Raw genomic sequence first — 115343 nt, 5'->3', positions numbered from 1 at the left:
ATGATGAACCCAGTTATCATGGTTTTGGATAAGATTTTTGACAAACTCTTCCCAGGTCTTGATAAATACGACTTCGACGCTGCTAAACTAAACAAGAGAATCGGTTTCTGGGGATCTAAATTCTTCATCGGTTTCATCCTTGGTATCGTTATTGGTGTGATGGGAACTCCACATCCGGTTGCAGGTGTAGAAGGTGCGGAAAAATGGGAACTTGTAATTAAAGGTTGGTTGTCACTTGGTTTGACTGCCGGTGTCTGCTTGGAGCTCTTCTCACTTATCGGTTCATGGTTCATCGCAGCCGTAGAACCACTTTCACAAGGTATTACAAACGTTGCTACTAAACGTCTTCAAGGACGTAAATTCAACATCGGTCTTGACTGGCCATTTATCGCTGGTCGCGCTGAAATCTGGGCTTGTGCGAACGTACTTGCACCAATCATGTTGGTTGAAGCAGTGCTTCTTTCAAATGTCGGAAATGGTATCTTGCCACTTGCTGGTATCATCGCAATGGGTGTGACTCCAGCTCTCTTGGTAGTTACTCGTGGTAAATTGCTCCGTATGATTATCTTCGGAACACTCTTGTTGCCACTCTTCCTTCTTTCAGGTACACTTATTGCACCATTCGCTACAGAACTTGCTAAAGGTGTAGGTGCCTTCCCAGAAGGTGTGAACCAATCACAATTGATTACTCACTCAACTCTTGAAGGACCAATCGAAAAACTATTTGGTTGGGCAATTGGTAACGCTACAACTGGTGATATCAAAGCTATCCTTGGCGCAGTAGTATTCCTTGTATTCTACGTTGGTATCTTTGCATGGTACAGAAAACAAATGATCAAACGTAACGAAGAATACGCAGCAAACGCAAAATAATTTGCTCCTAAAAATGTAAATTGTAAAAACTAGGTTGTCAGTTTCCACTATGGAGCAGCAGCCTAGTTTTTTTTAGAAAATTGGAGGTAAGACTTATGATTGTATTAAAATCAGATCAATTATGTGTTGAGTTTCAAACACTTGGAGGAGCGCTATCCTCTATAAAAGATAAAGATGATGTAGAGTATCTGTGGCAGGGGGATCCAATTTATTGGAGTGGGCAAGCACCCGTATTATTCCCAATATGTGGTTCAGTAAGAAATGATATGGTCCTTTATGATAAGGAAGATGGTAGTCAAAAAGAAGGTAAAATTCCTCGACATGGTCTAGTAAGAAAAAAAGAATTTACATTAGTAGAACAAACAGATAATTCTGTTACATTCGCTATTGAAGACGATGAAGAGATGTATGCAAATTACCCTTATCATTTTCGTTTAGAAATCACTTATACAGTGACTGGGAAAACCATACGTACTCAGTATAAAATCTATAATAAAGAATCAGAAAAGAGTATGCCATATTTTATCGGTGGGCATCCTGGTTTTAACTGTCCCTTACTAGATGACGAGATATATGAAGATTACTATCTTGAATTTGAAAAGCCAGAAACATGTACAGTTCCAAAACCTTTCCCAGAAACAGGAATGTTGGATTTCAAAGATAGAAATTCTTGGTTAAATAATCAAAAAGAAATAGACTTGAATTATGACTTCTTTAGCTATGATGCTGTGACATTAGATAAGTTGGAATCTCGCACAGTAGCTTTGCGTTCGAGAAAACATGATAAAGGTTTGAAACTAGATTTTAAAGAGTTTCCAAATTTAATCGTATGGTCAACTCTTAATAAAGGGCCTTTTATTGCTTTGGAACCATGGTCTGGTCTATCTACTTCGCTCGAAGAAGGTGATCGACTTGAAGATAAGAAGGATGTTAAAATCCTAAAAGCGGAAACTATAGTAGAAATGGGGTTCGATATTGAAATTTTATAAAAAATAAACAAAAACAAACATAAATTGTTGACTTTTCCAACTAATCGTAGTATATTATGTTTATAAAGAACAATTTGTGTTTATTTTAACAAGATTACTGTTCTGGCTTTTCTCTGTAGAAAGCTTATTAAGAAACAAATAAGATATTTGTTCTTAATTTAAATTATTGTCAACAAAACTACTAGTAACTATTTGAGAAAGGTCTCTTTTAGGCTAGAATCAAAAAGTTTTACTGGTCTATTATAAAAAAGGAGTATACAATATGGCTATTGTTATTGGTGCAGATGCTGCAGGTTTAAGATTGAAAGAAGTTGTAAAAGACTTCTTGGAAAAAGAAAACTTCCACGTAGTGGATGTTACAGCAGAAGGTCAAGACTTTGTTGATGTAACTCTAGCAGTTGCGGAAGAAGTTAAGAAAGAAGAACAAAACCTTGGTATCGTCATTGATGCTTATGGTGCAGGTCCATTTATGGTTGCTACTAAAATCAAAGGAATGGTTGCTGCAGAAGTTTCTGATGAACGTTCAGCTTATATGACTCGAGGTCACAACAACTCACGTATGATTACGATGGGTGCTCAACTTGTTGGTGATGAATTGGCTAAAAACATTGCTAAAGGCTTTGTAAATGGTAAATACGACGGTGGTCGTCACCAAATCAGGGTCGACATGTTGAACAAAATGTGCTAATACTCTTCAAAAATCAAGATAATCTGTCGTCAGCTCACTTTAGCTAACCTCAGTTATGCTCGCAGCTCGCTTCCTAAGCTAATCTTGATTTTCTTGAGTTAGGATAAATGATATTAGATTTATACAATTAATCGGAGGGAATAACTAATGAGAATTGCAATTGGATGTGACCACATCGTAACAAATGAAAAAATGGCTGTTTCAGAATTTTTGAAATCTAAAGGACATGAAGTCATCGACTTTGGTACTTATGACCACGCTCGTACCCACTATCCAATCTTTGGTAAAAAAGTTGGTGAAGCAGTAGTTAGTGGCCAAGCTGATCTTGGTGTATGTATCTGTGGAACTGGTGTAGGTATTAATAATGCTGTTAACAAGGTTCCTGGTGTTCGTTCTGCTTTGGTTCGCGATATGACAAGTGCCCTATATGCAAAAGAACAATTGAATGCCAATGTTATCGGATTTGGTGGTAAAATCACTGGTGAATTGCTCATGTGTGATATCATTGAAGCTTTCATCAACGCTGAATACAAACCATCAGAAGAAAACAAAAAATTGATCGCTAAAATCCAACACGTTGAAACTCATAACGATCATCAAACGGATGCCAACTTCTTTACAGAATTCCTTGAAAAATGGGATCGCGGTGAATACCACGACTAAGAGGTGACTTATGATTTTAACAGTCACAATGAACCCATCCATTGATATTTCCTATCCTTTGGATGAATTAAAAATTGACACTGTCAACCGTGTTGTAGATGTAACTAAGACGGCCGGTGGTAAAGGTCTTAACGTTACTCGTGTCCTATCAGAATTTGGTGACTCTGTAGTCGCAACTGGGCTTGTCGGTGGTAAACTAGGTGATTTTTTAGTAGAAAATATTGATGACAAAGTAAGCAAACGTTTCTTCTCTATTCAAGGTGAAACCCGTAACTGTATCGCAATTCTACATGGAGAAAACCAAACAGAAATCCTAGAAAAAGGTCCTGAGGTTCAAGAAAAAGAAGGACAAGATTTCTTGGCTTACTTCAAAGAACTTCTTAATACTGTAGAAGTAGTAGCTATTTCAGGTAGTCTACCAGCTGGGCTCCCAGTTGATTATTATGCTAGTTTAGTGGAACTTGCTAACCTAGCCGGAAAACCAGTTGTCTTGGATTGTTCAGGAGCTGCTCTTCAGGCCGTCCTTGAATCTCCACATAAACCAACAGTTATCAAACCAAATAATGAAGAATTATCTCAACTTTTAGGAAGAGAAATTTCTAAAGACTTGGATGAATTAAAAGAAGTCCTTCAAGAACCACTATTTGATGGAATCGAGTGGATTATCGTTTCCTTAGGTGCTAATGGAGCATTCGCTAAACACGGTAACACTTTCTACAAAGTAGATATTCCAAGAATTCAAGTAGTAAATCCAGTCGGTTCTGGCGATTCTACAGTGGCAGGTATTGCTTCAGGTCTTTTCCATAAAGAAACGGATCAAGAACTGTTGATCAAGGCAAATGTCCTTGGTATGCTTAATGCTCAAGAAAAAATGACCGGTCATGTCAATATGGCTAACTATCAAGGTCTATATGACCAATTAATTGTAAAAGAGGTATAAAATGGTTTTAACAGAAAATAAACGTGATTGTATGCAAAAACTCTCTGATGAGAATGGTATCATCTCAGCTCTTGCTTTTGACCAACGTGGTGCTTTGAAACGCCTCATGGCTCAATACCAAACAGAAGAGCCAACAGTTGCTCAAATGGAAGAACTTAAAGTATTGGTGGCGGATGAATTAACTAAATATGCTTCATCAATGCTTCTTGATCCTGAATATGGTCTTCCAGCTACAAAAGCTCTTGATCCAAAAGCTGGTCTTCTCCTTGCTTATGAGAAAACTGGATACGACACAACAAGTACAAAACGTTTGCCAGACTGCTTGGATGTTTGGTCTGCAAAACGTATCAAAGAACAAGGGGCAGATGCTGTTAAGTTCTTGCTTTACTATGACGTAGATAGCTCTGACGAACTTAATCAACAAAAACAAGCCTACATCGAACGTATTGGTTCTGAGTGTGTGGCTGAAGATATTCCATTCTTCCTTGAAATCTTGGCTTACGATGAAAAGATTGCTGATGCAGGTTCTGCTGAATACGCTAAAGTAAAACCACACAAAGTTATTGGTGCTATGAAAGTCTTCTCAGACCCACGCTTTAACATTGATGTTTTGAAAGTGGAAGTTCCAGTTAACGTTAAATACGTTGAAGGATTCGCTGAAGGAGAGGTTGTTCACAATCGTGAAGAAGCAGCAGCCTTCTTTAAAGCTCAAGACGAAGCTACTAACTTGCCATACATCTACTTGAGTGCAGGTGTATCAGCTAAGCTCTTCCAAGAAACTCTTGTATTTGCCCACGAATCAGGTGCAAACTTCAATGGTGTTCTTTGTGGACGTGCAACATGGGCTGGATCAGTTGAAGCTTATATCAAAGACGGTGAAGCAGCAGCTCGCGAATGGCTTCGTACAACTGGTTTTGAGAACATTGATGAACTCAACAAAGTTCTTAAAACAACAGCAACTTCATGGACCGAACGTGTTTAAGTTTCAACCCTTTTTATGTCAAAACCCAGCTAAAAACTTTTAAAAAAAGTTGTATGTAAAGGTTTACAAAATAAAAATCTTGTGCTATACTTAAGTCACAAGTTAATAAGAGTGAGTGTTACTAAGTAATATTAGGCATGATCACAGATGACTCAGAAATTTATTTTCAGGGTCATTTGTGGTCATTTTTTATACTCTAGCTCTTAAATGACAGAACAAGGAGGTCGACATGTATCGGATATTAAATCCAATGAATAACAATGTTTCTCTTGTACGTAACGGAAACGGTGAAGAGCTTGTAGTAATTGGGAAAGGGATTGCCTTTGGAAAAAAGAAAGGTGATTTGATTTCCGAAAATCAAGTTGAAAAAGTCTTTCGGATGAAGACTGAAGAATCTCGAGAAAATTTTATGACTTTACTCAAGGATGTTCCGCTAGACTTTATTACCGTTACTTATGAAATTATTGATAATCTTTCAAAAAAATACCAATATCCTGTTCAAGAGTACCTCTACGTAACCTTAACAGACCATATCTATTGTTCTTATCAAGCGATTAGCCAAGGGCGTTATAAGGATAGTAATTTACCTGATATTTCAAAGGAGTATCCTATTGCTTTTCAAATAGCTCAAGAGTCTTTTGAAATCTATAATAGTAAACTATCTGGTAATTTACCAAAGGATGAAATAAAAAGAATAGCCTACCACTTTATTAATGCCGAGGGTGAGAATGAGGTAGAAGTTGCAGAAGCTATTGATAAGAGAAAGGAAATCATAAAGAAGGTTGAGAGTCTTCTCAGGAGCTATAACATTCAAAGAACCCATGAAAATAATAATTTCTACGACCGCTTTATGATTCATCTAAATTATTTCTTGGATTACCTTGATCGAAGTCGCGATGATAATCAATCCTTGCTCGATATGGAAGAACATATCAAAACTACATATCCTAAAGCTTTTGAAATTGGTAGCAAAATTTATGAAGTCATTGCTCAGGAAACGGGTGTTGATCTTTATAAGAGTGAACGAGTTTACCTTGTTCTACATATTCAACGTTTATTGTCATAATATTTACTAAAAATTATATAAGGAGAAATCTATCATGAATAGAGAAGAAGTAACATTGTTAGGTTTTGAGATTGTTGCCTATGCTGGCGATGCTCGTTCAAAACTATTGGAAGCCTTGAAGGCTGCTGAAGCTGGTGATTTTGCGAAAGCGGATAGCTTAGTTGAGGAAGCCGGTGCTTGCATCGCAGAGGCTCACCATGCCCAAACAAGCTTGTTAACAAAGGAAGCTGCTGGTGACGATTTGGCTTATAGCGTGACCATGATGCATGGCCAAGATCACTTGATGACAACAATCTTGCTAAAAGATTTGATGCATCATTTAATTGAACTTTATAAAAGAGGAGCTAAATAATGAATAAGTTAATTGCCTATATCGAGAAAGGAAAGCCTTTCTTTGAAAAACTATCTCGAAATATCTATCTTCGTGCTATTCGTGATGGATTTATCGCTGGGATGCCAGTCATTCTATTCTCAAGTATTTTTATCTTGATTGCTTTTGTGCCTAATTCATGGGGATTTGTATGGTCTGATGATGTTGTAGCGCTTTTGATGAAACCTTATAGCTATTCAATGGGTATTCTCGCACTTTTGGTTGCTGGTACAACTGCTAAATCATTAACAGACTCTGTTAACCGTAGCATGGAAAAAACCAACCAAATCAACTATATGTCAACTCTATTAGCTGCTATTGTTGGGTTATTGATGTTGGCAGCTGACCCAATTGAAGGGGGCTTTGCAACAGGTTTCCTCGGAACAAAAGGTTTACTTTCAGCTTTCCTAGCAGCCTTTGTGACTGTAGCAATCTATAAGGTTTGTGTGAAGAATAATGTTACTATTCGAATGCCTGACGAAGTTCCACCAAATATCTCACAGGTCTTTAAAGATGTTATTCCATTTACGCTTTCTGTCGTTTCCCTTTACGGTCTTGACTTACTTGCTCGTCATTTTGTTGGTGCAAGCGTAGCAGAATCAATCGGTAAATTCTTTGCGCCTCTATTCTCAGCAGCAGACGGTTATGTTGGTATTACGATTATTTTCGGTGCCTTTGCATTCTTCTGGTTTATTGGTATTCACGGCCCATCTATCGTTGAGCCTGCGATTGCAGCGATTACTTATGCAAATGCCGAAGTCAACTTGAACCTTCTTCAACAAGGTATGCACGCTGATAAGATCCTTACATCTGGTACACAAATGTTTATCGTCACTATGGGTGGTACTGGTGCAACTCTTGTTGTTCCGTTCATGTTTATGTGGTTATGTAAATCAAAACGAAATCGTGCTATTGGACGTGCTTCAGTAGTTCCTACATTCTTCGGTGTAAACGAACCAATCTTGTTTGGTGCACCGCTTGTTTTGAACCCAATCTTCTTTATCCCATTCATCTTTGCACCAATTGCAAACGTATGGATCTTTAAGTTCTTTATTGAAACACTTGGCATGAACTCATTTACTGCCAACCTTCCATGGACTACACCAGGACCACTTGGTATTGTTCTTGGTACAAACTTCCAGTTCTTATCATTCGCTCTTGCAGCATTGTTAATTGTAGTAGATATTGCTATCTACTATCCATTCCTCAAGGTTTATGATGAACAAATTCTTGAAGAAGAACGTTCAGGTAAAGCTAATGATGAATTAAAAGAAAAAGTAGCTGCAAACTTTAACACTGCAAAAGCAGATGCTATTCTTGAAAAAGCTGGAGTAGATTCAGCACAAAATACAATTACTGAAGAAACAAACGTCCTCGTTCTTTGTGCGGGTGGGGGAACAAGTGGTCTTCTTGCCAATGCTTTGAATAAAGCCGCAGAAGAGTATAAAGTTCCAGTTAAAGCTGCAGCAGGTAGCTATGGAGCCCACCGTGAAATGTTACCAGAGTTTGATCTTGTTATCTTAGCACCACAAGTTGCTTCAAACTTTGAGGATATGAAAGCTGAAACTGATAAATTAGGTATCAAACTTGCTAAGACAGAAGGTGCACAGTACATCAAGTTAACACGCGATGGACAAGGTGCTCTAGCCTTTGTTCAAGCTCAATTCGATTAACGATAGGGACTGTGAAACAGTCTCCTATCGTAACGGAAATCGCTATGGCGATATTCCTAATCGACTTGTTAACTCGTCGGTAAAAATATATCGTTTTTACCTCCTCATGTCACAATTCGGTGGCTTGGAACAAGAAGTGAGATGGAGATGGATGGCTCACTAACTCCTCTCCCCTCACTTTTCATTTTATCCAATCAAGAAATAGGTGAAAAAATGACAAAAACACTTCCTAAAGATTTTATTTTTGGTGGCGCAACGGCTGCTTATCAAGCAGAAGGAGCTACCCATACTGACGGAAAAGGACCAGTTGCTTGGGACAAATACTTAGCAGATAACTATTGGTATACAGCAGAACCAGCAAGCGATTTCTACCATAAATATCCAGTAGATCTTCAGTTAGCTGAAGAATATGGCGTCAACGGTATCCGGATTTCGATCGCTTGGTCGCGGATTTTTCCAACTGGATATGGTGAAGTCAATCAGAAAGGGGTTGAATTCTACCACAATCTATTTGCGGAATGCCACAAACGTCATGTGGAACCGTTCGTAACTCTTCACCACTTTGATACACCTGAAGCTCTTCACTCAAATGGAGATTTCTTGAATCGTGAGAATATCGAACACTTCGTAGATTATGCAGCCTTCTGTTTTGAAGAATTCCCAGAAGTCAACTACTGGACAACCTTCAATGAAATTGGCCCAATCGGTGACGGTCAATACTTAGTAGGAAAATTTCCTCCAGGGATTCAGTATGACCTTGCTAAAGTTTTCCAATCACACCACAATATGATGGTTTCTCATGCCCGAGCTGTGAAGTTGTACAAAGACAAAGGCTACAAAGGTGAAATCGGGGTTGTTCACGCCCTTCCAACAAAGTATCCATTGGATCCTAAAAATCCTGCAGACGTTCGGGCTGCTGAATTGGAAGATATCATCCACAACAAATTTATCTTGGATGCAACCTACCTAGGACACTATTCCGATAAAACCATGGAAGGTGTAAAACATATTCTTTCAGTTAATGGTGGTGAGTTGGATCTTCGAGACGAAGACTTTGTGGCACTTGAAGCAGCTAAAGACCTGAATGACTTCCTTGGAATTAACTACTACATGAGTGATTGGATGGAAGCATTTGATGGTGAAACTGAAATCATCCACAACGGTAAAGGAGAAAAAGGAAGCTCCAAGTACCAAATCAAAGGTGTTGGTCGACGAGTAGCTCCTGACTATGTCCCTCGTACTGACTGGGACTGGATTATCTATCCTCAAGGATTATACGACCAAATCATGCGCGTGAAAAAGGATTATCCAAACTACAAGAAAATATATATCACAGAAAACGGACTTGGATACAAAGATGAGTTTGTGGACAATACGGTTTATGACGATGGACGGATTGATTATGTGAAGCAACACTTGAAAGTTCTGTCCGATGCGATAGCGGATGGGGCAAACGTCAAAGGCTACTTCATTTGGTCACTCATGGATGTTTTCTCCTGGTCAAATGGTTACGAAAAACGTTATGGACTCTTTTATGTAGATTTCGAAACTCAAGAGCGTTATCCTAAAAAGTCAGCTCATTGGTATAAAAAAGTAGCTGAAACAGGCCTTATTGAGTAGACGTAATGATAAAAAAAGTCTCACCAATGGTGAGACTTTTTAAGGTGTCGACTTAATAATTTTTGTTTGTTTGGACAAAGTTTTTAGGGTTTCTTGGCTAAGTTTTGAATCTGAAATAATCGTATCAATATCAGAGATATTATAGAAAGTATAAAAATCAAACTTATTAAATTTACTGTGGTCAGCTAGAAGAATCTTTTTATTAGCATTATTTAATGCTAGCTTTTGGACTTCTCCCTCTTCTTCACTGAAAGTAGCAATAGCATGATCTTTTATACCATTGCAACTAACAAAAGCTTTAGAGAATTGAAGACTAGCAATATCCTGGAGTGTTAAGGTTCCGACAAAGGCTCCGGTGATTTCCCGATAATTCCCACCGATTAAAATTAAATCAGTCAGTTTACGTTCATTTAGAATCAGAAAAACAGGTAAACTATTGGTAACAACACGGATATTATCAATTGGTAGTTCACGCGCAAAGAACTCAAGAGTAGTACCTGGACCGATAAAAATCGTTTCTCTTTCTTCGACTAAATGACCAGCAAATTTTGCAATTTCTTGTTTTTCAGCAATCTGAAGACCTTGCTTTTCGACATTCGAGCGTTCATTTGCTAATAGAGAACCAGAACGAAGTTTTTCAGCACCTCCATGCACTCGAACAAGTAGATCCTTGTCAGCTAACTCTTGCAGATAACGTCGAGCAGTCATATCAGAAATATCTAAACGATTCATTATTTCTTTGACTGTAATGGTTCCTCTTGTATTGACAATCTCTAAAATCACATCTAGTTTTTCTTGTTTTAGCATTGAATCACCCCCATATCCAATATCATTTTATCACATTTTAAACATCTAAGCAACTTAAATAAAACAAAAATAAACAAAAACAAAAAACATCTGTGTTTGTTTTTAACTCAGATGTTTTTATATTTTTTAATTAGTCTAATCCGTAGTTATAATCATCGTCCTGCATAGCTTCAACTTCACCAAGTAGATATCCGTTACCAACTTGAGAGAAGAAGTCGTGGTTGGATGTACCAGTAGAAATCCCGTTCATAACGATTGGATTGACATCGTCAGCTGAGTCAGGGAAGAGAGGATCTTGTCCTAGGTTCATAAGAGCTTTATTGGCGTTGTAGCGAAGAAAGGTTTTAACCTCTTCAGTCCAACCAACACCATCATATAAACTCTCTGTATAACCTTCTTCATTTTCATAAAGTGTGTAAAGAAGGTCGTACATCCAGTCTTTTAACTTTTCTTGCTCTTCTTCTGGTAATTCGTTGAAACCAAGTTGGAATTTATAACCAATATATGTTCCGTGAACTGACTCGTCCCGAATGATGAGTTTGATGATTTCAGCAACGTTTGCTAACTTGTTATTTCCTAGATAGTAGAGTGGAGTGAAGAAACCAGAGTAGAAGAGGAAGGTTTCAAGGAATACACTAGCCACTTTCTTTTCAAGTGGTGTTCCGTTAAGGTAAATCTCATTGATGATTTGTGCCTTTTTCTGAAGATATGGGTTTGTATCAGTCCATTCAAAGATTTCTTCAATCTCAGTCTTGGTATTCAAGGTTGAGAAAATAGAAGAATAAGATTTAGCGTGGACAGATTCCATAAATTGAATGTTGTTAAACACAGCTTCCTCATGTGGTGTACGGATATCTGCACGTAACGCTTGAACCCCTGTTTCAGACTGCATGGTATCCAAAAGTGTCAAACCGCCAAAGACCTTTCCTACCAAGTCTTTTTCTTTATTTGATAACTTTCTCCAGTCATCTAAGTCATTAGATAAGGGAATACGTGTATCCAACCAAAATTGTTCAGTTAGTTTTTCCCATGTTGATTTATCGATGACATCTTCGATGGCATTCCAGTTAATGGCTTTGTAGTAAGTTTCCATTACAAATCTCTTTCTTTTGATTTAATTAAAATAGTGATGAATGTTCTAGCCTTATGTGATTGGGTTACCGCACAAAAAGTCGGTACTCCGACTTTTTGATGTTACCCTATCTTTGTAAACAAGATTTTAGTGAGATTTTAAATTACACAGCTTTCACATTGGTTAGCACCAACTTCACCGCCGTCATCTGTGTAGGTACGAACGTAGTAGATAGACTTAATGCCCTTGTTAAAGGCGTAGTTACGAAGGATAGATAGGTCACGTGTTGTTTGTTTGTTCTCTTTCTTCCATTCATAAAGACCCGTTGGGATATCACTACGCATGAAGAGAGTGAGTGAAAGCCCTTGGTCTACGTGCTCAGTTGCAGCAGCATAGACATCGATAACTTTACGCATATCCATGTCATAGGCAGAAGTGTAGTAAGGAATAGTTTCAGTTGATAATCCTGCAGCAGGATAGTAAATCTTACCAATTTTCTTCTCTTGACGTTCTTCAATACGTTGAGTAATTGGGTGGATAGAAGCAGACACGTCATTGATGTAGCTGATAGAACCATTCGGCGCTACAGCAAGACGGTTTTGATGGTAAAGTCCATCTGCTTTAACTTTATCACGAAGTTCAGCCCAATCAGCTGCAGACGGGATAAAGGTTCCTTCAAAGAGTTCTTTAACTCGATCAGATTTTGGAACAAATTGACCAGACGTATACTTATCGAAATAAGTACCATTTGCATAGTCTGATTTCTCAAAGTTGTGGAAGGTAATGCCACGTTCACGCGCAATATTGTTTGATTCTACCAAAGTCCAGTAATTCAAAAGCATAAAGTAGATGCTTGTAAATTCAACAGACTCAGGTGATCCATATTCGATTAATTGCTGAGCAAGATAGCTGTGAAGCCCCATAGCACCAAGTCCAAATGTATGAGCTTGGCTATTTCCGTGGTCAATAGTTGGAACAGCAACGATGTGAGAGCTATCTGTTACAAAGGTCAAAGCGCGAACCATTGCACGAATAGAACGTCCAAAGTCAGGTGATGTCATCATATTTACAACGTTGGTTGAACCAAGGTTACATGAAACGTCAGTACCCATTTGAAGGAATTCTTGCGCATCGTTGATAAGACTTGGTTCTTGGACTTGAAGAATTTCTGAACACAAGTTACTCATGATAATCTTACCATCGACAGGATTTGCACGGTTAGCAGTATCGATATTGACTACATAAGGATAGCCAGATTCTTGTTGCAATTTAGAAATTTCTGTTTCCAAATCACGGGCCTTAATTTTTGTCTTACGGATGTTTGGATTTGCTACCAACTCATCGTATTTTTCTGTGATATCGATGTAGTTAAAAGGTACACCATACTCTTTTTCAACAGAATAAGGACTGAAGAGGTACATTTCCTCATTCTTACGTGCTAATTCATAGAATTTATCTGGTACCACAACACCAAGTGAAAGAGTCTTGACACGAACTTTTTCATCAGCATTTTCTTTCTTAGTAGAAAGGAAAGCGATAATATCTGGGTGGAAGACGTTAAGGTAAACAACCCCAGCACCTTGACGTTGACCAAGTTGGTTAGAGTAAGAGAAGCTGTCTTCGAAAAGCTTCATAACGGGTACTACACCAGAAGCAGCACCTTCATACCCTTTGATAGGTGCTCCAGCTTCACGAAGGTTGCTGAGGGAAATTCCGACACCACCACCAATACGTGAAAGTTGAAGAGCGGAGTTGATAGAACGTCCGATAGAGTTCATATCATCTGTTACCTGAATCAAGAAACATGATACCAATTCACCACGACGTGCACGGCCTGCATTCAAGAAAGAAGGTGTAGCAGGCTGGTAACGCTGGTGGATGATTTCATTGGCAATATCAATTGCGATAGCTTCGTCACCATCAGCAAAGTAAAGAGCGTTAAAGAAGACACGGTCTTCCATGCTCTCAAGATAGTACTCTCCGTCATTAGTTTTCAAGGCATATTGATTGTAAAACTTGTATGCTGCCATGAAAGACTTGAATTGGAAGTTTTGATCCTTAATAAATTGGTAAAGCTCTTCTAAGAATTCTGGACGATATTTCTTGATAAACGCTGTTTCGATATAGTCTTGTTTAATAAGGTAATCGATTTTATCAGTGATAGAATCAAAAACCATAGAATTTGGTACAACATTTTCTTTAAAGAATGCGTCCAAGGCTTCTTTATCTTTGTGGAGCATGATTTGTCCATTAACAGGACGGTTGATTTCATTATTTAGACGGAAGTAAGTTACGTCCTCAAGTTGTTTTAATCCCATAAAATTTCCTTTAATTTATTACAAAAGAAAGGCTTCTAAGATTGACATAGAAGCTTTTAATCCTGATACTTAAGCAAGTTCTTTAAGTTTTGCTGGTTGGAAACCAGAGAAAACTTCAGTTGGTGTTTGAATGATAGGAGCAGCGTTGAAGCCTAGCTCTTTAACTTGTTCAATAAATTCAGGTTGTTCATCAAGATTGATTTCGCGATATGCGATGTTGTTACTATCTAAGAATCGTTTGGTCATTTTACATTGAACACAATTGTTTTTAGAATAAACGGTTACCATTCTGTAACTCCTCTTTCAAAATTTAATTACTTCTTAAGTATATCAGAAAAAAATTCTTTGTCAACGAAGAAAAACTAAATATTGTAGAATTTTTTTAGATGAGAGTTATCTAAACACAATATATAGTGATTGAAAAAAATAAAACCCATAAATAACAGCGTTTTCTAAATGTTAAAATTATAAAAAACTATATGATGTATTTTGATACATAAAATAGAAGATTTTCAGCAAGTTATCTGAAAGGAAAAAGAAGAAATCCCATAAAATACTTGAAAAAATTCCTAGAAGGTGATATAATATCAAATTGTAAGGGTTATCAGATATAACTCAAAAAGAAAACATTTAAAGGAGAGTCAAATTATGGCTTCTAAAGATTTCCACGTAGTGGCAGAAACAGGTATTCACGCACGTCCAGCAACATTGTTGGTACAAACTGCTAGCAAATTTGCTTCAGATATTACTCTTGAGTACAAAGGTAAATCAGTTAACCTTAAATCTATCATGGGTGTTATGAGCCTTGGTGTTGGTCAAGGTGCTGACGTTACAATCACTGCTGAAGGTGCAGACGCTGATGACGCTATCGCTGCTATCTCAGAAACAATGGAAAAAGAAGGATTGGCATAAGGATATGACAGAAATGCTTAAAGGAATCGCAGCATCTGATGGTGTTGCAGTTGCTAAAGCATATCTACTCGTTCAACCGGATTTATCATTCGAGACTATTACAGTCGAAGATACAAATGCAGAAGAGGCTCGTTTGGATGTTGCTCTTGAAGCTTCTCAAAACGAGCTTTCTCTTATCCGCGAGAAGGCTGTAGGTACGCTTGGTGAAGAAGCGGCGCAAGTATTTGACGCTCACTTGATGGTTCTTGCTGACCCTGAATTGATCGGTCAGATTAAAGAAACAATTCGTGCTAAGAAAGTAAATGCGGAAGCAGGTCTTAAAGAAGTTACAGACATGTTTATCACAATCTTTGAAGGCATGGAAGACAACCCGTACATGCAGGAACGTGCAGCGGATATTCGCGACGTTACCAAACGTGTTTTGGCAAATCTTCTTGGCAAGAAATTGCCAAACCCAGCTTCTATTAATGAAGAAGTAATTGTGATTGCACATGACTTGACTCCATCAGATACTGCTCAATTGGACAAAAACTTTGTAAAAGCTTTTGTAACAAACATTGGTGGACGTACAAGTCACTCAGCTATCATGGCTCGTACACTTGAAATTGCAGCTGTATTGGGTACAAACAACATCACTGAACTTGTAAAAGATGGTGACATTTTGGCTGTTTCAGGTATTTCAGGTGAAGTCGTTATCAACCCAACTGAAGAACAAATTTCAGAATTCAAAGCAGCTGGTGAAGCTTACGCTAAACAAAAAGCAGAATGGGCTCTTTTGAAAGATGCTAAAACTGTTACTGCTGATGGTAAACACTTCGAGTTGGCAGCTAATATCGGTACACCTAAAGACGTTGAAGGTGTGAACGAAAATGGTGCTGAAGCTGTTGGTCTCTACCGTACAGAATTCTTGTACATGGATTCTCAAGATTTCCCAACGGAAGACGATCAATACGAAGCTTACAAGGCGGTTCTTGAAGGTATGAACGGTAAACCTGTTGTCGTTCGTACAATGGATATCGGTGGGGATAAAGAACTTCCTTACTTCGATCTTCCTAAAGAAATGAACCCATTCTTGGGCTACCGTGCTTTACGTATCTCAATCTCTAAAACTGGTAACCAAATGTTCCGTACACAATTGCGTGCATTGCTTCGTGCATCTGTTCACGGTAAATTGCGTATCATGTTTCCAATGGTTGCTTTGTTGAAAGAGTTCCGTACTGCTAAAGCTATTCTTGAAGAAGAAAAAGCGAAATTACTTGCTGAAGGTGTTGCTGTTGCGGATGACATCCAAGTTGGTATCATGATTGAAATCCCAGCTGCAGCTATGCTTGCAGACCAATTTGCCAAAGAAGTTGATTTCTTCTCAATTGGTACAAACGACTTGATCCAATATACAATGGCTGCTGACCGTATGAACGAACAAGTTTCATACCTTTACCAACCATACAATCCATCAATCCTTCGCTTGATCAACAATGTTATCAAAGCAGCTCACGCTGAAGGTAAATGGGCTGGTATGTGTGGTGAGATGGCTGGGGACCAAACAGCTGTTCCACTTCTTGTCGGAATGGGCTTGGATGAGTTCTCTATGTCAGCTACATCTGTTCTTCGTACACGTAGCTTGATGAAGAAACTTGACACAGCTAAGATGCAAGAATACGCTAACCGTGCTCTTACTGAATGTTCAACAATGGAAGAAGTTCTTGAACTCTCTAAAGAATACGTTAACTTTGATTAAAAACATTAAAACCTTGTAGAACTAAACTACAAGGTTTTTTTACTCTAATTTAAAAGTCCACCTGTAAAATTTTCTAAAAATATGGTAAAATAGACAAAGGAAAAATACGGAGGCAACTATGCAAAACAGACCAATCATTATCGGAGTAACAGGGGGATCTGGTGGAGGAAAAACCAGTGTTTCGAAGGCAATTTTATCGCATTTTCCCAATGAAAAAATTGCCATGATTGAGCATGATTCCTACTATAAAGATCAATCTCATTTAACCTTTGAAGAACGTATTAAGACTAATTATGACCATCCTTTTGCTTTTGATACTGACTTGATGATTGCACAAATTAAGGAATTGTTGGCAGGGCGTCCTGTTGATATTCCTACCTATGATTATGCTGCCCACACAAGAAGTTCGAAAACCTATCGTCAAGAACCTCAAGACGTCTTTATTGTAGAAGGAATTTTGGTTTTAGAAGACAAACGGCTTCGTGATTTGATGGATATCAAGATTTTTGTGGACACTGATGATGATGTTCGTATCATCCGTCGTATTAAACGCGATATGGAAGAACGTGGTCGTAGTTTGGATAGCGTTATTGATCAGTATCTCGGAGTCGTAAAACCTATGTATCATCAATTCATTGAACCTACAAAACGTTACGCTGATATTGTAATTCCTGAAGGTGTAACCAATACTGTAGCGATTGACTTGTTGACTACTAAGATTGAGAAGATTTTAGAAGAGGCTCGTTTAGCCCAGTAATAAATAAAAAACTGTATCACTTGATACAGTTTTTATTGTTTAATTTTTTCAAGTCTCGGAACAATGACGAGAGTTAAGATGGCTGAGATAATTAATTCTGCGATTGAATTTGTTGAGATAACAGTCGCTAATAGTTTTTGGATATTTCCATCAAAAACATTACCAAAGAGAAAGAAGATACCACCTAAGACAAATACTGTATTCGTGAGTGAGCCAAGTGCACCTGCAAAGATGAGTCCAGCTCTTCCCTTTAGTAGTTTATAGACGAAATAAGGTGTCAAACCGATTAAGATACGAGGAACAATTGCGATCACAACTGAATAGAAGTTACCATTTGGTACAAATGGTGAGAAGAGATAGCTTGTTGGCAGGATAGTGAGAGTATTAACCGTTAAGCTAAGCATTCCCATCAAGAAACCTAAGGTTGCACCGATTCTTGGTCCGTAGATAATACTTGCAATAATTACTGGAATGTGAACGATGGTTGGTTTGATTGGAAAGGGAAGTACATTAAATAAAATCGAGCTTAGTAAATGAATAACAATCATAATAGCAAAAAAGATAGCGATTGGAGCAATATTAGAGCGTTTGTTCATAAATTTTATCCTTTATTTCTTGTAAAATAGTTTCGAGATCAGCGAGAGCACCACGACCTGTATCCCCACAGGCCAGTAGAGAATCTTTGGGAGAAATAATTGTATAACCATAATTTTCTAAAGTTTTTAGATTAGCTTGGGTCGCAGGATGGTCATACATCTTTGTGTTCATAGCTGGAGCCAATAGTTTGGGTACAAAGTGTGGCAAAGCAAGAGCAGTAGCAGTCACCATATTGTCAGCAAAACCGTGAGCTAATTTAGCGATTGTATTGGCTGTCGCAGGAACTACGATAAATAAATCTGTTTCTTTTCCTATTTGAATGTGATTCACTTGATTTGGAAAAGGTTCGTGCATGACGTCAAGATGTACAGTATTTTGTGATAGTACTTGTAAAGTTAATGGCTGAATGAATTCTGTTGCTGACTGAGTCATAAGAACAGTAACAGAATGCCCCTGTTTTTTTAAAGAACTAACTAGGTCAACTGTCTTGTATGCAGCAATAGATCCTGTAATAGCGAGTGTAATACGGGCCATAAAATTCCTTTCTTTTAGTCATAACTTTTGATTTTCTCGAGGAGTAAATTAGCAATTTCATGTTTACTCATAGCAGTTTGGAAAGAATTTTTTTCAACTAAGTAAGCCTTATGTTGCTCGCTACTAATCTGAGTAAGGTCGTTTGCGACAATTAAATCAGCTTGGTTCTTTTCAAGACTTTCCCGAGCAATTTGAATCAGATGTTCCTGGCTGACATCAACCAGTAATTTAAATCCAATCAGATGAATGTTAGGATTCCATTCTTTAACAAGAGATATGATTTTTGGATTCTTCTTGAGAAATAGAACCTGAACGTCTTCCTTAGATGAGATTTTTGTTTCCTGATTTTTCTTATCTAAAAACTCTGTTAAATCTTGACTAGCTTCAATCTCATCAAAACCAGCCATATAGACAGGAGTGTAATCTGATACAGCCATAGAATGGATTAAGACCTGGTAATCCATAACCTTATCTTTCATGACTTGTAGCAAATCAGCTGTATTTTTAATTTCGATAATGGTCAAGTTTGGATGATTAACTGGCTTAACTGCTTGAAGAGTGGTAATAAAACAAACTTCATGGCCAGCCTTTAGAAGAGTCTCGGTGATAATTTTTCCAAGTTTACCGGAGGAGTGATTGGTAATAGAACGAACTCGATCAATTTTTTCACTTGTACCACCAGAAGTAACTAAAATTTTCATAGAACTATTGTACAAAAAAATGAGCATTAAGTAAAATGAAAGCGATGTAACAAGGGCCGAAAATAGGATGTTAATCCATAGTTAAAATCTATAAAGGCATATAAAAATTTAAATAGAGATAAAGAAAGTCTGTTATTTAGCGATATTCACGAACGTTACTAATCATAATGACTGTTAAAAATCTTGTTTTATGATATAATGAATTAACACATTAGAGGCTAGAGGAGTTTTTTATGAAAACAGATATTGAAATTGCACAGAGTATTGAGTTAAAACCGATTGTTGATGTTGTTGAGAAACTTGGTATTTCATACGATGATTTGGAGTTGTATGGAAAGTACAAGGCTAAACTAAGCTTTGATAAGATTCGTGAGGTTGAGGCAAATCCAGTTGGTAAGTTGATTCTTGTTACAGCTATCAACCCAACGCCAGCAGGTGAAGGGAAGTCAACTATTACAATCGGTCTTGCCGATGCTTTGAATAAGATTGGTAAGAAAACAATGATTGCCATCCGCGAACCTTCTCTTGGCCCTGTTATGGGTATTAAAGGTGGAGCTGCTGGGGGTGGTTATGCCCAAGTGTTACCAATGGAAGATATCAACCTTCACTTTACTGGAGATATGCACGCTATCACAACTGCCAACAATGCTCTCTCTGCCTTGATTGACAATCACTTGCACCAAGGAAATGAGCTAGGAATTGACCAACGTCGTATTCTTTGGAAACGTGTTGTTGACTTAAATGACCGTGCTCTTCGTCATGTAACTGTTGGACTTGGTGGTCCTCTTAATGGAATTCCTCGCGAAGATGGATTTGATATCACTGTTGCTTCAGAAATCATGGCTATCCTTTGCTTGGCAACTGACATTGAAGATTTGAAACGTCGTTTGGCTAATATCGTCATCGGCTACCGTTATGACCGCACACCAGTTTCAGTTGGTGATTTACAGGTTGAGGGTGCCTTGGCATTGATTTTGAAAGATGCTATTAAACCCAACTTGGTTCAAACAATATATGGTACACCTGCATTCGTACACGGTGGCCCATTTGCCAATATTGCTCACGGATGTAACTCTGTATTGGCGACAAAAACAGCTCTTCGTTTAGCTGATTATACTGTAACAGAGGCTGGTTTTGGTGCAGACCTTGGTGCAGAGAAGTTCCTGGATATCAAGACTCCAAACTTGCCAACAGCTCCAAGTGCAGTAGTCATTGTAGCGACTCTTCGTGCCCTTAAGATGAATGGTGGTGTTGCAAAGGATGCTCTGACGGAAGAGAATGTAGAAGCAGTACGTGCTGGATTTGCAAACTTGAAACGCCACGTTGAAAATATTCGTAAATTCGGTATTCCAGCGGTTGTTGCTATCAATGAATTTGTTTCTGATACAGAAGCGGAAATCGCAGCATTGAAAGAACTATGTGCTTCAATCGATGTACCAGTCGAATTAGCGAGCGTATGGGCTGATGGAGCTGAAGGAGGAGTTTCTCTAGCTGAAACTCTCGTAAAAACAATTGACGAAAACCCAGCAAACTACACACGTCTCTATGACAACGACCTTTCTGTTCAAGAAAAAATCGAAAAGATTGTGACTGAAATTTACCGTGGTAGCAAAGTCAACTTTGAGAAGAAAGCCCAAACTCAAATCGCTCAAATTGTCCAAAATGGTTGGGACAAATTACCAATCTGTATGGCCAAAACTCAATACAGTTTCTCAGATAATCCAAATGCACTTGGAGCACCTGAAAACTTTGAAATTACCATTCGTGAATTGGTACCAAAACTTGGTGCAGGCTTTATCGTTGCTCTTACTGGAGATGTCATGACCATGCCAGGACTTCCAAAACGACCTGCCGCTCTCAACATGGATGTTGAAAGCGATGGAACTGTTCTTGGATTATTCTAATTCAAACACAAAAGACAACCTCTTTGATAAGGTTGTCTTTTTAACTACAAAAAAACTCCTAGAAATCATCTAGGAGTTTAGTTTTTATTTCATAGTTGGGAAAAGAAGTACATCACGGATAGTGGTAGTATCTGTGAGTAACATGCAGAGACGGTCGATACCGATTCCCAAACCACCTGTTGGTGGCATACCATATTCAAGGGCTTCGATGTAGTCGTAGTCAATGCCAGTTGCTTCATCGTCACCAAGTTCTTTGGCTTTAGCTTGGGCTTCAAATCGGCTAAGCTGATCGATTGGATCGTTGAGCTCAGTGAAAGCATTGCCGTATTCTTTAGTCATGATGAAGAGTTCGAAACGGTCAGTAAAGCGTTCGTCTTCAGGGTTCTTCTTAGCAAGTGGAGATACTGCTACTGGATGTCCATAGACAAAGGTTGGTTGAATCAAAGTTTCTTCAACAAATTCTTCAAAGAAAGCATTGATAATGTGACCTACTTCAGTATAGTGTTTCTCAACTGGAACTTTCTTCTCAGCAGCGATAGCTTTTGCTTCTTCGAAAGTCATGTCTTGCCAGAAATCAACACCTGTAATTTCCTTGATAGCATCCACCATGTGTACACGTTTAAATGGTTCGTTAAGTTTTATCTCAGTTCCTTGATAGATAACTGGAGCGTCGCCTTTAACAGCTTTTGCAACGTGTTGAATAATACCTTCAGTCAAGTCCATGATATCTTGGAAGTCTGCATAAGCTTGGTAAACCTCGATAGAAGTGAACTCAGGATTGTGTGTAGCGTCCATTCCTTCGTTACGGAAGATACGACCAATCTCATACACACGTTCCATACCACCGACGATAAGTCGTTTCAAGTGAAGCTCAGTCGCGATACGAAGCACCATGTCAATGTTTTGGGCATTGTGGTGAGTGATAAATGGACGAGCAGCAGCACCACCAGCTTCATTGTGAAGAACAGGTGTTTCAACTTCTAGGAAACCTTTTTGATCAAGATAACGACGAATTTCAGAGATGATTTTTGAGCGAGTAACAAAGCGTTCAAAACTTTCACGGTTTGAAATCAAATCAAGGTAACGTTTACGGTAAATAGTTTCAACGTCTGTTAAACCGTGGAATTTTTCTGGAAGCGGACGAAGGGCTTTAGACAAGTGAGTGATGTGTGTAGCCTTAATAGAGAGTTCTCCCATATCGGTACGCATGACTTCACCTTCGACACCAAGGAAGTCTCCGAGGTCAGCTTTTTTGAAGATTTCGTAGTTTTCTTCACCAACTTCATCTTTACGAACGTAGATTTGGATTTGACCTTCACGGTCTTGAAGGTGAGCAAAACCAACTTTCCCTTTTCCACGTTTAGTCACCAAGCGTCCAGCGATAGTGGCAGTTTCATTTAGTTCGTGTAGTTGTTCTTTATCTAGCTCAGCAAATTTATCTTTTAGTTCTTGAGAGTTGGCAGTACGTTCAAAACGTTTACCGAAAGGATCAATTCCTTGTTCACGGAGCGCAGCCATTTTTTCACGGCGAACGATCTGCTGGTCATTCAATTCTTCCATATGTTCTGTTGACATGTGTTCCTCCTAATGAAATTCAAATTTTGAAATAATAAATCAATTTTTCACGGTACTCCCATTTTATCATAAAAAGTTAAGAAATTCACGGATATTCTATAAAAACTAAAAAGAACTTGACGTAATAGATCAAGTTCAATTATTTTTTTGATAAGAGGTATCGTTCCAAGTCTTAAGAGTAAATTTTTCAAAGTCGTCAGTCTCTAAAATTGTTAGACTTGCATTAGCCAAACCTCCGTCTTTACGAAGCAGAGCTTCCTGATAGCCTATAAGCGTTCGAAGACTAGCAGTAAGGTTCGCTCCATGACCGACTAGTAATAGGTGCTCTGCCTTAGAATTTTTTAAGGATCTGATAAATTGGATGGTGCGATGAGTTGTAGTGTAGAGTGATTCAGCTTCAAACATGCGAGTATCAAACTTAGCTAAGTTTGTTTTAAAAGCTTGAATTTGCTGAGGGTAGATAGCATTTAAAGTCGCAATTTTTAGACCTTCCAGTTTACCGAGGTGCCATTCTCTGAGTTCAGGAACACTTTCTAAAGGACAAGGATTTGTCAGTTGACTTTGGAAAATCTCAGCTGATGTTACCGCTCTTGGTAAATCACTCGAATAGATCTTGTCAAAAGGGATATCTTTAAGATACCGGCCCAGGTCTTTTAAAGTTTCAATAGATTCAGGAAGAAGTGGTGAATCTCCGCCTGCACCTTGAAAACGACCTTCTAGATTCCAGACTGTTCGACCATGGCGGACAAAGTAAAGTTTCATGAGTTATTTTCCTCCAAGATATCAACAAAGTTTGCTTTTACAAAGTTTGCCAGATCTTTAGGTGCGATGATGATACTGTGTCCTACCTCACCAGCAGAGACAATCATTTTTTCTAATTCTAAAGCTGTTTCATCAATAAAAATAGGGTAGTTGTGTTTTTGACGGATACCTACAGGGTTATTAGCTCCATGGATATATCCAGTAGTTTTTTCTAAATCCTTTTGAGGAATCATGCCCACTTTTTTATTTCCAGAAATCTTTGCTAATTTCTTTTCAGAAAGGTGTTCGGTGATAGGAACAATTCCTATTACCGGACCAGTCTTATCACCCAATAATGCTAAGGTCTTAAAGATATGATTTCTATCACAACCAGAAGGAAGTTCTCCTTCTAAAGCATTAATTTGAACGCCTTGATGATCAACACCTGCCTTAGTCAAAATTTGCTCTACTAAGGTTTTTTTAACTTTAACTTTCTTAGCCATTATTTGTATTTATCCTCCAACTGACTCATCCAAATACCTAACCAAATGCCAAGAGCAAAAAAGAAGGCAACAATCACATAAGACACAAGAGATAAACCACTGTAGTTAATGCTTTCAGCATTACCCGCATTTGGAATCAATATCAAGAGTGTACTTGAAAGAACGATTGCAATGATGAAGTGATAAACACGAGAGTGATACTCTCGAAGAGCGTAATCCATCAATTTTGAAAAAATAATAAGAGTAGCAGCAGCTCCAATTCCTATTGGAAGGAAGGTTCCAAATAAATCAAAAGTTTTAAATCCAGTCAACATTGGGGTATAAAGACCTAAAATCAATAGTAGATTTGAGGGACTTAAGCCTGGAACCAAAATACCTAGAGCAAGAAGAGCACCAGCTAGGATAAAACTTATGAAACTTGCGTTTAGTGAACCAACCTCAAAGTTTAAAGCGTAAAGACCAATTCCAGAAACAATAAAGGTCACCCAAAACCAGATAAGATCGACTTTGTCTCTTTCAGAATCTTGAGTAGCCTCTTTTACAAGACTAGGGACTGTACCAATAATAGCACCCGCAAAACTCCATAAAACATAAACTTGATAATGCTCTAGTAAGTACTCAATTGGATAAGAAAATAGCCCAATACCTAGTAACATACCGATAGCAACAGGTAAGAAATAAAGAATATCTTCTTTTAGGTTTTTAAATGGATGGGCAAGAAAACGAATCATTCTCTCATAGATACCCAAAATAGCCGCTAGAACACCACCAGAAATACCTGGTAAAATAAAACCAAGCGCGATAACAATACCTTTAATGATTTTTGAAATCCAAGATAACATAAACTCTCTCCGTATTTATTCTCTAAAATTCTCTTCTTGTATTATATCACAAAGTAAGAGAAATAAAAAAGCAAGCAGAAGTAATCTCTTGCTTGCTGAATGAAATTAAGGTTTTAAAAATAGTTTTCTAAACGTCTCTTCCTTATCTTTTGACAAAGAAATAAGATTTAGGTCTAGATGATGTTCAAATCCAACCAGTTTACCCTTTGAGGTGTATTGATGAAGATCAAAGTCAAGGTCTGTATTTGGTGAACTTTCAAAGTAGCCCGAATCAGGTCCGTAGGAAGGAATCCAAATAGCTGAAAACTTATCTGTGCTGATGCTATGCTCTTCCATGAAGTAAACTCCGATGTAGATACCGATGTTTTTAGCACCTAGAGATTCTAGTTTAGCACGGAAAGCTTCAACCCCTTTGTTCATGTCTGACATGGTTTTTTCTTCGACATCTAACCAATAGTAACTTGGATTGTATGGGGAAGCTGAATTGTAGAATGCTTCAGCAGCCTTTTCCATATCCTCTACACTTTTTCCAGATACATATGCATAGACAGCAACTGGAACATTTCTCTTTTGAAACTCAGCGATATGACTTTTATAAGCTTTATCTGTTCCATTCGTATAAGATGCATCGTTCTCAGTAGTAATCTGGTTTCCTCCGTGGACTCGAACAATAGCACCAGAGATATTTTTAGATAAAATATCATAGTTAATCTCTGACGGTCTTTGCCAACCAGAGATATCGATGATAGGCTTATCCAAGTTATGTAGAGCTTGTGTTTCTATTTGAACTGGATTTTGTTTGGTTTTTACAGGATGTTCTTCGAATCGTGGACGATTGAGAATCAAGAGTCCTATAAAAGCAGCAAATATAATAACTATAAAAGCTGGACGAATTTTTTTTCTCATACTCCTATAGTTTATCCTAATTTGTTAAAAAAATCAAAAAATTTACTCAAAACGGAGTAGTGACAGTCATTAGCGTTATGTTGAGGTCAACAAATTTGTGTATCGTGAAGTAAATTGTGGTATAATAATAAAGAATTTCTATAGAAAAGAGAAAAATATGGCAAATTATGCAATTATTTTAGCAGCGGGTAAAGGTACCCGTATGAAATCAGATTTACCTAAAGTTATGCACAAGGTTGCAGGAATTTCAATGCTTGAGCATGTTTTTCGTAGCGTTGGAGCAATTAATCCTGAAAAAACAGTTACTGTAGTTGGACATAAGGCTGAACTTGTAGAGCAAGTTTTAGCAGGACAGTCTGATTTTGTGAGACAGTCCGAACAATTAGGTACTGGTCATGCGGTTATGATGGCCGAACCAATTCTTGAGGGTCTTTCTGGACAAACATTGGTTATTGCAGGTGATACACCATTAATCACGGGTGAAAGTTTGAAAAACTTGATTGATTTTCATGTGAATCACAAGAACGTAGCCACTATCCTTACCGCAGAAGCTGAAGATCCATTTGGTTATGGACGTATTGTTCGCAATGATAATGCTGAAGTACTAAGAATTGTTGAACAAAAAGATGCTACTGATTTTGAAAAGCAAATCAAAGAAATCAATACAGGAACTTATGTTTTTGATAATGCTCGTCTCTTTGAAGCTCTTAAAAACATCAATACCAATAATGCTCAAGGCGAATACTATATCACAGATGTGATTGGTATTTTCCGTGAAGCTGGTGAAAAAGTCGGAGCCTATACTCTTAAAGACTTTGATGAAAGCCTTGGAGTCAATGATCGTGTAGCACTTTCTACAGCAGAAGCTGTTATGCGTCGTCGTATTAACCAAGCTCACATGATTAATGGCGTTAGTTTTGTAAATCCAGAAGCGACTTATATTGATATTGATGTTGAAATTGCTCCAGATGTACAAATTGAAGCTAATGTAACCCTCAAAGGTTCTAGTAAGATTGGTGCTGAGACTATTTTGACGAATGGAACTTATATTGTCGATAGTACTATCGGTTCAGGTGCAGTGATTACCAACTCTATGATTGAGGAGAGCACAGTTGCTGATGGTGTTACAGTCGGACCTTACGCTCATATTCGTCCAGGTTCTAGCCTAGCAAAAGATGTTCATATTGGAAACTTTGTTGAGGTGAAAGGTTCTAGCATTGGAGAAAATACAAAAGCTGGCCATTTGACATACATTGGTAACTGTGAAGTTGGCAGTGACGTCAACTTTGGTGCTGGTACTATAACAGTGAACTATGATGGGAAAAATAAATTCAAGACAGTCATTGGCAACAATGTCTTTGTTGGTTCTAATTCAACCATCATTGCTCCTGTTGAACTAGGAGATAACTCTCTTGTTGGCGCAGGTTCAACCATTACTAAAGACGTGCCTGCTGATGCAATTGCCATCGGTCGTGGCCGCCAAGTTAACAAAGACGAATATGCAACTCATCTCCCTCACCATCCTAAAAACAAATAGGAGCTAACCATGGAATTTGAAGAGAAAACACTCAGCCGTAGAGAAATCTATAAAGGTCCTATTTTCCAATTGGTACAAGATCAGGTTGAACTTCCTAATGGAAAAGGGACAGCTCAACGTGATTTGATTTTCCATAATGGTGCAGTATGTGTTCTTGCAGTTACTCCAGAAAATAAGATTGTTCTCGTCAAGCAATATCGCAAGGCGATTGAAAAAGTTTCTGTTGAGATTCCTGCAGGGAAACTAGAAATTGGAGAAAATGCTGATCCTGAAGCGGCAGCCCTTCGCGAATTGGAAGAAGAAGCTGCCTACACTGGAAAATTAACTCTTTTGTATGATTTCTATTCTGCTATTGGTTTCTGTAATGAGCGATTAAAACTTTATTTGGCAAGTGATTTGACAAAGGTTAAAAATCCACGTCCACAGGATGAAGATGAAACTTTAGAATTACTTGAAGTTAGTCTTGAAGAAGCTAAACAACTGATCCAGTCTGGTGATATCTGTGATGCCAAGACTATTATGGCTATCCAGTACTGGGAATTACAAGAAAAATAGGGGAGGAACCTATGGGAAAACCTTTATTAACAGACGAAATAATCGAGCGTGCAAATCGTGGTGAAAATATCTCTGGTCCTACTTTAGTAGACGATCAAGAAACAAAGATATTATCGACTTCATCTCAACATTATAGAGCTTCACGTTCAAGTGACCATGGTTTTAGTCAAGATACCCTAACGATTGATGTTGAACCACAAATCCATAAAAGTCGTCGAATTGAAAACACTAAGAGAAATGTTTTTAACTCAAAACTGAATAAGATTCTATTTGCTGTTATTCTTCTCTTGATTTTGCTAGTTTTAGCAATGAGATTTATTTAAGGGGAATGTCATGAAAATTGGAATTATAGCAGCTATGCCAGAAGAGCTAGTTTATCTGATTCAACATTTAGAAAACGCTCAAGAAGAGACGGTATTAGGAAATAAGTATCATACGGGTAAAATTGGTTCAGTTGAGCTTGTCTTGGTCGAGAGCGGAATTGGTAAAGTCATGTCTGCTATGAGTGTAGCAATCTTAGCTAACCACTTTAAAGTAGATGCTGTCATCAACACTGGTTCAGCTGGAGCTTTGGCAGAAGGAATCGAAGTTGGAGATGTAGTGATTGCTGATAAGCTAGCTTATCATGATGTTGATGTGACTGCTTTTGGTTATGAATACGGTCAGATGGCCCAACAACCACTCTACTTTGAATCTGACAAGAAGTTTGTCAGTTTGATTCAAGAGAGTTTGTCTAAACTTAACCAAAAATGGCATTTAGGTTTGATTGCGACCGGTGATAGTTTTATTGCAGGTGAAGATAAGATTAAAGCTATAAAAGAACATTTTCCTCAGGTGCTTGCGGTTGAGATGGAAGGAGCGGCTATTGCTCAAGCAGCTCACGCGCTTAATCTACCTTTCTTAGTTGTCCGTGCCATGAGTGATAATGCTAACCATGAAGCCTCTATTTCATTTGATGAATTTATCGTAGAGGCTGGACGTCGCTCAGCAAAGGCGCTATTGACACTTTTAAAATCTATTCATGATTAAAATAAAAAGAACACTTGCTAGTGTTCTTTTTTTAGGAAAAAGGAAGCTTGTCTCAGATAGAGTTATTTTCATTCTTTTTTGATATAATAGAAACATTGATTTGAAGAATAGGAATAGGAAGAGAAAATGAACCCTTTATTAAACGGTATGAATAACCGACAGGCAGAAGCGGTCCAAACAACAGAAGGTCCACTGCTGATTATGGCGGGGGCTGGTTCTGGTAAAACACGAGTTTTGACCCATCGTATTGCCTACTTAATTGATGAAAAGATGGTTAATCCCTGGAATATTTTAGCCATTACCTTTACCAATAAGGCTGCTCGTGAAATGAAAGAACGTGCCTATGGGCTCAATCCAGCTACACAGGACTGTTTGATAGCGACCTTTCACTCTATGTGCGTTCGTATCTTACGTCGTGATGCGGATCATATTGGTTACAATCGTAACTTTACCATTATCGATCCAGGTGAGCAGCGATCACTGATGAAGCGTATTCTCAAGCAATTAAATTTGGATCCTAAAAAGTGGAATGAACGCTCTATTTTAGGGACTATTTCTAATGCTAAGAATGATCTGATTGACGATGTTGCTTATGCTGCACAAGCAGGAGATTTATATACAAACATTGTCGCTAAATGTTATGAGGCCTATCAAAAGGAACTTCGTCAATCTGAGTCAGTTGACTTTGATGATTTGATTATGTTGACCTTGCGTCTCTTTGATCAAAATCCTGATGTCTTGACTTACTATCAGCAAAAATTCCAATATATCCATGTCGATGAGTACCAAGATACCAACCATGCCCAGTACCAACTGGTCAAACTGTTGGCTTCTCGCTTTAAAAATATCTGTGTTGTTGGGGATGCGGACCAGTCTATCTACGGTTGGCGTGGTGCTGATATGCAGAATATCCTCGATTTTGAAAAGGATTATCCTGATGCTAAGGTGGTTTTACTAGAAGAAAATTACCGTTCAACCAAAACCATTCTCCAAGCAGCTAATGACGTTATTAAAAACAATAAAAATCGCCGTCCTAAGAATCTATGGACTCAAAATGCGGATGGGGAACAAATTGTCTACTATCGTGCCAATGACGAACAAGATGAGGCTGTTTTTGTAGCCAAAACCATCGATGAACTTGGTCGAAGTCAAAACTTCCTACACAAAGACTTTGCAGTCCTTTACCGTACCAATGCCCAATCACGTACTATTGAGGAAGCTCTGCTCAAGTCTAATATTCCTTATACCATGGTTGGTGGTACCAAGTTCTACAGCCGTAAGGAAATCCGTGATATCATAGCTTACCTCAATCTCATTGCCAACCTAAGTGATAATATCAGTTTTGAGCGTATCATCAATGAACCAAAGCGTGGTATTGGACCAGGTACTGTTGAAAAGATTCGTGATTTTGCTAATTTGCAAGAAATGTCCATGCTGGATGCTTCAGCCAATATCATGTTATCAGGAATTAAGGGTAAGGCAGCCCAGTCGATCTGGGACTTTGCCAATATGATTCTGGATTTACGGGAGAAACTGGACCAATTAACCATTACAGAGTTGGTTGAGGCTGTCCTTGAAAAAACAGGTTACGTTGATATTCTAAATGCACAAGCAACATTGGAGAGTAAAGCTCGGGTTGAAAATATTGAGGAATTCCTCTCTGTTACCAAAAACTTCGATGACAATCCTGAAAGCCAAGAAGAGGAAACAGGACTAGATAAACTTAGTCGTTTCTTGAATGATCTTGCTTTGATTGCAGATACTGACTCTGGTAGTCAGGAGACGTCAGAAGTAACTTTAATGACCTTACACGCTGCCAAAGGACTAGAGTTTCCGGTTGTCTTTATCATAGGGATGGAGGAGAATGTCTTTCCTCTTAGTCGTGCCTCTGAAGATCCAGATGAATTAGAAGAAGAACGTCGTTTGGCCTACGTAGGAATCACACGCGCCGAGAAAATTCTTTATCTTACCAATGCAAACTCTCGCTTGCTTTTCGGGCGTACAAGTTACAATCGTCCGACCCGTTTTATCAACGAGATTAGTTCAGATTTGTTGACCTATCAAGGTTTGGCTCGGCCAGCTAATTCAAGTTTTAAAGCATCTTACAGTAGTGGTGGTACTACATTTGGTCAAGGAATGAGTCTGGCACAGGCACTTCAAGAACGAAAACGAAATACTGCGCCTACATCTATCCAATCAAGTGGTTTACCATTTGGACAATTTGCATCTACTAGTAAATCGTCTTCTAGTGAAACAAATTGGTCAATTGGTGATATTGCCCTTCATAAAAAATGGGGTGAAGGAACTGTCCTTGAAGTATCGGGTAGTGGAGCTAAACAGGAGCTAAAAATCAACTTCCCAGAAGTCGGTTTGAAAAAACTTTTGGCCAGTGTTGCACCGATTGAGAAAAAGTAAGTTTCTAAACGAATAAATACCCTCTTGAAATAGCAAGAGGGTATTTTTTGATTCTCTTATCACAAGATTGTGATAGTTTACAAGTTTTTAACAAAAAGCTTTTTAAACTTCACTATCTTGAAAAATAGTGTATAATTGAAACTGTTTTTGAAAGGAGAAGAAAATGTCTGAAAAACAAATGAAAACTTTGGGTTGGATTGCAACCTTTATGTCTGTAATGATGTATGTCTCTTATATTCCTCAAATTATGAATAACCTTGCTGGTCAAAAAGGAAATTTTATCCAACCAGCAGTAGCTGCACTTAACTGCAGTCTTTGGGTTTACTACGGTCTCTTTAAAAAAGAACGAGATATCCCTTTGGCAGCAGCCAATGCACCAGGGATTGTTTTTGGACTTATCACCGCTTTGACAGCTTTAATTTAATAAATAGAATGAACTCTTCTTCGTATTTAACTATGAAGGAGAGTTTTTCTTTATCCAAAATTCCTAAAAAAACATGATATAATACTATTAGAAAGGTTGGTGTTTATGGCTAGAATACTTATCGTTGAAGATAATAATGAGATTCAAGAAATTTTAAGAACTCTTCTTTCTGAGGAGCATGAGGTGATTCAGGCTTTTTCTGGTACTGAAGGAATGATACGATTTGAACAAGGTGACATTGATCTAATCTTGTTAGATATTATGCTTCCAGGAAAAAATGGTGATCAGGTTTTAAAACTCATTAGACAAGATAGTTCAGTTCCTGTCATCATGCTAACTGCCCTAAGCGATAAAAAGCTCATCAGTCAATATCTCCTAGATGGTGCTAATGATTATATTGTAAAGCCTTTTGATTTGGATGAAGTTTTTGCCAGGGTTATGGTACAATTACGTCAAAATAGTGACAAACAAGCAGCTGAAATTGAACATCCAGACAAGTTGTTTCACCAGTTAAAAAATATTCAATTTGATGTAGACAGTTTTGAAATCAAAAATAGCCAGGAAACTATTCGCCTAGCTAAGAAAGAATGTTTGATACTCCAAACCTTGCTGAGACATCCTAAGAAGATTTTTACGAAAGAAGAACTTTATGAATTGGTTTGGGAGGACACTTATTTACCAGGCGACAATACTCTCAACACTCATTTAAGTAATCTCCGTAAAAAACTAAGCCAACTGGATCCAGAGCAAGAGTATATTGAGACTATCTGGGGAGTTGGTGTTCGATTAAAAGGAGATGAGCAATGATCTATATTTTACTTTCTTTGCTACTGCTGGTTATTATCCTATTGACGATAGGATTGATTCGCTATCATCTAGCACTGGTAAACTTGAGCCAACAAATTGAAGACAAGATTCTGACTGGAAGTATGAAGAGAATCGGAGTGTCAACTTTCTCCAAGGATTTTTTACATCTTTACCAGCAAATCAATCATCTCTTTCAAGAAGTTGAGCAGTCACGCTTGATTATGAAGCGAGAGAAGCAGACTTTAGACATGGCTATTAGCAATATTGCACACGATATTCGAACACCTTTAACGATTGCATCAGGTTATACTCAGCAATTGCTTAAAACAGAAAATCCTGAGTCTGAGAGTTTGAAAAAAATTTCCCATCATCTCAATCAAGTTTCAAAACGGCTAGAGGCTCTTTTGGACTATCGTCGGTTAATGGAAGGAGCAGTTAAACCTGACTTATCTGAGTTAGAAGTCTCGACATTTATGACGCAGAAATTGCTGACTTATTACGATTCATTTCAGACGGCAAAGATTAACCTTGATTTGCAAGTAGAACCTAGTTTGTATTTAATAACAGACTCGGATTTATTAGAGCGTATCTTGCAAAATCTCGTTGGCAATGTTCTAAAACATGGTAAGGATGAAGCGAGATTTTCTCTGAAGGAAGTGGACAATCACATCTGTTTGGAACTTGCGAATCTGGTTAAACAACCCATTCGTAAAATTGAAAATCTCAGTCAACGATTTTACTCTGAAAACCTCTCAGATACAGAAGAATCCTCTGGTTTAGGTCTTTATATTACAGAAGAATTATCCCATCTACTTGGTGCAGAACTACAACTAAGTACAGATGGTTCTTGGTTTACAGTTAGAATTCTCTTTTAAAACAAGCAACCTCCTCTTTTTGAACAGAGGAGGTCATTTTTATAAGCTTTTCTTTTTGAAAACAGCAAGTCCACTAATGGTAAAGAATAGAATAATAGTTACTGTAACGACAATGGTGTATAGAACAGCTTGACTATAGGCAGTCATAGCATAGGCAAAATTCAAGGATAAATAGCGCAAAATCTCGATATCTGGAAAGATAAGCATTGGCGTTGAAAGCAAGATAGAGCTGATTAAATAGCCTATGAAAACAGCCAAATAAGAATGAGTCACATAGAGAATGAAGGAAACAATAGATAGCCAAGCTAGAAGACAGAGGAATTGAAGACCAATAGTAATAAGGAGATTGCCAATAAATCCTTCTGGCATCGTACCAAGACCGTTTAGGATAGTCGCTGGTACGAAAGCAATAACTAGGCTAACAAGAATTTGCATTAGAGCGATACTTGCTAATACTACAGACTTGGCTAGGAAGAATTCTGTGCGAGAAACACCCACTGTCAAACTGTTTTTATAGAGTTTTCCGATAAGATCAACTCCTAGAACTAAGCAAGCAAGGATAATACAGAGGAAAACTAGGTTTGAGCTATTACTAGATGTGTTAATAAGGGCTTGTATACCATCCCATCCCTTGCTTGGCAGTTCGGTTTCTACGTTTGTACTTGTGCTGACGGATATGAGCTGTCCTGTAGCTCCGAAAGTAGCCCCCATTAACATGAGTGCAAAGAGAACGAGCTCTGTAATCCAAAAGCCTTTGGAACGGAAAAGACGGTAAAAGTCTGCTTGAATTGTGTGTATCATGGTTTTCCTCCTATTTTACTAATTGTGTGAAGTATTCTTCAAGATTTTGACGAGCATAGTAAATCTCATCCACAGCAACATCCGCTAGAGTAAGTTCTTTGAGAATGCATTTGATATCTTGTTCATGACTAAAAATATGAATCTCGTTGTCTGAATTAACAACTTTAAATTCAAGATGCACTTTGTCTTTTAAGATTTGACTAGCTTTTTCTTTGTCACTTGTTTTTAGAACAATATAGTCTTCATTAAGTGTCTCAAATTCGGCCTTACTGATTTCTCGAATGATTTTCCCTTGGTCTAAAATTCCAAAGCGATTGGCAACCAGATAGAGTTCTGACAAGATATGACTAGAGATGAGAATTGTTATTCCTAGTTCTTGATTCAGACGTTGAATCATTTGACGAAACTCTTTGATACCGATTGGGTCAAGTCCATTGATAGGTTCATCAAGGATGAGAAAGTCTGGTTTTGATAGGAGGGCAATAGCAATGCCTAGGCGTTGTTTCATTCCAAGAGAGAAATTTCGAAAAACTTTTCTACCTGTATCTGTTAACCCCACATACTTTAATGTTTCCTGAATGACTTGATCAGCATTTGGGATATGTCGAATAGTACAATAGTATCTTAGATTTTGATAGGCTGTTAAATGATTGTGAGCTACTGGGGATTCAATGACTGAACCTACTCGAGATAGGGCTTTTGTGCACTCCTTATACCCTTGACTAGAAAAGAGGGAAATAGTTCCTTGGTCAGCAGATAATAATTGTGTAACGATTTTAATCAGAGTTGTTTTACCAGCACCATTTTTTCCGATAAGTCCATAGATATCTCCTTCTTTTACCGAGAGACTAAGATCTTGTAGAATAGGTTGTTTGCCAAATTGTTTGGACAAGCCATGGATTTCGAGGACTGTTTTCATAGTTTTCTCCTTTAATCTTTAAGGTGTTTTATTTTTATAACTCTAGTATAAAGCATAGATATCAAAGAATCGTCAAGCATTTCTAAAGAGTTTCTAAAGTTTTTAAATTTTAAAAAAAAATAAAAGCCCAGTTGGCTAGAAATACTAGTTGACTGGGCTTATTTTTTACAAAATATATTTCTCAATAGCGCGTGCAACACCATCTTCTTCATTGCTAGCAGTTACGGCATCAGCGAGAGATTTGACGTGGTCACTGGCATTTCCCATGGCGATCCCCAGCCCAGCAAACTCTAACATCTCAATGTCGTTATTGGCATCACCCATAGCCATGATTTCAGAAGGTTGGATATCCAAAATCTCAGCTAAACGAGAAAGAGCAGAGGCTTTAGTTGTACCGAGTGGCATTGCTTCATAGATAACAGGTTGAGAACGAACACCGCTAAATCTTTGACAAAGCTCTTCAGAAAAACGTTGTTCAAAGTCATCTGTCTGTTCTTTTGTCCCTAAAAACATTCCCTGGAACATACGATATTTACCACTGGTAGCCTCCTCCAGTGAGATTTCAGTCAGGTCAGCAAAGACAAGTGTGGCATCATATTGAACGATAGGATTTGGTTTGCCTCCGAGTACGAAGTAGTGTTCCTCATCAAAGAGAGTCAACTGAACCTCACTCTTTTCAGCAAGGTCATTGAGGTATTCGATGTCAGATTTGCTAAGTTCTCGCCAATCGACAAGGCTCCAGTCACTGGTTTGGTGGGTGGAACAACCATTATTGACAATAACGTATTCATTTTGCAAATCAAGACCGAGTTTCTTGTAGTAGGGGAGGACTCCGAAGAGAGGACGACCAGTACAGAGAACCAGTTTGACACCTTTTTCGATAGCTTTATGAATAGCATCAATATGAGCCTGAGGAATTTCCTTGGCTTCGTTGAGTAGAGTACCGTCCATATCTAGAGCAAGTAGTTTAATCATAGTATTTCCTTTTCACGTGTTTTGCCTATATTATAGCATATTTTGAGGCAAATAAGTCTAAAGCTAAGTGAAATGCCATTTCTATTTAGGTTTTTAGTAGATAGATAACAAAAATATGATATACTAAATTAGTAATATATTTAATATTATGCTGATAATGGATAAAAAATCAGAGGACTTGGCATGAAAAAAGAACATTACAGATTTTACTAGCCTTGTTAGTAATTATTTATAGAAAGACATGGTTTTGGTAGATTTTTAATCATTTTGCAGGTAGGCTTGTACCTGCTAGTAGAGAATTTTTTCAAATTCTTGCTTTTTTAAAGCTCATCGTTACTTTTATAGCTATTCTTTATTTACTAGTATTCGAAGGTAGGAAAATTCTTGAGTTGAAGTGGAAATGGAGATATCCAGTTTATTTGCTTCTTGCTTATGGAGTCAATCATCTTTCAGGTATTGTGTTTTCCTTTTTAACCCCAGCAACGTCCAATCAAATGGCTTTAAATGAATTAGTTGAGATGACAGGGCGACAAGAGTTACTATATTTATTGCTTATTACTTGTCTGCTAGGACCAATTACAGAAGAATTGGTTTATCGAGGAGTTCTCATGAATACATTTTTGAAAGATTCACCTTGGTATGGAGATGTTTTACTATCAGCCTGTGTCTTTGGCTATGTGCATGTTTCTGATGGTATAACACCACTTGCCTTTTTCACCTATGCAAGCGGAGGAGCGATTGTATCATTCCTCTACCGAAAAACTCATTCTCTCTATTACCCTATTTTACTTCATATCATAATCAACATTACTGCATTTTGGGAATTATGGGTACTCTTGTTTTCTGGTAGTTAATAACTATAAAAGGTCGGATTTTATTCCGACTTTTTTGATATGGGACAGGTTAAAATTAGGGCTTTATATCAATCTGTTTTTACTTAAAAAATGATATAATAAAAGGTAATGACAAAAACAAACGAGGCAGAGATGAAACTACTTTATACCGATATTCGGACTTCTTTGACAGAAATCCTAACTAAGGAGGCTCAAGGACTAGTTGACCAAGGAAAACGAGTCTTTTATGTCGCCCCTAATTCTCTTTCTTTTGAAAAGGAACGTGCCGTGCTGGAGTGCTTGAGTCAGCAGGCTTCTTTTGCTATTACAGTCACGCGCTTCGCTCAAATGGCACGTTATCTGGTTTTAAATGATATTCCTGAGAGGTCAAGTCTCGATGATATCGGTCTTGGTATGGCTTTCTATAAATGTCTATCCGAGATTGACCCGAAGGATTTACGTGTTTACGGAGCTATTAAACAAGATCCGCAATTCATCCAGCAACTGATTGAGATTTATCATGAAATTTCAACTGCAAAGATGAGTTTTTTGGACTTGGAAAGTTTGACAGATGCTGATAAACGCTCTGATTTACTCTTGATTTTTGAAAAGGTAACAGCGTATTTAAATCAAGGTCAAGTTTCACAGGGGAGTCCATTATCCTATCTGATTGATGCTATCGAAGAAAACAAGGTAAGTAGTGATTTTAGTAAGATTGCCCTAGTCATTGATGGTTTCACTCGTTTTTCTGCAGAAGAGGAACACCTAGTGGATTTGCTTCATCGTAAGGGTGTTGAGATTATTATTGGCGTATATGCGACTAAGAAAGCCTACACTAGCCCCTTTAGTGAAGGTAATCTCTATCAAGCCAGTGTTGAGTTTCTACGTCATTTAGCTTTTAAATATCAGACCAAGGCAGAAGATGCCTGTCAAGAACATGAAAAATTAGATGCTTTTGCCAAAGCTTCAAGACTAATCGAAAGTGCTTATGATTTTTCTGAAATCAGCATAGATGTGGATGATAAGGATAGAGAAGACTTGCAAATCTGGTCTTGTCTGACACAGAAAGAAGAGCTGGAGCTCGTTGCTCGTAGTATTCGCCAGAAATTGCACCAAGAAACTGAACTTAGCTACAAAAATTTTCGAGTCTTACTAGGAGACGTAGAGTCTTATAAACTGTCCTTGCAGACAATTTTTAATCAATATCAGATTCCTTTCTATCTGGGGAGAAGTGAGTCTATGACTCATCATCCTTTGACTCAATTTGTAGAATCCGTGGGACGACTCAAACGTTACTATTTCCGTCAGGAAGATTTGATTAATCTCTTACGAACCGGCTTATACACCGACCTTGCTCAAGAGGAAATCGATAGCTTTGAACAATATATCCGCTATTTAGGTATTGATGGTCTTTCTAACTTTAAACAAGAATTTACAAAAAATCATCATGGAAAATTTGATTTAGAAAAATTAAATGAGCTGCGTGTCCGTGTCCTAAATCCACTAGAAGCTTTATTATCCAGTTGTAAGCAAAAGACTGAAAATATCCTTACAAAATGGAATAACTTTTTGAAGGATGCATCTGTGACCAAGCAATTACAATCCTTATCTGAAACGATGGATGCGACAGAGCAAGAAAGACAAGAAGAGGTCTGGAAGGCATTTTGCCACGTAATGGAGCAATTTGTGACCGTATTTGAGGGGACTCAGGTTGCTTTAGATGATTTCTTGGCTCTTCTTCATTCAGGGATGTCCTTATCAAATTATCGTACAATCCCAGCAACGGTAGATACGGTTCTGGTGCAAAGTTATGATTTGATTTCGCCTTTGACTTCTGATTACATCTATGCACTCGGCTTAACCCAGGATCATCTACCTAAGATCACCCAAAATACTAGTCTTTTGAGTGATGAAGAAAGAGAAGTTTTAAACCAAGGTACTGAAGATGGCTCTCAATTATTGATTGCTAGCCATGAAAATCTTAAGAAGAATCGCTATACCATGCTTTCTTTGGTAAATTCTGCCAAGAAACAATTAGTCTTATCAGCGCCTAGTCTACTCAATGAAAACGAGAGTAAAGAGTCAGTTTATCTGAAAGAATTGCAGGATTTTGGTTTTACCAAGATCGAAAAGAGAATCGATCGAGAAAACCTATCAAAGGATGATATTGGTTCTTATCACAGTCTTTTGTCTAGTCTTGTTGCTTATCACCAGCAAGGTGAGTTGGAGACAAGTGAGCAGGACTTAACCTTTATTAAGGTTCTAGCTCGTGTCATGGGGAGAAAATTAGAAGATCAAGGTCTTGAAAATCCTGTCCTACCGACAAGTCCAAAAAGTAAGACCTTAGCTACTGAAACTTTGGAGGCCTTGTATCCTCAAGATCAAGATTTCTATCTATCAACTTCGGGATTGACAGAGTTTTATCGAAACGAATACAGTTATTTCCTTCGATATATCTTAGGCTTGCAGGAAGAATTGCGACTGCGACCTGATGCTCGAAGCCATGGGAATTTCTTGCATCGTATTTTTGAACGTGCTATGAAACTTCCTGTTGATACACCTTTTGACCGTCGTATAGAACAAGCAATTTCTGAAACCACCCAAGAAAGAGAGTTTCAAGCGATTTATCAGGAAAGTTTGGAAGCCCAATTAACCAAAGAAGTTCTTTTAGACGTTGCGCGTGCAACTGGGCATATACTTCGTCATAATTCCGAAATTGAAACAATTCAGGAAGAAGCAGTCTTTGGTGGTAAGGAACAAGCTTTTGTTCAGTTAGATAACGGCAGAAATGTCTATGTCCGTGGTAAAGTTGACCGTATCGACCGCTTAAAGACAAGTGATGCGATTGGTGTTGTAGACTACAAATCTTCTCTAACTCAGTTTAACTTCCCTCTCTTTTATAACGGCCTTAATTCACAGTTACCGACCTATCTGGCTGCACTTAAAAAAGAAGGAAATACAGACTTCTTTGGTGCCATGTATTTAGAGATGGCTGAGCCAGTTCAGTCCTTACAATCTGTTAAAACTCTTTCAAAGGCTTTAGCAGAAACGACTAAGAGTATGAAATATCAAGGGCTATTTCTCGAAAAAGAGATAAAGAACCTTGGGGAACTATATAATAAAAACAAGACCTATCAGTTGTCTGATGAGGAATTCCAATTATTGCTGGACTATAACGCCCTTATTTATAAGAAAGCAGCAGAGAAGATTTTATCTGGTAGATTTGCTATCAATCCTTACACAGAAGACGGTAGAAGTATTGCTCCATATGTTCAACAATATCAATCTATTACAGGTTTTGAAGCCAATTACCATCTGGGTCAAGCTAGATTATTAGATAAGGTTGCTAAAAGTAATGATAAGGAAACATGGTTTAATAAAATAAGAGAGGAGTTGGAGCGATGAAATTTTTAACCCAAGAAGAGATTGCATCCTTGCAAGTAGCAGAAGCTCAGTCTAACAAGAAACCCAAGAAAACTGCTGAACAAATTCAAGCTATCTACAGTTCTGGTCAAAATATTCTGGTCTCAGCATCAGCTGGCTCAGGAAAAACCTTTGTCATGGCTGAACGAATTCTTGATCAACTAGCGCGTGGTGTAGAAATTCGCCAACTCTTTATCTCAACCTTTACGGTAAAGGCAGCAACCGAGTTAAAAGAGCGCTTGGAAAAGAAAATCAGCCAACAAATCCAAGAGACTCAAGATTTGGAGATAAAAAAACACCTCGGAAGACAATTAGCTGATTTACCAAACGCTGCTATCGGAACTATGGACTCTTTTACTCAGAAGTTCCTAACTAAACATGGCTATCTTCTCGATCTTGCTCCAAACTTCCGCATTCTTCAGAATGAAAGTGAGCAACTCCTCTTAAAAAACGAAGTCTTTCGGCAGGTTTTTGAAAAACACTACCAAGGTAAGGAACAAGAACAGTTTAGTCAGCTGGTCAAGAACTTTGCGGGTAAAAGTAAGGATGCACGTGGTTTGCGTAAACAGGTCCATATGATTTATGACTTTTTGCAATCTACAAGTAATCCTCAGGCCTGGCTACAGGAATCTTTCTTAAAAGGATTCGAAAAGGCCGATTTTACAAGTTCTAAAGAGAAGTTGGCTCAAGACATTCAGCAAAGACTCTGGGATTTAGAAAGTTTCTTCAGTTACCATCTAGAGAATGATGCCAAGGAATTTGGGAAAGCTGCTTACTTAGAAGCTGTCCAACAAGTTCTTGATGAAATTGGAGCTTTAACAAACGATTCTACTTTTAATCAATATCAAGAAGTTCTAGAGCGAGTTGTGAATATTTCTAAGGATAAGGGTGGCCGTGCTCTCACAAATGCTAGTCGCAAGGCTGAACTCCTAGAACTGAAAGAAGCGTATAACCAAGAGAGAAAAGATAAGTTTGAAAATCTAATTGCATTAAATGATAAAATTACTTTATTGAAATTCCAGGAAAAATATCATCAAGAGTCTTGGGACTTGGCTAAGACTTTCCAAGTTTTCATGAGTGATTTTGTTGATGCCTATCGAAAGCGTAAACGCGAAGAGAATGCCTTTGAATTTGCTGATATTAGCCACTATACCATTGAGATATTGGAAAACTTTCCTCAGGTACGTCAAGAGTATCAGGAACGTTTCCACGAAGTCATGGTCGATGAGTACCAAGATACCAACCATATCCAGGAAAGAATGTTGGAGCTCCTCTCTAACGGGCATAACCGTTTTATGGTGGGAGATATCAAGCAGTCTATTTATCGTTTTAGACAGGCAGATCCCCAAATCTTCAATGAAAAATTCCACAGTTTTGCTCAGGATAGCAAAGAAGATCAGTTAATACTGCTCAAGGAAAATTTCCGTAGTAGTTCAGAAGTTCTTGATGCTACTAATGACGTCTTTAAGCATCTCATGGATGAGGAAGTTGGAGAGATTTCTTATGACGGCATGCATCAACTTGTTTTCGGAAATACTGATTTACACCCTGATTTAGAAAACAAGGCAGAAGTCCTCTTGTATGATAAGGATGTTGACGGTGATTCTAAGGAAGAGGAAGAATTTTCGTCCAACAAACTGACTGGTGAAATGCGAATGGTCATTAAGGAGATATTGCACCTTCATAATGATAAAGGGGTTCCTTTTAATGACATTGCTCTCTTGACTGCCAGCAGAAGTCGGAATGACCTGGTTCTACTTGCTTTGTCGGAATATGGGATACCAGCTAAAACTGATGGCGCTCTAAACAATTACTTGCAATCTTTAGAAGTGCAGGTTATGTTGGATACTCTTCGTGTCATCCATAATCCTCTGCAAGACTTTGCTTTAGTAGCTCTTATGAAGTCTCCTATGTTTAGCTTTGATGAAGATGAATTAGCTCGTTTAGCTCTTCAAAATTCTGAGGATAAGGTTCAAGAAAACTTTTATGAAAAACTAGTTAATGCTCAAGCACAAACTAGTATCCAAAATGTTTTAATAAAATCTGAACTCCATAAAAAGCTTAACCTTTTCTTGGAAACTGTTAATTCTTGGCGTTTGTTCTCAAAAACTCATTCACTTTATGACCTTATTTGGAAAATCTATAGCGAACGTTTCTACTATGATTATGTTGGTGCTTTACCAAATGGTCAGGCCAGACAGGCCAACCTCTATGCCCTAGCACTACGAGCTGACCAGTTTGAAAAGAGTAATTTTAAAGGCTTATCACGTTTCATAACTATGATTGATCAAGTCTTGGAAGTCAAGCACGACCTTGCCAGTGTCACTGTAGCTCCACCTAAGGATGCTGTGGAGCTTATGAGTATTCATAAGAGTAAGGGGCTTGAGTTCCCATATGTCTTTATTCTCAATATTGATCAGCAATTTAACAAGCAAGATTCCATGTCTGAAGTTATCCTAAGTCGTAAAAACGGTCTTGGCCTTAAGTATGTGGCTAGAGTAGCTACAAATGCAAAAGAGGAATATCTTCCATCTACGATTAAGTTATCGATTCCAAGCTTGACTTATAGTCAAAATGAGGAGGAGCTCCAATTAGCAAGCTATTCTGAGTTAATGCGTTTACTGTATGTAGCCATGACTCGTGCTGAGAAAAAACTTTATCTAGTCGGAAAGGGATCGAGAGAAAAGTTGGAGTCTAAAGAATACCCGACAAATGGGCAAGGTCTCCTAACTCGTAAAACCAGGCTAGATGCTCAAAATTTCCAGGACTGGATTTGGGCCATCTATCAAGCTTTTTCTAAAGAGGACTTACACTTTAGTGTTCGTTTCGAGGGTGAAGAACAACTGACAGAAGAAGCTATCGGTAAATTGGAAACTAAAAGCCAGCTTCAAGATCTTTCTCAGGCAAGCAACCGTCAGTCTGATACCATTAAGGAAGCTTTACAAATGCTGAAAGAAGTGGAAGTGTATAATGAAATCCACCGTGCAGCGATTAATCTTCCGAGTGTTCAGACCCCAAGCCAGATTAAGAAGTTTTATGAACCAGTCATGGATATGGAAGGTGTAGTAGTAGCTGGTCAATCTAAACCAAAAGAAACTATTATTCAGTTTGAACTTCCAGACTTCTCCAAGACAGAAAAAGTCACTGGAGCTGAGATTGGTAGTGCCACCCATGAACTCATGCAACGAATCAATCTCACTAAGAAACCTACTTTGGAAACCTTGATAGAAGCCTTGGAGCAAGTTCAGGCAACTACAGCTGTTAAAGATAAAGTTAATCTAGAAAAAATCTTGTCCTTCTTTGATACAGCTCTTGGTCAAGAGATTCTTGCAAATCAAGATAAACTTTATCGAGAACAACCCTTCTCTATGTTAAAAAGAGATGCTAAGAGTCAGGAAGACTTTGTTGTTCGTGGAATTTTAGATGGTTATCTCCTTTACGATGATAAGATTGTTCTATTTGACTATAAAACAGACCGTTACGAGTTTGCAAGTCAACTGATTGAACGTTATAGGGGGCAATTATCTCTATATGCAGAAGCCTTGTCTCGTTCTTACCAAATAGATCACGTTGAAAAATATTTAATCTTACTTGGCAAAGATATGGTTGAGGTGGTCGAAGTTAACTAATCTTGTAAAAACTATTGCCTTAATGGCAGTAGTTTTTATTTATTTTCAGTTATGGTATACTAGTTTCAGAAAAGGATGTTAAAGAATCTATGTCAAAAGAAATCGATATCGAATACTATCACCAATTAGCTTTACAAAAGCAAAAAGAGCATCGTAAATTTCTTGGAAATCTGAAAAAGAAAGCCCCAAAAAACCTTGATAAGATTGCGCTGGAGATTCACCAAGAAGTGTTTGAAGAAATTGATTGTACAGCCTGTGCTAACTGTTGCAAGAGTCTTGGACCGGATTTTAAGGAAGCAGATATCACACGCATTGCCAAGTACTTTAAAATGAAATTACCAGCCTTCGAAGATGAATTTCTACAGGTAGATGAAGACGGTGATAAGATCTTTAAGTCAATGCCATGTCCATTTCTCGGTGGTGACAATCTCTGTTCCATCTATGATGTCCGTCCCAAGGCTTGTAGAGAATTTCCACATACCGACCGTAAAAAGATTTATCAAATCAATAATCTGACTATCAAAAACACTTTAACCTGTCCTGCGGCCTATCTCTTTGTCGAGAAATTAAGAGAAAAAATAGAGTAAAAGAAGAAATACTGTTCCATTATAAGCGAAGGGGCTTAAGCTAGTTAATAAAAAATATTTATGACTCTGTTACTTTTAAAAAATTATAAAAAAAACGTTTATAAAGTATATAAATTGTATAATTCCTTGCATTTTAATTAACTTTCGTTTACAATAGATTATGGTTATTTAGACAAGTGATTTGGTTTTTATAGTTGGTATTTTTAACAGGAGTTTTTTCAAATGAATAAATTAGTAAAATTAGGGCTTACATCATTTTCAATTTTTGTATTGAATTCATATACACAATTCATTGTTAAATCTGATGAGAATATAAGTACAGAAACTATTGCTATCCAAGAAAATTCGGGTTATAGTGATAATAGCATCTCAAAACTAGAGTCTTCTACATCAAACCAAATTGATGACTCTAACAAATCATTCGAATCATCTATTGCTGTAACAGAAGAAAATAACGTAGAAACAAAACTAAACGATAATGTTATTTCTGAAGGTGGCCATGTTAACGTAGAGGGACAGAATGCTACTATAACTAAAGATGGGAAGAGTGTCACTTATAGCTATATAGTTGCTTACCAGAGAATGCATTCTAGTGACCATGCACAAACAGTAAATGATCTTTTGATTCGAGTTCCAAAGATTAAGAATGCTACGGTACAATTCACTCTTGTTGGTACACGAGATGCTAAGGGCAATCCTATCAATGTCAATAAGCCAATGACAGAGATTAGCTTTGATGATACAGAAAAATATGATCGCGAAACCTTTAATACTCCGACCGTTGAGGAACTGGAAGCAGGAAGAACACCTTACGTAGTCAATACCAGCAACTACGAATATGGTTATATGACAGATGGTAAAGTTGAATCTTATGGTTTGTTTACCAATTTTGATAATAGTCAAGCTTACAAAGTAGAAGTTACAATCCCAATTGATGAAGCTAAGAAAATCAAATACCTACCAATTGATGCCCGAATGGTTTGGAAATCTAGTCAAGAAGGTGGTGTTATGAGTTATGAAACCGGCTCTCAAAACTTAGAAGATTATGATAACCATCGTTTAGCGGTTGACTTGGTTAGTGGCAACATTGGTGGTTTTGGAGATCCTTCATTGATTGATGATAGTCATGTAAAGAATGGTCACCTTATAAAGTCAGTTTCAAATCCAAGTACCTATATCACTCCAAATAACGGTGACTGGACAAGAATCCCTGAAGATACCAATATAGATAAATCAACATTTTTCAATTATGTTGATAAATTTACGTTAAGAGCAAACAAGAAAGTAGTTTATTACGTATCTGAAAAAGAAGATATGGCTGACCAAGATGTTTCAGCTTTATATACAGGTAATGTAATTATAGATTATCTTATCAAAGGTACTAACCAAAAATTAAAAGAAACATACAACAAGATTTCTGAATTTCCTATTTATGATTCAACTGGAGAGTTGGTTACATACAAAGTCGGAGATAATAGCATTGAACGTCCTGACAAAATAATGGTTGATGGAATCACATATCGTCTTGTTGGACTCTCGACTTCTTCTGATTCGGAAACTGGAACGTTAAAAAATGGAACAGTTCATATTACTTATGAATATGAAAAGGAAATCCTAACAACGACAGAAGAACCACCAACAACAACGACAGAAGAGCCAACAACAACGACAGTAGATCCGACAACAACAACGACAGTAGAGCTAAAAACAACCACAGTAGAACCGACTGCTGGTTCAAGTTCAGAACCTGGACAGGCACAGACTTCTAGTTCCGAAAAGGAAACAGAAGCAGAGTCAAAATCTGTAGCGGACCAAACAGAGCTACCAAATACAGGTGAGTCAAATTCTCAATTATTCTATACAATCGTAGCTATTCTAATGGGATTCTTTGGAATTTCACTATTAAAAGTGACACACGATAATAAGTGAGTCTCAGTCAAAGATTTAACATGAGTCAACCCTTTGGGGCTGACTTTTTTATTTGAATGATTTGTTAAGTGAAGTTTGAAGCATTTAAAGGAAATTATGTATATTTATTACAAATAATGATTTACAATCTTTTCAAAACATTAAATTATTCTGAACTTTTTCTTAAAGAAAACTGATATAAGGTATCTTTAAGCGATGTTCTGTATAGTTATACCATCGCTAAGAAAGGAGTGCCGGTATGAACTATATAGTAATTCCAGCTTATCAACCTGATAATAAACTTATCAAACTCATCGAAAAAATCCACGAAAAGAGTGATTTTCGTATTCTAGTTATCGACGACGGTAGTTCATCAAAGTATCAAAATATCTTTGATAAAGCAGAACAATATGCTACGGTACTCCGTCACCAAGTGAACCAAGGTAAAGGCCAAGCGCTTAAAACGGCCTTTACTTATATCCAACAACAAAATAGCTACGGAACGGTTGTAACGGCAGACGCAGATGGACAGCATAAGATTTGGGATATTTTCCGTACGGCCAACAAAGCTTCTGAAAATCCTAATAAGCTAATCTTGGGTGTGCGGGCCTTCACAGGTAAAGTACCCCTTCGTAGCCGTTTCGGAAATAGCTTAACAAAAGCACTTTTTAAGATTCAAACTGGGGTAGAAGTAGCAGATACTCAGACAGGACTTCGAGCTTTTACTACAAATCTTATTCCTTTTATGCTAAAGATCGAAGGACAACGTTATGAATATGAAATGAATATGCTTCTTGAAGCTACTAAAGAATATCAAATTTTAGAAGTTCCTATTGAGACAGTTTATATCAATGATAATGAGGGTTCACACTTCCGTCCAATCAGAGATGGATTAATGATTTATAAAAATATTTTTAAATTTGCCTTGTCATCTCTCAGTAGTTTTGTTGTAGACTACCTTGTTTACGCTATTGCAATCTTGTTTTTACCAACAGCGCCAACAAGTTTCCGAATTTTCCTAGCTAATGGACTAGCTCGTGTGACAAGCTCCATTTTTAACTACTCTACAAATAAAAAACTAGTCTTTAAAAACGACGATAGCCTGGTGAAAACAGGGATGGGGTACTTTGGTCTAGCAGTCGGACTCTTTGTCTTAGACACGCTACTGATTCGTCTCTTCTTTACAGTCTTTGGTATCAACCTTCTGATTGCCAAAATTATCGTCGGCATCCTTCTCTTCGCTGTCTCTTGGACAGTGCAAAAGAAACTGATTTTTAAGGAAAGGACATCAACTGTATTATGAAATTTTTAAAGAAACCATATGCTTATGCCTCGGTTCTTGGTTTACTCTTGACAGGATCCTTTAGTTACTCAATGTTGAAAACTTTTGTACTCGCTGAGACTATTTCGACAGTAGCAACAACTAATACAAGTTCCAATACAGCTCAAGCTAGTCAAGCAGCTAAAACAGCAACAGTAACTAACTCAAGTTATAAGGACGAGAATATCTCTATCAATTTGACTGAAACGACGGTTAATCATACCCAAGTGTATGTTGCAGATGTTACAGTAAGTTCATCAGAATATCTAAAAACAGCATTTGCTCAAAACTCATTTGGAACAAACGTAACAGCTAAAACATCTGTCACTGCTGCAGATAATGATGCGATTCTAGCAGTTAACGGCGACTATTACGGTGCCAACTCTTCGGGTTATGTTATCCGTAATGGAGTTGTCTATCGTGATACTGTCCGTGAAAATTCTAATAATGGTGATTTAGCCATTTATAAAGATGGTTCTTTCAAAATTATTTACGAGGATCAGATTTCAGCTGAGCAACTAGTCAAAGACGGAGTTGTTAATCTCTTAGCTTTTGGTCCTGCCTTGGTCGAAAATGGTGAAATTGCAGTAGGAAAAAACCAAGAAGTTGGACAAGCTATGGCTTCGAATCCACGTACAGCTATTGGTATTATCGACGAAAACCACTACATTATTGTTGTTTCTGACGGACGTACTTCTGAAAGTGAAGGTCTCTCTCTTCATCAGCTTGCTGAGGTCATGAAATCCTATGGTCCAAAAACTGCCTACAATCTTGATGGCGGGGGATCCTCTACACTTTACTTTAACGGTCAGGTTATCAATAAACCAACGACTGGAGGAAACAAAATTTCAGAAAGGGCGGTGAGTGATATTGTCTACATCGGTTACTAATCTTGGTAAAAAACGTTTTAAGAAAACAGTCATCTCTTATACACTAATTACGATTTTCTTCTTTGCTTTTTCTAGAATTTATGAAGCATTTAGTTTTGGAGAGACATCTGTCCATATGCACTATTTATTTGCGGTACCTCTTATTGGAGGAATTCTACTAGCAATCTTTCTCAAAGTTCTTCCACATTTCTCTCGTATTAGTCTAAATTTATGGAATTCAGCAGTAGCGATTATTACAGCGGGTACACTATTCCGAGGTATTGTCAATCTTTCTGGTCGCTCAACTACTCTTGATGCCCCTTACTGGTATGTCGGTATCGGGTTTGTCGTTCTAGCTCTTTTATCAATATCTATAAATCCTATTCGATTGAAGAAGAATGTAAGAACAGCTGAAGTTTAGATAAATGATAAAAAGTAGTCGTTCATATCCTGTTCGACTACTTTTTGTTGACTTTTATTTCTAAAATGTTTTAACAATATTACAAGTTTCTTTCTTCTTAAAGATCTTACTTTTATATTTGAAATTATATTGTATAATAAAATGGATGATTGTCGTCCTTAAACGAGATAAAAAAATAAAGAATATGAATTTATAAAATTGAAAGGATAAAAATGAAAAAGATATTACTAGCAAGTACAGTTGTTCTTTCCATGGCCGGGATTTCTAAAACAACTGTATTAGCAGAGGAAAATCAAGCTACAAACAAAGTTCAAAGTTCAGAAAAAACTTTAGCAAATGGAACGAGTAAGGAAGCTAAAGAGAAAAATCAAGCTCAAGGTCAAGAGCAGAAGGATAAGCAGAATCAAAACGAAACACAAATCAAGGCAGAAAAGGATTCTTCTCAATCTGAACAGAAACAAGAAACAGCTGTTACTAAGGATAACTCTTCAACAGAAGAAATTACTGAAGAGGTCGACAAAGAAGGTTGGCAAAAAGAGAATGGCCAATGGCGTTATTATGAAAGTAAAAAGGCTGTTACGAATTGGAAAAAAATAGCTGGTCATTGGTATTATTTTAACCAAGATGGTATCATGCTTAGCAATGCAGTTTATGATGACTATCTCTTTAATAAAAGCGGTGCTATGGTTGAAACTTCTTGGGTAAAAATAGAAGAGAAGTGGTATTATGCCACAGAATCAGGAAAGATTATCCGCAACAAATGGGAAAAAATTAACGGTTCATGGTATCGTTTTGATGAAACTGGTATCATGTTAAGCAAAACAATTTATAATGACTATCTTCTTCAGACTAGCGGTGCTATGGCTGAAAAGAACTGGGTAAAAATGGATGAAAAGTGGTACTATGCTACTGATTCAGGAAAAGTCGTTCGTAATAAATGGGGAAAGATTAATAGCTCTTGGTACTTATTTGACAATGCCGGGGTCATGTTGAGTAGTCAATGGAAAGCTAAATACTACCTAAAAGATAGTGGGGCCATGGCTCAAAGTGAATGGTTCTTTGATAAAAAATACAATAGTTGGTTCTACTTAAAATCTGATGGTGCTTATGCTGAGAACCAATGGCAAGGCTCTTACTATCTCAAATCTTATGGATATATGGCCAAGAATGAGTGGATTTTTGATAAAAGTTATAACGCCTGGTATTATCTCAAAGAAGATGGGGCATATGTAACTGGTAATTTCACCATTAACAGAAAAGACTATTCTTTCCAAAGCAATGGAAAATGGATTTCCGATACGGCAGCATACTATAAAGTAAAACCAATTACAGCAAATGTATATAGTGCTTCTGGTGAGAAACTCAGCTATATTTCGCAAGGAAGTATTGTATCGATTGATGGAGATGAAGCCAAAGACGGTCGAATTCCAGTAAAAATCTCTGGACTTTCAGGCTATATGAATAAGAGTGATTTAGTAGCTGTCAGCTCAGATAGTGACTTCATTCCTCACTATTCATCTGATGGAAATTATCTTTATCATGAGTTATCACCATACACAAGTATCCGTGTAGCCCCTCATAGTTCATCAATGGCTATTGGTAAAAAATATTATTCAGCTGATGGTATTAACTTTGAAAGCTTTACAGTTGAAAATCCTTTCTTATTTAGGGATTTAAGAAAACCAACTAATTACACAGCTGAAGAATTGAATAAGGTTTATTCTCTTATGAATATTCAGGGCAGCCGCCTTGCAGGTAAAGGAGAGGTCTTCAAAGAAGCGGAGAAACGCTATCAGGTGAATGCACTCTATCTCATGGCTCACAGCGCTCTAGAAAGTGCATGGGGGCGTAGTCAGATTGCTAAGGATAAGAATAACTTCTTTGGTATTGCTGCCTATGATACTACTCCATATGATTCTGCAAAGAGTTTCGACAATGTTGATAAGGGAATCCTAGGTGCAGCTAAATGGATCAGAGAGAATTATATTGATGAAGGTAGAACCCATCTTGGCAATAAATCTTCTGGAATGAACGTTCTTTACGCTTCTGATCCGTATTGGGGTGAAAAGATTGCAAGTATCATGATGACCATCAACAGTAAACTTGGTGAAAAAGATTAAAATAGAAAAACGATAACTAAACTGATTTAGTTATCGTTTTTTATACTTATTCAGTTTAAGTTTTTTATTTAAAAGAAATGTAAAAGGATTCACTTTAAAAGTAAATCCTTTTAGTTTTATAATGATTGAAGACTTGAGAATCTAAATCTTATATTCTATAAGCCTAATCCTTTTCAGTTTTACGAGTTTTTGCAAGAACGATAATCGATGAAACTAGAACAAGTGAACCAAGAACTGCAATAAGTGTTCCTTTGCTCTCCCCAGTAAATGGAAGTCCTGGTTTTTCTTCAGTAGTAGTTTCAGAAGAAGATGATGGAGTTGTAGTAGTTACTGAAGTTGTAGGTGCTTCAGTAGTAGTTACTGAAGTTGTAGGTGCTTCAGTAGTAGTTACTGAAGTTGTAGGTGCTTCAGTAGTAGTTACTGAAGTTGTAGGTGCTTCAGTAGTGGTTACTGAAGTTGTAGGCGCTTCAGTAGTGGTTGTTGAAGTTGTAGGTGCTTCAGTAGTGGTTACTGAAGTTGTAGGCGCTTCAGTAGTGGTTGTTGAAGTTGTAGGTGCTTCAGTAGTGGTTACTGAAGTTGTAGGCGCTTCAGTAGTGGTTGTTGAAGTTGTAGGTGCTTCAGTAGTGGTTGTTGAAGTTGTAGGTGCTTCAGTAGTAGTTGTGGTCGTTGTAGTCGTTGTTTCTTCTTTTGGATTCACAATTGTTTTAGTTACTGAATGATCAGCTCCAAAATCGTCAACATTAACTTCTGTATCTGCTACTTTGATGACATAACCTGATGGTGCTTCTGTTTCTGTCAAGATATATTTATCTTTTAATAATGCATTAACAGTAATTTTACCATTTTCATCTGTTTCGTATTCACCGATCACTTGATTGTTAGCTTGACGAACTACTTTAAATTTAGCACCCTTAAGTGGTTGATTCGCCTCATCTACTTTATGGATATTGATTGAGTAAACATAACCAAGACCAGCACCACCAGCAATTTGAACTGCAGCACCATTAATTACGCTCGTACTTTCAATACCAACACCTTTAAGAGTTGCTTCATTTTTCAATAACTCACCATCAACAGGGTCATAATTTAGACGAACGTTATAAGAAATACGATATTGGTCCGCTTCAGTAATATCTCCTAAGTCAACTACGAAAGATTGTCCATCTTCAGCGACTGTCACTTTATGTTGATCTGTAACATCAACACGGTCAGAGAATACCCATTCACCAGTTTCGAAAGAGAATTTACCTTTGATAACTTTAATACTATCTTTTACATAGCTAGCATTTGTAAATTGCAAGTGGTCCTCAATCGTTACACCTTTGATGTTTTGTTTTGTACGATTGACTGAAATAGTGTATTGGACCTCTCTTTTATCACCTTCATTAACCCAACTAGTCTTTGTTAAAACTTTTGGATCACCATCACCGATACCTTTAAATGTAATCTTCCCAGCAGGTTTTGATTCTTTGTTTATCGTAATCTCAATTGGAATTTCTCCTTGTTGAGGATGTTTTTTGAAATCGACACGAGCATAGAAGAAGAAAGAGCCATTTGTATCGTTATGTTTTTCAACATAATCCGTATAAGTTAAAGAAATGGACTTGTTATCCGCACTTACTTTAGCGTGCGCGATAATCTCATTTGTATTGATATCACGAATTTCGAATGATTGTGAAGTAACCACCAAAGCGTCTGGTACAGTCATAACAGTAGTATCCCCTGCTTTGACATTTTTTCCAGATAAATCAAATTTTGCATTGATACGGAATGTAGCCCATTGCGCTAAATCCCAAGTTAGATCTCCACCTTCATTATTTACAACTTTGACATCTGTAATTGCATCTACAAATTTTCCAGTTACTGAAATCTCAGGAGTTTCAGCAAATGTCTTATTCAAACTAAATACAAAGACAGTTGTCAATAAGCAAATAATAAAAGAAAAGATTCCCAATTTCTTTTTGTTCTTCATTATTTTCCTTCCCTTTTGTAAGATTGGTATTCTTAAGATACAAAAAAATATTGCACTTTAAGTAATAGTCCCTGAGTAAATTATTATATATAGGATGATTTTATAGACACCCTTATTGCTGCCCTCCTCCTAGTCTATTACTAAAACTATCCTATAGGTGAATTATATCACATTATAATGTGTACATCAATAATATATATGCAGAATTTGCTATAAATTAAAAAAATCACAAAAACTTATAAATTATCTGTCTCTTAAGAATTAAAACAATATAAAAACCGCTTACATTCTTTGTTTTATCACGTTTAAACTTTTTAGTGTTTTATCTAATGATAATAAAAATCATTTCAACAGTTTACAAAAATCTAAGAATTATCTATTTTTGAATACTAGAAATTTTATATTAAATTTTATTATATTTTTAAAATTACTTATTTGAAAATCAATCGTGTGAGAATTTATTATTCTATCTGTTTGTGCTATACTTTGAAGTATATTATATAAAGAATACTGAATACAGGACAATGAATTGATGATTTATAAATTTTTACTCTTCGACCTCGATCATACTTTACTTGATTTTGATGCTGCTGAGGATGTAGCATTATCGCACCTCCTAAAAGAAGAAGGAGTTGAGGATATCCAAGCATACAAGGATTATTATGTGCCAATGAACAAAACACTTTGGAAGGATTTGGAGCTGAAAAAGATTACAAAACAAGAACTAGTCAATACACGTTTTGCAAAATTGTTTGCTCATTTTGGCATTGAAAAAGATGGTGCCTACTTAGCAGAGCGTTACCAGTTTTTCCTGTCTAAACAGGGACAGATTTTCCCAGGTGTGGAAGATTTATTAAAAAAATTGATACATCAGGGATTTGAACTCTATGCTGCGACAAATGGAATTACCTTTATTCAGACAGGCCGTTTGGAACAATCTGGTATTGCACCCTATTTCAAGGAAATCTTCATTTCTGAGCAACTCCATACCCAAAAACCAGATGCAGCATTTTATGAGAAAATTGGAGCTCGAATCCCTAACTTTGATAAAGATCATGCCCTTATGATTGGCGACTCCTTATCAGCTGATATTCAGGGGGGGAATAATGCTGGCATCGATACTATCTGGTACAATCCTCATCATCTTGAAAACAAGACCCAAGCCCAGCCAACTTATGAAGTCGACTCTTATCAGGCTTTGCTAGAAATCTTAGATAAACTGTAAAAAGTGGTTTAGATAGCCACTTTTTGCTATAATAGAGGCAGTATTAAGGAAGGAGTAGTTAACGATGTCAAGGCCAGAACTTTCTCTTTATGAACCATTGTATACACTAAAGGAAGTTGATCAAAATATCTGGATAGTAGATGGTGATTTGATTCAAATGGATATGAAGATCTTCAAGCTTCCTTTTCAGACACGTATGACGGTGGTTAAGTTAAATGATGGCAAACTTTGGATTCACTCTCCGATTGCGCCAAATAAGGGACTATTTACTGAACTAGACGCTTTGGGCAAAGTCGCTTACCTGATTTCACCAAATAAGATTCACTACGCCTATATTGCAGATTGGAGAAAAAGATATCCTCATGCGCAAGCATGGTCTAGTCCAGGAGTTGAAGAGAGAGCGAAAAGTCAGAATGTCAAGGTAGAATTTGATGCTCCTTTAACAGATATGGCTCCCGACCTATGGTCTGATGAGATTGAACAGCTTATTTTTAAGGGAAGTTCTGTCATCGAAGAGGTCGTGTTTTTTCATAAATCAACTAAAACACTTATTGTAACAGACCTTATAGAGAATTTTGAACCAGAAAAAATAGCTAGTCCAATCCGCAGAAAATTCTATCGTTTAGCTCGTGTAACAGCCCCTGATGGTCAAACTCCTATCGATTATCGGATGACTTTTTTAGGAAGACAAAGGGAAGCAAAGGTTTCCCTTTCCCGTATGTTAAACTGGAAACCGGATAAGATCATTCTTGCACATGGTTTATGCTTTTTTAAAAATGGTACGGATGAATTAAGACGTGCTTTTAGATGGATACTATAAAGGAGATTAAGATGCAACACTCATCCTGGCATGCTTTGATTAAGGAGCAATTACCTGAAGGTTATTTTGGGAAAATTAATCATTTTATGGAACAGACCTATGCTCAGGGAACTGTTTATCCTCCTAAGGAAAAGGTTTTTCAGGCTCTTTTGACGACTCCTCTGGAAGAGGTTAAGGTAGTGATTCTGGGGCAGGATCCCTATCATGGACCTGGTCAAGCTCAGGGATTAAGTTTTTCAGTTCCTGATTCGATTCCAGCACCGCCTTCGCTTCAAAATATTCTGAAAGAACTTTCTGATGACATCGGAGTTAAGAAATCCCATGACTTGACCTCTTGGGCTGAGCAGGGAGTCTTACTCCTTAATACATGTTTAACAGTGCCAGCAGGTCAAGCAAATGGGCATGCTGGTCAGATTTGGGAACCATTTACAGATGCTGTTATTAAGGTCGTCAATAACCTAGATAGACCCGTAGTTTTTGTACTTTGGGGAGCCTACGCCCGTAAGAAGAAGTCTTTGGTTACTAATCCTCAGCATTTGATTATTGAATCAGCCCACCCGAGTCCCCTTTCCGTTTACAGAGGATTTTGGGGTTCCAAGCCTTTTTCCAAGGCCAATGCATTCTTAAACGAAACAGGACAAGAGCCAATCGATTGGCTTAGATAAGGAGAGAATATGCCTCAGTTAGCGACGATTTGCTACATTGATAACGGGAAAGAACTGCTCATGCTTCATCGTAATAAAAAGCCTAATGATGTCCATGAAGGAAAATGGATCGGTGTAGGTGGAAAGTTAGAGCGCGGGGAAACTCCACAAGAATGTGCTGCACGTGAGATTTTAGAAGAAACGGGTCTGAAAGCAAAACCAGTACTAAAGGGAGTTATCACCTTTCCTGAGTTTACACCAAACCTAGACTGGTACACCTATGTATTTAAGGTGACTGAGTTTGAGGGGGAATTGATTGATTGTAATGAAGGGACTTTAGAATGGGTTCCTTATGATGAGGTTTTAAGCAAACCAACTTGGGAAGGAGACCACACCTTTGTCGAGTGGCTTTTAGAAGATAAACCATTCTTTTCAGCCAAGTTTGTTTATGATGGTGATAAGTTATTGGATACCCAAGTGGATTTCTACGAATAAAGGAGAAAGCAGATGTTACTAATTAAAAATGGTCGAGTAATGGATCCTAAGTCTGGTGTGGATCAAGTGTGTGATGTTTTGGTTGAAGACGGTAAAATTGTTCAAATTGCTCCTGAAATCCAGGAAGAAGGCGCTCAAGTAATAGATGCTACTGGTCTTGTAGTTGCGCCTGGTTTGGTGGATATTCATGTTCATTTCCGCGAACCTGGTCAAACTCATAAAGAAGACATCCATACAGGTGCACTGGCAGCAGCAGCTGGTGGTTTTACGACAGTTGTCATGATGGCTAATACCAATCCAACCGTTTCAGATGTTGAGACTTTGCAGGAAGTTCTTCAGTCTGCTGCTAAGGAAAAAATTAATGTTAAGTCTATAGCAACGATTACCAAGAACTTTAATGGCCAAGACTTGACTGACTTTAAGGCGCTTTTAGAAGCTGGAGCCGTTGGTTTTTCTGATGATGGTATTCCTCTTGAAAGTAGTAAAGTAGTTAAAGAAGCATTTGAAACTGCTAAAAAGCTTGGAACCTTTGTATGCCTTCATGAGGAAGATCCAGGTTTGAATGGAATTCTCGGTTTCAATGAAAATGTTGCTAAAGAACACTTCCATATCTGTGGGGCAACAGGAGTGGCTGAGTATGCAATGATTGCACGTGATGTCATGATCGCCTATGCAACCAAGGCTCATGTTCATATTCAGCATTTATCTAAGGAAGAAAGTGTCAAGGTTGTGGAGTTTGCTCAAAATTTGGGAGCCAACGTAACTGCAGAAGTTGCTCCACAGCATTTTTCGAAGACTGAAGCTCTTCTCTTGACTAAGGGAAGTAATGCTAAGATGAATCCACCACTTCGCTTGGAGTCTGACCGCCGTGCAGTTATTAAAGGTTTAAAATCTGGAATCATTTCTGTCATTGCTACTGACCACGCGCCTCACCATGCTGACGAAAAAAATGTTGAGGATATTACCAAAGCGCCATCAGGTATGACAGGTTTGGAAACTTCTTTGTCACTAGGCTTAACTTACTTGGTCGAAGCTGGTGAGCTAAGCTTGATGGAATTATTAGAAAAAATGACAGTTAACCCAGCCAAACTGTATAACTTTGAAGCAGGTTATTTGGCTGAAAATGGGCCAGCTGATATTACGATTTTCGATGATAAAGCTGACCGAATTGTAGACACACATTTTGCTTCTAAAGCAGCTAATTCACCATTCATCGGTGAAACTTTAAAAGGGCAGGTCAAATACACCATTTGTAATGGACAGATTGTCTATAAAAACTAAATAGAATACTGCTCTATAAAATTAAAATTTAGAGAGAGTCTGTATGTATCCAACCCATCATTTTAAAGACAAGTTCATTTTATTTCTTAAGATTTTCTTCCCTATTTTGGTTTATCAATTCGCAAATTATTCGGCTTCTTTTGTTGATACGACAATGACTGGCCAGTATAATACGATAGATTTAGCTGGCGTATCAATGGCGACTAGTTTGTGGAATCCTTTCTTTACTTTTTTAACTGGGATTGTTTCGGCTTTAGTTCCAATAGTTGGACATCATTTGGGTCGAGGAAAGAAAAATGAAGTGGCTTCTGATTTTTATCAATTTCTTTATCTTTCACTTGGTTTATCAATTGTTCTATTTGCATTAGTTTTTCTTGCTGCGCCACTAATTCTAAACAATATGGGGCTAGAAGCAGCAGTGGCAGATATAGCAATTCGTTATCTATGGCTTTTAGCTATTGGAATTATTCCTCTATTACTCTTTAGTGTTATTCGTTCATTACTTGATGCACTGGGATTAACTAAGCTATCCATGTATTTAATGCTTTTATTGCTACCTCTCAATAGTGGTTTTAACTACCTCTTAATCTACGGAGCTTTTGGCTTCCCTGAGTTAGGAGGTGCAGGAGCAGGTCTGGGTACATCTTTAGCTTATTGGGCGTTGTTGGGGAGTTCCATACTAGTCCTTCTTAAACAGGAAAAATTGAAAGAACTGCATTTAGAGAAACGATTACCCTTAGACGGAAATAAAATAAAAGAAGCAATCAAATTAGGCTTACCGATAGGTGGAACCGTATTTGCAGAGGTTGCTATTTTTTCAGCCGTTGGCTTGATTATGGCGAAGTTTTCATCGTTGATAATAGCTAGTCATCAGTCTGCCATGAACTTTTCATCTCTCATGTATGCCTTTCCTATGAGTGTTTCAACAGCAATGGCAATTGTTGTTTCTTACGAAGTTGGAGCCAAACGATTAGAAGATGCTAAAAAATATATTAAAATCGGTCGACTATCAGCTATGGCATTCGCAATTTTGACACTTTCCTTTCTATATGTTTTTAGAGAAAATGTTGCCAGTCTATATGGTCATGATCCAGAGTTCATTCAATTAACTGCAAGTTTTATGACCTATAGCTTGTTTTTCCAGTTAGCTGACACATTTGCAGCGCCATTACAAGGAATTTTACGAGGTTACAAAGATACTGTCATACCTTTCTACCTTGGTCTCCTTGGATACTGGGGAGTTGCTATACCTCTTGGTGTGTTTCTAGATTATTCAACAAATCTCGATGCTTACTCATATTGGATAGGTCTCATCGTAAGTTTAATTGTCAGTGGTCTTCTTTATCAGTGGCGTTTGCAAGTTATTATGAAAAGAAATCGATAATTCATTGAAAAAATAATGAAAATTGAGTTTGTGAAATAGTTTTTTTAAGTAAAGAAAAGTCTTGATTTCATTGACTTTTCTTTTTTTATATTGTGAAAAAATAGCAAGCATATTCTTTGACTCTCATTAACCTATAAGTTAGAATAGAAATGTAAGAAATTAAACATAGAAAGGCAAGATTATGTCAACTCTAGATAAAAATCTTCTGCTTGAAATGTTCCGAAAGATGGAAGAAATCCGTCGCATGGACTTGAAGATTGCACAATTAGTAAAAAAAGGGAAAGTACCAGGAATGACGCACTTTTCTGTTGGTGAGGAGGCAGCTAACGTTGGGGCTATGTTAGCTCTTAATGAAGATGACTTGATTACATCAAACCACCGTGGACACGGACAAGCCATTGCTAAAGGAATCGATTTGAACGGCATGATGGCTGAGATCCTTGGTAAGTATACGGGTACTTGTAAGGGGAAAGGTGGCTCCATGCATATCGCTGACCTGGATGCGGGTAACCTTGGTGCCAACGGGATCGTTGGTGGTGGTATGGGAATTGCCGTAGGTGCTGCCCTTACTCAGCAAATGAAAAAGACTGGTAAGATTGTCGTCTGCTTCTTTGGCGATGGCGCAACCAACGAAGGTGTCTTCCACGAAGCTGTTAATATGGCCTCAATTTGGAATCTTCCCGTTATTTTCTACTGTATCAATAACGGTTATGGAATTTCTGCTGACATCAAGAAAATGACTAATGTCCAGCATATTCACGAGCGTAGCGCTGCTTACGGTATTCCTGGTATGTTTATTCCTGATGGAAACAATGTAATTGATGTATACGAAGGATTTAAGAAAGCAGTTGACCATGTTCGTTCTGGCAAAGGCCCTGTCTTAATCGAAAGTGTAACTTACCGTTGGCTTGGTCACTCATCATCAGACCCTGGTAAATATCGTACACGTGAAGAAGTAGAAGAGTGGAAGGAAAAAGATCCAATCGAAAATCTTCGCAAGTACCTTGTTGAGAATAAGATTGCAAGTTCAGAAGAACTTGAAGAAATTCAAGCACAAGTTAAGGAAGCGGTGGAAGCATCTGTTAAATTTGCAGAAGAAAGTCCATTCCCTCCACTAGAATCAGCTTTTGAAGATATTTACGCAGACTAAGGAGAAGTATAGAAATATGGAAACAAAATTAATGTCTTTCCGCGATACCATTATCCTTGCAATGTCTGAGGAAATGCGTCGTGATGAAAATGTGCTTTTGATGGGTGAGGATGTCGGAGTTTTCGGTGGAGACTTCGGAACTTCTGTAGGTATGTTAGAGGAGTTTGGGCCAGAACGTGTACGTGACTGTCCTATTTCAGAAGCTGCTATTTCTGGTGCTGCTGCTGGTGCTGCTATGACTGGACTTCGCCCAATCGTTGATATGACTTTCATGGACTTTTCAGTTATTGCCATGGATAATATCGTCAACCAAGCAGCTAAAACTCGCTACATGTTTGGTGGTAAAGGTCAAGTGCCTATGACAATCCGCTGTGCCGCTGGTAATGGGGTAGGTTCTGCTGCTCAACACTCACAATCATTGGAATCTTGGTTTACTCATATCCCAGGATTGAAGGTTGTAGCTCCAGGTACACCTGCTGATATGAAGGGTCTTCTTAAGTCTTCAATCCGAGACAACAATCCTGTTATTATTCTTGAATACAAATCAGAATTTAACCAAAAAGGTGAAGTACCTGTTGATCCAGACTATACTATCCCACTTGGTGTTGGAGAAATCAAACGCGAAGGAACTGATGTAACAGTAGTAACATACGGTAAGATGCTTCGTCGTGTCATGCAAGCAGCTGAAGAATTGGCTGAAGAAGGCATCTCAGTCGAAGTAGTAGACCCACGTACTTTGGTTCCACTTGATAAAGATATCATCATTAATTCAGTTAAGAAGACTGGAAAAGTAGTTCTTGTCAACGATGCCCACAAAACAAGTGGCTATATTGGTGAAATCTCAGCTATCATTTCTGAATCAGAAGCATTTGATTACTTGGACGCACCAATCCGTCGCTGTGCAGGTGAGGATGTACCAATGCCTTACGCACAAAATTTAGAAAATGCAATGATTCCGACAGTTGAAAGCATCAAAGATGCCATTCGTAAAACTCATAACAAACAATAATGCATAATATAAGTTATGTAAATTAATTGATAAGACGAGAAACTTTGTACTTTTTAGGTGCAGAGTTCTCTGCGTACTTGATATCTTAGATTAGAGCACGGGCTAAAAGCTCGGAAAAAAGATAAATCTCCTTGACTTCATCGAAGTCTGTGTAGATTTCCTATTTTTCAGTCGCTTTTAAACGCCCTTTGCATCATATAATTGAATTCGGACGGAGGTCTGTGAAAAAAAGATAGATTTCCTTGTGTTCATCGAACACATCGTCAATCTCCTATTTTTTCATTGCCCTCTTCGTCCTTAATATCTTAGTATAGAATAGGAGAGGTCATGGCTGATGATAAGCTAAGAGCGACTCCTGCGGCTAGAAAATTAGCAGATGATTTAGGGATTAATCTCTACGACATTTCTGGCTCAGGCGCAAACGGTCGTGTCCACAAAGAAGACGTGGAAACATATAAAGACACTAACGTGGTTCGCATTTCACCACTCGCAAAACGAATTGCACTAGAGCATAATATTGCTTGGCAGGAAATCCAAGGAACTGGTCACCGTGGTAAAATCATGAAGAAGGACGTTTTGGCCTATCTTCCTGAAAATATCGAAAATGACACCATTAAATCACCTGCTCAAATTGAGAAAGTGGAAGAAGTTCCAGACAACGTAACGCCTTATGGAGAAATCGAACGCATTCCGATGACTCCTATGCGTAAGGTTATTGCTCAACGTATGGTTGAATCATATTTAACTGCACCAACCTTCACGCTTAACTACGATGTAGATATGTCTGAAATGCTTGCCCTTCGTAAGAAAGTCCTTGATCCAATCATGGAAGCAACTGGTAAGAAAATTACCGTTACAGACTTGCTTTCACTTGCGGTTGTTAAGACTCTTATGAAACACCCTTACATCAACGCTTCATTGACAGAAGATGGTAAGACTATTATCACTCACAACTATGTCAACCTTGCGATGGCAGTTGGTATGGATAACGGTCTTATGACACCAGTTGTCTACAATGCTGAAAAGATGACCTTGTCTGAATTGGTTGTTGCATTTAAAGATGTCATTGGACGTACTTTAGATGGTAAACTAGCTCCTAGCGAATTGCAAAATTCAACTTTCACCATCAGTAACTTGGGAATGTTTGGGGTTCAATCATTTGGTCCTATCATTAACCAACCAAACTCAGCAATTCTTGGGGTTAGCTCAACAGTTGAGAAACCAGTTGTAGTAAATGGTGAAATCGTAATTCGTCCAATTATGAGTCTTGGATTGACAATTGACCACCGTGTCGTAGATGGCATGGCTGGTGCTAAGTTTATGAAAGACTTAAAAGCTTTGATTGAAAACCCAATCTCAATGTTGGTTTAAAATATTTGTTTTAGAAATATAGATAGAGGAAGTAAGATATGGCCTTAGAAGTAATTATGCCAAAAGCCGGCGTGGATATGACAGAAGGACAAATCGTCCAATGGAATAAGAAAGTCGGAGAATTTGTAAAAGAAGGAGAAATCCTTTTGGAAATCATGACTGACAAAGTCAGCATGGAATTGGAAGCAGAAGAAGACGGTTACTTGATCGCTATCCTTAAAGGTGATGGAGAAACTGTCCCTGTTACTGAAGTTATCGGTTATCTTGGTGAAGAAGGGGAAAATATCCCAACAGCTGGAGCAGCTGCACCAGAAGCTAGCCCAGCACCTGCAGCAAGTGCCTCAAACGACGATGGTAAGAGCAATGATGCTTATGATGTTGTTGTAATCGGTGGTGGACCTGCTGGCTATGTATCTGCTATTAAAGCAGCTCAGTTAGGTGGTAAGGTTGCTCTTGTTGAGAAATCTGAACTTGGTGGAACTTGTTTGAACCGTGGATGTATCCCAACTAAGACTTACCTTCACAACGCCGAAATTATTGAAAATATCGGTCATGCAGCTAATCGTGGTATCGTAATTGAAAATCCTAATTTTACAGTTGATATGGAGAAACTTTTAGAAACAAAATCTAAAGTTGTCAATACCCTTGTTGGTGGTGTTGCAGGACTTCTTCGTAGCTATGGAGTTGATGTTCATAAAGGTATCGGTACTATTACTAAAGATAAGAATGTCTTGGTAAATGGTTCTGAATTGCTTGAAACCAAGAAAATCATCCTTGCTGGTGGTTCTAAAGTCAGCAAGATTAATGTTCCAGGTATGGAATCACCACTTGTGATGACTAGTGACGATATTCTTGAAATGAATGAAGTTCCAGAAAGCCTTGTGATTATTGGTGGTGGTGTCGTTGGTATCGAACTTGGTCAAGCCTTTATGACATTTGGTTCAAAAGTTACTGTTATCGAAATGATGGACCGCATTGTACCAGCTATGGATGCTGAAGTATCTAAGAACCTACGTCTAATCCTAGAACGTAAAGGTATGACTATCTTGACAGGTACTAAACTCCAAGAAATCATTGAAGAAGATGGCAAACTCCGTATCAAGGTTGAAGGAAAAGATGATATTATCGCGAATAAAGCCCTTCTTTCAATCGGTCGTGTTCCAGATCTTGAAGGTATCGGAGATGTTGAGTTTGAATTAGACCGTGGTCGTATTAAGGTTAATGAATACATGGAAACTTCTGTTCCAGGTATCTATGCGCCAGGTGATATCAACGGTACTAAGATGTTGGCTCACGCTGCCTTCCGTATGGGTGAAGTAGCAGCTGAAAATGCTCTTAAAGGAAACCACGTTGTTGCTAAATTGAACTTGACTCCTGCAGCTATCTACACACTTCCAGAAGTAGCAGCAGTTGGTTTAACAGAAGAACAAGCTCGTGAGAAATACGATGTCCAAATCGGTAAATTCAACTTTGCTGCAAACGGACGTGCCATTGCATCAGATGCAGCTCAAGGATTCGTTAAGGTTATTGCCGATAAGAAATATGGCGAAATCCTTGGAGTTCACATCATTGGTCCTGCAGCAGCAGAATTGATCAACGAAGCGTCAAGCATCATCGAAATGGAAATCACTGTTGAAGAAATGCTTAAGACAATCCACGGACACCCAACATACTCTGAAGTTATGTACGAAGCGTTTGCGGATGTTCTTGGAATGGCCATCCATTCACCTAAGAAAAAATAAAAATAGATAGACTAGACTGGAATTATTTTCCAGTCTCTATCGTATTAGAAGGTATCTTATGAAATACATTATCAATCATTCAAATGACACTGCCTTTAATATTGCTTTAGAGGAATATGCTTTTAAACATCTTTTGGACGAGGATCAAATCTTCCTTCTTTGGATTAACAAACCATCTATTATTGTAGGACGTCACCAAAATACGATTGAAGAAATTAACCGTGACTATGTTCGTGAAAATGGAATTGAAGTAGTCCGTCGAATCAGTGGTGGTGGAGCTGTTTACCATGATTTGAACAACCTTAACTATACAATCATTTCAAAAGAAGATGAAAACAAGGCCTTTGACTTCAAGAGCTTCTCTACTCCAGTTATCAATACTTTAGCTGAACTTGGTGTTAAAGCTGAATTTACAGGCCGTAACGATTTAGAAATCGACGGTAAGAAATTCTGTGGAAATGCACAAGCCTATATCAATGGCCGTATCATGCACCATGGTTGTCTTCTCTTTGACGTGGATTTGTCAGTCCTAGCTAATGCACTTAAAGTGTCTAAAGATAAGTTTGAATCAAAAGGTGTTAAATCAGTCCGTGCTCGAGTAACTAATATTATCGATGAGTTACCAGAAAAGATCACTGTTGAAGAGTTCCGTGACTTGCTTTTGGAATACATGAAAAAAGAATACCCTGAAATGACAGAGTATGTGTTCTCAGATGAAGAATTGGCTGAAATCAATCGAATCAAAGAAACTAAGTTTGGAACTTGGGACTGGAATTATGGGAAATCACCTGAATACAATGTCCGTCGTGGAACTAAATTCCCAAGCGGTAAGGTTGAAATCTTCGCTAACGTCATTGAATCAAAAATCCAAGACATCAAGATTTATGGTGACTTCTTCGGTATCGAAGACGTTGCAGCAGTAGAAGATGTTCTTCGTGGTGTCAAATACGAACGTGAGGATGTCCTCAAAGCCCTTCAAACCATTAACCTAGGTCGTTACTTCGCAGGAATCACTGCAGAAGAAATTGCTGAAGCAGTTGTAGAATAAAATCAAAAGAGATCCATATGCTATGGATTTCTTTTTTTAAAACTTGATAATCAATCATTATGAGAGTATAATGTAGTGGAAATTTAAAATAAAAGAGGCCTAACATCAATGATAAAGATTCCAATTGAAAATCTCGGACTATTTGAACAGTTAGATCGTACTGTGGTAGCTTTTTTTAAAAACCAAGAATCTACAAATCCTTACGATTTGCATATTAGTATCACACAAGAACACTTCGATAAGAAAAGACAAGAGTTAGAACCTTTAGGTTTTCAAGCTGTACAAATCCCTCTGGGAATGGCCTTAGACAATGTTATTCAGCAAGCTCATTTTAAAGACTTGATTATTGGGGGTCTTACTCCTGAGGAAATCATCGTGAGCAAAGAAGCGTTAATGCCAATGAAAGACATCGTGGATAGTTTTTGTATTATGTACGCAGCAGCGAATAACCGACTTGAAAGTTGTAAAGCTTATGAATTAATGAAAGATAAAACGGTCTACTTTATTGGAAAACTTCTTACTGACAGTCCTCAAAAAGGTGATGAAATTGCTTATATGGGTATTGATCGTACAGCTAGTGATGGTACGCGATATGAAGCTGTTAAATGTTTTTTAACGAAAGAAAGTGCTGAGAAGTACAACGAAGAGAAAAGACCTGTTAGCCCTGCGAATCTGGCTTATCTAAAGTCATTTTGGGGAAAGCCAGTCATAATTGAGCCACACAGAAATTATTGGATTGAATTTTTATAGAATAATAAAAGAGCGTTAGATAATCAAAAATCTATCGCTCTATTTTAAACATTACATAAATTATATTATGTATTATTATAAACTATCCAAGGCATTTTTCTGCTCATCATTAACGATATGGGTATACAAGTCGGTAACTTGTGTGCTAGCATGTCCTAGCTGGTGACTGACCAGAACCTGTGATTTGGTCGCATCATAGAGACGAGTTGCTAGTGTATGACGCAGTTTATGGGGTGTTACGCGTACTTTGAAGTCTTCTGAATACTTGGCTACCATCTTTTCGACACTAGAAGCGTCAATACGGTTTGGAACACCTCTATATAAAGTTAGAAAGAGAGCTGTATCAGTCTTTTCTGTCTTATAACGTTTGTCTCGAATAGCGAGATATTGCTCTAAATAAGGTTTAGCAAAGGCAGCAACATTGACCGAGTCTCGTTTTCCACCTTTTCGAGTTACATCAATCACCATCATCTTGAGATTAAGGTCTCGAAGATCCAGATTTACTGCCTCAGAGAGACGTACACCAGAGGCAAGAAGGAGTGCAATAATTGCCAAATCTCGCTCTTTATTCTTATTAAAAGAGGATAGGGCACGATTTGAGAGAGTTTTGGGGTATTCCTCATCGATATAATTCAAAAAACCCTCTGTTTCATCGCCTAAAAAGAGCTTTTGCTTGATATTTTCGGCTCGAGCAGCCAAAGTTTCTTTCTTTTTCTTGGTAGCAACTTTCTTCATAACATTGCGGTAGAAATAAGGTTCCCCTTGCTCGTTTTCAACCTCCTCAGTCAAATACTTATAAAGGCTAGAAAGTGCTGATAAAGTTCGGTTAATAGTTGTTTGGGAGACACCATTCTTTGTCGTATTAGCATTGAGTAAAGGACGTTCACGTAAGTAAAGAATAAAAGATTCCATGTCTTTCTTGGTCATGTTCTCAAGAACATCCAAAGGAATATTTGCCATAGTATCAGCATCCGATATACCAGATTCCAAGACCCAGGTAAAAAATCGATCGTATTCCTTTAAGTATTCGTACAAGGTCGTAAAACTGTATGGAACAGCTAGTTTTGATTGATAGTATTCCAGAACATACCAGGGCATGACTTGTTTAAGTTTATCAATCCGTTCTAATAATATTTCACGTTTCATCTTTTTCTCCAAATCTTTCTATACTAGTAGTATAGCATAGCTAGATATATTTTTCAAGAAAATTATAGTTTTTCGGAAAGATGTTATAGGGGATATATGCAATATCTAAATCTTTGCTAGTATAACCAAAAATTTTTTTAGAGCTAATTATTCTTAATTATGTACTTTATTTAAGTGAACACTGAAAATTTTGACTACTCTCAATTCAGACGAAAATGTACTTTATTTAAGTGAAAACTAAAAATTTTTAAAATGTACATTTTGACAACAAAAAACACTCTATAATCAATTTAATGAACTTTAGAGTGTTTTTACTTTGTTTTATTTTAGTATTCTCTAGTATATCTTTAATCTAACAAAATGCTCCTGTTTTCTTCTTAAACCTTTGCAAATTGGGCAACTTATTAATGAGCGCTTTTTATACTTAATTTTTTCATTAATTTTAAGTTTGTATCGATGATTTGAGTTTTCTTTACATATCCACCATACATTAGTATTACTTAATTCAGTTATTTCAGTTGGATTTGCTATTAGGAGGTTATTTAAATAATCCCACTCATGCATTAGAGTTTGTTGTGTCGTTGCTAAGTCGTTAAATCCTTTTAAAACTTTTTGATTCGTGCACAAGTATGTAAATATTGTAAAACAATTTCAAAATGTGGTAGACTAGATATGAATTTTGATGAACGATAATTAGGTCAGAGAAAAGGTTACAGATGGAAAGATTAGTTTTTATTGGGTTGCTAGTGTTCTTGGCAGTTGTGTTTATTGGAATATTGTTTTGGCTGCGTTTTAGAATGAAGAACACCTTTGAGAACGGTGTTCCAGTGTACGATGCCCCAGCAAATAATCAGACTAGGACGAGTAAGCTAAGCGTAGGAGAGTATGCAGTGCACATAGTTTTAATACTAATTAGCGCTGTAATTGCCTTTAAGGTCATGGGCATGTTCCGTCATGGGGCGGCGCCAATTGGTGCTGCTATAATCACGCCTTCTATAATGGCGCTTTTCAATGCACGAAAGAGAACCGGGAAATCTTGGATAGGTATCGTTGCAGTTCTTATGATATTCGTGTTTTTGATGTTTGTATATATAATTATAGGTCTACCTGATAACGCACCTCCACTTAAAATTGACAGAACTGAAATTCATCTTACAGAGACTAAGATTTCGGATTTGATAGACCAGGGGTTTGAAATCTATGTGTCAAATGGTAGACATGATTATCCTAATTATAATGAGCTTTTGACATCGGGAAGCTATTATAAATACCAAGGAGCTGGGGTTAGCGTACCAAACGGCTTTAAGTCCTATGACTCAGCAGTTACGCGATCCACCTATCTTCTTGTAAAGAAGAATGTAGTTCTCGGATGTATAGGTGTTTACGGAGATAAGAGGAAGAGTACGGAGCTGAAGGACTGTGTAGTTACGCAGGTTTGCTTCGATTCTGAGTGCACAGCTGTTGCCAAAAAACATGGAATTTCATATAATATAGATGGTATAGATTTGCTAAAGAAGCTTGACGAAAACGAGTTCACGAAAGTATTTGGGAAAAAAAATATGGCTGACTCCAAACGAGCCAAGAGATGAATATTTGGGTCATTATGGCGTGCAGTGGGGAGCAGGTAACAATGAATTCTTTTGGAATCATTATTTTATGAATTTAGACCTTGATTCGAATAATGATATAGTTAATTTTAATTTTAGTTCCAAGATTGCAGCTGAGCGATTGGAAAATTAGCAAGGATACTTAGATAAAATGAAAAAGAAAAAAACGCTAAACAAGACAAAGTATGCCATTTATCTTCTTGTTGTCCATCTTATATGCATACTTTTCACTATAAGCAAAATAATGATACCTTCATGGGGACGCTGGTTAGAGACAACACGCTTTCTTTGGACAAGCTTTCCCATCTATGTATGTATACTAATAGCCATTTTTCCAATGGCATGTTTTTGGCCTTATTTGATTAGTGCAGATTTTAGGCCGGGTACATCAAAGACAATACTTGCGACTTTCGGCCTAATAGTAGGTAACGTGACTCTGATTTTGATATATACGACTATTTTGCACAAGGTATTATAGGTATAAAAAAATCCCTTTATAGGGATTTTTTGATTGCTTCAAGTAGCTCGTCATATTCTTCAAATGCTGGAACCTCTGGGTGATCCTTCTTGATTGATTCGGTGCTTCTAAACAAGAATCCTTGTGGGTGTCTCCTTGAAAGAAGTCGGTTTAATCGACGGTCAAGGCAGTTGATGACTTACTAGAAAATTGTTCTCAACCCTATGTTTTAGCTGATTTAGCTTATCTTAGCTATGAACTCAGAGAACAGTTGAAACAGAAAGGTTACCATCTTTGGATGCCTTTATGTCAAAAATATGGCAAGAGCTAAACAACATAATCATTGGAAACTAATGGCTATGAGACGGACTATTGAAACTCGATTTTCAGAACTTTGTGCTTTTTTTGATGTCGAACAAACACTAACTAGAGGCTTAACAGGATTGTAGTTGAGAATGGAGCAAATTGTACTGACTTATAATCTGAGATACTTTGAGATTAACTAGCACCACGAGTAAAAAATCTATATCTTACTATCAATAAGACCTTAAATGAGTAGCAAAAAATGTACAATTGAACCACTACTTCTTCTGCACCTATTAGAGTAAAAATGTACAAATCAATTCCTTAAATCAGATGATGTTATGAACTAGAAAACATACAAAATATCACCCCAGAATAATGTACAAAATAAAGTACACTCTTTAAAGAATGTACTTTATGCTTCAAATTCAGTTGTATCAATGGTTTAGCACTTGTTAAGTCAATTGTACATAAACTTTTAGTTTTAAAAAATTTTTCTAGAGCTAATTATTCTTAATTATGTACTTTATTTAAGTGAAAACTAGAAATTGTTCAAATGTACATTAACTTTTAGTTTTTCTATCAATGTTTAAATAACTTTTACATAAACTTATAATTTTCTCTAAAATCAATAAAATCCAAATCAACAAAGTGATTTGGATTTTTAACTCTCTATTAAATGTTCAAAATTATTCTAAATACTATTTAATAAGTTTTATACTTAACTTTGCTAGACATTACTAGATAACACGATGCAACAATAACAATAATTCTGATTAGATACATTCCGTAATGGTCGTCACTCATAGTCATTTGAGAAAATACATTAATCATTGAATGCGTCATCACACAAATCCAGAGATTTTTTGTTTTTAAATAAAGAGCTGAAAGAATAAACGAATTTGTCAGCAACCCAAATAAAAAAGGTACTATTTGAAGGATGGCTAGAGAACCATCTATATAAAAGAACAATAAATGCCAAATTGACCATATGATAAATGTTAAAATTGTCGCTTGAAAATAGTGGAACTTTTCTTGTAAAAGTGGCTGAAATACATATCTCCAACCAATTTCCTCCAAACCGCCAAATACAATAAACTTGAAAAACATCAGAAAAGGAAGATACCAGATAAATTGTACGATTTTCCCCCAAAAAAATAGAAAAGAGAAATCAAGAATAATAAGAAAAAATGCTAATAAATAATGTTTGTAACTGGTCTGAATGTTAAAAAAATCTTTTATTATTTTCTTTAAGTCAATCTCATAATAGCAAATGGCAACAATGCTACCCCATAAGGCTGTAGAGATTCCACCAATCATTACTCCGAAAACATTTACTAGAACAGAATGAACGCCATAATAATTGCAGAAAAATACAACTAAACAAACTAATAATAATTGACTAAAAGTCCCAAATAAATAAACTGCAAGAGCTTTATTTCTACTCATAGCATCTTCCTTTAATTATTTAAAAATATCCTAAAAAATATATTTGTTACATAAATTATATTATGCAACAAATATATTCTATTATCTTTTTGTTCTTAAAAATACATAACTTTTTTTATGTTTTTATAGTAACAAATCTTTCACTTTCCCAATCTCGCTTTTTGGAATAACAAGATGGATCATATCTCCTAAATACATTCTTGTTGAACCGTTAACCGTCTTACGTTTTCCGTTATGAACTTGGGTTGTGATCAGAACGTTATGTGGTAAATTAAGTTCATGTACTTGCTTGCCTGCTATTTTATCAGAAACAGGAATTTCAATAAGAGTAACTTCTCCATCGTCACTTGCGGTTTCAGGTAACATTTTCTCCAGCATGGCTTCATATACAGGCGCTCCTTTAAGCAAATCCATAACGATGTAAGCAACAAGAGTTACCATCCCTAGAGGCATGAGATTACGGATATCTCCGACCATCTCAGTCACAAGAATCATAGCTGTCAAAGGTGCTTTTGAGATAGCACCAAAATACCCACTCATTCCAAGAATCACAAAGATAGGAAATTGCTGCTGGGTGGCGAGTCCAAGATTGACACAAATAACACCGACCAGAGCACCAAGTAAAGACCCTAAAGCTAAAATTGGTAAGAAAATACCACCTGGTAGTCCACTTCCGTAACTAATCATACTCCAGATAAAACGAATGATGAAGTAAACTAAGAGAATTTGGAAACTATAATCTTGTTCTGTTAAGGATAAGACAACCTGATTGCCCCCACCAAGTATTTGAGGTAGGAATATTCCCACAGGAATAATCAGGATAAATGCAAAAATTGGATGATAAGCCTTATCTAGATGAATTTTTTGACCGATCCAATCGTAAACTCTCCCGACATTCAGAACGGCTTTTTCATAAAGAAAACCTGAAAAACCAAGAAAAATCCCCATAAGCAGATAAATCCAATACTGACTCAAACTCATAAGAGGGATATTATCAGGCATATCAAGCACAGGAGTTAAGCCAAAGATAAGAAGAGAAACAAAGTTTGCTACTAGACTAGCAGCTAAGGTAGAAACCCAGAAGAATCGTGAAAAATGGTGATAAACTTCTTCTACTACAAATAATAACCCCGCAATCGGTGCGTTAAAGGCTGCAGCAAGTCCAGCAGCAGCTCCGCTAGCAATCAAAGAACGCTCCTCAACAGGGCTAGAATTGAGCCATTTAGCAATTCCTTTTCCTCCAGCGGCACCTAGCTGAATACTGGGACCTTCACGACCGAGCATAAGCCCACTCGCAATGGCCAAGATACCTAGAATGTATTTCTTCCAGAGGACACTCCACCAGTTGAGAGACATGAGACCTTTTAACTCCGCTTCAACTTGAGGAATACCAGAACCTTTGATATCTTTTTCTGAACGTGTTAATTTGGCACTAAGTAAGCAAATGAGGATATAAAACAATAAAACAATCAATAGATTCCATATCAGATTCTCTTGGTCTTGATAAAATCCTTGAACGATATGAAAGCCTTTTTCGATCAAAAATCGAAATGATCCCACAATAATTCCTACGACTAATCCGACAATAATACCTCGCCCTACTTGAGCTAAGATCGTACTGGACGCGAAGGCAAATTCTTTCTTGGAACTAAGTGTTTCCGAGTGCTCCTCCATAGTTGCTTCCTCTCAATTCTTTTCTTTACTTGACGCAACAAGTGTTTTAACGGGTTCAAAACTAGTGCGATGAATGGGTGTAATACCCTGCTTATCTATACCTTCTAGATGTTTAGCGGTTCCATAGCCAGAGTTTTGACCAAAATCATAACCTGGGAATTCTTGGTCATAGTTTGCCATGATCTTATCTCTCGTAACCTTAGCAACGATAGATGCCGCTGCAATAGACAGCGAGTTAGCATCTCCTTTAATGATGGATGTCTGAGAAATCGGCAAATCCAACTTCATAGCATCAATCAAAAGATGTTCTGGCTGAGGTTCAAGTTGCGAAACAGCTTCCTTCATAGCTAGTTTTGTCGCTTCATAGATATTGACTTGGTCAATGACATGATTGTCCATAATCCCAATACCGATTGTTAGGGCATTCTCTTTGACAGCCTGAAAAATCTCCTCGTGTTTTTTCTTAGGAATTTTTTTGCTGTCATTTAAACCTTTTATTTTACAATTTTTGGGAAGAATGACTGCCGCAGCAACAACAGGTCCGGCCAAAGGACCACGTCCAACCTCATCTACACCAGCAATTAGGGATGTCCCTTTACTATATAGATCTTTTTCATAGCGAAGCATGCCTTCTAAGCGGAGATTTTCATCCATTTCTGCTTGGATGGCCTTTTTACGCTTTTCAATTTCCTTTTGGACACCTGAACGAGAATCTTTTTCAAATTCCTTAAATAAGGGACTTTCAAGTTCTCTTATTTTTGCTAATTCTTCTTTGATTTCTTTAATCGTTGTCATTGAGATCATCCAATGTATCTAAGGTATAGTTACCAAGTTTTCCATCACGAACTTCTTTGACAAAAAGGTTGTAAAAACGGTCGTAATCATCACGAAAACCTAGGATGCGAGTCATATTCATAATGATTTCTGGAGCTTCATCGTTCAGATTCATTTGTTTAAAACGTTCTTGAAGCTTCTCGGGGTAATGTGTTTTAAAGTAATTGAGACCGAAAATCGTTACCTCATCCATTGGAAGTAACTGATCCTTGATGGCTCCCGTAAGTGCAAGTTTAAGGGCGACGGTTTCATCTTCAAATTTTGGCCAGAGAATTCCTGGAGTATCCAAAATTTCTAAATCCTTATTGGTTTTAAGCCATTGCTGGCCTTTTGTCACACCAGGCTTGTTTCCAACTACGGCAATTTTCTTACCAGCCAAACGGTTCATCAGAGTTGACTTTCCTGCGTTTGGAATCCCAATAATCATTGTACGTAAGGTCTCAATTTGAATACCACGTTCTTTTTGACGAGCAATCTTATCAGCCATGAGTTTCTTTGCAGCATCGGTCACGACTTTTACCGTAATTTGCTCTTTAGAGTTGATAGGAAGCGTTTGAATTCCTTGCGATTCAAAGTGCTGACGCCACTCTTTTGTTAATGCTGGGTCTGCAAGGTCTGCCTTGTTCAGAATCAATAGTCTTGGTTTGTCCCCGATGATTTTAGTCAGCATTGGATTTTGGCTAGACAAGGGCAAGCGTGCATCCACTAAAACTGTCACAAAATCAACAAATTTTAAATTTTCCTGGACTTGACGTCTTGCTTTTGACATATGACCAGGAAACCATTGAATAGTCGCCATTTTATTTCCTTTTCTTCATACAAACTTATTTCATAAAATATAGATGATTACTGACTATTTTACCATATTTTGGCTATTTTTGCAGGTGAATTGTATCTTCAAAAAAGGGAAATCCCCCTTTGCCAAGAGGAAAAGAGGGAAAAATTTTTATTGATGAACAGCTTGCGCTGCAGTAATTAGAGTTAGTTTGTAGACATCATCAGAGTTACATCCACGTGAAAGGTCATTTACTGGTTTGTTAAGGCCTTGCAAAACAGGTCCAACTGCAGCAAATCCACCAAGACGTTCTGCCATCTTGTAACCAATGTTACCTGCTTCAATACCAGGGAAGATGAAGACATTAGCTTGTCCAGCTACATTACTTCCTGGAGCTTTAAGAGCTGCAGTTTCCGGAACGAAGGCAGCATCGAATTGTAATTCACCATCAATTTCAAGGTCTGGACGCAATTCGTGTGCGATTTTAGTTGCTTCAACAACCTTATCAACACTTTCACCAAAACCTGAACCTTTAGTTGAGTAGCTAAGCATAGCAATCTTAGGTTCAATACCGAACATTTTAGCTGTGATAGCTGAGTTAATAGCAATTTCAGCTAGAGCATCAGCATCGGGGTTGATGTTGATCGCACAGTCACCGAACAAGTAACGCTCAGTGCCACGGACCATGAGGAAGGCACCTGATGTACGGCTAACATTTGGACGAGTCTTGATAATTTGAAGAGCTGGACGAACAGTTGAAGCTGTTGAGTGAATAGCACCTGAAACCATACCATCTACTAAGCCCATATAAACTAACATAACACCAAAGTAGTTCACATCATTGATAAGTACTTCTCTCGCTTCTTCTTCTGTCATTTTTCCTTTACGACGTTCAACAAGAGAAGCTACCATTTCTTCAAATTGTGGGTAATTTTCTGGATTAATAACTTCGTAGCCGTCTGTAATTCCTTCAATTTCAAGATAAATTTTAATCTTTTCAGGGTTTCCTAATAGTACAGGGATAACTTCTGTTTCTTTTACCAAACGCTTGGTTGCTTGTAGAATACGTGGTTCTTCACCTTCAGGTAAGACGATGCGTGCATTTTTACCAACTAGGTTGGCTTTCAAACTTTCAAAAACTTCCATGAGTTTTGACTCCTTTTAAGATAAATTATTATTTGATAACTGTGTTATAAGTGTGTTGAAATCATCCGGCAGTGGGCATTCCAGCTCTAACTGCTCTTCTAAGAAAGGATGATAGAACGATAAGTAATGACAATGAAGAGCTTGGCGTTCTATGCCATGATCTAGGCTTCCCCCATAAAGGTCATCTCCCAGCAATGGAAACCCTATATGCGAGAAATGTACTCGAATCTGATGAGTTCTACCCGTGTGAAGACGAATATCGACTAGATGGATATCCCCATAAGATTCCACAATTTGATAGGAAGTGTGAGCATATTTTCCACCCTTTGCTACTCGCCTTGTAATGATGGAATCTTCATCTCGAGCTATTGGTGCAATGATTTCTCCCTGAGGTTCCAGATACCCATTTCCCTTGACTAAAGCGAAATACCGCTTTTCAATTGCTTTTTTTTGCAACTGCTTGTCTAATCTGGCGTGTGCATAGCCATGTTTAGCAAAAAGCATCAAACCAGAGGTATCTCGATCAAGCCGAGTCACGATATGAACCTGTTGATTCTCATAATTCTGATTTACATAATAACCCTTTATAAAGTTTGCAATCGTATTGGAATGATTGACGCTAGGTATTGACGCAACCCCAAAAGGTTTGTTTATAACCAAGAAGTGATCATCTTCAAAGAGAATCTCTAGAGGATAATCAATTGCTTCCAGAGTCTCAAAACCCTCCTCTGGAGGAATGTCAATGACAACTTCATCTCCAATATCTAGAAGATAGGTTGCATTCTGCGGATGTCCATTCACTCGAATATCACCGCCTCGAAACTTAATCTTGGCAAGTAAACCTTTAGAAACTTCATGTCTTTTCAGAAAAGTTTTGACCTTGACATGTTCGTCGGCAATAAACTGAAACCTCATTCGTCCACCTCACCAATAAAGGCATCTTTGACACGATTCCAAAAACTGGTGTGGCTCGGCGTGGCTACAAAATGAATCTTGTGGTGATCAATCTGATACTCTATTTTCTCAATATTTCGGAAAGAATAAATACTATTATCGATTGAGATTGTGTGATAGTCATTTCGAGTCGGTATCAATTCAATCTTGTCTTTTTTAGGAACAATAATTGATGAACCAAGTGTGCGGTAGATTCGGTTGTTCAAACTAGCAATTTCAGCTAATTGCAAGGCTTCTATAGTCGGATGAAGGACTGCTCCACCGAGGGATTTATTATATGCAGTACTTCCAGTCGGCGTTGAAACTGTTAGGCCATCACCACGAAAGCGTTCGAAGGGAACATGGTTAATAATGACATCAGCAACCATAGTTCGATCCGCTCGACGAATGCTAGCTTCATTTAATGCTCGGAAAGACTTGACTTCACCATTTTCGAGAAATATTTTGACACTTAAGAGTGGATAAGAAACTTGAGCTCCATTATCCAACTGTAAATTTGTAACCAATTGGTCCAACTCAAAATCACGATAATCCGTATAAAAACCTAAATGTCCTGTATGAACCCCAACAAAACGAACCTTATCCAGTTGGTTTTCATACTTATGAAAAGCAGACAACAACATCCCATCTCCACCAATAGAGACAACGATATCTGGATTTTTATCATTTAGGATAAAATTATTCTTTTTTAATCGTTCTTTTAATTCGAATAGAACTTTCTGACTCTGAGGCTTACGGTTGGCAATTAGGTCAATTCGTTTACCTATATTCTTCATCGGTATCGTCACTGTTTCCTACCCCGTCATTTAACTTTCTGTGCAAAGGATCAAAGAGCGCTTGTGCTTCCTGAATATCAGCACGTATTTTACTCATTTCTTCATCTAGCTGATGTGAAATTCTGGCTGTAATTTCAAGTCGTTCCTTGATTTCCTCTGGGAAATCTCCTTGATATTTATAATTGAGAGAATGCTCGATTGTAGCCCAAAAGTTCATAGCCAAGGTACGAATTTGAATCTCAACTAGAATGGTTTTTGCACCGTAAATGGTATCAACCGTATACTCAATAATCACATGGTAAGAACGATAACCCGATGCCTTTCGATGAGTAATATAATCACGTTCTTGAACAACTCTCATATCCTGTCTTTTACGAAGGATAGAAACAACCTCGTTTACGTCGTCTACGAATTGAACCATGACACGTAAACCTGCAATATCTTGCAAATCTTGTTCAAGTGTGTCGTAGCCAATACCCCGGCGTGCCATTTTTTCTTTGATACTTTCAATCGGTTTCACCCGACCTGTAACAAACTCAATGGGAGAATGGCGGTTTTGTTTTCTATATTGTTTTCGAATTCCTCGGAGTTTTATTTTTAGCTCTCCGACAGCTTGAATGTAAGGATCTAAAAATTCTTCCCATTCTGTAATCATATAACTATTACATCCAATTCTTTAAGCAGTTTCATTCATCTAGTTTTTGATTTTCTCATGAAAATCATATACAATAAATACAATGCTTATTATACCATAAATCGCTTTCAAATATAAAGAAAAGGTTGAAAAAATGAAACATTTAGAAATTGAAATGAAAACACTTCTCAGTGAAGAAGAATATAACCGATTGCAAGCTCAATTTTTAGAAGTCACACCAATTACACAAAAAAATTACTACCTGGACACACCTGATTTTTATCTTCGCCAACATAAAATCGCTATGCGCATTCGTACCTTCGATACAAGCGCTGAATTGACCATTAAAATCCCTCAAGAGGTTGGAAATATGGAATACAACCAAGCGCTTACTCTTGAGGAAGCTAACGATTGTCTCGAAGAATGTAAACTCCCTCAGGGCATGATTATGGACGAACTAAAAAATCGAGGACTCTCACCAAATGGTTGGGTAGTTTTAGGTTGCCTAACTACTGTTCGTTACGAAAAAGAAACAGCTATTGGGCTCATGGCTCTTGATCAAAGCCACTACTTCGATATTGTTGATTATGAACTTGAACTGGAAGTAGAAAACGGCGTCCAAGGAAACCTTGATTTTCAAGAGTTTTTACGAGCAAATGAAATCCAATATAAGAAGGCTCCTTCAAAATTAGTACGATTTATAGAAAATATGAAAAAATACTGAAATAATCTTCTTTTTTTGATAAAATAGAAGGGATAAAAAATAATAGAATCTGTGAAAGAAAACACTTTCCTTTAAAAATGTTTTTTCACCGATTTACTTAGTTTATAGAGGACGGTTTATCAATGTCAGATACAAAAAATATGAAGCTTTTTTCTCTTTCATCCAATCATGAAATAGCTCAAAAAATTGCAGATGCTGCAGGTGTTCCACTTGGGAAATTATCTTCTCGTCAATTCTCTGATGGTGAAATCCAAGTTAACATTGAAGAAAGTGTACGTGGATATGATGTTTACATCATTCAGTCTACTTCTTATCCCGTTAGCAATCATTTAATGGAGCTTTTAATCACAGTCGATGCTTGTGTTCGAGCTAGTGCAAATACAATAAATGTTGTCATGCCTTATTTTGGTTATGCACGTCAAGACCGTATTGCTTCTTCTCGTGAACCTCTTACGGCTAAACTTGTTGCAAATATGTTAGTAAAAGCCGGGGTTAGCCGTGTATTGACACTGGACCTTCATGCTGTTCAGGTACAAGGTTTCTTTGATATTCCTGTAGATAACCTCTATACAATTCCGCTATTTGCAAAACACTACATTGATAAAGGTTTAACTGGTCCAGATGTGGTTGTTGTCAGCCCTAAAAACTCAGGTGTAAAACGTGCTCGTAGCCTTGCTGAATACCTTGATGCTCCGATTGCTATCATTGACTATGCCCAAGATGATTCTGAACGTAGCCAAGGTTACATTATCGGAGAGGTTGAAGGTAAGAAAGCAATCTTAATCGATGACATTCTTAATACTGGCCGTACTTTCTCTGAAGCTGCTAAAATTTTGGAACGCGATGGTACTACTGAAATCTACGCGGTATCCAGCCATGGATTGTTCGTCAACGGTGCTGCAGAGTTGTTGGATGCAGCTAATATCAAGGAAGTCTTGGTTACAGATTCTGTATTGACAGAAAGTAAAAAACCTAAGAATGTACAATATATTACCGCAAGCGAACTGATTGGTGATGCCATGGTTCGTATTCATGAAAGAAAACCAGTTAGTCCACTATTTAAATTTAAATAGAAATTAGGTGAGTTTTTGATTTATTTAGATAACGCTGCTACGACACCCATGTCATCTGCAGCTATCTCAGCAATGACTCAAGTCATGCAGGAGACTTATGGCAATCCTTCTAGTATTCATGGTCATGGGCGTCAAGCAGGAAAATTATTACGTGAAGCCCGTCAAGAGTTAGCAGGTTTACTAGGTACAAAGCCCCAACACATTTTCTTCACATCTGGTGGTACAGAAAGTAATAATACAGCTATTATCGGCTACTGTCTTCGTCATCAAAATCGCGGAAAACACATTATTACTACTGCTATTGAGCATCACGCTGTGCTTGAACCAATTGAATATCTGGTGGAAAATTTTGGGTTTGAAGTGACTATTTTAAAACCCGACAATCAAGAAATCACTGCAGAACAAGTCAAAAATGCACTGCGTGAAGATACTATTCTCGTTTCAACTATGTATGTTAACAATGAAACAGGTACTCTTTTACCAATCGCTGAAATTGGTCAGATTTTAAAAGTCCATTCAGCAGCTTATCATGTAGATGCTGTTCAAGCTGTCGGGAAGCTAGAGATTCTTCCTGAAGAACTAGGAATAGATTTCCTCAGTGCTTCTGCTCATAAATTTCACGGTCCAAAGGGTATCGGTTTCCTATACGCTGCTTCTACAGATTTTGATCCTTATCTACATGGTGGAGATCAAGAACAGAAAAAAAGAGCAGGGACAGAAAACCTTCCCGCAATTATAGGTATGGTTGCAGCTCTTAAGGACGATATAGATCATCTAGAGGCTAACTTTAATAAAGTTCAAAAACTAAAGAAAGTTTTTCTAACTGAGATGGCTGGCTCAACCTATTATCTCAATCAAGGTAAAGAGCAACTCCCTTATGTCCTAAATATCGGATTTCCGGGACAACGCAACGATCTACTACTACTTCGTTTAGACCTTGAAGGTATTTCTATTTCAACAGGTTCTGCTTGTACAGCTGGTGTTGTTCAGGTCAGTCATGTTCTTCAAGCCTTCTACGGAGAAGAATCCCCTCGCTTAAACGAGTCTGTACGCGTCAGCATTTCACCTTTAAATACAGAACAAGAAATGATAACTCTTGCTAAAACTCTTAAAAACATCATCGGAGGATAAACTTAATGGCATTTGAACAAACGATTAAACTTAAAAATTGTCGTTACGAATACACACTTAGTCCAACTGTTAAAAAATTTACGCTTAAAGATAATACTTTTTTTGAAACTAAAGTTGGGAACTATGAATTAACGCGTCTACTTGAAAAAGTTCCAAATAGCGGAGAAGGATTCCAACTTAAGATTATCATCAACAAAGACTTAACTGGTGTAAAAATCAATATCACTGATAAATTTGGTCTACGTTTAGTTGATATCTTCAAATCAGAAGAAACTCATATCCACCAAGAGAAATTCTACTTTTTGATGGATAGCCTGGTTGAACGTGGCGTATTTACAAAAAGCGAAAGATAGAAGGTCATTATGTTTCGATTAACTTACAAGGACTCCTATCAAGTAGAGCGTGTGCAAGAATATGAAGACTATGAAGCTCTTATGCTCTCTCTATCGGGTTGTGTAACTCTCCCTGATACTACTCATATTACTTCATTAACACATGATGGAGTTGAAATCTATCAAGGACTTCTAGGTAACCTCTACCGCTTTTTAAGGACTTACCACGAAACGAAGATAAACTAAGATTTTTTCTTAGTTTTTTTTTCGTTATTGTTGCAATTTTCACAAGCTTTCTATAAAATAGTAGATAGAAAGGTTGTGATTTTGTGAAAGAAAAACAGTCTGCTATTCCTAAAGCAACAGCAAAGAGACTTTCTCTCTATTACCGTATTTTTAAAAGATTTAATGCCGAGAAAATTGAAAGAGCTAATTCCAAACAAATTGCAGAAGCGATTGGAATTGATTCTGCAACTGTTCGTCGTGACTTCTCTTACTTTGGCGAACTTGGACGTCGTGGATTTGGCTATGATGTCAAAAAGCTCATGAACTTTTTCGCTGATCTTTTAAATGATAATTCTATTACCAATGTTATGCTGGTAGGTATTGGAAATATGGGACATGCCCTCCTCCACTACCGCTTTCATGAGCGTAACAAGATGAAAATCATCATGGCTTTTGACCTAGATGATCATCCTGAGGTTGGTACCAAGACACCCGACGGTGTTCCAATCTATGGAATCTCTCAAATAAAGGATAAAATTAAGGATAGTGATGTTAAAACTGCTATTCTTACTGTTCCTAGTGTTAAATCTCAAGAAGTTGCGGAACTTTTGGTTGATGCTGGTATCAAAGGTATCCTCAGTTTTTCTCCTGTTCACCTACATCTTCCTAAAGACGTAGTTGTTCAGTATGTCGATCTTACTAGCGAACTTCAAACCCTCCTCTATTTCATGCGAAAAGAGGATTAGAAAGCGAATTGATTTATGAAAAAACCAGTTATTGGGATTACAGGAAATGAAACCCCACATCCAGATGATGATCTTATGATGAGTTATGCTGCCAAAGGCTTTGTTGAAGGAGTTAAGGAAGCTGGAGGTATACCCATTATCCTACCGATTGGCGATGAAGAAATGGCCAGTTACTACATTAGTTTAATTGATAAGCTTATTCTAACTGGTGGGCAAAATGTTGACCCTAAATATTATGGTGAGCCAAAAGCTATTGATAGCGACGATTACCACCTTCAACGTGATATTTTTGAGTTAGCCCTCATTAAAGAAGCAATCAAGCAAAAGAAACCTATTTTTTCTGTCTGTCGTGGTACTCAGCTCTTTAACGTAGCCATGGGCGGATCTCTTTATCAAGATATCGAAGATCATTGGCAAGATACTTCCGCTGAATACACCACTCAGCGACTTGTCACCGAACCAGATACTATTCTAAGAGAAATCTATGGAGAAATCTCTCATATCAATTCTTTCCACCATCAGAGCATCAAAGATTTAGCTCCTAATCTTAAGGTTGTAGCACATGATCCTAAAGATGGTATTATCGAAGCTGTTACATCTACGGATGGCTTCCCTTATCTTGGGGTTCAATGGCATCCTGAATTTCTCTTTGAAAATCGCCCCAAAGATAAAACACTTTTCGACTATGTCGTCAATGAATTGTAAAACCTGTACTATATACAGGTTTTTTATATCATATCTGTCTTCTCACGATAACTAAAATAGTCGGAGTGTGAGACAATTAAATGGTCCAATAAGACCAATCCCATTAATTCGCAGGCTTCTTTAACAAGCTTCGTAACATGGTCATCATTGGGGCTAGGAACTACTGCTCCTGATGGATGATTATGAACCAGAATCACAGATGTTGCCATATGCTTCAAAGCGTAGTGGAGAATTTCTCTCGGTTCAGCAATGCTTCTCGTGGCAGACCCGATAAAAATAGTCTGCTGGTGAATGATTTGATTTTGAGTATTTAGATAGAGCGCTACTAGGTGCTCTTGTTTTTTATCTCCAAGCTCAGACTGCATCTTTTTAGCTAATTTACGACTGCTAAGAATACTCTCCATTTCCACTGTTTCCCTTTTATGGATACGGTAGCCTAATTCAATAACGGCTTGTAATTCGATAGCCTTAACACGTCCAATACCCGATAGAGTCTGCAATTCCTGTAGACTCATTCTTTTGAGGTCAGTTAAACAAGTCAGCTGATTTAAGACCTTCTGTGCTATTTCAAAAACATTGGCCTGTTTTGTGCCTGTCCTTAGTAATATTGCCAGTAATTCTTGGTTGCTGAGCGCTTCTACTCCTTCTTTTACTAGTCTCTCTCTTGGTAAAAGCGAATCTTCTTGAAATGAAATACTATACATAAAAATCCTCCTCACTTTATTATTCGTGAGAAGGATGCTTAATTTGATAAAAACTAGTTATTTTTAGATTTTTTCAAGTGCAAGACGCAAATCTTCAATCAAATCATCAGAATTTTCAAGACCGATTGAAAGTCGGATTTGATTTTTAGTTACTCCTGCTGCTTCGAGATCAGAGTCAGACAATTGAGCATGAGTTGTAGTTGCTGGATGAACGACCAATGATTTGGCATCTGCTACGTTTGCAAGGTTTGAAAAGATTTCTAAGCTATCAATCACCTTACGAGCTTCTGCTTCTCCGCCTTTAACATGGAAGGTAAAGATTGAACCAACACCTTTTGGTAAATATTTCTCCGCCAAGGCATGGTAAGGGCTATCAGCTAATTTTGGATAGTTGACTTTTTCAACCTTCGGATGGTTCACAAGGAAATCAACGATTTTCTCAGCGTTTTGCACATGGCGTTCAACACGGAGAGATAGTGTTTCAAGACCTTGTAGGAGCAAGAATGAGTTAAATGGTGAAAGGGCAGCTCCCATATCGCGAAGCAATTGCACGCGAGCAGCAACGATAAAGGCTGCAGCACCTACATCTCGAGTATAGCTCAAATTATGGTAGCTTGGATCTTCATTGACAAATTGAGGGAATTTCCCTGAAGCTGCCCAGTCAAACTTCCCACTATCAACGATAACACCACCGATTGTTGTACCGTGTCCTCCGATAAACTTAGTAGCCGAGTGAACTGAGATATCTACACCGTGTGAAAAGACATTAATGAGATATGGTGTTGCAAAAGTATTATCAGAAACTAAAGGAATTTGATGTTTATGAGCAATTTCAGCTATTTTTTCAATATCAGGAATGTTGATAACTGGATTACCCAAAGTTTCAATCAAAACAAGTTTGGTATTATCTTTAATAGCTGCTTCCACTTCTTCTAAATTGTCAATATCAACAAAAGTTGTGGTGATTCCATAGCGGGGAAGGGTTTCTTTCAAAAGGTTAAAGGTCCCACCGTAAATAGTTGAAGCTGCAACAATATGGTCTCCTGCGTGAGCAAGTCCAAGGATAGTATAAGTAAGAGCTGCCATTCCAGAAGCTGTGGCAAGTGCACCAACTCCGCCTTCTAGCGCTGCAATACGCTCTTCAAAGGCTGAAGTTGTTGGATTGGTAATACGAGTATAGATATTTCCAGCTTTTTGAAGGGCAAAAAGGTCTGCACCCTCCTGTGTATCTTCAAATACAAAAGATGTTGTTTGATAAATAGGGACAGCACGAGACTTGGTAGTAGCATCTACCACTTGTCCTGCATGCAATTGTAGGGTTTCAAATTTAAATTCACGAGTCATCATCAGACCTCCAAAGATTTCATTAAGTTAATTGTACCATCTATGACAGTCAGTTACAAATACAACTTTGTTATATATTGGCATAAGCAACAGCTATGGCTATTATTAAAATTGTAGAACTTTTTTCAGATAGTTTAAAAAGTTTGTATTCGCTATTCCTATACTTTATAATGGATAAAAAGGAGAAAACTATGTCAGAAATTACACATGAAATTGATTCAAACTTCGCTGGTCGTTTAAACATTTTACGTGCTGGTGTGCTCGGAGCCAATGACGGGATCATTTCCATCGCTGGAGTTGTTATCGGGGTTGCAAGTGCAACCAGTAATATCTGGATAATATTTCTTTCAGGTTTGGCTGCTATCTTAGCGGGTGCCTTCTCTATGGCTGGAGGTGAATATGTTTCAGTATCTACTCAAAAAGACACTGAAGAAGCCGCTGTAGCTCGTGAACAATTACTTTTGGATAAGGATATCGAAGCTGCAAAGAAATCTCTCTATGCTGCTTATCTTCAAAATGGTGAATGTGAAACTTCAGCTCAACTTTTAGTCAATAAAGCTTTTCTTAAAAATCCACTTAAAGCTTTAGTTGAAGAAAAATACGGAATCGAGTATGAAGAGTTTACAAATCCTTGGCATGCTGCAGCATCTAGCTTCATCGCTTTTGTTCTTGGTAGTTTACCACCAATGCTTTCCATTACCATCTTTCCAAGTGACTATCGAATCCCTTCTACTGTTTTTATCGTTGCGATTTCTCTATTGATTACAGGTTACACCAGTGCCAAACTCGGAAAAGCCCCAACTAAAACAGCTATGATTCGTAACCTTTGTATCGGTCTTTTGACCATGGGAGTGACCTATCTATTGGGTCAGTTGTTTAGTATTTAAGATAAAAATTGATGCTGAGCAAAAACTAGATTAAAAATAAAACCACACAGTGATTTCAAGCTTGAATAGCATCAAGCCGAAAGAAATACTGTGTGGTTTTTGAATAGTAGCCTTTTAGAGTCTAAACTACTGGCCAATTTTGCTAGATTTATAGTCGTGAAGGTGAATCCTAACTCTGTTTAAATGGCTTATTTGCCTCTAATACTCAATGAAAATCAAATAGCAAACTAGGAAATTAGCCACAGGCTGTACTTGAGTACATCAAGGCGACGCTAAAGCAGTTTGAATTTGATTTTCGAAGAGTATTAATTATAAACCATGGCATGAGAAAGGTATTCTGTAAGAAAAAACTGCACTGGTCCTCTGAAAAATCAAATGATGCAACAACTGCTCAATTATTGATAAACATAAATTGATGATGCGATGGACCTAACTTTGTATACACACGATGCAAATAAGTAAAATGAATGTCATTGTCTTCTTCAGGACTATTTGTAAGTTTTATCAACTAAAAAGCGCGATTATCAAGATAAGATATTAGAATTAAAAATTGACTTTTTTCTATCAAAACAGGCAAATAAATCGCAATCACTTACTTTTTTCTTTAAAAGATTCATATAATTTTTTATAGAACTCTTTTATATCTTTTTTCTGAGAATTCAACTCTTCTTTACCATAGTCAAAATTTGCTACTACAAATCCCTCGTCAGCATCAGAAAAAGTAAAAAATTCTATTTCAATGAGTTTATTATGCTTAGAGTCCTCTATAGTGTCTCCTAAATTATTATTAAATCGCTTCACTTCTTCTTCACGAACTCCGAACCCCATAGCAGCTCCATTTGCAATGATGTTTGAAAATACTTCTTCTGAAGACGCTACTTCTTTTACAGTTATGAAGTATGTAGCTTCTTCTGTTTCTACTTCTTTCACTTTATTCCATTTTTCTGTATCACTAGAAGAAACCGTATAAACTGTTAACTCCAGTGTTGGTTTATTAGTATTTTCTTTTATGATCATTTGTTTTCCAAAGAAGAAAATACCAAGTAGCCCAGCTACAAAGATCAAAGCAATATAAATTATCTTTTTCATACATTATCCCCTATATCTTTCATATCAATGATCACATCAACTTTGTTATAGACAGCTGGATCATGAGTTGCTATAATAACATATTTGTCTTCATCTCTTTCATTTAATAATAAACGAATAATTTCTTTTCCAATCTCACCATCTAAAGCTCCTGTAGGTTCATCTGCTAAGATAATTTTACGTGGTTTCATTAACATTCTGGCAATAGCTACACGTTGAGCCTGCCCTCCAGACAATTCATATATTTTTTGATGTAAATAGTCGCTCGACAGTCCTACTTTTTCAAGTACATCAGTTATTATTTTTTTGTCTTTAGTGATAAGTTTCAAATTATCATATACTGTTTTGTTCTCTATTAAAGAATAATTCTGAAATACATATCCAACAGTATTTTTAAAGAAGGTTCTTTCTTTTATCTTCCAAATATCCTGTTCATCAACTAAAACATTCCCACTATCAATTTTTTCTAATCTTCCTATAATATTAAGAAGAGTACTCTTACCAGAGCCAGAACCTCCAATCAATGCATAGCTTTTTCCAGATTCAAATCTTAAATTTAAGTCTGTAAAGATCTTTTTTGAGCCGAAACTTTTTGAAACGTTCAAAAGGTCAATTGTCATGTTTCATCTCCTTTTAAAATTTTAGTATAGCTTTCAGATAATTTTCTAAAACTCATGATTATTGACAACATCAAAACCAGCAGAGAAGCAAGACCAATATATAGCAGCTCTATTTGCCCTGTCATAAGAAATGTAAATAGAATAACCATTGTAATAGTCATCATAAAGTACTTGAGACTTGAAATTGCTATATATGTTTTTGACAGACCCAAAATGATTTTTTTCACATATTCATTCTGTTTTAGGGCAATATAAAGTTGGACATATTGATAAATGAGTATAAAGACAATACTGTAAATTATCTTCTGCAAGATTTGTGACAGTAGAATTTGGTGCTCTAAGGATTGGATCTTCAACTTCACAATTTGGTAAACATCTACTGGATTCATTGAAACATTCAACTGGGTAGTCATCTCATTTATTTTCTTTACCGCTTCAGGACTAAAAAGAGACTTATGTGTTATATTACTAGCTAAAGAAAACTGGTTGTTTTCAATCATTTTGTCCGTATCTAACACAACAACAATATTATCTTTACTATCTGCTACACTTGCGATCGGTAAAAACTCTTTCATTTTATGATTATCATCAGCATCCTCATTGAAATAAAAAATTTTTTCCCCATCAGGAATTATTTGTACTGCAAGCTCTTCTTTTGTATAGTTTGTTCCAATAAATTGTTCTGCTACAACTGTATTTTCAATAGATTTCTGGTTTTCTTTCCATTTCTCAGGAATATAGATGGTTGCTATCTTATTATCTAAAAGATGAAAGTTTGTTCTATTCACTTTATTTTGTAGGTTAGCACCTGTTTGATTGATATAAATCAACTCTTTATTTATTTCTGGATTCGTTATTCCGTCATTTTCTAATTGCTTAGAAAAGCCTTCTAAAGCATGAGATGTTTCCATAAAATCTGGAACATATGCTGAGGATCGTTCTATATATAAATAATCTAAGTTTTTTAAGGAAGCAGCTATCTGTAGATACTGACCATCAGAATCACTTACTTCTCCATTTTTAGCAGAGTTATTTTCAATTCCAAGGAACTCAATCCTTCTCCAGTCTTTTACTGTGTCCCATGGTACTAAATTCTGTATCTGTATGTTAATACTGGATTGACTACTCTTTGTTTCTTGTAAAAAAATTCCTGATACAACGATAATAATCGAAATAATGGCAAGCCATACGACAAAAATAAGCTTGTTTTTGGCCTTGTTTTTGATAATTTCAATGGGCTTTTCAATCTGAATCGTCAACCAAAATAAAACAAAGGTGATGAGATCAATGATTTGAAATAGTATAAAATTCGTTAAAAGCAGAGAGAAAAATAACTTAGAACTATAGGTGAAGAAACCATTTCCCAAAAAAGAACTGTAAAAAATCATCAAAAAAGCCATCATAATCAGTTCAAAAATAAGAGAAATGACATACTCTCTTCTAAGGTCGTATACAGGCAATCCCAAAGACCGTCGTATCACTCCTTCTTTAATCTGCCTCGTCCTAACAACAAATAAAACAACTAATAAAGTTAAGTAAATTGAACCCATTAACAGTATTCTTAAAGTTCCAGTGAATTGTAAGATTCCTCCTATATACCAAGGATAAGCCATATATACTGTTTGTAGTCCAGTCATCGTAAGTGGTTTCAAACTGTTTATATTTATTTTTCCAAGGGTGTAATACATCCCTATTATTGGTGCTGACTTTAATTGTTCATTATTTACATCATCGAAATTTACATACTTCAACTGACCAGAACTCTGAACGACCGGCTTGTAAATGGTAACATTTTCCGTTTTTGATAGGTCACGAATCATTTCGTAAATTTCGTTATTGGAAAGATTGCTTTTTCCTTGAATAGAAAAGGCACCATCAATTGGTAAAGGTATGGGCGTTTCGGTATCGCTAATAGTGACCAGACCAATTGCAGCAATCAAACAAAAGAAAAATCCAATGATACATAATTTTAATTTCATAGGCACTTACCATATTACAAAAGACTCCATCTTATAATTGGGTCTCTTGTTTTCATAAATTATTTTTAAAATCTATAATAATCCCAATATGCATTTAATCGAACATCGTTCCAAGATTTTTTCTTGAAATGTCTATCAATAATCTTTTTTATCGTGAACTTTAACGTTCCCAAAATATTCGTTGGGGTTAATACTATGATTCCTTGACAAACACTTCTTATTATATTTGAACAATCTTGCGATAACTTCTTGAAGTAATCATAAAGATTAGGACATAGACTAAAGCAAAGATACCACAAATGGAAAGTGTTACACTTAACATCATAGCTGTATCCACACCACCAATAACCTTGAGAATCAAACTCAACATGTGATAGGCAAAAGCAAGGTGTAGGAAGGCAAAGATTACAGGGAGGAAGAAGACAGTCAAGACCTGCTTGTTAATGGTTTGCTTGATTTGTTTTTGATCCAAACCAACCTTCTGCAGGATGACAAAGCGTTCACGGTCTTCATAACCTTCTGAGATTTGTTTATAGTAGATAACAAGTACAGTACCTATCATAAAGATGATAGAGAGGAAAATACCGATAAAGAGAACCCCTCCATAGAGAGCATTCATTTGGGCAATTGCATCACTTGAACCATTACCCCCGTAAACCATAGCATCTTCACTCTTGAGATTATGGCTAAAATTATTTACATACTCATCAAAATCATCAGCTAGTTTTAACTGTTCCTCTAGACTTGCGGTGACATCCATACCACCGTAGAACTGAGTGTAGACAGCAGAATCTTGGTACTGATCCAAAAAGCTTTGAAGATCTGGTACAACTAGGTAGTTAAAATCTGAAACTAAAAGGATATAGAGATTGGAAACATGGTTAGCTAAAAAATCTTGCTGGATTTCTTGCTTGATACTATACTCCTGACTGTTAAGACTAAATGATTTCTGACCTTTTAGTTGGTCATTTTTAGCCCAAAGAGCGACCTCATTACCGATAAGATTTAGCTTTTGTCCAGTCATTTTTTCGTAGTCTTTTTGATCAAAAACTAGAAAAACCGTCTTAGGCAATTCACTGTTTTGCCCTTTTTCAAAGGTAGTTAATTTAGTTCCATCTTGACTGGAAAGACCAAAGCTGGCATATCTAAGAACATCTTTGTTGCTAATCGTTAAGTTCTTTTCGCTGGCATATTGAGTCAAAAGTTTGTCTAAATCCTCAACTTCAATATTATTTCCCTTAACATCAAAATCATGAGGATACATAATATTTTTTATATTTTCAGATCCGTTGTAGATACTGGTTGCTGCTGACATGGTAACCAAAACCATAGTTGAAAGAATGGCAATGGTTGCTAAACCGACAGCATTTTTCTTCATACGAAAGATGAGGTTAGAAACAGAGATTAGGTTATTAGGTTTGTAGTAATATCTTTTGTTTTTCTTGAGTAACTGTAAGAAAACTGTAATACCCGCATTGAATAAAAGATAGGTCGCAACTATGACCAACATGACTGCTATAAAGAAAGTAAGGGTTGCTGAAACTGGATCTTTTACGCTTTGCGCTAGATAGTAGCCACTACCTAGTGCAATTAGCCCTACAAGTGTCTGAAGAACTAGGAAACGGCCCTTCTTCTCCCCTTTTGCTTTCTCACGAGAGAGTTGCAGAGCATCCATACGGATGATACGTATAGCGTTTAAGAAAACGATGACTAAAAAGATAAAACCGAATACCAGAAGGATTGAAAGCACTACGGACCATTGAAAGGTTGCGACTAGCTCTACCTTCATCTTTGCAAGTTTAAGCAATAAAGCAAAGATGAGTTTGTCAAAGAGGGCACCAATCCCAATCCCAGCAGTGACTGTTACTAGCCCAAAAATCAAGAGTTCCTTGAAGGTCATACCAATCAAATGGCGTTTTTCTAAGCCCAACATGCCATATACACCCAGTTCTTTGGAGCGATTTTTCATGACAAAACTATTGGCATAAAGCACGATAATGGCAGATGCGAGTGTCACTACGATAAGACCTAGTTGTAGGGTAAATTGTATAGCAGATGCACCACGCAAATCACCAATTTTAGGATTAAAGGCTAGGGAATAAAAGAGATAGCTAATAGTGACTGCCAAAATGACAGACAGAGCAAAAGGGTAATAGAGTTTGCGGTTTTTGATCAAGTTGGATATGGCCAACTTATTGGTTAATCGAAACATACTAGTTCACCTCACTTGCCATTACAGTCAAGGTGTCAGAGATTTCTTGGAACATCTGACGATCCGTCTTTTCACCACGGTAAATTTGATTATAGAGAATACCGTCCTTGATGAAAAGAACACGTTTTGCACGGCTAGCTGCTGCTGTTGAGTGGGTTACCATGAGAATGGTTTGCCCTTGCTCGTTGATCTGATCAAAGATATCAAGGAGGGCTGCAGATGATTTAGAGTCTAGAGCACCTGTTGGCTCGTCCGCAAGGAGAATTTCTGGTTCTGTGATGATAGCTCGTGCAACTGCAACCCGTTGTTTTTGCCCTCCAGAGATTTCATAAGGGTACTTCTCCTGCAATTGGTTGATGCCAAGATTTTCAGTCGTCACGACTAATTTTTTCATCATTTCTGTAATAGGCTTTCTAGACAATACCAAAGGGAGTAAGATATTGTCTTTAACAGAAAGCGTATCTAACAAATTGAAGTCTTGGAAGACAAAGCCTAACTTTTCACGACGGAAGCTTGATGCTTCAGAATTTTTAATGGTAGCTGTGTCAGTTCCATTTAGGAAGACCTGCCCACGCGTTGGCTTGTCAAGCATAGCAAGAATATTGAGTAGAGTTGATTTCCCAGAACCAGATTCACCCATGATGGCAACGTAGTCGCCTTTTTCTACAGTAAAGTGAATATCTTTTAGGGCTTCTACTTGGTTTCCTTGAAAGCGAGTTTTATAAATCTTTTGAACGTGTTTTACATCTAATAGTGTCATTTTAACTTCTCCTTTTTAATATCCCATTAATTGAAACTGAGCCTGCATAATAGCGCAACCGAGCTGAACACGCTCGATCTCTTTTGGACTTGGTTTACTTGTTTGTTTCTTTTGTAAAATATTTTTCATAGTTTTGCTACTTTATCTTTCTGATATAAGTGTACTCTAAAAAAAGAGTTGGTTCCATAACATAACCTTACAAAAGAGGTCTGTAATCTTACATTTTTGTAAGATTGGATTATTTTTTTGAAATGAACTACTATTAGTTTACCACAAATTTTTAAGCAAAAGAAAAACCCTTGATACTACAAGGGTTTAATACTTCAAATGAATGGTAAGATGGTTACCAAAACCAACTTTCATCATCTTTGATTGGCTGGGCTTCTTTGATTTTGCGTGGGCCTGTTCCATACATTTCAGCTTCGATATCTTCTTTTGTTGGTAGGATCGAAGCTAGGATAATGTAGATAATAATTCCGAGTCCAAAGTTTGCGATTGTAAAGATTGCAAAAATGAAGCGAACAAGAGTAACATCAAGGTCCCATTTATCAGAGAGTCCAGCAAGTACTCCTGATATCATACGATTTCGTCTCATTTTGTAAAAATTTTTATTCATAGTTTGTACCTCTTTCGGTATTCTTGAAATAAGTATAACATGAAATAATACTGCTTGCATCAGTCCTTAGGCGGATTTTGCAAAATGAGTTTGCCACGACAGAGACCACAACGATAACTTTTGGTATCAATTCGTCGCTTTCGTTGATAGGTTTGGCGACAAGTCTGACAAATATAGACTAGAACTGGTGTTTGACTGACACTTGATAAGGGTGGAACAAAGCGGAGCCCGTCCACTTCTTTTAACAGTACCTTAAAGGCTAGATCTTTATGTTTATACCCCTTTCCCTCATAGTATAGATGATAATGACAGAGTTCGTGACGGACAATTTTCCGAAAAACCTCTAAACCTAGTTCTTGATAGACTTTGGGATTAAAATCCAAATGCCCATCCTTAGGGAAAAATCGCCCACCGGTCGACCGTAGACGAGAATTCCATTGAGCTTGGTGTTTGAAAGGTTTCCCAAAGTCTTCTAAAGAAACTTGTCGAACATAATTAGTTAGATTCATCTGGTGCAAGGAGCGACAGATTTACTTTTTCGCGTTGGACATCAATCTTCTTCACCCAAACGGTTACTAAATCACCAACTGAAACGACTTGACTCGGATGCTTGATGAATTTCTTGCTCATATGAGAGATATGAATCAGGCCATCCTCGTGAATACCAATGTCAACAAAGGCACCGAAGTCAACGACGTTACGAACAACGCCCTCAAGCTTCTGGCCAACTTTTAAGTCTTTGATATCCAAGACATCCTGACGTAGGACTGGAGCATCAAAAGAATCACGGAAATCACGACCGGGTTTTAAAAGATCTGCAATAATATCTTTAAGAGTTTCTTGACCGAGGTCTAATTCTTGGGCCATTTCCTTGATAGAAATAGATTTGAGTTTGGCTTGCGCTTCTTCATTTAGGTCTTTAATGTCCAAACGTTTGAAGAGTTCTTTTACAGCAGCATAGTTTTCTGGGTGAACACCTGTATTGTCAAGGATATTGCTACTTTCAGGGATACGGAGGAAACCTGCAGCCTGTTCAAAGGCTTTTGCTCCTAAACGAGGAACTTTCTTGATTTGGGCGCGTGAAGTTATTTTACCTTCTTCTTCACGATACTTCACGATATTTTCAGAGATTGTTTTGTTAAGACCAGCTACGTGCGAAAGTAAGGCTGGACTAGCTGTATTGACATTGACACCGACTTGGTTAACGACTGTATCAACAATAAAGTCTAGACTTTCAGACAGTTTCTTTTGACTAACATCGTGCTGATATTGACCAACACCTATAGATTTGGGATCAATTTTAACCAATTCAGCAAGTGGGTCTTGCAAACGACGAGCAATAGAAATAGCAGAACGTTTCTCAACGGTTAACTCTGGAAACTCTTGACGAGCAAGTTCACTAGCTGAGTAGACAGATGCCCCGCTCTCATTGACAATGACATAGCTGACCTCAGGAAAATCTTTAAGTACTTCAGCGACGAAGGCTTCGCTCTCACGACTAGCAGTACCATTACCGATGGCAATGATTTCCACACCATATTGGCCAATCAAATCTGCCAAATCTCTCTTTGCTTCTTCAATCTGACGAGCTGAAGCTGGTTTGACTGGATAAATGACTTGCGTTGTCAGCATCTTCCCAGTCGCATCAACGACTGCAAGCTTGGCACCTGTACGAAAGGCAGGGTCAAATCCAAGGACCACGCGCCCTTTTAGAGGTGCAACAAGGAGAAGATTTCGAAGGTTTTCTGAGAAGAGTTGAATAGCTCCTTCTTCTGCCTTTTCTGTTAGTTCAGTGCGAATACGTCGCTCAATAGCTGGTAATACTTTTTTCTTAACAGATTGCTGAATAACTTCGTCAATATAAGCATTCTTAACTTTAAAACGAACACTAAAGAAAGATAGAATACGATCAGTCGCATGCTCAAAGCCAATTTTCAAAATGCCTAGCTTCTCACCACGATTAAGGGCAAGCGTACGGTAACCTTGCATGTTTGCAACTGTCTCTGAGAAATCGTAATAAATCTGAAAGACTTGCTTTTCATCTAGAGTTTCGTCTTTAAGTTGAGAAGTAATCTTAGAGCGTCTAAGTACCTCTTGATAGGTCATTGAACGTAAATGAACATCCTCGGATAGTGCTTCAACCAAGATGTCTACAGCCCCAGCCAAAGCTTCTTGAGGAGTTTCGAAACCTTCACAGACAAAAGCTTCTGCTTCTTTTTCTAGGTTAGAAACATTTTGTAAAATTAAACGAGCAAGTGGAAAAAGTCCAGCCTCACGCGCAATCGTTGCCTTGGTCCGACGTTTCTCCTTATAGGGAAGATAGAGTTCTTCTACATCTGCGAGTTTTTCAGCTGATAGAATTGCTTCTTCTAACTCCTTAGTTAGCTTGCCTTGCTCTTTGATTTTTGCTAAGACGGCTTCCTTACGATCATTTAGAGCAGTTAAACTCTTATCGAGGTCTATAATAGCCTTAATGGCTACCTCATCTAGACTTCCTGTCATATCCTTCCGATAACGGGCGATAAAAGGGATAGTTGCTCCTTCTGCTGTCAAAGACAAGACAGTATCAATCTGCTTTAAAGTTACACCCAAATCTTGGGAAATTTTTTCATATTTTTTATCCATGAAACTATTATACCATAAGGAAGAAAGCTTGTTTTCATTAATTTGTTGCTTTATTTCAACTTTATAAAGATAAAAGCCATGTTTATTTTAAAATCCAACTATTTCTCAGAAATAATAGTATAATAGTGTTAACTAAAAGAATCGAGGTATGCCTTATGGCTGTTAAATTTACAAAAACTGATGACTTAGATAAGATGTTCGAAGAATTCGCTAAACTACCTGATTTAAAGCAAGTAACATTTCCAGACGACAAAGAAAAGAAAGATAAGGCAGAAAAGAAAAAATAGATGACACTCTTTCAAAGTTTACCTTCTAGTGTGCTACAAGCTGGTGCCATTTTTCTTTCAATTATCATTGAAGCTTTACCCTTTGTCTTAATCGGTAGCATCATCTCTGGTGCCATTGAAGTCTATGTCACACCTGAGAAGGTCTATAAGTTTCTCCCTAAAAATCGCTTGGGGAGAATCTTTTTTGGTAGCTTCATCGGTTTCCTCTTCCCTTCTTGCGAATGTGGAATCGTTCCGATCATCAATCGCTTTTTAGAAAAGAAGGTTCCAAGCTATACAGCCGTTCCCTTTTTAGTAACCGCTCCTGTCATCAATCCCATCGTACTTTTTGCGACTTATTCAGCCTTTGGTCATTCGATTCAAATGGTTCTCCTAAGAGCTTTGGGCGCGATTCTAGTTGCTACTATATTGGGTATCTTTCTTGGATTTTTCTGGGAGGGACCTATCCAAAAGGAAAATAGATTGGCTTGTCATAAGCATGATTTTTCTCACTTGACTAAAAGTCAAAAACTGCTTCAGGTCTTTATCAAAGCTATTGATGAATTCTTTGATATGGGGCGTTACTTGGTCTTTGGCTGTCTTTTTGCAAGTATAGTCCAGGTCTATGTACCAACTCGTATCCTGACATCCATCAGCGCAACACCACTAATTGCGATTGTTCTTTTGATGGTTTTGTCCTTCCTTCTATCACTCTGTAGCGAAGCGGATGCCTTTATTGGATCTTCACTTCTCTCTAGTTTTGGTTTTGCTCCAGTGCTTGCCTTTCTGGTTATAGGCCCTATGCTTGATGTCAAGAACTTACTAATGATGAAGAATTATCTTAAAACGCGATTTATTTGGCAATTCATGACAATTGTAACTCTTGTTGTTCTTGTCTATTCTTATCTAGTCGGGGTGATGCTATGATTCGATTTTTTATCTTATTTGGCTATTTTATCTTAACCCTTTATCTGCACCTATCAGGTAAGCTCAATCAGTATATAAACCTCCACTACTCTTATCTGGCTTATATCAGCATGGTTTTGTCATTGTTACTAGCCATCGTTCAAGCCTATATTTGCCTCAAGCGTTTGAAAGAACATAGTCACTTACATAGTTTTTCAGCTAAGCTTGCTAGTTTTGTCCTCTTAAGTTTACCCTTGTTAGTTGGATTTACATTTCCAACTGTCACTCTGGATTCACAAACAGTATCGGCAAAAGGATATTATTTCCCTTTGTCGGAAGGAACTGACAAGGCAATCCAAGCAAGTGAAGGAACGAGCAGTCAGTTTCTTAAGCCGGATACGAGCAGATTTTATTCACAAACAGCTCATGAAAATATTATTCGAAAGAGTGCTGATAAATACTTAGCTCAATCTAGTATAGTTATCAATGATGAAAATTACCTGGAGGTCATGGAAGCTATCTATGATTATCCAAATGAATTTGAAGGCAAGGAAATCGAGTTTATTGGCTTTGTCTACAACGATCCAAATCATACCAATAGTCAATTTGTTTTTCGTTTTGGTATTATGCACTGTATCGCTGATTCAGGAGTTTTTGGCCTTTTGACTACAGGAAACACCAATCAGTACGAAAATAACACCTGGGTGACAGTCAAAGGTAAGATTAGGAATCACTATCACAAAGAACTCAACCAAGTTCTCCCAACTCTCGAAGTCCAGTCCTTTATCAAAGTAGACAAACCCGAAAATACTTATGTTTATAAAGAATTTTAAAAAGTAGCCTGAGCGGGCTACTTTTTATTATTATCTGACAATATCTTTATACATATCTGGTCTTCTATCTCTAAAGAGACCCCAATTCAGGCGTTCATTCGCTCCCTTGTCAAGGTCATAAGTGGTTAAGAGGATTGCTTCACCTTGTCTTTCAGCTCTCTCTAGAATAGCTCCTGTTTCATCCGTCATAAAGGAGGAACCGTAGAAATCAAGAGTGGAACTCTGTCCGCCATTTTCCTCACTAGGAGTAACTTCTTCCAAACCATAACGATTGGCTGCAATGACTGGAACAATATTTGCTGCTGCGTGCCCTTGCATAGTACGTTGCCAGTGACCACAACTGTCTGTATCTAAGATAGGCTCTGAACCGATGGCTGTTGGATAAAAGAGTAACTCTGCTCCATTTAATGCAAGACAACGTGCTGTTTCAGGGAACCATTGATCCCAACAGATACCGATACCAATGTTAGCATAGCGAGTATTCCAGACCTTGAAACCAGTGTTACCAGGCGTAAAGTAAAACTTTTCTTGATAATAATGGTCATCTGGTATGTGGGTCTTCCGATAAACGCCAAGAACCTCACCATCTGCATCAATAACAGCGATTGAGTTATACAAGACATTGCCATCTTTTTCATAGAAACTGATCGGTATAACAACCTGTAGTTCCTTGGCAATTCCTTTAAAATGCTGAATGGCTGTATTTTCTGTCACCGACTGGGCATACTGGTAGAAGTCATATTGACGTTCCTGACAGAAATAGGGACGTTCAAACAACTCGGGCAAGAGAATGATTTGGGCTCCTTGCTCAGCAGCTTGGCGAACTAAACGTTCCGCTGTTTGGATATTCGTTGCCACATCCTTAGCACATTGCATCTGGATCGCTGCAACTTTTACATTTCTCATCTTTTTCTCCTATTCTGGGATTTGTTGGGTAATACAGTGGATATTTCCACCACCTAATAGAATATCTCTTGCAGTAATTCCGACAACATCACGGTCTGGAAAACACTGACTGAGAATATCCAAGGCCACTTGATCGTTTACATCCTGAAATTGTGGTACCAAGACAGATTTATTGGCGATATAAAAATTCACGTAGGAAGCTGCTAGTCTTTCACCTGCATAACGCTCCTCTTCGCCTTCTTCATATGTATATCCCGGCAAATCTTCTTCTGTAACTACTTGATGAATAGCTGGGATTGGAAGTTTATGAATAGTGAAACTCCGGCCTTTTGCATCGGTTTCCTTCTCTAAGAGAGCTAGATCTGCTGCAGACATGGCATACTGAGGATCATCTTGGTCATCCGTCCATGCTAAAACAACCTCAGCAGGACCAACAAAGGCTGCAACATTATCTACGTGTTCATTTGTCTCGTCTTGATAAATACCGTAAGGCAACCAAATGACTTTTTCGGCACCAAGGCTCTCTAGTAAGGTCTTTTCAATCTCCTCTTTAGTCAGGAGAGGATTACGACCAGGACTGAGCAAACAACTTTCTGTGACAAGAATGGTTCCTTGACCGTCACTATGAATAGCTCCACCTTCCAGTACAAAAGGTTTGGCATCATAAACAGGTATCTCTAAAACTTCTGCAAAGCGACTGGCTACTTGGTCATCTGCTTCATAGTCTTGGTAAAGACCGTCGACAGCACCACCCCAGGCATTGAAAGACCAATCTACCGCCAATTTTTCCCTTTGATCATTGAGGAGAATGGTCGGACCTGTATCACGAGCCCAGGCATCATTTGTCTGAATATCTAGATAAACAACCTTGTCTCCAAAATAAGATTGTGCTTCAGATAGATAGTCTTGCTCCACCAAAAGGTAGACTGTTTCTCCTTGAGCAATAGTTTTAATAATACGGCTAAAAGCAGCTTTAGCGGCCTTGCCTTCAAATGGCCAAGACCCTGGTCGAGTAGGCCATATCATGAGAGTCCCATGATGGGGTTCATACTCTGCAGGCATACGATAACCTAATTTCTTTGGGCTGTCCATCATGATAATCTCTCCTTAAAGTCTTGGTAGCCAAATGCTTTGACTAGACTACACTCACCCTCTTTATCCATGAGATACAAACTTGGAAGTCCAATCCCGTTAAAGGTATTATTTTTGACAAATGAGTAAATAGCCATGTCTTCAAAATAGAGGCGATCGCCGATCTCAATCGGTTTTTCAAAGCTATAGTCTCCAATGATATCCCCTGTCAGGCAAGTATTTGAAGAGAGTCTATAAGTATAAGGTTTTTCTTGTGCTTCAAATCCATCTCTCAATGGGGGACGATAAGGCATCTCAAGAACATCTGGCATATGGCAACTTGCTGAAGCATCTAACACCAAAGTCTCAATCCCGTTTTCAACAATATCCAAGACTTCTGTCGCTAGATAGCCCGCATTAAGGGCAATAGCTTCTCCAGGTTCGATATAGACATCAAGGTTATAGGTTTCTCGAATACGTTTAATCTCAGAGATCAGTAAGTCCACATCATAATCATCTCTCGTAATATGATGTCCACCACCCATATTGAGCCATTTAACTTGGTGCAAATAAGCTCCAAACTGCTCTTCTACTGCTTTCAAAGTCGTTTGTAAATCATCTGCCCCTTGCTCACAGAGAGTATGAAAATGAAGTCCGTCAACCAAATCCAATAAATCACTTGGTATCTTATCTGAAGTCACTCCAAAACGAGAGCCAGGAGCACAAGGATCATAAAGCGCGTGGTCACCCTGCGTTGAACATTGAGGATTGATGCGAAGACCCACACTGATACCAACTTCGCGACAACGTTGACCATATTTTCGTAGTTGTCTCTCTGAGTTAAAATCAATATGATCCGATATTTGCAGTAGCTCTTCCATATCTGATTCCTTGAAAGCAGGTGCAAATACATGGACTTCCCCCGGAAACTCTTCTCTAGCTAACTTCGCTTCATAGAGTCCACTAGCCGTCGTACCTGATAGATACTGGCTAATTAGGGGATAGGTTTTATAGAGAGAATAAGCCTTTTGAGCCAGTAGAACCTTACAGCCGGCTTTTTCTTGAACCTCTTGTAAAATGCTACAATTTTCTTCTAGTTTTGCTAAATCAATGACGTAAGCTGGTGTTGGTACTCGTTCTAATTTCATTAGTCCACCATTTGTGGATTTTCAACCACAACCCATGGCAAACCGTATTTATTCAAAGCTTCCATGAATGGGTCTGGATCCAACTCTTCAAGGTTATAAACTCCTGGTTGTTTCCAAGTACCATCCATCACTAATTTTGTCCCAATCATGGCTGGAACACCTGTTGTGTAAGAAATGGCTTGTGAACCAACTTCTGCGTAACATTCTTGATGGTCGCAAACATTGTAGATGTAGATGGTCTTTTCAACGCCATCTTTGACACCTGTAAAGATACATCCAATATTAGTTTTACCAACTGTACGTGGGCCAAGGCTTGCAGGATCCGGAAGCAAGGCTTTCAAGAATTGGATTGGTACGATTTCTTGTCCGTTAAAATTAATAGTATCTGTACGAAGAAGCCCAACGTTTTCCAAGCATTTCATGTGAGTTAGATAAGATTGGCCAAAAGTCATAAAGAAGCGAATGCGTTTAACTCCTGGAATATTCTTTGCTAATGATTCGATTTCTTCATGGTGGAGGAGATACATGTCTTTTTGACCAACTTGAGGGAAATCATACTCACGTTTGATAGACATGGCTTCGACTTCTACCCATTTTCCATCTTCCCAGTAAGAACCTGGTGCAGAAACTTCACGCAAGTTGATTTCTGGGTTGAAGTTTGTTGCAAATGGATAACCGTGGTCACCACCATTACAGTCTAAAATATCGATATAGTGGATTTCGTCAAAGTAATGTTTGAGTGCATAAGCTGAAAAGACGCTGGTTACACCTGGGTCAAAACCAGAACCAAGAAGAGCGGTCAGGCCTGCTTCCTTGAATTTTTCTTGATAAGCCCATTGCCATGAGTAGTCAAAGTAAGCTGTAAAACCAAGTTCCTTACAACGTTTCTCATAAATAGCACGCCATTCAGGATCTTCTGTATCCTCAGCCTCGTAGTTAGCTGTGTCAATATAGTGCACACCTGTAGCCAAACAAGCATCCATGATGGTCAAGTCTTGATAAGGCAAAGCTACGTTCAAAACAGCTTCTGGTTTGTAGCTTTCAATCAAGGCAATCACTTCTTCTACCTTGTCAGCATCAAGAGCAGCTGTCTCAATCTTAGTATTTGTTTTGCCTTCTAATTTAGCCTTCAAGTCATCACATTTTGACTTTGTACGGCTAGCTATCATAATTTCTTTAAAAGTTTCGCTATCTTGGCAAATCTTTGAAATAGCAACTTGGGCAACTCCCCCACATCCAATAACTAATAAACGACTCATTTTCTTCCTTCCTCTTCTTCTAAAATGTCTTCTACATACTTGGGCAACATAAAGGCTCCCACATGTAAGTTTGCAGTGTAATATTCCGTAAATAACTGGCGTTTTTTCCAGCCTTCCTTGTCAAAATCTTTGACAGGGTGATATTTTTTCGATGCAAATCCAAACAACCAATAGCCAGCAGGACTAGTTGGGATATGTGCTTGGTAAACCCGGCTAATTGGAAAGGCTTGATTGACCTTGCGGTGCATGCTTCGGCATGCTGACTCATCTTCGTCAAAGAAGGGACTACCATGCTGGTAAATCATGATACCGTCTTCTTTCAAAGCTCTATAGCTATTGCCGTAAAATTCCTTGGTAAAGAGCCCTTCCGTATGGCCAAATGGATCTGTCGCATCGTTGATAATAATGTCGTAATCATCTTCACAATTTCTCAAAAATCTCAGTCCATTTTGGTAGTAAATGGTGACGCGAGGGTCATCAAGTCCTGCAGCAAAGTCTGGAAAATACTCTCGGCAAACCTCAACCAGCATCTCATCTGGTTCTACAATATCAATTTGTTCCAATTCTGGATAGAGAGTTAATACTTGGGCAACACCACCGTCACCGCCCCCAATAACCAAGACTTTCTTTGGATTTGGATGGACAGCCATAGGAACGTGAACTGTCATTTCATTGTAGACAAAGTCATCTGCATCTGAGAACAAGACATGCCCATTTAAAATCAAAATCTTTCCAAAAGCTGGAGTATCTAATACTTCAATATCCTGCCATTCACTTTTTCCAGCGTAGAGTTGCTTGGCAGTTCTCAAGGATAATTTCACATCTGGAGTATGAACTTCAGAAAACCATAAATCCATCTAGTTCTCCTTTCTCTCAATAACATTGATGTGATTGACCTCTGGATCTTCCGTTCCTTGGAGTGAACAACCACGTTCTTTGGCGAATTGAATATAATCGACAATTTCTCGTGTAATCCGTTCACCTGGCGCTAGGATTGGAATTCCTGGAGGATAACACATGACAAATTCCCCACAGACCTGGCCAACGGACTCGTCTAATGTTAAGCTTCTTCTCTCTGCATAGAAGGCTTCCTGAGGGGATAGCACCAACTCAGGCTGGATATATTCTCCAGCAATCAAGTCCTTCCCATCTCGTGAGTATAGTCTCTTGATATCAGCTAAGGCACCGACCAAGCGTTCAATGTCTTGGATACGGTCACCAATCGAAATGTAGGCTAAGATATTCCCGATATCACCAAACTCAATCTGAATGTCATATTCATCCCGTAAGAGATCATAAACCTCGATACCTGTTAGACCAATCCCCTGAGTGTAAACTGACAGCTTGGTTACATCAAAATCACAAACTGATACACCATCTACTAGTTCTTTTGAATAGGCATAGTAGCCTCCGATGGCATTGATTTCACGACGAGCGTACTCAGATAGCTCAATGACTTTCTCAAAGGACTCTTTGCCACGAAGGGCTAGGTTTCTACGAGAAACATCTAGACTAGCCATTAGTAAGTAGGATGCTGATGTTGACTGTGTCAGGTTAATAATCTGACGCACATATTCAGGATTCATCTGATCGCCAACTAAAAGAAGGGAACTTTGAGTCAAGCTGCCACCGGACTTATGCATAGATACAGCTGACATATCTGCTCCTGCGTCCATAGCAGATAGAGGAAGTTTATCAGTAAAGTGCAGATGAGCACCGTGCGCCTCGTCTACTAAGACTTTCATTCCTGCGGCGTGTGCCATCTCTGTTAATCCCTTAAGGTCTGAACAAATCCCATAATAGGTTGGATTGTTTATTAGGATAGCCTTGGCATCCGGATGGTCCTTAATCGCTTGCGCCACACGCTCATTTTCAAGCCCCAAAGCAATACCGATTTTTGGATCCACACTCATCTCGATATAGATAGGAATAGCTCCGCATAAAACGAGAGCATTAATAGCTGATTTGTGGACATTTCGAGGAAGGATGATTTTATCACCTGCTTTACAGGTAGAGAGAATCATGGTTTGAACAGATGAAGTTGTCCCACCAATCATCAAAAAGGCATGAGCAGCACCAAAAGCTTCTGCTGCTAGCTCTTCCGCTTCTCTAATAATCGAAATAGGATGTCCTAGATTGTCCAAGGGCTTCATAGAATTGACATCAATACCAACGCATTTTTCCCCTAAAAGTTCCACTAATTCCGGGTTCCCACGACCACGCTTATGACCTGGTACATCGAAAGGTACAATTCTTTTTTTTCGTAACTTGACCAATCCCTCATAAATTGGAGCTTGGTTTTGATTTAACATTATAGAGACATACTCCTTTATCATAGTTATTTTCACCTTATGTAAGGCTCTAAAGGATACTTATGAAAAAAAGAGCAGGTTGGCACCTGCTCTACAATCTACTGACGTGTTTATGTTTGTTTCTTTTGAGTATGTCTGTTCCTGATGTTTCCTAACTCTCTAGTAGCAAATATTACGTACTTTATTGATCGTTTCACAAGATGACGTGTGCTTTCACCACACTAACAAATGTATACGAATTAGAACTAATGTTCTAACATCAACTTATAAAAGTAGGCTTTTAACCCTATCAATAATGCGGCTTTTCAACCACGCTTCGGCATTCAACCCTGCCTGTCCGTAGGCATTTTTTACTCGGGTTTATATTTGCTAGAAAACATCATCTCATTTTCTAAGCCTTATAACTATATCATGTTTACAAAAGTTTGTAAAGTATTTTGGGGAAACTTTATAAATTATTTACATTTTTGTTCGTATTTTTACTATACACAAAAATTGAAAACTATTTCAAATTCGCTTTTAAATAATAAAATAGGAACTAAATGAATTAATTCCTTTAGTTAGGCATAAGCAAATTCAACTATTCAAAATCGTATTTACTCATCACGAGCTACTTTGGCAGCTAGTTCAAAATCAGTCATCAAGTAATTTTCATCTAGACGGATGAGACTATAAAACTCATTCCAAAATAGAGAGTCGCTGTTACTTGACCACTGTAATCCATACCACAATTGAGTCACATCATTTGTATTTGATGGGGGAATTGACCATAGATGCTTTTTGAAAGTTTCTTGAACAAGTGGAAGGTCCAGTCGACTAGTCAAGTCGAGTTCATCCAATTTCAAAGTAATAGAATGTTTCTTAGCTGCTTCAATACTGTCCTTGTTAAATCGAACCTGAATAATCTTAGAATCTTCTAGAACCACGTCCTTATCTTCTGCCCCGTAAAAGGAAATACTCCCCAGCACTATACCATTTTTTGCTATTAGATATGGAGCGTAAGGGACTGCATTGCTATCAAGTCGGATGCCTTTTTCGATAGTGACTGATTTATCTCCTGAATACTTTTTGAAACTGCCATCTGTCAGGAGGTCTTCGTAGTCGCTACTACCATCACCTTGTCTTACATAGATATCAAACCCAGCTTCCATCAGATCACTTGCTTTGGTTTCTGCTAAAATGATTTTACTTTCATTAATTTGCAAAATTGGTGTTTGAGGTGGCAAACCAATCGTGAGATGAAACATAACTCCTACTAGAAAGACCATAAAGGTTATAAGGAGGGCAAGTAAAGACTTTCCAGTCCTTTTTCTTGCATTGAAAAGAGCCATTATAGCTGGGAGGAGGATCATTTTAGCTAAAATAGAATTCCCCACACCACCTCGATTTAAGGTCTGAAAAGCAAACATCCCCGCGATTGCAATCAGTGTCAGGTAGACCAAAATCTCACCTAGCCCCAGTTTTTCTGTTCGAGTTTGTTGATTTACAGGAGTTTCGTACAATGACTGCCCATTCTCTTTCCTCTTTTTTAGAAAGAGATAAAAGCCCAAACCGAGTAGCAGATTAAAGATTGCAAAAACTATTAAAGTACCTATAATCACCGTTCTATCCATGGCTCTCTACTCCTTTATGTTCTCTCTCAAGTCTTATCTTTCTCTTTAATTCCCAATTCCCAACTAATAAAACTAGTAAGAAGAAGGGGCCTCTTTCTATCAGCACAATCGGTAAAGCTTAAATGGCAATGATTCTCATCTTTTTATCTTTAAGGAAACTGCTGATATTTCTAGCTCTATTTCCCTAGAAAATGCTATAATGGAGCTAACAAAATTGTTCTCTAGCAATTGAAAAACGGGGGAAGTAGTCATGCTCACTAGTATTGTTTTGGGTTTTTATGCTCTTTTCTTTCTATCCTTGTCCTTTGCTATCTATCTCTATATTAGACTTGTAGTTGCGGTTAAAAAAGGCAAAGACATTCCTAATTGGATTTATAAACTTGGCCATGCTGTTCAAGGAAGAATTCACGTTGACTATGAAGAAATCACTGATGCTAATGCCCTTAAAGAGATTCATTGGTTCTTGCTAATCTATTTAATCGTAAATCTACTCGTATTGGCTGTCTTCTACTATCATGGTAATAGCTTTCCTCAAGCCATTTATGAATGTTTGAAAAAACAATTTTTTATCGTACTTGTTAGTATGGTTTTAAAAAGTATTGGCAAATTTGTTGTACTGGCTATAAGAAAAAACTTTCAAAACAGTCATGCCTATGCATCAACCAACGCTTTTATAGGAGCAGCTTTTTTAACGAGTTATGTATTTATGTTTTGCATGATGATGAGTGGTCTTCCGGCTCAACCTGTTCCAGTAACCATTCAAGATACTTCTGTCATTATCGGGGAGACCAAGGCTTCCGAGCTTTTAGACCAAGGCTATACCTTTGGAGATAAAGGTGCAGAGAGCTCCATCACCAATACCAAAAACGACCACTTTTACTACGGTCAACTTCTCGAAGTCAAGCGAGATAATCAGTCCTTTGGCTTTATGAACCTTACTCCCACAGGTAAAGATACTGATCAGCTCAAAAACTGCGTCATAACCTATTACAAAACACCTAAGGATAGCAAGCAACTAGAAAAAATTTCCATCAATCATGTCAAGCTAGCAAATCTCAAGCTCCAAGATTTTCAAACACGAAAACTAATCAATATCTTTGAAGTTAATCCTGCTGATTATAATATCTCTGATAAGGATAACAACTTTATCCTAACCATTCAAACAGCAGATTACGACCTCTGGAAAAGATACCGTATTGAATCCAAGTTCAATTCAGATGGTTCGATTGATAGCTATGGAGTCAGAGCCCAGCATAGCATGTGGGAATGATGGAGTGTTAGTTTTAGTCATTAGTAAGCATAAAATCAAATAGATGAGCGATTAGGCTCTCCTACTTGATTTTATGCTTATTCATTTTCTCTTGGAAAATATCTGTAAGAATTTGGCGTAATTCTTGAGCTTCCTTATCAGGAAGTTGGCCTTCTTGTTCAGCAACAGCGTACAATTCCGGATACTCAAGAGAGATTCTCTTAATCGTACGCGTAATCGCATGTTTTCTAACAAAAAATGGAATACGCTTAATGTATTCTTGAGGAATCAGCGCGATAATTTTGTCAGCAGTTTCTTTATCGTTCAGCTTAGAGAAAGATAATCCCTTTTTAATCATTTCTTGTTCTTGTTTCGTAAAATCTTGTAATTCCATATGTCTACTCCTCGTCTTCACTGACTTCCCAAATCTCCGCTTGGTAGGGTTCTCCATCTTCATCGTATCGATTGATATAACCAATAAATCTTTCATTATTTCTTGGTCTCTGCTGGTTTCCTTTGATAACCCAAACAGCCCATACCCCTATTAGGAATAAGACTATCAGTCCAAACAATGCATCCATAATGTCTACTCCCTTAAAATTGAACCCACTTATCATTATCCATAATAAAAGGTTTAGCTAGACCTTCACCTGTATAGTTTTCGTATTTTGTATCTAGATATTTGTAACAATCTTCCTTGGTCGCAAATTTGATGGCTTGATAAGGCTCCTCAAAGGTTAACTTTTCGACAAAGAGATAACCATCCTCGCTTGGTACAAGAATACAGACATGGCCAATAAAGAGGGATTGACCATCCAAGTCATCATGAACTACTACAGATAGCATTCGAGCATTTTCATTAAACTTGAATTGAGAAAGGAATTGTTCCATCTTTGCAGCATGAACTTTGATATCTGTCGTTGCTTCGGTCTTGACTCTTGAGAATAAAATATCAAAAGCATCCTTGTCTTCTGCACCAAAGACCTTTCCTTTGTCAATGGCATCGTTATCTAGGAATAATAAGGAGTCATCTTTTTCCAACTTAGGGATTTCAATAGAATTTTTTAATAAACAATAACTGTTAATACGACAGTTGGTACCGACAAAATCACCCTTTTTAGGTGACCAAAGATTGCTTATCTTTTCAACATCATAGTTTGTTTTGGTAAATGTAGAAAAATCCCCAGTTAAGCCTACTGAATCGACAGTCTCGTTGTAATCATTGACAAGGTTGAAAAATGCATCGACACTATCTTTATCCAAATGTGCAGCCAAGGCATTCCGAACTTCTTCTGCACTCGGTTGATTGTTCAAATTGCTATAAGTTGCTTTCCAGGAAACCTGATTCGACTGTGATTGAGTCACTGAAGTTTCAGCAGTACTATCAGAAGTCTTTTGAGTTTGACTACAAGCTACTATGGTCAAAAGAAGTGTTGAGCAAAGACCAAGAGTTGCTAATTTTTTAATTTTCATAGGCTTTCCTTTATTAAAAAATATCGTTAAAAAGGCTTGTCAAAGTTTAAAAATCTTATTCTTTCGGTTGAGAATAGACTTCGATATGCTGACCTAGCACTTTGATTTCTACTGGTAGGTCAGCAGATTTGTCACCATCAACATCCGTTTCGAGTTCAGAATCAGAAGAAATTTTGATATGACGAGCTTTTATATACTCGATATTCTCATTCACGACGACATCACCTTTTAATAAATCAGGGATAACTGACAATTTAGTAAGGATTGAGGCATCTTTTAGTATCAAAATATTTGCATAACCATCCTTGTCTTCATCAAAGATTTTTTTGTCAGCGAAATAATTGGTAAGAAGAACTAAAACATGGCTGGCTGGGCCAATATAATTTCCATTTTCTGTCTCAACAGTAATATTAAATGCTTGATCTGTTACGACAGACTTCATGGTATTAATCGCATAGGCGAGCATGCCAAACTTCGTTTTATCTTCTATCCCAACGTTGTGGATGGCTTCTGGCAGTGAACCAATACTAAAAATGTATCCGAAATAGTGCCCATTTGATTTTCCGATATCAATCTTATTCGTAGAATTAAAATCAAGCTCGTCAATGGCACCATCAATATCTTGATTGATTTCTAATAGTTTCGTAATGAGATTCCCAGTTCCTCCTGGGATAATCGCAAGTTTAGGAATGTAGTCTTTTTCCGCGATACCAGAGATTACTTCATTGACAGTCCCATCTCCACCAAAAACAAGAACAGCATCATATCGCTCACGAGAAGCTTCTTCTGCAAAGTTTGTGGCATCTTGCGCTTTCTCCGTAATTTTAATCTCCACATCTTCAAAATAGTCTCTAGCTTTATTCTCCAGTTTCACCTTATAATCCAAAGCTTTTTCGCCACCAGATGTTGGATTGATGATTAACATAATTTTTTTCATTTATCATTCTCCTTAAGGAGTTTAAAAACAATAAAGATCAATTAAAAAACCTTTTTGTTTCTCATTCACTTATTTGATGTCGTATTAGATAGATTTATATTGAGCTAAAACTATACATATAGAACTATCTAAACTCATTGTACTTGATTCTAGTTTATTTAGCAAGTTTACAAGATGAGCATTAAAAAACCAACCGACATTTCCTTTCGATTGGTTTATTATTTTGTGAAGAGTTTATAAGTTTAACTATTCAAAAACTCTTCCATCTCTTCTTTCACATATCCCTCTACATCTTCAATCTCTACAAACATTGGATCTAAGTGGCATAAGAAGTGCCAATCTTCGGCGTCTTTTTTTCTGTAGAGAATTGCTTCCCCGTCTTCACTTCCGAAAAAGCTTCTATCGACTTCATATCCTTTGTTTTCTAGGAAAGCTTTTGCCTTACGGAAGTTTGCTTCTCTGACTTCGACATAAGCTTTCGCTTCATCGTTGTTAACGACATACGCATCTACTTTTGTAGTGCCTTCGATTACTTTATCGTTTTTAAGGGACAGATTCGAAATTTCTTTCCAAATAATATCCACATTTTCTTCAGGATTAAACGAAAATCTAGATAAAGGAACAATATTTCCATTGAAGACAATTTCCATATAATCCGGCAAGTGTTTAGGATTAACATACTCTACTTCAAAACCATCTTCTGTTTCTAAAGTATATCCAGGGATTTGAGCTACAAATTCTCGTCCTTCTTCTAAAGTCTCAAATAAGACTAAATCCTTTGAATAATTGTTTTGGTACAATTCTAATAGATACATCATTAATCCTTCCAATATTTGAAAAACCAACCAAGATTTAAGCAACTTACAATTTTATTATCTATCCTTAGTCTACATATATATTACATAACGAAGATATTTAACTATAGTTTATCCAGGATCTACATCTATAGAAGTTATATTGTAACCATCCTCTTGGTATAAAAATTCTAATTTTAGGGTTAAATCTACTAATTCAGAATTAGAGGTCATCTGATATTCAACAGCAAAACCAGTTTGATCATTAAATTCATAAACTTGTAGTTGAGAATACTCATAATTCGGATGAAAATTACATTCTACACCATATTCATCAATTTTATCAAAATCATTTAATTGTAATGAATCGTGAATATATTCTAGTAACTCTCTTACATCATCAACTTCTGAACCATCAACACAATCCATAATCTCACTATAGTTATTTAGATGAATTGCTCTTAAAATCTTTTTAAGTACTTCAATTACTTTTTCTTCATTTTGGCATTTTTCTTTGTACTCAAAATCATCGAATATTCCCATGACAATACTTCCTTTTCTAAAATTTAAAATCCTTTTCTTTACTAATTCTATTACTAGCCAATATAGTATAAATTAAATAAGCAATAAAAATAACATAGCAGCCAGTCTTACAACTTACTACTTTTCATATGATAATTTACAAATGTCTTTCCAGCCACTCGATCTTTTTAAAATCCTTATTATTATTTTGTTCATTTCGATAGGAGTCTTGAGAAGAAGCTTTGTAAATACTTAGATACTGCTCCAGACTTGGAAGACGAAAAGTGATGCCTTCAATGTGAATAAGCTCTATGTCCGATTCCGAAACTCCTGCAAAATCAAGTAAGGAATCGATACTTCCAAATTCAACACTCTCTCTATCCTTTTGGAATTCATGCTCATGAATATCTATTAAGACGTAGCCTAAGTCTTTCATCACTTTCATTATCTTGTCCCAGTCATAAATTCTGAGATGGTCAGGTGCTTCCCAACCTCTAGGGTCACCAGGTACATGAATATCAATGTCAGACGGCCCCCAATTTTCTTTCGTTCTAAACTCCAATCCCAAAGAACCCATCAGTGTCGGTGTAATTCCGACTCGGTTTAAATGGAAACAAATGGTTTTAAATTCTTCAAATAAGAGACTCATGTTTACTCTAAACCTTTCATATAAATCTTCGTTACTTCTTCTTTATTACCTTGAACAAAATCATCTTCATTTTCTAGAGTATATCCTGTTATTTTGGATATAAATTCTTTTCCTTCTTTTAAGGAACCAAATGCGACTAAATCTTTATAAGAAGGATTTTGATATAATTCCAACATATACATCGATAACCCTCCTAAACTTTCCTTAGCGTGATTGTTCAATCATACTCTCTAAATCTTTCTTTTCCACACTCATGTATTCAACTTCTTTTGTTCCTTCATTGTATTGATAGCATCTAAATATCAATTGATTGCTTGTCTGAAACAGTGTGTCTACCCCAGAGTATTCTCCATGGCATTTTTCTAGTATCATTTCATCAACGAGTTCCAATGTCTTTAAATGAAACACAAACCATCTTTCTTCCGTTGTAGAGAATACACCATAAGAATTGTTAATCTTCCATACGTTTGATACCTCGTCCTGTTCAAATACAGGAAATCTTTGACTAAATTTTATTTGGAAATCATGATTTGATATTATATAAAATTCAGTCGAGTAAAAATTTACCAACAACGAACTCTCCTCGTCAGTCGAAAAAACATACGCCAAATTTCGTGGAAATTTATGTCTCACATTTAGCTCATGATTCAAAAATTCAAGGCAAAAGTCCTGTGAACCATCCTGTCCCGCTGTCAATGAAACGATAATTCTATTATCAGAGAAGCCCTTAAAAGTTACTTCAGAATCAAGAAAGTTATCTTCCAAATCTAAATAGTAACTTTGAAAATTCTGTTCGTCTCTCACTTCAATCAGAATTTCATGGCTACTTTTTCGACAAGCAAACCAAGTTAAGTTATTTTTCTGAGATTGATAGCTGCCGATTAAAGTGCCTACATTAGTATCTATATTTTCAAAACTCTTATAGGATTGTTTATGATTGTTAATTAAACAATTTTCATTCACTTTTTTAAAACAGTTAAGTTGAATCACTCGGTTCACCTCCATCTGATCTGGGAAATATAACTATTATCGAGCAATAGCCTTTTTTCTATAAATTCAGCCAACTTCCTTTTCCCATCGTCTGAGCACCTCTTTCAAAGGCTCATCGAGATAGCTATAGGCCTTGTCTTTAATCCACTCAGGAATCCCATAAGCCGCCTCGGCGATACTTCCCGTGATTGCAGCAAGAGTGTCGCTGTCCCCACCAAGAGAAATCGCATTTCGAATCGCATCTTCAAAATCTGTACTCTCCAGAAAAACAACAATCGCCTGAGGAACGGTATCCTGGCAAGTTTCATTGAATCGATACGTAGGACGAATTTCATCTAACGTTTTAGAAAGGTCATATCCATAGTCTTTCTCGATATGTTCCTTGATACGTCTTTTAATCTCCGCAGGGTTATCGCTACCGTCATCACCAAAGAAATAACGGCACATATAGATTGCATCCGCCGTTGCCATTGCTCCTTTGATTCCTTCTGGATGGTTATGCGTCACCTCTGCAGAAAGTTGTGCCAGACGTTTCCCATCGGACGGAAACTCGTCTGTAGTGGCATCCATCACCCAAGCGCACGGAGAAACACGCATGGCAGAACCATTGCCAAAGCTATTATATGGCTCACGGTTGTCACTCCTAATCCAAGCATCAAATCTAGCACCGTAATCAGCATCCGGATACATCCTACCATACTTCTTCATGGCATCGATAAAGTCATCCTTTTGACCACCATTCATAATTGCTTCTGCAACGGCACAGGTCATAACCGTATCATCTGTGAAAAAACAATCATCACGAAATAATGGAAAGTCTTTCGTTTTAATGTTGTCCCATTCATAAACCGAACCTACAATGTCTCCAACTATTGCTCCTAGCATCAGATTCCTCCTTATGATATATCAGATTTATTACACATTTCCAATGAATCACACTTTAAAAATGGTACCACCAAATCAATCCACTCTTGAGGTAGATAAGCTGATAAATAGCCGTGGTTATAGCCCTTAGCTTCATACAAGATCGTGTTTGGATGTAGTTGTTGAAATAATTTCGCTGATGCTTTCACACAGTTCAATTCTTTTTCACCATAAATATAAAGAACCTGTGCCTTATTAGCAGAAATCGTATCCTTTAGCTTGTAATGCCCCATATAGGTTTTGTAAATGGTAACCAATGTTTTGATAGGCGTCCTTGGCAGATCCTCCAAATAATAAGCTTTTATTTCCTCTGGATAAGCCAGTTTAGGATAGAGTTTGTTCATCATGCTTAACTGAAGTTTACAAGAGAATTTACTAAACATCAGTTTGCCAAATAGACGTATCAGAAAAATGCTGACTTTAGCTAAGCTTGGTTGAGGAATACAGAGACTTCCGTCTATGATGGTCTTCTCAGCAATTTCGCTATCTAAGGACAAAAGCTCCATAGCAATTTGACCACCAAGTGAAACACCACCAATCGCAAACAACTTCCCGCCACAGTGTTCTTTGATATAGTCTAGGATCTCCAAAGCAGAATCTTCCGTAGAAACATAATCAAGTTTATATTCCTCTCCGTGACCATTCAAAGTAGGTAAAATAACACGGTATTCTTCTGATAAGATCCGTGCTTGGCGAAGATAATTCCACCAAGAACTGCCACCGCCATGTATCAGCAAGATAGAAGGCAAATTATTATCACCAAATTCATGGAATTTCATATTAAAACTCCTTACTGTAGAACTATTACTAGATAAATACTTGTTCAATCAGCTCGTACAAGCAGTGATGCCTCATCAAACAGAAAATCTCTAACATTGATTATCTAGATAGACCACTCGTTACTTTCAATAAAGGATATCCTGATCTAAATTTTAAAATGTTGTTTCCTTACTAATTCTATTACTAGCCAATATTGTATAAATTAAATAAGCAATAAAAATGATAATAAAAATAACATTAATTTTTAACACAAAATAGAGATTTAACAAATTTGCGAACGCATGAAATAATATACAGTATCCCACAGATTTCGTTTGACGATAAAGAAGCCCTAAAACAAAACTTAAAAATAATGTATATATAAAAAATAAAATAAAAGGAAATCCTTGATGACTTTCTCCAACTATAAACCATAAAGGCAGATGCCAAATTCCCCAGATTGAACCTACAATCAAATTAGATTGCCAATAAGTATATTTTTTATCAAGTAATGGTTGTAATATTCCTCTCCATCCTAATTCTTCATGTCCACCACCAAAAAAAATTAATTGAATAAAGAATAGTGGCATCAGATAAATTGATACTCTGTTTAATTCTAAGGAAGATACAGAAAATAGGATCGAAATTGCTAACATATGAATAATGAAATAGATACTACTATTTTCTTTCTTATTAAATAAAAAATGTTTAAATTTTATATTATTCCTTTTCAAATAAAAGCCACTTGCAATAGCTGGTCCAAGTGCACCTACTATATGTAATGTTCTTCCTATAATTGTTTCTAATCCCAAAATATGAGATTGCGTAAAGATGGCAAGAATCCCCCAAGCTATATAAGTAATTCCAAATGTAAAACAAAGATAATTTTTTAAATTCCTTTTATCAATTTCTGTCATTTTATCGCCCTTATCTTGATTATTTTTATGAATAATATTTTTACTGCTTCTTAGTTGCTCTCGATTATAACTACCTATATTCTATCACAAAAATGCAAAAAAAGCCTTACAATCAAGGCTTTTCATTATTGATTCATACCAAGCTTTCTAGGCTTTTACGAGCAAAGCTACACACTCG

The 115343-nt window shown here is 37.5% G+C and carries 110 protein-coding genes and 3 pseudogenes (1 of these 113 running past the window's edge); 57 read left to right on the top strand and 56 right to left on the bottom strand.

Translation table 11 applies throughout. The annotated features are described in order from the left end of the window. The 10 genes from NML75_RS03605 to lacG all read left to right on the top strand — a co-directional run. Positions 1-873, top strand: partial view of a PTS galactitol transporter subunit IIC gene (locus tag NML75_RS03605; RefSeq protein WP_254804067.1) — the 3' portion only. The gene continues 603 nt to the left of window position 1, outside the view; the window shows 873 of its 1476 coding nt (coding positions 604-1476); its start codon lies off the left edge, out of view; the stop codon is at positions 871-873. A gap of 95 nt (positions 874-968) precedes the next feature. Beyond that, on the top strand, positions 969-1862 hold the full coding sequence (locus tag NML75_RS03600) for an aldose 1-epimerase family protein (RefSeq protein WP_254804066.1): 894 nt from the start codon (positions 969-971) through the stop codon (positions 1860-1862). Between the two features lie 262 nt (positions 1863-2124). After that, positions 2125-2550, top strand: coding sequence for a galactose-6-phosphate isomerase subunit LacA (gene lacA, locus NML75_RS03595; RefSeq protein WP_006148584.1), 426 nt, complete (start codon positions 2125-2127; stop codon positions 2548-2550). 147 nt (positions 2551-2697) lie between these two features. Further along, the gene (gene lacB, locus NML75_RS03590; protein ID WP_254804065.1) at positions 2698-3213 is read left to right on the top strand and encodes a galactose-6-phosphate isomerase subunit LacB; all 516 of its coding nucleotides are present in this window, start codon (positions 2698-2700) and stop codon (positions 3211-3213) included. Between the two features lie 10 nt (positions 3214-3223). After that, positions 3224-4153, top strand: a complete 930-nt coding sequence (locus NML75_RS03585) for a tagatose-6-phosphate kinase (RefSeq protein ID WP_254804064.1) — start codon at positions 3224-3226, stop codon at positions 4151-4153. A gap of 1 nt (position 4154) precedes the next feature. After that, positions 4155-5135: a tagatose-bisphosphate aldolase gene (lacD, locus tag NML75_RS03580; RefSeq protein WP_254804063.1), complete on the top strand. Its 981-nt coding sequence runs from the start codon at positions 4155-4157 to the stop codon at positions 5133-5135. Between the two features lie 229 nt (positions 5136-5364). Next, positions 5365-6201 (top strand): PRD domain-containing protein, encoded by an 837-nt coding sequence (locus tag NML75_RS03575; protein ID WP_254804062.1) that lies wholly within the window; start codon positions 5365-5367, stop codon positions 6199-6201. A 34-nt stretch (positions 6202-6235) separates the two neighbouring features. Then, on the top strand, positions 6236-6553 hold the full coding sequence (locus NML75_RS03570) for a PTS lactose/cellobiose transporter subunit IIA (RefSeq protein ID WP_254804061.1): 318 nt from the start codon (positions 6236-6238) through the stop codon (positions 6551-6553). Further along, a complete protein-coding gene (locus NML75_RS03565; RefSeq protein ID WP_254804060.1) occupies positions 6553-8244 on the top strand; it encodes a lactose-specific PTS transporter subunit EIIC in 1692 nt (563 codons plus the stop codon). The genes NML75_RS03570 and NML75_RS03565 overlap by 1 nt, the downstream gene beginning before the upstream one ends. A gap of 213 nt (positions 8245-8457) precedes the next feature. Next, a complete protein-coding gene (gene lacG, locus NML75_RS03560; RefSeq protein ID WP_302851152.1) occupies positions 8458-9864 on the top strand; it encodes a 6-phospho-beta-galactosidase in 1407 nt (468 codons plus the stop codon). A gap of 39 nt (positions 9865-9903) precedes the next feature. On the opposite strand, the gene NML75_RS03555 is transcribed toward lacG, so the two are convergent. The 4 genes from NML75_RS03555 to nrdH all read right to left on the bottom strand — a co-directional run bounded on the left by NML75_RS03555 (position 9904) and on the right by nrdH (position 14349). Further along, a complete protein-coding gene (locus NML75_RS03555; protein ID WP_254804058.1) occupies positions 9904-10671 on the bottom strand; it encodes a DeoR/GlpR family DNA-binding transcription regulator in 768 nt (255 codons plus the stop codon). Between the two features lie 130 nt (positions 10672-10801). Then, positions 10802-11764, bottom strand: a complete 963-nt coding sequence (gene nrdF / locus NML75_RS03550; RefSeq protein ID WP_004253599.1) for a class 1b ribonucleoside-diphosphate reductase subunit beta — start codon at positions 11762-11764, stop codon at positions 10802-10804. Positions 11765-11901: 137 nt separating this feature from the next. Beyond that, entirely contained in the window at positions 11902-14061 is a 2160-nt protein-coding gene (gene nrdE, locus NML75_RS03545) for a class 1b ribonucleoside-diphosphate reductase subunit alpha (protein WP_254804057.1), read from the bottom strand. 69 nt (positions 14062-14130) lie between these two features. Beyond that, entirely contained in the window at positions 14131-14349 is a 219-nt protein-coding gene (nrdH, locus tag NML75_RS03540; RefSeq protein WP_006148571.1) for a glutaredoxin-like protein NrdH, read from the bottom strand. 360 nt (positions 14350-14709) lie between these two features. Here nrdH and NML75_RS03535 point away from each other — a divergent pair, with 360 nt between their 5' ends. The 3 genes from NML75_RS03535 (at position 14710) to udk (ending at position 17468) form a co-directional block, all read left to right on the top strand. After that, positions 14710-14973 carry a phosphocarrier protein HPr gene (locus NML75_RS03535; protein ID WP_000146952.1) on the top strand — a complete coding sequence of 88 codons (264 nt, stop codon included), beginning with the start codon at positions 14710-14712 and terminating at the stop codon, positions 14971-14973. 4 nt (positions 14974-14977) lie between these two features. Next, positions 14978-16711, top strand: coding sequence for a phosphoenolpyruvate--protein phosphotransferase (gene ptsP / locus NML75_RS03530; protein ID WP_254804056.1), 1734 nt, complete (start codon positions 14978-14980; stop codon positions 16709-16711). Between the two features lie 118 nt (positions 16712-16829). Continuing rightward, a complete protein-coding gene (gene udk / locus NML75_RS03525) occupies positions 16830-17468 on the top strand; it encodes a uridine kinase (protein ID WP_004253618.1) in 639 nt (212 codons plus the stop codon). A 32-nt stretch (positions 17469-17500) separates the two neighbouring features. Here udk and NML75_RS03520 read toward each other — a convergent pair whose 3' ends face one another. Genes NML75_RS03520 through coaB form a run of 3 tightly spaced genes read right to left on the bottom strand, consistent with a single transcriptional unit; the run spans position 17501 to position 19300 of the window. Further along, positions 17501-18064, bottom strand: coding sequence for an ECF transporter S component (locus NML75_RS03520; protein ID WP_254804055.1), 564 nt, complete (start codon positions 18062-18064; stop codon positions 17501-17503). Further along, on the bottom strand, positions 18048-18599 hold the full coding sequence (gene coaC / locus NML75_RS03515) for a phosphopantothenoylcysteine decarboxylase (protein WP_254804054.1): 552 nt from the start codon (positions 18597-18599) through the stop codon (positions 18048-18050). The genes NML75_RS03520 and coaC overlap by 17 nt, the downstream gene beginning before the upstream one ends. 14 nt (positions 18600-18613) lie before the next feature. Then, positions 18614-19300, bottom strand: a complete 687-nt coding sequence (gene coaB, locus NML75_RS03510; protein WP_254804053.1) for a phosphopantothenate--cysteine ligase — start codon at positions 19298-19300, stop codon at positions 18614-18616. 233 nt (positions 19301-19533) lie between these two features. Here coaB and NML75_RS03505 point away from each other — a divergent pair, with 233 nt between their 5' ends. Further along, positions 19534-21204, top strand: coding sequence for a formate--tetrahydrofolate ligase (locus NML75_RS03505; protein WP_254804052.1), 1671 nt, complete (start codon positions 19534-19536; stop codon positions 21202-21204). An 84-nt stretch (positions 21205-21288) separates the two neighbouring features. Here NML75_RS03505 and lysS read toward each other — a convergent pair whose 3' ends face one another. The 5 genes from lysS to NML75_RS03480 form a co-directional block, all read right to left on the bottom strand. Beyond that, on the bottom strand, positions 21289-22779 hold the full coding sequence (gene lysS / locus NML75_RS03500; protein WP_254804051.1) for a lysine--tRNA ligase: 1491 nt from the start codon (positions 22777-22779) through the stop codon (positions 21289-21291). Positions 22780-22914: 135 nt separating this feature from the next. Then, positions 22915-23541: a histidine phosphatase family protein gene (locus NML75_RS03495; protein ID WP_254804050.1), complete on the bottom strand. Its 627-nt coding sequence runs from the start codon at positions 23539-23541 to the stop codon at positions 22915-22917. After that, positions 23538-24023, bottom strand: a complete 486-nt coding sequence (locus NML75_RS03490; RefSeq protein WP_254804049.1) for an aminoacyl-tRNA deacylase — start codon at positions 24021-24023, stop codon at positions 23538-23540. Before NML75_RS03490 ends, NML75_RS03495 begins: the two co-directional genes overlap by 4 nt. Beyond that, positions 24023-24865, bottom strand: coding sequence for a DUF368 domain-containing protein (locus NML75_RS03485; protein WP_254804048.1), 843 nt, complete (start codon positions 24863-24865; stop codon positions 24023-24025). Before NML75_RS03485 ends, NML75_RS03490 begins: the two co-directional genes overlap by 1 nt. Before the next feature lie 105 nt (positions 24866-24970). Further along, on the bottom strand, positions 24971-25771 hold the full coding sequence (locus tag NML75_RS03480; protein ID WP_223333012.1) for a glycoside hydrolase family 25 protein: 801 nt from the start codon (positions 25769-25771) through the stop codon (positions 24971-24973). A 157-nt stretch (positions 25772-25928) separates the two neighbouring features. Between NML75_RS03480 and glmU the strand changes: the two genes are divergently transcribed. The 8 genes from glmU to NML75_RS03440 all read left to right on the top strand — a co-directional run bounded on the left by glmU (position 25929) and on the right by NML75_RS03440 (position 33413). Next, positions 25929-27308 (top strand): bifunctional UDP-N-acetylglucosamine diphosphorylase/glucosamine-1-phosphate N-acetyltransferase GlmU, encoded by a 1380-nt coding sequence (gene glmU / locus NML75_RS03475; protein WP_254804047.1) that lies wholly within the window; start codon positions 25929-25931, stop codon positions 27306-27308. A 9-nt stretch (positions 27309-27317) separates the two neighbouring features. Next, positions 27318-27863 carry an NUDIX hydrolase gene (locus tag NML75_RS03470; RefSeq protein ID WP_254724168.1) on the top strand — a complete coding sequence of 182 codons (546 nt, stop codon included), beginning with the start codon at positions 27318-27320 and terminating at the stop codon, positions 27861-27863. An 11-nt stretch (positions 27864-27874) separates the two neighbouring features. Beyond that, positions 27875-28186, top strand: coding sequence for a cell wall synthase accessory phosphoprotein MacP (macP, locus tag NML75_RS03465; protein WP_254804046.1), 312 nt, complete (start codon positions 27875-27877; stop codon positions 28184-28186). Between the two features lie 10 nt (positions 28187-28196). Further along, positions 28197-28892 (top strand): 5'-methylthioadenosine/adenosylhomocysteine nucleosidase, encoded by a 696-nt coding sequence (locus NML75_RS03460; RefSeq protein ID WP_254804045.1) that lies wholly within the window; start codon positions 28197-28199, stop codon positions 28890-28892. Positions 28893-29018: 126 nt separating this feature from the next. After that, positions 29019-31307, top strand: coding sequence for a DNA helicase PcrA (gene pcrA, locus NML75_RS03455; RefSeq protein WP_254804044.1), 2289 nt, complete (start codon positions 29019-29021; stop codon positions 31305-31307). Positions 31308-31470: 163 nt separating this feature from the next. Next, a complete protein-coding gene (locus NML75_RS03450; RefSeq protein ID WP_049509788.1) occupies positions 31471-31731 on the top strand; it encodes a SemiSWEET family transporter in 261 nt (86 codons plus the stop codon). 105 nt (positions 31732-31836) lie between these two features. Then, positions 31837-32538 carry a response regulator transcription factor gene (locus NML75_RS03445; protein ID WP_254804043.1) on the top strand — a complete coding sequence of 234 codons (702 nt, stop codon included), beginning with the start codon at positions 31837-31839 and terminating at the stop codon, positions 32536-32538. Next, positions 32535-33413 carry a sensor histidine kinase gene (locus tag NML75_RS03440; RefSeq protein ID WP_254804042.1) on the top strand — a complete coding sequence of 293 codons (879 nt, stop codon included), beginning with the start codon at positions 32535-32537 and terminating at the stop codon, positions 33411-33413. The genes NML75_RS03445 and NML75_RS03440 overlap by 4 nt, the downstream gene beginning before the upstream one ends. 39 nt (positions 33414-33452) lie before the next feature. Here the strand turns inward: NML75_RS03440 and NML75_RS03435 are convergent, their stop codons facing one another. From NML75_RS03435 to NML75_RS03425, 3 genes are all read right to left on the bottom strand, one after another. Then, positions 33453-34214: an ABC transporter permease gene (locus tag NML75_RS03435; protein WP_247921494.1), complete on the bottom strand. Its 762-nt coding sequence runs from the start codon at positions 34212-34214 to the stop codon at positions 33453-33455. Positions 34215-34224: 10 nt separating this feature from the next. Next, on the bottom strand, positions 34225-35133 hold the full coding sequence (locus tag NML75_RS03430; RefSeq protein WP_254804041.1) for an ATP-binding cassette domain-containing protein: 909 nt from the start codon (positions 35131-35133) through the stop codon (positions 34225-34227). 165 nt (positions 35134-35298) lie between these two features. Beyond that, on the bottom strand, positions 35299-36108 hold the full coding sequence (locus NML75_RS03425) for a Cof-type HAD-IIB family hydrolase (RefSeq protein WP_254804040.1): 810 nt from the start codon (positions 36106-36108) through the stop codon (positions 35299-35301). Between the two features lie 161 nt (positions 36109-36269). Here NML75_RS03425 and NML75_RS03420 point away from each other — a divergent pair. The 9 genes and pseudogenes from NML75_RS03420 to NML75_RS03380 all read left to right on the top strand — a co-directional run bounded on the left by NML75_RS03420 (position 36270) and on the right by NML75_RS03380 (position 51219). Next, positions 36270-36962, top strand: a pseudogene (locus NML75_RS03420) (CPBP family intramembrane glutamic endopeptidase). Positions 36963-37094: 132 nt separating this feature from the next. Further along, positions 37095-40346, top strand: coding sequence for an ATP-dependent nuclease subunit B (gene rexB / locus NML75_RS03415; protein ID WP_254804152.1), 3252 nt, complete (start codon positions 37095-37097; stop codon positions 40344-40346). After that, complete coding sequence (gene addA / locus NML75_RS03410; RefSeq protein ID WP_254804039.1) at positions 40343-43993, top strand: helicase-exonuclease AddAB subunit AddA; 3651 nt, start codon at positions 40343-40345, stop codon at positions 43991-43993. Before rexB ends, addA begins: the two co-directional genes overlap by 4 nt. An 89-nt stretch (positions 43994-44082) precedes the next feature. Next, positions 44083-44580: a YkgJ family cysteine cluster protein gene (locus NML75_RS03405; protein ID WP_254804038.1), complete on the top strand. Its 498-nt coding sequence runs from the start codon at positions 44083-44085 to the stop codon at positions 44578-44580. A gap of 222 nt (positions 44581-44802) precedes the next feature. Further along, positions 44803-46509 carry an LPXTG cell wall anchor domain-containing protein gene (locus tag NML75_RS03400; RefSeq protein WP_254804037.1) on the top strand — a complete coding sequence of 569 codons (1707 nt, stop codon included), beginning with the start codon at positions 44803-44805 and terminating at the stop codon, positions 46507-46509. Between the two features lie 238 nt (positions 46510-46747). After that, entirely contained in the window at positions 46748-47791 is a 1044-nt protein-coding gene (locus NML75_RS03395) for a bifunctional glycosyltransferase family 2/GtrA family protein (RefSeq protein ID WP_254804036.1), read from the top strand. Continuing rightward, complete coding sequence (locus NML75_RS03390) at positions 47788-48699, top strand: phosphodiester glycosidase family protein (protein WP_254804035.1); 912 nt, start codon at positions 47788-47790, stop codon at positions 48697-48699. Before NML75_RS03395 ends, NML75_RS03390 begins: the two co-directional genes overlap by 4 nt. Next, complete coding sequence (locus NML75_RS03385) at positions 48674-49099, top strand: hypothetical protein (RefSeq protein ID WP_254804034.1); 426 nt, start codon at positions 48674-48676, stop codon at positions 49097-49099. Before NML75_RS03390 ends, NML75_RS03385 begins: the two co-directional genes overlap by 26 nt. Positions 49100-49311: 212 nt before the next feature. Further along, positions 49312-51219 carry a glucosaminidase domain-containing protein gene (locus NML75_RS03380; protein WP_254804033.1) on the top strand — a complete coding sequence of 636 codons (1908 nt, stop codon included), beginning with the start codon at positions 49312-49314 and terminating at the stop codon, positions 51217-51219. Between the two features lie 163 nt (positions 51220-51382). Here the strand turns inward: NML75_RS03380 and NML75_RS03375 are convergent, their stop codons facing one another. Then, the gene (locus NML75_RS03375; RefSeq protein ID WP_254804032.1) at positions 51383-53191 is read right to left on the bottom strand and encodes an Ig-like domain-containing protein; all 1809 of its coding nucleotides are present in this window, start codon (positions 53189-53191) and stop codon (positions 51383-51385) included. A gap of 532 nt (positions 53192-53723) precedes the next feature. Between NML75_RS03375 and NML75_RS03370 the strand changes: the two genes are divergently transcribed. The 12 genes from NML75_RS03370 to NML75_RS03315 all read left to right on the top strand — a co-directional run bounded on the left by NML75_RS03370 (position 53724) and on the right by NML75_RS03315 (position 66110). Further along, complete coding sequence (locus tag NML75_RS03370; protein ID WP_254730165.1) at positions 53724-54416, top strand: YjjG family noncanonical pyrimidine nucleotidase; 693 nt, start codon at positions 53724-53726, stop codon at positions 54414-54416. A gap of 64 nt (positions 54417-54480) precedes the next feature. Further along, positions 54481-55236: a DUF4336 domain-containing protein gene (locus tag NML75_RS03365; protein ID WP_254730168.1), complete on the top strand. Its 756-nt coding sequence runs from the start codon at positions 54481-54483 to the stop codon at positions 55234-55236. 11 nt (positions 55237-55247) lie between these two features. Beyond that, positions 55248-55901 (top strand): uracil-DNA glycosylase, encoded by a 654-nt coding sequence (locus NML75_RS03360; protein WP_254730171.1) that lies wholly within the window; start codon positions 55248-55250, stop codon positions 55899-55901. A 9-nt stretch (positions 55902-55910) separates the two neighbouring features. Next, positions 55911-56375 (top strand): NUDIX hydrolase, encoded by a 465-nt coding sequence (locus tag NML75_RS03355; RefSeq protein WP_254730173.1) that lies wholly within the window; start codon positions 55911-55913, stop codon positions 56373-56375. 12 nt (positions 56376-56387) lie between these two features. Continuing rightward, positions 56388-57656 carry a dihydroorotase gene (locus NML75_RS03350; protein ID WP_254804031.1) on the top strand — a complete coding sequence of 423 codons (1269 nt, stop codon included), beginning with the start codon at positions 56388-56390 and terminating at the stop codon, positions 57654-57656. A gap of 43 nt (positions 57657-57699) precedes the next feature. After that, the gene (locus NML75_RS03345) at positions 57700-59040 is read left to right on the top strand and encodes an MATE family efflux transporter (RefSeq protein WP_254804030.1); all 1341 of its coding nucleotides are present in this window, start codon (positions 57700-57702) and stop codon (positions 59038-59040) included. Between the two features lie 181 nt (positions 59041-59221). Continuing rightward, the gene (locus NML75_RS03340) at positions 59222-60190 is read left to right on the top strand and encodes a thiamine pyrophosphate-dependent dehydrogenase E1 component subunit alpha (RefSeq protein ID WP_254730182.1); all 969 of its coding nucleotides are present in this window, start codon (positions 59222-59224) and stop codon (positions 60188-60190) included. Positions 60191-60206: 16 nt separating this feature from the next. Further along, positions 60207-61199 (top strand): alpha-ketoacid dehydrogenase subunit beta, encoded by a 993-nt coding sequence (locus tag NML75_RS03335; RefSeq protein ID WP_254730185.1) that lies wholly within the window; start codon positions 60207-60209, stop codon positions 61197-61199. Between the two features lie 327 nt (positions 61200-61526). Continuing rightward, positions 61527-62570 carry a dihydrolipoamide acetyltransferase gene (locus NML75_RS03330; protein ID WP_006145563.1) on the top strand — a complete coding sequence of 348 codons (1044 nt, stop codon included), beginning with the start codon at positions 61527-61529 and terminating at the stop codon, positions 62568-62570. 38 nt (positions 62571-62608) lie between these two features. After that, positions 62609-64312: a dihydrolipoyl dehydrogenase gene (gene lpdA, locus NML75_RS03325; RefSeq protein WP_006145562.1), complete on the top strand. Its 1704-nt coding sequence runs from the start codon at positions 62609-62611 to the stop codon at positions 64310-64312. 58 nt (positions 64313-64370) lie between these two features. Continuing rightward, positions 64371-65360: a lipoate--protein ligase gene (locus NML75_RS03320; RefSeq protein ID WP_006145561.1), complete on the top strand. Its 990-nt coding sequence runs from the start codon at positions 64371-64373 to the stop codon at positions 65358-65360. Between the two features lie 108 nt (positions 65361-65468). Next, on the top strand, positions 65469-66110 hold the full coding sequence (locus NML75_RS03315; RefSeq protein ID WP_254730188.1) for a hypothetical protein: 642 nt from the start codon (positions 65469-65471) through the stop codon (positions 66108-66110). 75 nt (positions 66111-66185) lie between these two features. Here NML75_RS03315 and xerS read toward each other — a convergent pair whose 3' ends face one another. Both xerS and NML75_RS03305 read right to left on the bottom strand, forming a co-directional pair. Next, positions 66186-67256, bottom strand: coding sequence for a tyrosine recombinase XerS (xerS, locus tag NML75_RS03310; RefSeq protein ID WP_049509685.1), 1071 nt, complete (start codon positions 67254-67256; stop codon positions 66186-66188). A 336-nt stretch (positions 67257-67592) separates the two neighbouring features. Next, positions 67593-67820: a zinc-ribbon domain-containing protein gene (locus tag NML75_RS03305; protein WP_178895009.1), complete on the bottom strand. Its 228-nt coding sequence runs from the start codon at positions 67818-67820 to the stop codon at positions 67593-67595. A gap of 152 nt (positions 67821-67972) precedes the next feature. Between NML75_RS03305 and NML75_RS03300 the strand changes: the two genes are divergently transcribed. Both NML75_RS03300 and NML75_RS03295 read left to right on the top strand, forming a co-directional pair. After that, positions 67973-68845: a hypothetical protein gene (locus tag NML75_RS03300; RefSeq protein WP_254804029.1), complete on the top strand. Its 873-nt coding sequence runs from the start codon at positions 67973-67975 to the stop codon at positions 68843-68845. 656 nt (positions 68846-69501) lie between these two features. Further along, a pseudogene (locus NML75_RS03295) lies at positions 69502-69769 on the top strand (transposase); the annotation flags it as partial. A 559-nt stretch (positions 69770-70328) separates the two neighbouring features. Here NML75_RS03295 and NML75_RS03290 read toward each other — a convergent pair. From NML75_RS03290 to NML75_RS03255, 8 genes are all read right to left on the bottom strand, one after another. Beyond that, the gene (locus NML75_RS03290; RefSeq protein ID WP_247921515.1) at positions 70329-71072 is read right to left on the bottom strand and encodes a CPBP family intramembrane glutamic endopeptidase; all 744 of its coding nucleotides are present in this window, start codon (positions 71070-71072) and stop codon (positions 70329-70331) included. 123 nt (positions 71073-71195) lie between these two features. Beyond that, the gene (locus NML75_RS03285; protein WP_254804028.1) at positions 71196-72746 is read right to left on the bottom strand and encodes a ClC family H(+)/Cl(-) exchange transporter; all 1551 of its coding nucleotides are present in this window, start codon (positions 72744-72746) and stop codon (positions 71196-71198) included. 12 nt (positions 72747-72758) lie between these two features. Further along, complete coding sequence (locus tag NML75_RS03280; protein ID WP_004252958.1) at positions 72759-73541, bottom strand: ribonuclease HII; 783 nt, start codon at positions 73539-73541, stop codon at positions 72759-72761. Beyond that, a complete protein-coding gene (ylqF, locus tag NML75_RS03275) occupies positions 73528-74379 on the bottom strand; it encodes a ribosome biogenesis GTPase YlqF (protein ID WP_254804027.1) in 852 nt (283 codons plus the stop codon). The genes NML75_RS03280 and ylqF overlap by 14 nt, the downstream gene beginning before the upstream one ends. A gap of 147 nt (positions 74380-74526) precedes the next feature. Continuing rightward, positions 74527-75501 (bottom strand): phosphate acetyltransferase, encoded by a 975-nt coding sequence (gene pta, locus NML75_RS03270; protein WP_004252952.1) that lies wholly within the window; start codon positions 75499-75501, stop codon positions 74527-74529. 15 nt (positions 75502-75516) lie between these two features. Next, positions 75517-76416, bottom strand: coding sequence for an RluA family pseudouridine synthase (locus tag NML75_RS03265; protein ID WP_247921517.1), 900 nt, complete (start codon positions 76414-76416; stop codon positions 75517-75519). Then, positions 76413-77231 (bottom strand): NAD kinase, encoded by an 819-nt coding sequence (locus NML75_RS03260; protein ID WP_214261920.1) that lies wholly within the window; start codon positions 77229-77231, stop codon positions 76413-76415. Before NML75_RS03260 ends, NML75_RS03265 begins: the two co-directional genes overlap by 4 nt. Continuing rightward, entirely contained in the window at positions 77215-77886 is a 672-nt protein-coding gene (locus NML75_RS03255; RefSeq protein WP_036754017.1) for a GTP pyrophosphokinase, read from the bottom strand. The genes NML75_RS03260 and NML75_RS03255 overlap by 17 nt, the downstream gene beginning before the upstream one ends. Positions 77887-78019: 133 nt before the next feature. Between NML75_RS03255 and NML75_RS03250 the strand changes: the two genes are divergently transcribed. The 7 genes from NML75_RS03250 (at position 78020) to NML75_RS03220 (ending at position 82801) form a co-directional block, all read left to right on the top strand. Then, complete coding sequence (locus tag NML75_RS03250; protein WP_247921518.1) at positions 78020-78589, top strand: CYTH domain-containing protein; 570 nt, start codon at positions 78020-78022, stop codon at positions 78587-78589. Between the two features lie 122 nt (positions 78590-78711). Next, complete coding sequence (locus NML75_RS03245) at positions 78712-79662, top strand: ribose-phosphate diphosphokinase (RefSeq protein ID WP_254804026.1); 951 nt, start codon at positions 78712-78714, stop codon at positions 79660-79662. Positions 79663-79677: 15 nt separating this feature from the next. Next, the gene (locus NML75_RS03240; protein WP_247921520.1) at positions 79678-80793 is read left to right on the top strand and encodes a cysteine desulfurase family protein; all 1116 of its coding nucleotides are present in this window, start codon (positions 79678-79680) and stop codon (positions 80791-80793) included. A 5-nt stretch (positions 80794-80798) separates the two neighbouring features. Continuing rightward, positions 80799-81146: a DUF1831 domain-containing protein gene (locus NML75_RS03235; RefSeq protein ID WP_004252935.1), complete on the top strand. Its 348-nt coding sequence runs from the start codon at positions 80799-80801 to the stop codon at positions 81144-81146. 9 nt (positions 81147-81155) lie between these two features. Beyond that, a complete protein-coding gene (locus NML75_RS03230; protein ID WP_004252933.1) occupies positions 81156-81371 on the top strand; it encodes a DUF4649 family protein in 216 nt (71 codons plus the stop codon). A gap of 83 nt (positions 81372-81454) precedes the next feature. Beyond that, the gene (locus tag NML75_RS03225) at positions 81455-82096 is read left to right on the top strand and encodes a redox-sensing transcriptional repressor Rex (RefSeq protein ID WP_004252929.1); all 642 of its coding nucleotides are present in this window, start codon (positions 81455-81457) and stop codon (positions 82094-82096) included. A 15-nt stretch (positions 82097-82111) separates the two neighbouring features. Beyond that, positions 82112-82801: a gamma-glutamyl-gamma-aminobutyrate hydrolase family protein gene (locus tag NML75_RS03220; RefSeq protein WP_254804025.1), complete on the top strand. Its 690-nt coding sequence runs from the start codon at positions 82112-82114 to the stop codon at positions 82799-82801. 23 nt (positions 82802-82824) lie between these two features. Here NML75_RS03220 and radC read toward each other — a convergent pair whose 3' ends face one another. Together radC and NML75_RS03210 are read right to left on the bottom strand one after the other, a co-directional pair. Beyond that, positions 82825-83505: a RadC family protein gene (radC, locus tag NML75_RS03215; RefSeq protein WP_254804024.1), complete on the bottom strand. Its 681-nt coding sequence runs from the start codon at positions 83503-83505 to the stop codon at positions 82825-82827. 63 nt (positions 83506-83568) lie between these two features. After that, the gene (locus tag NML75_RS03210; RefSeq protein WP_254804023.1) at positions 83569-84849 is read right to left on the bottom strand and encodes an O-acetylhomoserine aminocarboxypropyltransferase/cysteine synthase family protein; all 1281 of its coding nucleotides are present in this window, start codon (positions 84847-84849) and stop codon (positions 83569-83571) included. A 191-nt stretch (positions 84850-85040) separates the two neighbouring features. Between NML75_RS03210 and NML75_RS03205 the strand changes: the two genes are divergently transcribed. Further along, positions 85041-85736 (top strand): VIT1/CCC1 transporter family protein, encoded by a 696-nt coding sequence (locus NML75_RS03205; RefSeq protein WP_254804022.1) that lies wholly within the window; start codon positions 85041-85043, stop codon positions 85734-85736. A gap of 588 nt (positions 85737-86324) precedes the next feature. On the opposite strand, the gene NML75_RS03195 is transcribed toward NML75_RS03205, so the two are convergent. The 8 genes from NML75_RS03195 to NML75_RS03160 form a co-directional block, all read right to left on the bottom strand. Then, entirely contained in the window at positions 86325-86825 is a 501-nt protein-coding gene (locus NML75_RS03195; RefSeq protein ID WP_004252900.1) for a hypothetical protein, read from the bottom strand. Then, positions 86822-87445, bottom strand: a complete 624-nt coding sequence (locus tag NML75_RS03190; protein WP_004252896.1) for an ATP-binding cassette domain-containing protein — start codon at positions 87443-87445, stop codon at positions 86822-86824. Before NML75_RS03190 ends, NML75_RS03195 begins: the two co-directional genes overlap by 4 nt. Then, positions 87442-89424, bottom strand: a complete 1983-nt coding sequence (locus tag NML75_RS03185; RefSeq protein ID WP_254804021.1) for an ABC transporter permease — start codon at positions 89422-89424, stop codon at positions 87442-87444. Before NML75_RS03185 ends, NML75_RS03190 begins: the two co-directional genes overlap by 4 nt. Positions 89425-89644: 220 nt before the next feature. Then, positions 89645-91636: an ABC transporter permease gene (locus tag NML75_RS03180; RefSeq protein WP_254804020.1), complete on the bottom strand. Its 1992-nt coding sequence runs from the start codon at positions 91634-91636 to the stop codon at positions 89645-89647. 1 nt (position 91637) lies between these two features. After that, positions 91638-92396, bottom strand: coding sequence for an ABC transporter ATP-binding protein (locus NML75_RS03175; protein WP_254804019.1), 759 nt, complete (start codon positions 92394-92396; stop codon positions 91638-91640). 343 nt (positions 92397-92739) lie between these two features. After that, on the bottom strand, positions 92740-93012 hold the full coding sequence (locus NML75_RS03170; RefSeq protein WP_302851150.1) for a PspC domain-containing protein: 273 nt from the start codon (positions 93010-93012) through the stop codon (positions 92740-92742). Positions 93013-93071: 59 nt separating this feature from the next. Next, on the bottom strand, positions 93072-93521 hold the full coding sequence (locus NML75_RS03165) for a SprT family protein (protein ID WP_254804151.1): 450 nt from the start codon (positions 93519-93521) through the stop codon (positions 93072-93074). Continuing rightward, positions 93508-95637, bottom strand: a complete 2130-nt coding sequence (locus NML75_RS03160) for a Tex family protein (protein WP_254804017.1) — start codon at positions 95635-95637, stop codon at positions 93508-93510. Before NML75_RS03160 ends, NML75_RS03165 begins: the two co-directional genes overlap by 14 nt. Positions 95638-95792: 155 nt before the next feature. On the opposite strand from NML75_RS03160, the gene NML75_RS03155 reads away from it, so the two are divergent. The 3 genes from NML75_RS03155 to NML75_RS03145 are packed head-to-tail and all read left to right on the top strand — an operon-like array spanning position 95793 to position 97642. After that, positions 95793-95924 carry an SPJ_0845 family protein gene (locus NML75_RS03155; protein WP_000268695.1) on the top strand — a complete coding sequence of 44 codons (132 nt, stop codon included), beginning with the start codon at positions 95793-95795 and terminating at the stop codon, positions 95922-95924. After that, on the top strand, positions 95925-96830 hold the full coding sequence (locus tag NML75_RS03150) for a permease (RefSeq protein ID WP_254804016.1): 906 nt from the start codon (positions 95925-95927) through the stop codon (positions 96828-96830). After that, on the top strand, positions 96827-97642 hold the full coding sequence (locus NML75_RS03145) for a TIGR03943 family putative permease subunit (protein ID WP_254804015.1): 816 nt from the start codon (positions 96827-96829) through the stop codon (positions 97640-97642). Before NML75_RS03150 ends, NML75_RS03145 begins: the two co-directional genes overlap by 4 nt. Before the next feature lie 30 nt (positions 97643-97672). Here NML75_RS03145 and aguB read toward each other — a convergent pair whose 3' ends face one another. The 7 genes from aguB to NML75_RS03110 all read right to left on the bottom strand — a co-directional run bounded on the left by aguB (position 97673) and on the right by NML75_RS03110 (position 105951). Beyond that, a complete protein-coding gene (aguB, locus tag NML75_RS03140; RefSeq protein WP_254804014.1) occupies positions 97673-98548 on the bottom strand; it encodes an N-carbamoylputrescine amidase in 876 nt (291 codons plus the stop codon). A 9-nt stretch (positions 98549-98557) separates the two neighbouring features. Next, a complete protein-coding gene (gene aguA / locus NML75_RS03135; RefSeq protein WP_254804013.1) occupies positions 98558-99643 on the bottom strand; it encodes an agmatine deiminase in 1086 nt (361 codons plus the stop codon). Beyond that, positions 99640-100767 carry a carboxynorspermidine decarboxylase gene (nspC, locus tag NML75_RS03130; protein ID WP_254804012.1) on the bottom strand — a complete coding sequence of 376 codons (1128 nt, stop codon included), beginning with the start codon at positions 100765-100767 and terminating at the stop codon, positions 99640-99642. Before nspC ends, aguA begins: the two co-directional genes overlap by 4 nt. Next, entirely contained in the window at positions 100767-102026 is a 1260-nt protein-coding gene (locus tag NML75_RS03125) for a saccharopine dehydrogenase family protein (protein ID WP_254804011.1), read from the bottom strand. The genes nspC and NML75_RS03125 overlap by 1 nt, the downstream gene beginning before the upstream one ends. Further along, positions 102023-102883, bottom strand: a complete 861-nt coding sequence (speE, locus tag NML75_RS03120; RefSeq protein ID WP_247934324.1) for a polyamine aminopropyltransferase — start codon at positions 102881-102883, stop codon at positions 102023-102025. Before speE ends, NML75_RS03125 begins: the two co-directional genes overlap by 4 nt. After that, positions 102884-104338, bottom strand: coding sequence for an aminotransferase class I/II-fold pyridoxal phosphate-dependent enzyme (locus NML75_RS03115; protein WP_254804010.1), 1455 nt, complete (start codon positions 104336-104338; stop codon positions 102884-102886). Between the two features lie 596 nt (positions 104339-104934). Then, positions 104935-105951, bottom strand: coding sequence for a hypothetical protein (locus tag NML75_RS03110; protein ID WP_254804009.1), 1017 nt, complete (start codon positions 105949-105951; stop codon positions 104935-104937). A 250-nt stretch (positions 105952-106201) separates the two neighbouring features. Here NML75_RS03110 and NML75_RS03105 point away from each other — a divergent pair, with 250 nt between their 5' ends. Further along, on the top strand, positions 106202-107221 hold the full coding sequence (locus tag NML75_RS03105; RefSeq protein WP_254804008.1) for a hypothetical protein: 1020 nt from the start codon (positions 106202-106204) through the stop codon (positions 107219-107221). A gap of 61 nt (positions 107222-107282) precedes the next feature. Here NML75_RS03105 and NML75_RS03100 read toward each other — a convergent pair whose 3' ends face one another. The 13 genes and pseudogenes from NML75_RS03100 to NML75_RS03045 form a co-directional block, all read right to left on the bottom strand. Further along, a complete protein-coding gene (locus tag NML75_RS03100; protein ID WP_254804007.1) occupies positions 107283-107594 on the bottom strand; it encodes a hypothetical protein in 312 nt (103 codons plus the stop codon). A gap of 4 nt (positions 107595-107598) precedes the next feature. Further along, positions 107599-107781 carry a hypothetical protein gene (locus tag NML75_RS03095; RefSeq protein WP_049495068.1) on the bottom strand — a complete coding sequence of 61 codons (183 nt, stop codon included), beginning with the start codon at positions 107779-107781 and terminating at the stop codon, positions 107599-107601. 13 nt (positions 107782-107794) lie between these two features. Further along, complete coding sequence (locus tag NML75_RS03090) at positions 107795-108673, bottom strand: DUF4300 family protein (RefSeq protein WP_254804006.1); 879 nt, start codon at positions 108671-108673, stop codon at positions 107795-107797. A gap of 55 nt (positions 108674-108728) precedes the next feature. Continuing rightward, a complete protein-coding gene (locus NML75_RS03085; RefSeq protein ID WP_254804005.1) occupies positions 108729-109610 on the bottom strand; it encodes a diacylglycerol/lipid kinase family protein in 882 nt (293 codons plus the stop codon). A 242-nt stretch (positions 109611-109852) separates the two neighbouring features. Further along, positions 109853-110425 carry a hypothetical protein gene (locus NML75_RS03080; RefSeq protein ID WP_254804150.1) on the bottom strand — a complete coding sequence of 191 codons (573 nt, stop codon included), beginning with the start codon at positions 110423-110425 and terminating at the stop codon, positions 109853-109855. A 111-nt stretch (positions 110426-110536) separates the two neighbouring features. Continuing rightward, positions 110537-110947: a DUF7668 domain-containing protein gene (locus NML75_RS03075; protein WP_254804004.1), complete on the bottom strand. Its 411-nt coding sequence runs from the start codon at positions 110945-110947 to the stop codon at positions 110537-110539. A 16-nt stretch (positions 110948-110963) separates the two neighbouring features. Further along, a pseudogene (locus NML75_RS08855) lies at positions 110964-111041 on the bottom strand (CPBP family intramembrane glutamic endopeptidase); the annotation flags it as partial. Positions 111042-111083: 42 nt separating this feature from the next. Continuing rightward, positions 111084-111575 (bottom strand): phosphoribosylanthranilate isomerase, encoded by a 492-nt coding sequence (locus NML75_RS03070; RefSeq protein WP_254804003.1) that lies wholly within the window; start codon positions 111573-111575, stop codon positions 111084-111086. A 2-nt stretch (positions 111576-111577) separates the two neighbouring features. Beyond that, positions 111578-111757, bottom strand: coding sequence for a hypothetical protein (locus NML75_RS03065; RefSeq protein ID WP_254804002.1), 180 nt, complete (start codon positions 111755-111757; stop codon positions 111578-111580). 22 nt (positions 111758-111779) lie between these two features. Further along, positions 111780-112565, bottom strand: coding sequence for a hypothetical protein (locus tag NML75_RS03060; protein ID WP_074325014.1), 786 nt, complete (start codon positions 112563-112565; stop codon positions 111780-111782). 66 nt (positions 112566-112631) lie between these two features. After that, on the bottom strand, positions 112632-113450 hold the full coding sequence (locus tag NML75_RS03055; RefSeq protein WP_074325015.1) for an ADP-ribosylglycohydrolase family protein: 819 nt from the start codon (positions 113448-113450) through the stop codon (positions 112632-112634). Between the two features lie 11 nt (positions 113451-113461). Further along, positions 113462-114268 carry an alpha/beta fold hydrolase gene (locus NML75_RS03050; protein ID WP_000668473.1) on the bottom strand — a complete coding sequence of 269 codons (807 nt, stop codon included), beginning with the start codon at positions 114266-114268 and terminating at the stop codon, positions 113462-113464. A 153-nt stretch (positions 114269-114421) separates the two neighbouring features. Then, positions 114422-115165 (bottom strand): CPBP family intramembrane glutamic endopeptidase, encoded by a 744-nt coding sequence (locus NML75_RS03045; RefSeq protein WP_254804001.1) that lies wholly within the window; start codon positions 115163-115165, stop codon positions 114422-114424. Positions 115166-115343 lie beyond the last annotated feature (178 nt).

The organism is Streptococcus sp. CF4-3, assembly GCF_024295385.1.
Lineage (GTDB): Bacteria > Bacillota > Bacilli > Lactobacillales > Streptococcaceae > Streptococcus > Streptococcus infantis_I.
The sequence above is the reverse complement of the archived record's forward strand: the minus strand, read 5'-3'. Positions and strand labels throughout refer to the sequence as shown.

What these genes read in the sequence shown, in the direction of transcription:
- NML75_RS03600 (WP_254804066.1), top strand. Translation starts at nt 969, where the DNA reads ATGATTGTATTAAAATCAGATCAATTATGTGTTGAGTTTCAAACACTT.
- lacA (WP_006148584.1), top strand. Translation starts at nt 2,125, where the DNA reads ATGGCTATTGTTATTGGTGCAGATGCTGCAGGTTTAAGATTGAAAGAA.
- lacB (WP_254804065.1), top strand. Translation starts at nt 2,698, where the DNA reads ATGAGAATTGCAATTGGATGTGACCACATCGTAACAAATGAAAAAATG.
- NML75_RS03585 (WP_254804064.1), top strand. Translation starts at nt 3,224, where the DNA reads ATGATTTTAACAGTCACAATGAACCCATCCATTGATATTTCCTATCCT.
- lacD (WP_254804063.1), top strand. Translation starts at nt 4,155, where the DNA reads ATGGTTTTAACAGAAAATAAACGTGATTGTATGCAAAAACTCTCTGAT.
- NML75_RS03575 (WP_254804062.1), top strand. Translation starts at nt 5,365, where the DNA reads ATGTATCGGATATTAAATCCAATGAATAACAATGTTTCTCTTGTACGT.
- NML75_RS03570 (WP_254804061.1), top strand. Translation starts at nt 6,236, where the DNA reads ATGAATAGAGAAGAAGTAACATTGTTAGGTTTTGAGATTGTTGCCTAT.
- NML75_RS03565 (WP_254804060.1), top strand. Translation starts at nt 6,553, where the DNA reads ATGAATAAGTTAATTGCCTATATCGAGAAAGGAAAGCCTTTCTTTGAA.
- lacG (WP_302851152.1), top strand. Translation starts at nt 8,458, where the DNA reads ATGACAAAAACACTTCCTAAAGATTTTATTTTTGGTGGCGCAACGGCT.
- NML75_RS03555 (WP_254804058.1), bottom strand. Translation starts at nt 10,671, where the DNA reads ATGCTAAAACAAGAAAAACTAGATGTGATTTTAGAGATTGTCAATACA.
- nrdF (WP_004253599.1), bottom strand. Translation starts at nt 11,764, where the DNA reads ATGGAAACTTACTACAAAGCCATTAACTGGAATGCCATCGAAGATGTC.
- nrdE (WP_254804057.1), bottom strand. Translation starts at nt 14,061, where the DNA reads ATGGGATTAAAACAACTTGAGGACGTAACTTACTTCCGTCTAAATAAT.
- nrdH (WP_006148571.1), bottom strand. Translation starts at nt 14,349, where the DNA reads ATGGTAACCGTTTATTCTAAAAACAATTGTGTTCAATGTAAAATGACC.
- NML75_RS03535 (WP_000146952.1), top strand. Translation starts at nt 14,710, where the DNA reads ATGGCTTCTAAAGATTTCCACGTAGTGGCAGAAACAGGTATTCACGCA.
- ptsP (WP_254804056.1), top strand. Translation starts at nt 14,978, where the DNA reads ATGACAGAAATGCTTAAAGGAATCGCAGCATCTGATGGTGTTGCAGTT.
- udk (WP_004253618.1), top strand. Translation starts at nt 16,830, where the DNA reads ATGCAAAACAGACCAATCATTATCGGAGTAACAGGGGGATCTGGTGGA.
- NML75_RS03520 (WP_254804055.1), bottom strand. Translation starts at nt 18,064, where the DNA reads ATGAACAAACGCTCTAATATTGCTCCAATCGCTATCTTTTTTGCTATT.
- coaC (WP_254804054.1), bottom strand. Translation starts at nt 18,599, where the DNA reads ATGGCCCGTATTACACTCGCTATTACAGGATCTATTGCTGCATACAAG.
- coaB (WP_254804053.1), bottom strand. Translation starts at nt 19,300, where the DNA reads ATGAAAATTTTAGTTACTTCTGGTGGTACAAGTGAAAAAATTGATCGA.
- NML75_RS03505 (WP_254804052.1), top strand. Translation starts at nt 19,534, where the DNA reads ATGAAAACAGATATTGAAATTGCACAGAGTATTGAGTTAAAACCGATT.
- lysS (WP_254804051.1), bottom strand. Translation starts at nt 22,779, where the DNA reads ATGTCAACAGAACATATGGAAGAATTGAATGACCAGCAGATCGTTCGC.
- NML75_RS03495 (WP_254804050.1), bottom strand. Translation starts at nt 23,541, where the DNA reads ATGAAACTTTACTTTGTCCGCCATGGTCGAACAGTCTGGAATCTAGAA.
- NML75_RS03490 (WP_254804049.1), bottom strand. Translation starts at nt 24,023, where the DNA reads ATGGCTAAGAAAGTTAAAGTTAAAAAAACCTTAGTAGAGCAAATTTTG.
- NML75_RS03485 (WP_254804048.1), bottom strand. Translation starts at nt 24,865, where the DNA reads ATGTTATCTTGGATTTCAAAAATCATTAAAGGTATTGTTATCGCGCTT.
- NML75_RS03480 (WP_223333012.1), bottom strand. Translation starts at nt 25,771, where the DNA reads ATGAGAAAAAAAATTCGTCCAGCTTTTATAGTTATTATATTTGCTGCT.
- glmU (WP_254804047.1), top strand. Translation starts at nt 25,929, where the DNA reads ATGGCAAATTATGCAATTATTTTAGCAGCGGGTAAAGGTACCCGTATG.
- NML75_RS03470 (WP_254724168.1), top strand. Translation starts at nt 27,318, where the DNA reads ATGGAATTTGAAGAGAAAACACTCAGCCGTAGAGAAATCTATAAAGGT.
- macP (WP_254804046.1), top strand. Translation starts at nt 27,875, where the DNA reads ATGGGAAAACCTTTATTAACAGACGAAATAATCGAGCGTGCAAATCGT.
- NML75_RS03460 (WP_254804045.1), top strand. Translation starts at nt 28,197, where the DNA reads ATGAAAATTGGAATTATAGCAGCTATGCCAGAAGAGCTAGTTTATCTG.
- pcrA (WP_254804044.1), top strand. Translation starts at nt 29,019, where the DNA reads ATGAACCCTTTATTAAACGGTATGAATAACCGACAGGCAGAAGCGGTC.
- NML75_RS03450 (WP_049509788.1), top strand. Translation starts at nt 31,471, where the DNA reads ATGTCTGAAAAACAAATGAAAACTTTGGGTTGGATTGCAACCTTTATG.
- NML75_RS03445 (WP_254804043.1), top strand. Translation starts at nt 31,837, where the DNA reads ATGGCTAGAATACTTATCGTTGAAGATAATAATGAGATTCAAGAAATT.
- NML75_RS03440 (WP_254804042.1), top strand. Translation starts at nt 32,535, where the DNA reads ATGATCTATATTTTACTTTCTTTGCTACTGCTGGTTATTATCCTATTG.
- NML75_RS03435 (WP_247921494.1), bottom strand. Translation starts at nt 34,214, where the DNA reads ATGATACACACAATTCAAGCAGACTTTTACCGTCTTTTCCGTTCCAAA.
- NML75_RS03430 (WP_254804041.1), bottom strand. Translation starts at nt 35,133, where the DNA reads ATGAAAACAGTCCTCGAAATCCATGGCTTGTCCAAACAATTTGGCAAA.
- NML75_RS03425 (WP_254804040.1), bottom strand. Translation starts at nt 36,108, where the DNA reads ATGATTAAACTACTTGCTCTAGATATGGACGGTACTCTACTCAACGAA.
- rexB (WP_254804152.1), top strand. Translation starts at nt 37,095, where the DNA reads ATGAAACTACTTTATACCGATATTCGGACTTCTTTGACAGAAATCCTA.
- addA (WP_254804039.1), top strand. Translation starts at nt 40,343, where the DNA reads ATGAAATTTTTAACCCAAGAAGAGATTGCATCCTTGCAAGTAGCAGAA.
- NML75_RS03405 (WP_254804038.1), top strand. Translation starts at nt 44,083, where the DNA reads ATGTCAAAAGAAATCGATATCGAATACTATCACCAATTAGCTTTACAA.
- NML75_RS03400 (WP_254804037.1), top strand. Translation starts at nt 44,803, where the DNA reads ATGAATAAATTAGTAAAATTAGGGCTTACATCATTTTCAATTTTTGTA.
- NML75_RS03395 (WP_254804036.1), top strand. Translation starts at nt 46,748, where the DNA reads ATGAACTATATAGTAATTCCAGCTTATCAACCTGATAATAAACTTATC.
- NML75_RS03390 (WP_254804035.1), top strand. Translation starts at nt 47,788, where the DNA reads ATGAAATTTTTAAAGAAACCATATGCTTATGCCTCGGTTCTTGGTTTA.
- NML75_RS03380 (WP_254804033.1), top strand. Translation starts at nt 49,312, where the DNA reads ATGAAAAAGATATTACTAGCAAGTACAGTTGTTCTTTCCATGGCCGGG.
- NML75_RS03375 (WP_254804032.1), bottom strand. Translation starts at nt 53,191, where the DNA reads ATGAAGAACAAAAAGAAATTGGGAATCTTTTCTTTTATTATTTGCTTA.
- NML75_RS03370 (WP_254730165.1), top strand. Translation starts at nt 53,724, where the DNA reads ATGATTTATAAATTTTTACTCTTCGACCTCGATCATACTTTACTTGAT.
- NML75_RS03365 (WP_254730168.1), top strand. Translation starts at nt 54,481, where the DNA reads ATGTCAAGGCCAGAACTTTCTCTTTATGAACCATTGTATACACTAAAG.
- NML75_RS03360 (WP_254730171.1), top strand. Translation starts at nt 55,248, where the DNA reads ATGCAACACTCATCCTGGCATGCTTTGATTAAGGAGCAATTACCTGAA.
- NML75_RS03355 (WP_254730173.1), top strand. Translation starts at nt 55,911, where the DNA reads ATGCCTCAGTTAGCGACGATTTGCTACATTGATAACGGGAAAGAACTG.
- NML75_RS03350 (WP_254804031.1), top strand. Translation starts at nt 56,388, where the DNA reads ATGTTACTAATTAAAAATGGTCGAGTAATGGATCCTAAGTCTGGTGTG.
- NML75_RS03345 (WP_254804030.1), top strand. Translation starts at nt 57,700, where the DNA reads ATGTATCCAACCCATCATTTTAAAGACAAGTTCATTTTATTTCTTAAG.
- NML75_RS03340 (WP_254730182.1), top strand. Translation starts at nt 59,222, where the DNA reads ATGTCAACTCTAGATAAAAATCTTCTGCTTGAAATGTTCCGAAAGATG.
- NML75_RS03335 (WP_254730185.1), top strand. Translation starts at nt 60,207, where the DNA reads ATGGAAACAAAATTAATGTCTTTCCGCGATACCATTATCCTTGCAATG.
- NML75_RS03330 (WP_006145563.1), top strand. Translation starts at nt 61,527, where the DNA reads ATGGCTGATGATAAGCTAAGAGCGACTCCTGCGGCTAGAAAATTAGCA.
- lpdA (WP_006145562.1), top strand. Translation starts at nt 62,609, where the DNA reads ATGGCCTTAGAAGTAATTATGCCAAAAGCCGGCGTGGATATGACAGAA.
- NML75_RS03320 (WP_006145561.1), top strand. Translation starts at nt 64,371, where the DNA reads ATGAAATACATTATCAATCATTCAAATGACACTGCCTTTAATATTGCT.
- NML75_RS03315 (WP_254730188.1), top strand. Translation starts at nt 65,469, where the DNA reads ATGATAAAGATTCCAATTGAAAATCTCGGACTATTTGAACAGTTAGAT.
- xerS (WP_049509685.1), bottom strand. Translation starts at nt 67,256, where the DNA reads ATGAAACGTGAAATATTATTAGAACGGATTGATAAACTTAAACAAGTC.
- NML75_RS03305 (WP_178895009.1), bottom strand. Translation starts at nt 67,820, where the DNA reads ATGCATGAGTGGGATTATTTAAATAACCTCCTAATAGCAAATCCAACT.
- NML75_RS03300 (WP_254804029.1), top strand. Translation starts at nt 67,973, where the DNA reads ATGGAAAGATTAGTTTTTATTGGGTTGCTAGTGTTCTTGGCAGTTGTG.
- NML75_RS03290 (WP_247921515.1), bottom strand. Translation starts at nt 71,072, where the DNA reads ATGAGTAGAAATAAAGCTCTTGCAGTTTATTTATTTGGGACTTTTAGT.
- NML75_RS03285 (WP_254804028.1), bottom strand. Translation starts at nt 72,746, where the DNA reads ATGGAGGAGCACTCGGAAACACTTAGTTCCAAGAAAGAATTTGCCTTC.
- NML75_RS03280 (WP_004252958.1), bottom strand. Translation starts at nt 73,541, where the DNA reads ATGACAACGATTAAAGAAATCAAAGAAGAATTAGCAAAAATAAGAGAA.
- ylqF (WP_254804027.1), bottom strand. Translation starts at nt 74,379, where the DNA reads ATGGCGACTATTCAATGGTTTCCTGGTCATATGTCAAAAGCAAGACGT.
- pta (WP_004252952.1), bottom strand. Translation starts at nt 75,501, where the DNA reads ATGGAAGTTTTTGAAAGTTTGAAAGCCAACCTAGTTGGTAAAAATGCA.
- NML75_RS03265 (WP_247921517.1), bottom strand. Translation starts at nt 76,416, where the DNA reads ATGAGGTTTCAGTTTATTGCCGACGAACATGTCAAGGTCAAAACTTTT.
- NML75_RS03260 (WP_214261920.1), bottom strand. Translation starts at nt 77,231, where the DNA reads ATGAAGAATATAGGTAAACGAATTGACCTAATTGCCAACCGTAAGCCT.
- NML75_RS03255 (WP_036754017.1), bottom strand. Translation starts at nt 77,886, where the DNA reads ATGATTACAGAATGGGAAGAATTTTTAGATCCTTACATTCAAGCTGTC.
- NML75_RS03250 (WP_247921518.1), top strand. Translation starts at nt 78,020, where the DNA reads ATGAAACATTTAGAAATTGAAATGAAAACACTTCTCAGTGAAGAAGAA.
- NML75_RS03245 (WP_254804026.1), top strand. Translation starts at nt 78,712, where the DNA reads ATGTCAGATACAAAAAATATGAAGCTTTTTTCTCTTTCATCCAATCAT.
- NML75_RS03235 (WP_004252935.1), top strand. Translation starts at nt 80,799, where the DNA reads ATGGCATTTGAACAAACGATTAAACTTAAAAATTGTCGTTACGAATAC.
- NML75_RS03230 (WP_004252933.1), top strand. Translation starts at nt 81,156, where the DNA reads ATGTTTCGATTAACTTACAAGGACTCCTATCAAGTAGAGCGTGTGCAA.
- NML75_RS03220 (WP_254804025.1), top strand. Translation starts at nt 82,112, where the DNA reads ATGAAAAAACCAGTTATTGGGATTACAGGAAATGAAACCCCACATCCA.
- radC (WP_254804024.1), bottom strand. Translation starts at nt 83,505, where the DNA reads ATGTATAGTATTTCATTTCAAGAAGATTCGCTTTTACCAAGAGAGAGA.
- NML75_RS03210 (WP_254804023.1), bottom strand. Translation starts at nt 84,849, where the DNA reads ATGACTCGTGAATTTAAATTTGAAACCCTACAATTGCATGCAGGACAA.
- NML75_RS03205 (WP_254804022.1), top strand. Translation starts at nt 85,041, where the DNA reads ATGTCAGAAATTACACATGAAATTGATTCAAACTTCGCTGGTCGTTTA.
- NML75_RS03195 (WP_004252900.1), bottom strand. Translation starts at nt 86,825, where the DNA reads ATGAAAAAGATAATTTATATTGCTTTGATCTTTGTAGCTGGGCTACTT.
- NML75_RS03190 (WP_004252896.1), bottom strand. Translation starts at nt 87,445, where the DNA reads ATGACAATTGACCTTTTGAACGTTTCAAAAAGTTTCGGCTCAAAAAAG.
- NML75_RS03185 (WP_254804021.1), bottom strand. Translation starts at nt 89,424, where the DNA reads ATGAAATTAAAATTATGTATCATTGGATTTTTCTTTTGTTTGATTGCT.
- NML75_RS03180 (WP_254804020.1), bottom strand. Translation starts at nt 91,636, where the DNA reads ATGTTTCGATTAACCAATAAGTTGGCCATATCCAACTTGATCAAAAAC.
- NML75_RS03175 (WP_254804019.1), bottom strand. Translation starts at nt 92,396, where the DNA reads ATGACACTATTAGATGTAAAACACGTTCAAAAGATTTATAAAACTCGC.
- NML75_RS03170 (WP_302851150.1), bottom strand. Translation starts at nt 93,012, where the DNA reads ATGAATAAAAATTTTTACAAAATGAGACGAAATCGTATGATATCAGGA.
- NML75_RS03165 (WP_254804151.1), bottom strand. Translation starts at nt 93,521, where the DNA reads ATGAATCTAACTAATTATGTTCGACAAGTTTCTTTAGAAGACTTTGGG.
- NML75_RS03160 (WP_254804017.1), bottom strand. Translation starts at nt 95,637, where the DNA reads ATGGATAAAAAATATGAAAAAATTTCCCAAGATTTGGGTGTAACTTTA.
- NML75_RS03155 (WP_000268695.1), top strand. Translation starts at nt 95,793, where the DNA reads ATGGCTGTTAAATTTACAAAAACTGATGACTTAGATAAGATGTTCGAA.
- NML75_RS03150 (WP_254804016.1), top strand. Translation starts at nt 95,925, where the DNA reads ATGACACTCTTTCAAAGTTTACCTTCTAGTGTGCTACAAGCTGGTGCC.
- NML75_RS03145 (WP_254804015.1), top strand. Translation starts at nt 96,827, where the DNA reads ATGATTCGATTTTTTATCTTATTTGGCTATTTTATCTTAACCCTTTAT.
- aguB (WP_254804014.1), bottom strand. Translation starts at nt 98,548, where the DNA reads ATGAGAAATGTAAAAGTTGCAGCGATCCAGATGCAATGTGCTAAGGAT.
- aguA (WP_254804013.1), bottom strand. Translation starts at nt 99,643, where the DNA reads ATGATGGACAGCCCAAAGAAATTAGGTTATCGTATGCCTGCAGAGTAT.
- nspC (WP_254804012.1), bottom strand. Translation starts at nt 100,767, where the DNA reads ATGAAATTAGAACGAGTACCAACACCAGCTTACGTCATTGATTTAGCA.
- NML75_RS03125 (WP_254804011.1), bottom strand. Translation starts at nt 102,026, where the DNA reads ATGAGTCGTTTATTAGTTATTGGATGTGGGGGAGTTGCCCAAGTTGCT.
- speE (WP_247934324.1), bottom strand. Translation starts at nt 102,883, where the DNA reads ATGGATTTATGGTTTTCTGAAGTTCATACTCCAGATGTGAAATTATCC.
- NML75_RS03115 (WP_254804010.1), bottom strand. Translation starts at nt 104,338, where the DNA reads ATGTTAAATCAAAACCAAGCTCCAATTTATGAGGGATTGGTCAAGTTA.
- NML75_RS03110 (WP_254804009.1), bottom strand. Translation starts at nt 105,951, where the DNA reads ATGGATAGAACGGTGATTATAGGTACTTTAATAGTTTTTGCAATCTTT.
- NML75_RS03105 (WP_254804008.1), top strand. Translation starts at nt 106,202, where the DNA reads ATGCTCACTAGTATTGTTTTGGGTTTTTATGCTCTTTTCTTTCTATCC.
- NML75_RS03100 (WP_254804007.1), bottom strand. Translation starts at nt 107,594, where the DNA reads ATGGAATTACAAGATTTTACGAAACAAGAACAAGAAATGATTAAAAAG.
- NML75_RS03095 (WP_049495068.1), bottom strand. Translation starts at nt 107,781, where the DNA reads ATGGATGCATTGTTTGGACTGATAGTCTTATTCCTAATAGGGGTATGG.
- NML75_RS03090 (WP_254804006.1), bottom strand. Translation starts at nt 108,673, where the DNA reads ATGAAAATTAAAAAATTAGCAACTCTTGGTCTTTGCTCAACACTTCTT.
- NML75_RS03085 (WP_254804005.1), bottom strand. Translation starts at nt 109,610, where the DNA reads ATGAAAAAAATTATGTTAATCATCAATCCAACATCTGGTGGCGAAAAA.
- NML75_RS03080 (WP_254804150.1), bottom strand. Translation starts at nt 110,425, where the DNA reads ATGTATCTATTAGAATTGTACCAAAACAATTATTCAAAGGATTTAGTC.
- NML75_RS03075 (WP_254804004.1), bottom strand. Translation starts at nt 110,947, where the DNA reads ATGGGAATATTCGATGATTTTGAGTACAAAGAAAAATGCCAAAATGAA.
- NML75_RS03070 (WP_254804003.1), bottom strand. Translation starts at nt 111,575, where the DNA reads ATGAGTCTCTTATTTGAAGAATTTAAAACCATTTGTTTCCATTTAAAC.
- NML75_RS03065 (WP_254804002.1), bottom strand. Translation starts at nt 111,757, where the DNA reads ATGTATATGTTGGAATTATATCAAAATCCTTCTTATAAAGATTTAGTC.
- NML75_RS03055 (WP_074325015.1), bottom strand. Translation starts at nt 113,450, where the DNA reads ATGCTAGGAGCAATAGTTGGAGACATTGTAGGTTCGGTTTATGAATGG.
- NML75_RS03050 (WP_000668473.1), bottom strand. Translation starts at nt 114,268, where the DNA reads ATGAAATTCCATGAATTTGGTGATAATAATTTGCCTTCTATCTTGCTG.
- NML75_RS03045 (WP_254804001.1), bottom strand. Translation starts at nt 115,165, where the DNA reads ATGACAGAAATTGATAAAAGGAATTTAAAAAATTATCTTTGTTTTACA.